Here is a 115,343-nt window from a genome sequence, read left to right on the forward strand (position 1 = left end):
ACCTGATCGGAAAGGTCGATAACTTTGAAGCTGAGGGTACCAACAAGAGCAATCAATGAAACACCGCAAACGGCTGCTGCGATCTGCTTCTTTTTCCCCAAATTAAGATAGGTGGGGGTTCCGTTTTGGCTGATGATAATTTGCCGATCGGAAAAGGCCCGTTCTAAAACAGGTATCTTCTTCATCAACGCTCCCCCAAAACCCTTAAATTGATGGCTCAAAATCAGGGGCTTTATTAAACTGATTTTTAGCCAAAACTCAACGTGGCAAGTGATGAAAATTAAGGATGAATTGACTCTAGTTTTTGGCGCTCAAGGGTAAATAATAGTCAGGTGTGAGGTCGGCTTCAGTTCGCGCTTCTTCGTTAAAGGGTGGTTTTAAAAGGCCTCTGAAGTTTTCACGGACAAGTTTTTGCCAATATTCGCGTGGGCTTTCACCCAGCTTTCCGCAAAGGAAATGGAACCAGCGGTTGCCTGTAGCAACATGTCCAATTTCCTCTGTTAAGATAATTTTAAGGATATCGATGCTCGCAAAATCCTCCATTTTTGCGAATCGCTCGATCATTCCGGGGGTCACATCAAGACCTCTAGCCTCCAGAACCATCGGAACAACAGCAAGTCTGGCGCAGATATCATGGCGGGTATCGTATGCCGCTTCCCAAAGCCCGTTATGGGCGGGGAAGTCGCCATATTTATATCCCAGCTTTTCAACGCGCGCTGACAGAAGGCGAAAATGCTTTCCTTCTTCTGCGCCCACTTTTACCCAATCGTCGAAAAACTCGCGCGGCATTTCACTGTCACTGAAGCGCGCTATGACATCCCAAGCCAGATCAATTGCATTGAGTTCGATATGAAGAACGGCATGAAGAAGGGTTGCGCGTGCCTTTTCAGATTTGCCGCGTCTTTTGGGCATCTCTGTTGGCGGAAGCAGCTCTGGCTTTTCAGGTCTTGCGGGGCGGTCCGGTGGGGTGACTTTACCAACTTCCATACTGCTGTCTGCCCACCAACGCTCCGCATATTGTTCGCTGAGGCGCGCTTTTTCTGCGGCGTCACTGGTGGACAGGATTTCTAGGGCAAAATCACAAAGGGTGGTCATTAAAGTGCTTTTGCAGCCTCCAGAACAGCGTCTGCGTGGCCTTTCACCTTCACTTTGCGCCAGACATTGCGAACAGTGCCTTCTGCGTCAATCAGGAAGGTAGCGCGCTCAATACCCATATATTTGCGGCCATACATGTTTTTCTCGACCCAAACGCCGAAAGCTTCGCAAAACTCAGTGCCTTCATCACTCGCCAGAATGACATCCAGTTCCTGTTTATTCCGGAAATTTTCATGACGCTTTAGGCTGTCTTTGGAAACCCCGATGATTTTAACACCAAGAGCATCAAATTCGGATTTCAGTGCTGTAAAATCCTTTGCTTCATTTGTGCAGCCTGGTGTGCTGTCTTTTGGGTAGAAGTAGATTATGTAGGGACTTCCCATCAGGCTTTCATTGCTAACGTTTCCAACTGTATCCGTTGGCATGTCAAAAGCGACGACTTTTTGTCCTTCTTCCATTCTTGCTCTCCACTGTTTGTCTTTGCTGTTTGGTAGCAGCCGGGATTGATTAAAACAAGTTGTACGTTGCTACGCTTTTACAAGTTTGGAAAAAATTTGAGAAACTTTGTACTGCCTGTCTTGCAAATAGTCGCACAGCATTGGGAAGTCAGGTTGTCCACCTGCGATGGCCAATGCTTCTTTCAAAGCAATCGGGATGTCATCTGTCACCACACGGTCGTTCAAAGACAGTCGAATGAGACCTTGCAGATTGAGATAGAGTTTCATTGCAGAGGTTAAATCCCGTGCATCTTTTGGATCAATTAACCCTGCGTCGCCAAGTTTCTCCAAAGCACTGATTGTGTTTGGTTCCAGTATTTCAGGGTTGGTCGCACCATGACGCAATTTTAAGTACTGGCAGATAAATTCCAAATCCATCAAACCGCCTTCGTGGTGCTTTAACGCCCAATAAGGCTTTCCTTCATGTTCTTTTTGAAGCCGGCGGCGCATGTCCAAAAGATCATCAGTGATTTTTTCGGTATCACGTTTGGTCTGAAGGATGGCAGCCAGTTTATCAGCCGCTTGCTTCATCAAACTCGCGTCACCTGCAATCGGCCTCGCTCTCGTAAGGGCAAGATGTTCCCATGTCCAGGCCTCTTCCATGTAGTATTTTTCAAATCCGTCCAGTGGCAGGGCGATGGGGCCTGAATTTCCATGTGGCCGAAGGCGCATATCGACTTCATAAAGCGACCCTTCACCTGTGAGGGCGCTGATCGCATTGATAAATCGTTGGGAAAGGCGCGTGTAGTAAAGACCCGCTGGAATGGGTTTATCCCCATCGGTCATGATCCCTTCCTCAGGCGTGTCATAAATAAATATAAGATCCGCATCTGAGCGTGGGGTCATTTCTCGGCTACCAAGTTTTCCAGCTGCCAAAACGGCAAATCTTCCATTTGGGATGCTGCCGTGACGAACCCCCAACTCGGCTTCCACCAGAGGGAGGAGGGCTTGCATGACGACCTCAGCCAGGGTGGTAAGGCAAGCACCAGCCGCGACCGTTGCTCCAAGTTCAGTGCCGTGATCAATGTTATCCAGAATTTGAACGCCAACCCGGAATTTCTGGTCTTTCGCCCAACGACGGCTGATATCCAGAACATCCTGAAAATCCCGTCCAGTCGCGAGCATAACAGCAAGGTCATCTGCCAATGTTTGCCGGTCTTCCAGCGGTTCCATGAAGTCGGATGTGAGGACGCCGTCCAACAGTGTTGAGTTGGTGGAGAGGCGATCCGCAAGTTCTGGTGCCATTCCCATAATCTTGGCAACCAGATTCAAGAGGCTGGGATAGGCTGAAAACAAAGAGAATAACTGCACACCGGCGGGGAGTTTTTTCAAGAACGCATCAAATCGTTTGAAGGCCGCATCCGGACTGGCTGTATCAGCAAGCGTTTCAAGAATTTTTGGCATCAACTCCGTGAGCAATTGTTGCGCACGTGTTGTCCGTGTGGCGCGATACCGTCCATGATGCCATTCACGCACCGTCTGAGAGACCATTGCGGGCTCTTCAAAGCCAAGTTCCGCAATGGATTGAAGTGTTTCCGGATCGTCGTCGGACCCGGTGAAAACAAGGCGACCTGCTTTGCGTCCTTCTGTCTCTTCAAATTGGAAGAGGCGATCGTAATGCCCCTGAACGGTTTTTAATGTGCTTTCCAAAGTTTCCCTGAACTCTGCGGGATCATTATACCCCATAAACATACCTAGACGATCCAGGTCATCCGGCCGATCAGGCAACAATTGGGTTTGCTCGTCATTGATCATCTGAAGGCGATGTTCAAGAGTTCTGAGGAAGATGTACGCCTTGTGCAGGTCGTCCCGCACATCTCCTTCGATATTTCCGTTTTCTGTTAGCAGATCCAGCGTTCCAAGGGTTGAGGAACTTCTGAGAGAAGGGTTTCGTCCACCTTCGATAAGTTGCTGGGTCTGGCAGAAAAATTCAATTTCCCGAATGCCGCCACGCCCGATTTTGATGTTATGACCATCAAGGGAGATTTTGGAAAAGCCTTTGTGAGTATGGATTTGCGATTTGATGGCCTGAATATCCGCAATAGCCGCGAAATCAAGAAACTTGCGCCATACAAAGGGGCGTAAGAATTCAGTAAACTCATGGCCGCAATTGATGTCACCGGCAATTGGACGTGCCTTAATCATAGCAGCTCGTTCCCAGTTCTGTCCCTGGCTTTCATAATATGTGTGTGCCGCAGCCAAAGGGAGCGCGAGAGGGGTGGCCCCGGGATCAGGGCGAAGCCTCAGATCGGTCCTGAAAACATATCCATCCTGAGTGCGTTCCTGCATCATCTTGACCAGGTTTCGTGTCAGACGGATAAAAAACTCATCCATGAATTTGCGACCCGTATAGACCACTTTTTCGCTATCATAGAGAACGATCAGGTCGATATCGCTGGAATAGTTGAGCTCAAATGCTCCGAGTTTGCCCATGCCAAGAATGATCACCCCTGAATCGGGTGTTGGATCATCTGGGTTGCTCAGTTCAATGTCACCTTTTTGATGGGCGTGAAATAATAGATGTGCAAGGCAGTGGTCTACAGCTGCGCCGGCAAAATCTGACAGAGTTTTGGTGATCTTTAGTAGTGGCCATGCATTACCAATATCCGCTGTGGCTGTTAGCAGTGCGATACGTTTTTTTGCGACCCGCAGGGCTTTCATAATCTCGGTCATGCCAAGGGCAGGGGCGGCATTGAGTTTCAAATCTTCATAGATTTTCTCTAATGCCTTTTCGCTACCTTTCTGCAGAAGATAGAGGAAGAAGGCCGGATCTGAAAATATGCACTGTGAAAGATAAGGGCTGTTCCCGAATATCGCGTGAAGCAAATCGTTCGCAATCACAGAATTGCCCAATTCTGATCTTATATCTGACCAGTTATTAATTTCCGGCGCTAGAACCTCCCAGTTTTCCTGCCCAATCCGCAAATAGTCGTTGTTGGAGGGAAGAGGAAGGTTCTCAATTTCAGTGAGAAATGAAAATTCTTTGATTTCAGGCATATCTATTGATCCAAAAGTTGGTCATAGCATAATGTATCAATGATCAGTCACCGGGCTTTGATAACGGTCAACCTTGTTCTTTAAATGTGAATAACACGAATTGATAAAAACAACGTCAAAAATACTATTTCGCACGATATTAAGTGTCGTTGTTCTGGCAGTCGTGATCATCGCCGTTGTCATTGGTGCTGTAAGCCGTGGTCCTGTGTCATTGGCTTTTATGACCCCGTACCTTTCTGAAGTGCTGGTGGAACAATATCCCAAACTGGATTTGCAATTTGATGATTTGCAGATGCTTTGGGATGGTCGCGATAAAAATATGGTTTTTGCGGTCACGAACCTGTCCGTTGGCCGGGAAGGTGAGAAGGTTGCATTTGTTCCGCAAGTCACCGTAACGTTTAGTCGTAAAGCACTGATAAACAAGAAAATTGCGCCGTCCGGATTAGAGTTCGAAGGGCTTAACGTACGTCTTCGCCGGGATCATGAAGGGTCGGTAAAACTTGGCTATAGTTATGGTGAAGTTGAACGGACAGAGCAAGTTGACGCGTCACAAAATGAAAAATCCAGTGCGGATACAGAGACCCTGCACCGTTTGCTGGCAGGCCTAGGCCAGCAAAGTGAAAGTGATGATTTAACAGCTTATCTGCAGCGGTTGGAGATATACAGATCTGAAATTCAGATTGACGATGATAAGCTGGGAAAAAGCTGGAAAATATCCTCCGCTGACGTTGTGATTTGGAGTTCGGATGAAGGGGTAAATGGTCATATCAACGGTAAAATTGGACTTGGTGGGGAGCAAATTGAGCTTGTGGCCAACACAGTATATGACCGCAAAGAAAGAACCACAACTCTTGCATCCAATATTCAGGATTTCCCTGTCAGCCTATTAGCGGCCGAAATCCCAGATCTTGAGATACTGTCCGGAGTAAGCCTCGTCACTTCAGGGGATATTCACCTTTCCATTGATGAAAACTTCACCCCCATCCAAGTTGGCTTCAATCTTGGGGTTGGAGAAGGAATAATTGATATTCCTGACCTCTATAAAAAGCCACTCCAAATTCGTAGTGCTACTTTCGAAGGTCACAGTATGTTCCCGTTCAACGGGGTCAATATCAATAAGGCAAATATAGTAACCGTTGGGCCAACAGTCGATTTAGCCGGTAGTTTCTCGCAAAGTGAAGATGGATTGGCACTTTCTTTGGAAGGTGGCATCAAGGGGCTAAAAACAGATGATCTTGGTCTTTATTGGCCCTATTCGGCGGCGGTAGACGGATATAACTGGGTTACGGCGCGTATTCGGGATGGCATTACAAAAGATGTGAAATTCCTGGTGGATTTGCAGCCAGAAATGCTCAAAAGCGGTAAAATTCCAGATGAAGCGATTAAGTTAGAGTTTGCCTTTGATGGCCTTTCCACCAACTATTTCCCACCGCTTCCCAAAGTGACAGACATCTCCGGTGAAGCGGTTCTGACGGCAACAAAAATCCACCTTTACGATTTGACCGGTAAATTGCAGGACATGACTGTCAGCAGTGGTGACGTGCTGATTTACGATTTTGATAAACCCGATCAGATGGCGGATATCACGGTGACGGTTGAAGGTCAGAACAAAAGCATCTTTGGCTTTCTGGACAAAAAGCCTCTGGAACTTGTAAGGGATTTTGGTATCCAGCCCGAACAGATGACAGGTGTTGGGAAGGTTACTGCACAATTTGTCTTTCCGCTTAAAGACGATCTTTTGCTTCAGCAGGTGCAATATGAAGCGAAAGGTCAGTTTGCGGATGCGTTAATTCCGGATGTGTATGACGAGTACGATGTCACCAATGGTAATTTTGCGGCTCTGGTAACACCAGAGAAGCTGACTGTTAAGGGGCAGGGGAAACTTGCGGATATCCCTTCAGATATTTCGTTTCAGGCGTGGTTAAATGGAAAACAAAAAGGTCAGCGCCGTTATGAGGTGCAAGCCAGCCTGAGTGACAAAGACCGTCTGGCCCTAGGACAGCCGAACGCTGATTTCTTGAAGGGGAACGTGGATACCTCATTGGTATTGAATGTTATTGGAGATGGCACTGCCAACGGCCTTGTGACGATGAACCTTTTGGAGGCTTCTATTGAGGTTCCTGATCTCAGAATAAGCAAACCGATCGGTGTTGCCGGGCATATTGGCACTCAGTTTTCAGTGAGCACGGGCGGAAATACAGAGTTCACAAACATCCGAATGGTTTCTGAAACTCTTGAGTTTAATGGGAATGCCACGCTGGACGCGCAGGGACTTGTACAACTTACCGCAAAAAGACTGCAATTTAGTGGAAATGATCTAGGACTTCAGGTCATTCGGAATAATCAGGATAGCTACACGGCCAATTTACGAGGGGAATATTTCGACCTTCGCCCCTATATCGTGGAAAATTATTCACTGAACGAAGGTAAGGCAGAAGCTAGAAAAGAGGACAAAACACCTGATGTACTGCTCAACCTGACAATGAAGAAAGTCCAAATGGATGGGGATGTCTTCATTGAGAATGTGAACGGATATGTTGATTACGCGAATAATGTTATCCGCCAAAGCAATGTAGAAGGCCTTCTGAACGGTAAGAACAAGCTGGTTTTCGATATGACGCAAAGTCTGAAGGGGCGTCATATGGAGTTTAAGACGGATCACGCCGGGCTATTGCTGCAAGGGTTGGATATCTATGATAACGCGCGCGAGGGAGAAGTTGTTATCAAAGCGGATATTGATGACACACAAGAGGAAAGTGTCGCCAAGGGTTGGGTGGACATGAAAGAGATCCGCATCGTTAATGCTCCCGTTTTGAGCCGCATTCTCACTGTTGGATCTTTGGGCGGTATTGTGGAACTTCTGGAAGGTGACGGGATGACTTTTGCCACGGTTGAAGGGCCCTTTACCTATACAAACGGAGTGATTGAGACCAAAAATTTCAGGGCTGTAGGGTCCATTGGAATTACATTCTCTGGCAAAGTGGATCAAAAAAGTGGATCGCTTGATGCCTTCGGTACGGTTATTCCATCTTATACACTTAACTCCATGCTCGGCAATATTCCGCTTTTAGGCCGCTTACTTGTTGGTCGAGAAGGAGAGGGAATTTTCGGTTTCTCTTACCGTGTAGAGGGTACCAGTGAGGATCCGAAAATTTTCGTAAATCCTGTATCCGCGTTGGCACCGGGTATCTTGAGACGCATGTTCTTTGAGCCTTGGACTGGCGCTGGAGATGCTGACCCGAGTATTCCTGACTATCCAGGAAAAGGGGACGAGTCACCTAGACAGTAATCGTCCCCGTTAGTATTAGGATGGCAGGATCAGGTGGTGGCGTTTCTTGCCAGCGGATAACTTGATCCGGCCTGTTTCATTTACATCTGCAGATGTCAGAACCAGTTTTTCATCACTGATTTTCTCATCATTGAGACGTGCTCCGCCTCCTTTGATCAGTTTGCGTGCTTCTGAACTGGATGGGCTAAGACCAACACGATTGAACAGAGCAAAAGCAGGGATGCCTTCATCAAGTTCGGCCTTTGGAATTTCTGTTGTTGGCAAGCTTTCAGCCGTTTCACCCATTTCAAACGTCCGGCGCGCTGTCTCGGCAGCTTCTTCTGCGGCGGCATCGCCATGGGCAAGGCGGGTACATTCGTTGGCGAGCACCTTTTTGGCCTCGTTAAGCTCAGCACCTTGCATTTTTTCAAGCTTGGCGATTTCATCCAAGGGAAGCTCAGTAAACAGACGTAGGAAACGACCCACATCTGCGTCTTCCGTGTTGCGCCAGAATTGCCAGTAGTCATAAGGCGACAACATGTCTTCGTTTAGCCAAATCGCACCAGCCGCAGTTTTACCCATCTTCGCACCGGAAGATGTGGTGAGCAGCGGTGTGGTTAGGCCAAACAGATTGAAGCTGTTTGTACGGCGACCAAGTTCAGTGCCGTTCACAATATTGCCCCACTGATCAGAACCACCGATTTGCAAATCACAATTGAAACGCTTTTTAAGTTCCACAAAATCGTAAGCTTGAAGGATCATGTAGTTGAACTCAAGGAAGGAAAGAGACTGTTCCCTTTCCAGGCGCAATTTCACGCTATCAAAAGTCAACATGCGATTGATGGAGAAATGACGACCATAGTCGCGAAGGAAACGAATATATCCAAGTTCGCTGAGCCAATCGTCATTATTGACCATCACTGCGTCAGTGGGACCGTCACCAAAAGTCAGGAATTTCTCAAACACTTTTTTGATGCCATCCATATTTTCCTGGATGATTTCGTCAGTGATTACAGGACGGCTTTCATCCTTACCGGATGGATCGCCAACTTTTGTGGTGCCACCGCCCATCAGGACAATCGGTTTGTGACCTGCCTGCTGCATACGGCGCAGGATCATGATCTGCATCAGACTACCAACATGAAGACTGCGGGCGGTACAGTCAAAGCCGATATACGCTGTGACTGGCCTGTCAGCAAATGCAGCATCCAGTGCTTCCAGATCTGTACATTGATGCATGTATCCCCGATCGCGGAAGGTTTTCATAAATTCAGAGCGTAGTTCGGTCATTTTAACTGTGTTATCTTTTCTGTTAGTTAGAAAAATAGAGTAGTGCTGTACCACATTCTGATTTGAATTTAAAAGCCTGCTTTGGGGTTTTACGGGGATTTTTGCGAATGAATGATACCAATCGTGCTTATTGGGCCATCGGATTGATGAGCGGAACCTCGATGGATGGCATTGATGCCGCGTTAATTAAAACAGATGGTGAGCGGGTGCTAGAACTAGGGCCGGCTTATTCAAAAAGCTATGCCGACGGCTTTCGAAGGGAATTCCAGAAGTTCTTGGGAAAGAAAGAGGCCCCCTCTGAGATCATCAATGCATTTACTGATTTAAACATTGAAGCTGTCAGGGCAGTTGTTGATAAATCAAACCTGAATATGAGCGACATCAAAGTGATCGGTTTCCACGGCCAGACGTTGTTTCACGATCCGTCAAACGGAATAACAGTTCAGGTCGGGGATGGGCAGCGGATCGCTGATGCGGTGGGAGTGGATGTAGTGGATGATTTCAGATCTGCGGATGTTGAGGCTGGCGGGGAAGGGGCGCCTTTTGCGCCAATTTATCATAAAGCCCTCTCTAATGATTTGGAAAAGCCGTTGGCGGTACTCAACTTGGGTGGTGTTGGTAATGTCACATATCTAAACGGTCGGGACATCCTTGCCTTCGATACAGGGCCTGCAAGCGCCATGATTGATGATTGGGTTTTTCAAAATACAGGGGAGAAGTTCGATCAGGATGGTGAATTGGCGAGATCTGGAAGAGTTGATCAATCCATTTTGAAGGCTTACCTTGCACACCCATATTTTCAGCAAAAACCGCCTAAAAGCCTGGATAGAAATGACTTTGATTTGAGTTTAGTTGAAGGACTGTCTTCAGAGGATGGGGCTGCTACGCTAACAGCTTTTACCGTCGCGTCAGTGGTTATGTCGCTTGATCATATGCCTTCTGTGCCGCGCAAATGGCTGGTGACAGGTGGTGGGCGTCACAACGGATATATTATGGAATGTCTATCAGAGCAACTGAACGTACCTGTTGAGCCTGTTGAAGCTGAAGGGTGGCGTGGTGATGAGTTGGAGGCAGAAGCGTTCGCATTTCTCGCCGTACGATCCCTGCTTGGGATGCCGTTAAGTTTCCCTGGAACCACAGGCGTACCAGCCCCGCAAGTCGGCGGCAAACTAAATCGTGCTGCGTGAGACTACTCAGTGATCAAGCTGGGTGCGAACCTTCTCAGCAAGCTGGCTTAACGTGTAAGGTTTGTTGAGCATTTCAGTCATCAAATCAGCGAGTGCCGTTTCCTGATCTTTGGTGAGAAGTTCTTGTGAGCGGGTATAGCCGCTTGTCAGAAGAATTTTAGCTTGAGGATAGTGGTGCCTGATTTTTTCAGCCAGTTGGAAGCCATTTAACTCGCCAGGCATCACGATATCGGTGAACACCAAATCAATGTCAGGGTTCTCGCTCAAGATCTCCAGGGCCTTAATGGCGTTGGCAGCTGTGAATGTCTGATATCCAAGATTGGACAATTTGTCATTTGCGATATCCAGCAGATGAACTTCATCATCGACAAGCAGAATTTTTTCAGAACCAGAAGGAGATGTTTTCTTGACTGAGGTAGATTCAACCTTCACTTTGCACTCAGTTTCGGCCACGGGAAAATAGAGAATGAATTTTGTGCCGCTACCGGGAGCGGACTCAACTTCCAAATGCCCATCTGAACGTTTCACAAAGCCGAAGACCATACTCAAGCCAAGTCCAGTTCCCTTACCGCTACTTTTAGTCGTGAAAAAGGGCTCGAAAATCCTGTCACGGATATCTTCCTGCATTCCATCTCCGGTATCCTCAACAGTAACCGCGATATAGTCGCCAGGTGTCAAATTTGGATGGAAAGCGCAGTAATCGTCACCTAATATAACATTTTCAGATCTGATGGAGAGGCAGCCTCCGTCTGGCATTGCATCATGGGCGTTAATGCTGAGATTAATCAACGCGTCTTCAAACTCCCCCGGATCCAAGTTGGCTGATTTTAAGTCTTCTGCCAGATCAAGTTTGAGATCAACTGAGGCGGTGATGGATTTTGAAATGAGATCGCTTGTTTCGTTAATAAGAAGGTTCGGGTTGATAACGATATTGCCGCCAGCATGACGGCTGGAGAAGCTTAGCAGTTTTTTGGTAATGTTGACGCCACGTTTGGTTCCATGTAGCGCAGATTGTAAAAGGCGATGTAGGTTTTCATATTTGTTTGGAAGCTGCTCTTCCAGAAGCTCCAGATTCCCTTGAATAATGGCTAGTAGGTTGTTGAAGTCATGAGCAATACCGCCTGTAAGCTGTCCAACGGCTTCCATTTTTTGGGTGCGTTGAAGGTTCTTGTCAATTTTCTTGTTCTCGGTAATGTCCATGCCAGAGAAGAAAAGAAGACGCTGACCATTTATGTGGAGAACTTCTGCATTTAGAATAAAATCACGAACCTCCCCGGATCGCATCACAGATTGCGTTTCGTAGTTGCGCAAACGGCCATGCTTGCTGATGTCGTTGATGAGTTTTTCACGTAGTTCTGGCCCGCCCCAGATATTTAGCTCGTCGGCGGTTCTGCCGATTGCTTCTTCTCTCGTGTAGCCGCGGGTTTTGACCCAAGTCTCATTTACATCTAGGAATCGCCCTGAATCTAACTCTGAAACCGAGGCAAGTTGAGCATTCGAGTAGAAGGCAGCTGTTGCCAATTCCTGAGTGTAAGCAAAGTCTTTATCGAATTGATCCAGCTGCTGTTCAGCGACAGCTAATCTCATCTTGAGGTTCGCAACTTCTGCTTCAAGTTCTTCGGTGCTTTTTTCCTGCAAACGGGGAGTCTGCAGTTCAGCCTGATTTAAGGAGTTCTTTTCGTCCATAGTTGACTATTTAGTTAGAGAAAATAAACATAGGGTTAACTATAGTCATATAGACGAGAAAACTAATATATGTAGTGAACAAAAAAAAAGCCGCTGAAGCTCTGACAGCGGCTTTTGAACTTGGTGCTTTAGACCTTCATTCTTGGTCTTCTTTACCCAATAACCTCATATTCAGGTAGTCATCAACTGAAGACATGAGGTTCTGTAATGTTTCTTGGAAGAAGTGGTCTGCGCCAGTTACTTCACTATGATGGATCGTAATACCCTTTTGCGCCTGCAATTTTTCAACCAGTTTCAAAACATCTTTTTGAGGTACTTGAATATCACGAGTGCCATTAATGATGATGCCGGAAGAGGGGCACGGTGCCAGGAACGAGAAATCATACATGTTGGCCGGTGGTGCAACGGAAATAAATCCTTCGATTTCAGGACGGCGCATCAGAAGCTGCATGGCGATCCAGGCACCAAAGGAGAAACCTGCGACCCAAACAGGGCCGGCATTTGGATTATGTGTCTGCATCCAGTCCAGTGCAGCCGCCGCATCGGACAGCTCACCAATTCCCTGATCATAATCACCTTGGCTTCGGCCAACGCCACGGAAGTTAAAGCGTAATACTGAAAAGCCGCGTTCTTTGAAATTGGTGAACAGGTTGAAAACAACCTTGTTGTTCATTGTGCCCCCATATTGTGGGTGAGGGTGCAGGATCAAAGCAAGTGGCGCGTTCGCCTCTGCGGAATGGTGATAGCGGCCTTCAAGGCGACCTTCAGGTCCATTAAAAATTACGTCTGGCATATAGGTCCAAGTTCCTATTGGTTTAGTTTTTGTCCTTTTGCCACATTCACAGCGCGATTTCATCATCTATCACGCAAATGTGATGCAGGTCATACATAGCCTGTTCAAGTGCTCCGCCACAAGGGCGTTTCCTTGACAGCACTGCCGCAGTCCTTATATCACAAGAATACGGGCGCGTTGTAACCTGTTGTGCATTAGGCTATAAGGGCCGCACAATACAGAAGGAATGGGCATATGTTCAAGCATATAAGCGATGATATCGCCGCGGTTATCGAAAGAGATCCCGCCGCGCGCTCCAGAATTGAAGTTATTCTTCTTTATTCTGGGTTCCACGCGGTCATGTTTCATCGGTTTGCCCATGCCTGTTACAAACGCGGATGGTTCTTTCTTGCAAAATTGATTTCTCAGTTCAGTCGATTTATCACCGGTATTGAAATTCATCCGGGTGCGAAAATCGGCCGCCGTCTTTTCATTGATCATGGTATGGGTGTCGTCATCGGGGAGACCGCAGAAATCGGCGATAATGTAACTCTTTATCATGATGTGACATTAGGTGGTGTGGCACCGTCAATTGACAGTGATAAACAGCGCGATGTGAAGCGTCATCCGACCCTATGCGATAATGTTATTGTTGGATCAGGCGCGCAAGTACTGGGTCCTATTACTGTTGGCCGTTGCGCGCGCGTCGGTGCGAATTCGGTTGTTGTGAAAGATGTTCCTGAACGTGTGACCGTGGTGGGTAGCCCCGCCCGGGCCGCAAAATCAGGTGCGAATAATGGCACCGAAGCAAGATTCGCAGCCTATGGTATTGGTGCTGAAGAATTGCAGGATCCAGTTTTCAAGGTGATGGATGGTCTTCTTGATAAGGTTCAGTCTTTGTCAATGAGGGTTGAAGAGCTCGAAAAAGAACTGGAAAATGAACGTCGTGGTCCGGTTATGTTGACGTCAGAAGATATCGAAATTGATATCAAGCTGAAAAGCGACGACCCCAAAGCCTAAATTTTATCCAATCAGTCGAACGAAATGCCTTGTCGGAACTTCTGGCAAGGCATATTTTTTGCCCATGCAGCAACAGGTATATCTAGATTATAACGCGACCTGCCCAATACGGGATGAGGTGATCACTTTCATGACGGAAATCATGAAGGAAGGGGGTAATCCTTCTTCTGTTCATGCGTCCGGCAGAAAAGCACGAAACCGCGTTGAAAATGCGCGTCGTCAAGTGGCCGCATTGGCAGGTGCCAAACCGCAAGAGGTTATTTTCACTTCTGGCGGAACCGAAGCCAACAACATGGTGCTTAACGGGTTTCCTGATAGGGAGGCGATCATCAGTGCAGGAGAACACGACTCTCTTAGAAGTGTAGAAGGTGCCAAAACGATCCCCTTGGATAAAGCCGGTTTGGTTGACTTAGAAGCCTTAAAACATATTTTGGGGGACTTACAACGTCCCGCACTTGTTAGCGTGATGCTGGCCAATAACGAAACAGGTGTTTTGCAGAATATCTCTGAAATTGCTGAACTTGTTCATGAATATGGTGTTTTGTTGCACACCGACGCAATCCAGGCGCTTGGGAAAATTACATTTAATTTCAAAGATCTAGGTGCTGATCTTATGAGCCTCTCCAGCCACAAAATTGGTGGTCCACAAGGGATGGGCGCGCTTGTGGTGCGCGATGGTGTGGTGATCAAAACCCTCCAAAAAGGCGGTGGACAGGAACAGGGGCGCCGAGGCGGGACTGAAAATGTTGCTGGTATAGCGGGGTTCGGACTTGCTGCAGAGCAGGCAGAGGCAGAACTTTCCGAATATGCCCGGCTTTCGAAGATCCGGGATAAAATGGAAGCAGATATTGAGGCCATTACGGAAACCGAGGTTTTTGGAAAAGGCGCAAGCCGTCTGCCAAATACGAGCTGCATCCGAATGCCAGGCGTGCCTTCAGAACTTCAGGTAATGACATTTGATCTGAACGGTTTTGCCGTGAGTGCAGGATCAGCCTGTTCCAGCGGTAAGGTCAAAGCCAGTCATGTTTTAACCGCTATGGGATACGATGATATCACCGCATCCCAATCGCTGCGGGTAAGCATGGGGCGGCACACAACACAAGAAGATGCAGATAGATTTGTTCTGGCGTGGAAAAATCTATATGAAAGAAAAGGGGCGGGTCGGTAGACTTGTCTAAAGTTGATCTAAAGTAGGGATCCAAAACCAGTGTCAAAAATGACCTTTATCAAACCTGATGGAACTCGGGTCGAAGTAGATGCGCCACTTGGCAAAACCATCCTTGATATCGCGCAGCAAAATGGGCTGGAGCTTGAAGGCGCGTGTGAGGGAAGCCTTGCCTGTTCAACATGTCACATCATTGTGGATGAGGAAGATTTTGAACGGCTTCCGGACGCTTCGGACGATGAAGAAGATATGCTGGACTTGGCCTACGGTTTGACACCGACCTCTCGTCTTGGATGCCAGGTCGTGATGACGGAGGAGCTTGAAGATTTGATTGTCTCCCTCCCATCCGGATTTAACAATCAACTGTTTTAATTGATAAAATGACGTTTTTTGATCGACTGAAAGACCAGAATAAAGATGTCTGGCACGCTTATACGCATCATGAATTTGTGTCGGGGATGCAAAATGGTACTCTTCCCGAAGACGCGTTCAAATATTATCTTAAGCAGGATTATGTATTTCTGATCCACTTTGCGAGGGCCTATGCGCTTGCAGCCTATAAAGCAGATAATCTGGAGGATATGAGGGCTGCAACTCAAACAGTGCTAGGTTTGATTGACACGGAAATGCAACTGCATGTGGAGTATTGCAAAGGCTGGGGGATCAGCGAGGTGGATATGCAAAACATGCCAGAAGCCCCGGAGAATATGGCCTACACGCGCTATGTATTGGAGAAAGGCGTGTCAGGGGATATTTTGGACCTATACGTCGCGCTGGCTCCGTGCGTTATCGGGTATGGTGAGATAGGAGAACGCTTGAAATCCTCCATAGATACTGTTCTTGACAATAATCCATATCTTCCGTGGATAGACATGTATAGCGGTCAGGAATATGGTGAAGTTCTGGAAGGAGCCATAGAGCAACTACAGAAAATAGCAGATAACCGTCTGACAGAGGCGCGCTTTGAAGATCTATCCAAAACCTTCCGTCAGGCAACCCAGTTGGAGATCAATTTCTGGCAGATGGGACTGGATCACATTTCCCAATGAGCCTTTAGAAATCCAAGGGTCCGTCAAGTTCCCATAAAATATCAAAGGGTGCCGTAAAGGCGCTATGTGTTGTGATGCGGCTTTGCCCATCCCAAAGATGCAGCTGGATTTCTGCAGGCTCGTTGGTCGTTGCAAGCCTTGTGTCCTTTTCAAGATGCATGAGAACTTTGTGAGATGTCGAAGGGCATACTGTCGTTATCTTTCCGCCAAATCGGGAAGTAATATTTCTGTGGAGGTGCCCGCAGAAGATCTGAACAATATGGTCGTGTTTCTCGATAATTTCTTCAAAAGGTTCTGGATCTTTTAGGCCCATAATATCCATCGCCTCAATTCCGGTTTTGAAGGGTGGGTGATGCATGAATATCAGAGCAGGCGTAGTTGTGTCTTCGGAAAGAGTTTCATCCAACCACTTGAGACGTTCTTCGCAGAGAGTGCCATTTGGTGATTTTGGAATATAGGTATCCAGCATTATCAGGCGCACACCACCCAGATCCACGGCATATTGAACGAACCCGTCCTCAGGCAGGTAATCTTGATCTTTAAACTCTTCAAGAAACACTTCCCGGTGGTCATGGTTGCCAATGCCCAGATACAAAGGAATCTCGGATTTCGAAACAATGTTTTTGAAAACCTTATATTCGGTAGCGAGTCCATTGTTCACAAGGTCACCTGACATGACGGCGCAAACAGGACGGGGACGTATCGAATTGAGTTTTTCAATGGAAAGAGCGAGCTTTCCAGCGGTGTCGTACAATTCCTGAAACTTATCATCCGATTCTGCAATGTGAGGGTCACTCAATTGGGCAATGATCATTACTGTTTAGTCCTCACTTAGCAGTGTCAGCATATCGCGCTTTCTAACAAATTTCTTTCTCGGGCTTTCATCGCCTGCGCGATCCTGCTCGGCCTGATTGATTTTCTGCCAATCTTCAAAACTCACTGTATGTATCTGGTTCTCTTTACAGTATTTGTCCAGCCCTGCAGAGCCGGGCTTTTCTGGATCAGGCCCGCCACAATGGTCTTCCAAAATCAGATCAACAACATTTTGGCTGTCAATTCGGTTTGTTCCGATGGTGCCAGATGGTCCACGTTTTGCCCAACCCACAACATAAAGGCCATCGCTAACACGGCCATCCGTGTTTTTGACAACCCCATTTTCAACAGGCAGTCCGCCTACATTGGTTAGCTCATAGCCAATACAGGTCACCAGCAAATCGCAAGGTACTTCGATAACCTCCCCGGTGCCGACGGCATTGCCGTTCTCAATCCGGTTTACCTCAAGCTTCAAAGACCTTATTTGCTCATCTCCGACAGCCTCTAGCGGTGTGAGGAGGAAATCCAGATATAAGGATCTTTTATCCTCACTTGGAGCATTCTCTGAATAGGCTTCCAGCAGCGCCAGGTTGTTTTTGACTTTCTTTTCCGTTTTGGCATCTTCATGGGTGAAATTTCTGGGGAGCAATTCGGGATCAGTGATTACCGTTGCGGTTTCAAGATCCTTTAATTCACCAAGTTCCTTGGTGGAAAACTGGGCATGTTCGGGGCCCCGCCTTCCGACAATACGTACAGATTTAAGCGGACTATCGAAAATATGTTGCCCCGCATGGTCCACAAGGTCTGAAGCCTGCATTTCCCCTTCAGTGCTGAGGATCACGCGCGCCACATCCAGTGCGACATTACCATTTCCAATGACAATGGCGTTTTCCACTTCAAGGTGAGGAACAGCATCGCGAAATTCCGGATGTCCGTTGTACCAGTAAACGAAGGTTTGAGCGCCAAAGACGCCGTTTTTATCTTCACCTTCAATTCCAAGGCTTCGATCCTTCGGTGTGCCGATGGCAAAGACAACCACATCATAAAGTGATTGCAGTGTTTCAAGAGAGATGTCGTCACCGAAACTGACATTGCCGACAAAGCGAACATTGCCATTTTCCATGATCTTATCATAGGCGCGAGAGACATTTTTGGTTGTTTGGTGGTCAGGGGCAACCCCGGTTCGAATGAGTCCATATGGCGTTGCCAACTTATCGAGAATATCGATCTCGCAGCCTGCGCATTTGGTGTTTAACGCACCCGCAGTGTACATTCCGGCCGGGCCGGAACCTATGATTGCTACTTTTAGTCCTGCTCCCATAACGCTCTCTTTCGCTCCTTACTTCAGACCCCCAAACCTCGATAAAAACTCTTTACTCGCTTCTGGCAACTGGCCTTCTTCGGTTTCCAGTATTTGTGTGAGATAGCTTTCTGCATCTCGCCAGATCAGCTGATAAATATCGTGAAATAATTGACGTGCATCGGCACCCGCCCATCCTTCGGGCAACAGACGATCCGGCAATCTAGGGTCTTGCAGTAAAGCGCGACGATAATCATGCACCGCAAGTATTCGCAGCAGGAAGGCTGTTTTGCTTGAAATAGTCTGTTCGTTTTTTATTTGATTGAGAACAGGGGCAAAACTTTCAATAAAATCCTTGTAACCGCTTTCGATTTCCTCCAGGTTCCAGCCTTTTTTGACCATAATGTGGGCTGGTGTTTTTTCCGGAGCCGCGATGGAAGCCGCCTGCATAACGGCCACCTGATCCTCCACCCCTAAATCTTCAAGGAGGTGCTGAATACTACTGACATTCCCCCGAGGGTGCGCAAGGATACCTGAGCCCAAATCACCATATCCCAGCCAGTGAAGCTCGGAATAGAGCTTCTTCTTGAGGGAGGATTTCATTTCTCTGCGGCCGGTAAATAACAATGTCCATTTGCCATCCCAGGCTTCGGGAAGGTGACTGTAAATCCTTTTGGTGGCTTCTTCAAAACGCAGCTGACCGGACCCTGTGAGCGTATAGAAACTCTTCCTGCCTTTTTGGGAGCTTACCAGTATCTTCTCGTTTTTAAGGCGAAAGACACTGGTTCGGACCGCGCGTTCATTCAATCCCAGACAAGATACCAATTCAATTAAGCTGCCAAGCCAGACAGTACGGCCATGAGGAGCAATGCAATCCCCCCAGATTGTGACAAGGAGAGACCGGGCTTTAATATCAAGATCGGCAAGAATATCCTCAACCAATGTATCAACTGTTTTTGGAATGGTATTTCCCCCTAAATACGCTTACCCGAACCTGACCGATGACCTCGGCGGATTTAATTTTCCTAGTATCTTAAATGGCTTGAGGCTTTTGGCAACCTACAAATGCATGCTGTTGACGGTATCAGCTATGATACAGTTGATGTGCGAGAGATTTATGTTCCCGCATCAGTTCATTCATGTCTAGTTCCGGAATTTCCCCGTTTTTCACGCGCCACTCACCTTTGATCATGACATGTTCGGCTTTATGGGCACCACATAAAACAAGCGCTGCCATGGGATCTCCGGCACCTGAGAAGCGTGCTTCATCAAGTGCGAACAATGCCAAGTCTGCTTCTGCACCAACTTTAATCTCCCCGATGTCGCCACGCCCTAAACACTGTGCGGATCCCTTAGTGGCAAAGGAGAGGGCTTCAAGATGAGTCATTTCATCGGCTTCATATCTTAGACGCCCAATCATCATGGCCTGCCTCACCTCCTGAATAAGATTGGATCCGTCATTGGAAGCGGATCCATCAACACCAAGTCCAACAGGAGAGCCCGCTTTTTTCAGTTCCAGTGTCCTGCAAATACCGGATGACAGGACCATGTTGGAGGATGGGCAGTGACAGATACCAACTTTCGCGTTTCCAAGTCGGGCGATTTCATTGTCATCAAAATGGATACCATGGGCAAGCCAGGTCTTATCATTCATCCACCCAACATGTTCAAGGTAATCTAGAGGACGCATGCCAAACATTTTGAGACAGAAATCTGTTTCGTCATGGGTTTCCGCCAAATGTGTATGGGTGCGCACATTATGTTCACGAGCAAGCTTGGAGCTTTCTCTCATCAGATTTTCACTTACAGAAAAAGGAGAGCAGGGGGCGAGAGCCAATTGCACCATCGAGCCGTCATCTGGATCATGATAGTCCTTAATTAAACGAAGGCTGTCATCCAGAATGGTTTGTTCTTCCTGAACTGTTGACTGAGGAGGTAGTCCGCCATCATCTTCGCCGAGACTCATGGATCCTCGGGTGAGGACGGTACGGATGGACAACTCTTTCGCTGCTTCAACCTGATGATCAATGGCGTCCTGCAATTGCGCGGGGAACAGATAGTGGTGATCTGCCGCTGTTGTGCAGCCCGACAGCAATAGTTCAGCCAATGCAAGTTTGCTAGAGCTTTTGATCATTTGAGGGGTAAGGCGCGCCCATATCGGGTAAAGAGCCTTCAGCCAAGGGAAAAGTGGCTTGTTGAGTGCTGGCGGGCAGGCGCGTGTCAGTGTTTGATAGAAATGATGATGAGTATTGATAAGGCCGGGGATTAAAACCAGATCACTGGCGTCAAAGGTTTCAAGTTTCTGGTATTGACCCTTGGGCTTGTCTCCGGCTTTTACAAGTTCAGCTATTTTATCGCCTTTAATAACAATGCCGTTGCCGGCGTTTTCTGCCAGAATAGCTAGCGGGTTTTTAATCCAGATGGCCATTTTATTTCCCCAAAGCTGAAGATAGGCGGGATCAACTGCCTATCTTCAAATAATTCTTTTAATAAAGCCTATTTATATGACTTGCCGAAAAGTAATTCAGCCCTTAAATTCCTTGAAATGGGTAAACTGGCGTTCGCCAGTCTTTTGGGGTGGTCTGGGCATTTAAGATGCAAAATCTAGATAACATTGAATTACTATCTGAGCTGACTTCTGAAGAACGCATCATGATTGCGGGTAAGTGCGTATGGCGTACCTACAATGGAGGCGAGCAGATCTTGGAGCGTTCCAGCACAAGCCGGGACGTGTTCTTTGTTGTGGATGGAAGCGTCAATATTGTGAATTTTGGTGTCTCCGGTCGTGAGGTGGCTTATGCGACTGTGGATGCTGGTCAATATTTTGGTGAGCTATCCGCCATTGATGGCCGTCCAAGGTCTGCCAATGTCATCGCCCACAAGAAATGTTTGGTGGCCTCCTTATCACCAGAGAATTTTATGGAGCTGCTGCAAAAGCACCCAATGGTGACCATTCAGGTGATGCAGAGACTGGCGCGCATCATCCGCGTCAATGATGAACGCATTTTGGATCTCTCCACGTTAGGCGCTGTTCAGCGCGTTTGTCAGGAACTTCTGCGTATGGCAAAGCCAGATCCACTTATGGCGGATTCTTGGCTGATCTATCCGATGCCAACACAAAGCACAATTGCCAGTCGGGTATCTACAACGCGTGAGACAGTTGCCCGTGTTTTGGGACAGCTTGCAAATGATGGTTTGGTACTGAAAAAAGGGAAGAACCTTTACCTGAAAGATCGCAAAGGCATTGAAGAGATGATCAATAGTCTCGCTGCTTCTTCAGGCAATATCGCGCGTTAAGCATCCAACCAGCGGAGTATTCCTTTTGCAGCGCTGACACCGGTCGAAAAACAACCTTGAAGCAGATATCCTCCTGTTGGTGCCTGCCAATCCAGCATTTCGCCCGCCGCGAACCATCCTGGATTTTTACGGATCATCAGGTTTTCATCCAGTTCGGATAAATCAAGTCCGCCCATGACGCTGATGGCCCGGTCCATAGGTGCAGTATCCAGAATAGGGATTTGCAGGTTCTTTATTGAGGCTGCGATATAGCTTGGATCCTGAAAGCGATCTCGGTCGGTAAACTCGTTTAAAAGAGAGACTTCCAGTGAAGACAGTTTAAGTCTCTTCCTCAAGTAATTGGAGAGACTGTCTTTTTTGCGCCTTTTGGACAATTTTTCCTGTAATTCTTCGGCAGTTTGATCAGGGCGCAAATCCAGTGACAAGTGAACAGGTTTGCTGATTTGTAGCTGTTTGGTGACTTCAATGCTGATCGCGTAAATAGCCCCACCTTCCAGCCCCGATTTTGAAATAATCAGATCACCACGGCCAACTTTGCCATTTAGAGAGACAGCTACATTCTTCAAAGGTTCGCCTTCAAAGGTTGGAAGTATATGGTTTGACCAGTCTACTCTGTAACCGCAATTAATCGGTGCGAATGGATTGCAAACTAAGTCAAAACCTTTGATTGCATCTACCCATTCTCCCGTAGCCCCTAAATGTTTGTAGCTTGCGCCACCACAAGAAAGGAGAACAGCGTCTGGGTTATCAAAAAATAAGGTGTTATCCTTATCTTTGAACTGAAGGGTACCATCGTCACCAAGGCCAGTGAATGTAGTGCTTAACTTAAATTGGACATTGGCGCCGGATAAGTATTTCGTCCACGCCCGCATCAGGGATGTAGCTTTCATTTTAACAGGGAATACGCGCCCGCTTGACCCGGTAAAAGTTTCAACCCCTAGATCATTTGCCCAGTTTTGAAGATCCTGAGGTGTGAAATTTTGAATATGAGGTGCCATAAAAGGCGTGGCTTTCTCATACCTGTTTAAGAAGAACTCCAAATCTTCCGCATTTGTCAGGTTAAGGCCTCCGCGTCCGGCAATCAGGAATTTTCGCCCAACGGATGGTTTTTGTTCATATACCGTGATGTTCAGGTTTTTGTTCTGACACAGAAAGTAAGCCGCCATCAGTCCCGCAGGACCACCGCCAATGATTGCAACAGATTTCATGTGGGATGTCATTGATAGCAACTTAAATCTAAAAGAGGGCCACAAACGGTTTGTCGCCCTCTTTATAAATAGAAATGAAGAAAAAGGTTACTTTTTCCCGTACATTTCTTCCTTGGACATGATGGGCGCAGATATAATCTCAACACCTGCATCCTTAGGTTCGTAGAAAAAACAGTTGCGCCGGCCTGTATGACAAGCCGCGCCTTCCTGATCGACAAGGACAAGGATGGTATCGCCATCACAGTCTAGCCTGAAACTGATCAGCCTCTGTGAATTGCCCGATGTTTCCCCTTTGCGCCAAAGAGACTGGCGGGAGCGGGACCAATAACAAACGCGACCGGTTTTCAGAGTCTCTTCAATGGCGTCCTTATTCATCCACGCCATCATCAAGACTTCGCCAGTGTCATGCTGTTGGGCAATGGCTGGGATCAAGCCATCCGCATTCAGTTTGAGGAGTTTTTCCAGTTCACTGTTCATTGTGCTGCTTTCAATCGATCAAATCCTGCAGTGAGGTCGGCAATCAGATCATCCGTATCTTCCAGACCAATATGCAGACGAATCAGTGGGTTAGTGTTGTCCCACTTGGTCGCTGTACGATAGTTGCTTGGGTCTGCATATATAATGAGGCTTTCATAACCGCCCCAGGAATACCCCATGCCAAAGAGTTCAAGATCATCCATAAAGGCTGCGAGCGCATCACGAGACAAGGCATTTAGGCGGAAAGAGAAGAGACCGGAAGCACCCAGGAAATCACGTTTCCAAAGATCATGTCCCGGATGATCTTTAAGGGCAGGGTGCAACACAGAGTGTACCTCAGAACGACCCTTGAGCCATTCTGCGACTTTAATGCCGTTTTCCATATGTTGTTTGAGACGAACAGAGAGTGTCCGCATACCCCGCTGCGCCAGATAAACGTCATCTGGACCTGCTGTTTGACCATTGAGATTCGCAGCCGTTTGCAATGTTTCCCAATGTTCCTTGTTCGTGGTGACGGTTCCCATCATCACATCAGAGTGACCTACGATATATTTTGTACCCGCCTGAATGGATACATCCACGCCATGTTCAAACGGCTTATAATAAAGAGGAGAGGCCCAGGTATTATCCATCAAGACAACGGCACCGCGTTTGTGAGCCTGATCTGAGATTGCAGGAATATCCTGCATTTCAAATGTCTGTGAACCTGGTGATTCGACAAAGACAACGCTTGTATTGTCTCTGATAAGCTCGGATATGCCGCCACCAATGAGCGGATCGTAATATGTAGTCTCAACACCAAAACGGCTCAGTACATTGTCGCAGAAGTAACGCGTTGGACCGTAAACACTGTCGGTGACAAGGATGTGGTCTCCTGTTTTCACAAAAGCCTGAATTGCTTGCGCACAGGCAGCTAGACCCGACGGAAACACCTGACAACGGTAACCACCTTCAATTTCAGCTACAGCCTCTTCCAGCGACCAGGTTGTAGGGGTTCCCATACGTCCGTATGTGACAACTTGCTTACCTTCCGCACGTTCTTTATGGCGTTGCTGCAGGTCATCTAGGGAAGAATAAAGGACTGTTGAGGCGTGATACACCGGAACATTGACAATACCGAAGTTGGATTCAGGGTCCCGTCCAGCTACGACAAGCTTTGTTTCATCTTTCATCTTCTCAAATGACTCCTGCAATGGATTGATTTCCCTCCATCAATATAGGATTGCTGAGAGTGATGAAAGAAGGAAATTTTGTTATCAAAATTATGAAAAATTGTCGGCTTTAACCATAAATCCGAAATTTTGCATTGACGGGTAGGTCAAAAATATTATCGTCAAAGATGAAATTCGGAACTGGGAAAGCCGGATTTTGGAAAGTGCGATTTTTTTAATCTGGAACTTAGTTCCGGTTCGTACACAAAGAATTGAAAAACTGACAGGAAGGTTATTTCTATGAAAAAAGCGAGCTTTATGGCGATCGCTACTGCAGCTACGATGATGGTAGGTACTGCCTCTGCAGCGACTCTGGACGACGTTAAAGCAAAAGGCTTTATCCAGTGTGGTGTCACTACTGGTCTGGCTGGCTTCGCGGCTCCAAACGACAAAGGTGTATGGGAAGGCTTTGACGTTGATTTCTGCCGTGCGATGTCCGCAGCGATTTTCGGTGACCCTGACAAAGTAAAATACACACCAACAACTGCTAAAGAACGTTTCACAGCGCTACAGTCTGGTGAAATTGACGTTCTGGCACGTAACACAACATGGACACTGTCTCGTGACGTGAACCTGGGCTTTGAATTCGTAGGTGTGAACTACTACGACGGTCAAGGTTTCATGGTTAAGAAGTCTCTTGGCGTTTCAACTGCTAAAGAATTGGACGGCGCACGTGTTTGTCTGCAGTCCGGTACAACAACTGAACTGAACCTCGCTGACTACTTCGCAGCGCAGGGCATGAAATTTGACTCCGTTCTGTTCGACACAGCGGATGAGGTTCGTGAAGCTTATATCAAAGATACATGTGACGTTTACACAACTGACCAATCCGGTCTGTATGCTCAGCGTTCTGTGATCGCAGATCCAGAAAACCACATCGTTCTTCCAGAAGTTATCTCTAAAGAGCCACTCGGCCCACTTGTACGTCACGGCGACAATGCATGGGGTGATATCGCTCGTTGGACACTGAACGCTCTGGTTATTGCTGAAGAACTTGGTGTAACAACTGCAAATGCTGCTGAAATGAAAGGTAGCAAAAACCCAGAAATCCAACGTTTGATGGGCGTATCTGGTGACCTCGGTCAGCAGCTCGGCCTGGACGCTGCATGGGCTTACAACATCGTTTCTATGGTGGGTAACTATGGTGAAATTTTCGAGAAGCACCTTGGTCAAAGCACACCTCTGAAAATCTCTCGCGGTCTTAACCAGCTGTGGAGCAAAGGCGGTATCCTTTACGCACCACCAGCACGCTAAGGCGCTGAACTGAACTAAAAAAGAGTGTGTGTCTCTTAACAGACATGCACTCTTTTTGTTTATAGAGATCTTCATTCTCCCAAAGGAGCTACCACATGACAGCTGATGTCCCTGGTATGTCAGAGGGAGCCAAGGTAAGTCCGTTCCGCGATCCGAAGATAAGGGCCCTGTTTTTTCAGGTCCTGGTGATCGTGACTTTCCTCGCTTTCGTCTACTACATCGCTGACAATACGATCACTAATCTCGAGAAGCGTGGTATTGCATCTGGTTTTGACTTCTTAAGTCAGAATTCTGGATTTGATATCGGGATTGTTCTACTTGTCGACTATAACGCACAAACCTCCACACATGGTGATGTGCTGCTTATTGGTATAATCAATACCTTGGCTGTATCGCTTTCAGGCATTGTCCTGGCAACGATTATCGGCTTTGTTTTTGGCGTTTTGCGCCTCTCCAATAACTGGATCGTAAACCGTATCGCCTATGTTTACATTGAAGTGGTTCGGAATATTCCATTGCTGGTGCAACTTCTGTTCTGGTATCTGGCCGTTCTTCTGGAACTTCCAAAGGTTCGTGACAGTGTCAAATTAGGTGACAGTGTAGCCATTAACAACCGTGGCTTCTACTTCCCTAGCATTGTTCCAGACAGCGGCTTCTGGCTTATTCCAACAGCTTTTGTGCTGGGTATCATTGCGACAGTTTTTGTGAGCAAATGGGCTCACAAACGTCAGGATGAAACTGGGCAGCAATTCCCTGTTTTCACCACCGGTTTGGCACTAATCATTGGTTTGCCAGTTCTGGCAGCTTTGGTTTCCGGAATTCCGTTCGCGCTTGAATATCCGTCAATGGGCCGCTTTAACATTGCGGGCGGTTGGGTGATTAAACCTGAATTTATGGCGCTCTTCCTTGGGCTTTCCATTTATACAGGTGGATTTATTGCTGAAATTGTCCGCTCAGGTATTAATGCGGTGAGCCATGGTCAAACCGAGGCAGCCAACTCGCTTGGTATTAAACCGAGTGTCACCATGCGTCTTATTATTATTCCGCAGGCGCTTCGTGTGATTATTCCACCGCTTACCAGTCAGTTCCTGAACCTGACGAAAAACTCATCCCTGGCAACAGCGATTGGTTATTCGGAAATTGTTGCGATTTTTGCAGGTACGTCATTAAACCAGACAGGCCAGGCCATTGAGATCATTGCTTTGACAATGTTGTTCTACCTGACGATCAGTTTGATCATCTCGGTCTTTATGAACTGGTACAATAAACGCATTGCATTGGTGGAGAGGTAAGACATGGCTATTGTTAAAACAGAACGCCATCCGGAAATGCCACCTCCGGTAACAACAACAGGCGTTATTGGCTGGTTGAGACAGAATTTGTTCTCAAGTTGGTTCAACACAATTCTGACAGTTGTTGCTGCTTATGTAGCCTATAAAGCACTGTATGCATTCATCGACTTCACGATTATCAGCGCGAATTTTGCGGGAACGACCCGTGATGACTGTACACTTGATGGTGCTTGCTGGGTTTTCATTAAGCAGCGCTTTGGTCAGGTTATGTATGGTTTCTATCCGGAAGCTGAACGCTGGCGCATTAACGTCGGTTATGTGCTTGGTGCAATTGGTCTTTTTCTTGTTCTTTCCAACTATGTTAAGAACAAAAAATGGCCAGCGTTGTACCTGTTCGTCATCTATCCAATTATCTGTTACTTCCTTTTCTTTGGTGGTTTCGGATTGGAAGTTGTCGAAACATCCCAGTGGGGTGGCCTGTTCCTGACATTGGTTCTGGCGTCGGTATCCATCTTTGTGGCGTTGCCGCTTGGTATTATTCTGGCGCTCGGCCGCCGGTCTGAAATGCCGGTGGTTCGTATGGTCTGTGTCGGCTTTATTGAGTTGATCCGTGCCGTTCCACTTATTTCCGTTCTCTTCATGGCATCTGTGATGCTGCCACTGTTCCTGCCGGAAGGTCAGAATTTTGATAAACTGATCCGTGCTCTGGTGGGTATGTCACTCTTCTCCGCGGCTTATATGGCTGAGGTGGTGCGTGGTGGTTTGCAGGCACTTCCAAAAGGACAGACAGAGGCAGCCATGTCACTTGGTCTTGGTTACTGGCAGACCATGTGGCTGATTATTCTGCCGCAGGCGCTGAAGATCTCTATCCCGTCTATCGTGAACACCTTTATCGGTTTGTTCAAAGATACGACATTGGTTTTGATCATCGGTCTGTTTGATCTGTTGAGTGTTGTGAAAGCGGGTACTCAAGATAAAAACTGGCTTGGTCTGGCGACCGAGGGTTACGTGTTCGTAGCCATAGTTTTCTGGGTTTTCTGCTTTGGCATGTCAAGATATAGCATCTGGTTGGAGAACAAACTCCATACCGGTCATAAACGATAGGAGGCAGGCGAAATGAGTGAAGCTGCCATGAATAATTCAGCAAGTGAAGCTGCAATCCAGATCATCGGAATGCACAAATGGTATGGTGATTTCCATGTTCTTCGGGACATTAACCTGACCGTTGAACGTGGTGAGAGAATTGTTGTTTGTGGACCTTCCGGTTCCGGTAAATCAACAATGATCCGTTGTATCAACCGTTTGGAAGAGCACCAGCAAGGCCAGATCATTGTGGATGGTATTGAACTTACAAACGATGTGAAGAAGATTGATGAAATCCGTCGTGAAGTAGGGATGGTGTTCCAGCACTTTAACCTGTTCCCACATTTGACAGTGCTTGAGAACTGTACTTTGGCTCCGATCTGGGTGCGTAAAACACCTAAGGAAGAAGCAGAAGCAACAGCAATGAAGTTTCTGGAGCGGGTAAAAATTCCTGACCAGGCACTTAAGTATCCAGGCCAATTGTCTGGTGGTCAGCAACAACGTGTGGCGATTGCCCGTTCATTGTGCATGAACCCACGTATAATGTTGTTTGATGAGCCGACATCAGCGCTTGACCCTGAAATGATTTCAGAGGTTCTGGACACAATGATCAGCTTGGCCGAAGAAGGAATGACAATGGTTTGCGTGACCCATGAAATGGGTTTTGCGAAAACGGTTGCTGACCGTGTGATCTTTATGGATCAGGGTGAAGTAATTGAACAGGCGCCACCAACCGAGTTCTTCGACAACCCGCAAAGTGAGCGCACGAAATTGTTCCTGTCGCAGATCCTGCACAACGGATAAATTTCTCAATGCAAAAGAAAGCCCCGGTTTTTCCGGGGCTTTTTTATTTGTAGTTTTTGTTAATGTGTTTTACTGTTTTCTCAATTAGGGATTGTGCGGAGAAGGCTGTAGGTAGATGCCTCATGGGCTTATAATCTTTATCATTCAGATGTTGGCACTTGGATTTTGTGCTGCTTTCATTAGCGCGATTTACTACCTGAATACGACTGTTCATTGCGTGGTCGGAGGTGGCCATGGCGTATGCCTGTTTGACGGAGCGTTGTCGCTCTTCCTATTTGCGGCAACGCTGATAACTGCAGCATTTGCTGCTTTGCTGTTTAAAGCCTATTCCTGATTAGTCATGATCCGCAATTGGATCAATAATCACTTCACGTTGCTCATAAGGGACATAACCAAAGCGCTGATACATCGGAAGTGCTTTTGGATGATCCAGCGTACAGGTGTTGACGGTAATGCAGTCAGGGTCTCTATACCATGCTTGCTCAATTGCCCAGTTCAGAAAATAAGGGCCCATTTTCATGCCAATAAATTCCGGCATGATTCCGAAATAAGCAAGATCAACAGCTGCTGGGTAGTTCTTGAAATTTAGTTCTGCGTAACCAGCAGGAGTGCCGCGGACATACAAAACATAAATCTCTGTGTCTTTGTCCTTGATGACCCGATCGAGATCTTCATCGGACAGTTTCTTGCGGTCAGTCCATCCCCAATCTCTTCCAACAGCGTCATATAAATAGCGATAGAAAGATACCGTCGGGTTTTCAGAGCGAATTATTGAATGAGGTATTGCGGGGGGAGTGATGTTCTGGGGGCGAGGGCCCCCAGTCATCTTAAGGTAAGTAATGGTGACCGGCCAGAGGCCATCTTCATTGGGCTCAGGTTTGCGCTTAAGGGGCATTATTTTTTCTTACCTGTAGAAATTGGCAGCTGTTCGTCCAACGCCCATTCTGTCCAGGAGCCGTCATACACAGATACAAAGCGGTGTCCCAGCATATGAAGCCCAAATGCAAGCACACACGCGGTGACACCAGATCCACATGACGTAATCACAGGCTTGTTCATGTCAATGCCTGCTTCAAGGTAGGCTTTCTTAAGGTCATTAGCGGCGAGCAGTGTACCGTCTGTTTTGAACAGTTGATCAAACGGCAGGTTTAAGGAGCCTGGGATACGACCGCCGCGCAATCCTTCACGTGGCTCCGGCGCGGTGCCTTCATAACGGCCTTGAGAGCGCGCATCCAAAACCTGTTCTTTATTGGTTTCCAGGTTGCGGCGAACCTGCGCCTTCTCCCGCAGGATCATATTGTTCATTCGTGCCGTAAAGTGACGTTCCGTTGGCTTGGACGGCATATCGGAAACTGGACGGCCTTCGTCCAACCATTTTTGCATACCGCCATCCAGTATTGCGACATCGTCATGACCAAAAAGTTTGAACAACCACCAGGCACGGGCCGCGCTTCTAACGCCGGATTTATCATAGATAATGATCCGGCTGCCATCGCCAAGGCCCAGCTTGCGGACGCGGCTGGAAAATTTTTCAGGACTTGGCACCATGTGTGGCAAGGGTATATCAGTGTCAGCGATATCATCGATATCAAAAAAGACAGCTCCCTCAATATGGCTTTCTGCAAATTCAGCTTTCGGATCACGGTTTTCCGCTGGCATATACCACGACGCATCGACGATACGAATGTCAGGTGCTGACATATTTTGTTGAAGCCATTCGGTGGATACAAGAGAAGTTGGATTTGCGTAGGCCATTGATATTATAAGTCCTGTTAAACGTCACAATTTATTCGTCAAAGATTAAAGACACGCGTCTGTTTTGACGACCCTTTTTTTCAATTTTCCGCACAAGAACAGGTCCAATTTCGGAGGTGTTTCTGACATGTGTACCACCGCAGGGCTGCAAGTCGGTGTTGGCGATACGGATCAGGCGAACCCGGCCGCTTCCGCGTGGTGGCTGAACGGACATGGTTTTAACAAGCTCGGGCTTCTGGTCCAGTTCTTCATCTGAGATCCAGCTAAAGGAAACATCCAGATTTTGACAGATGAGATCATTCAATTTTTGTGTGATTTCTTCCTTGTCCAGCGTGGCTTCAGGCAAATCGAAGTCAAGTCGGCCCTTACCATCAGAAACTTGCCCACCGGTTACAGGGTAGGGGAGAACAGCAGAAAGAAGGTGTAAGCAGCTGTGCATTCGCATAAGGCGATGACGTGCCTCCCAATCGATAGTAGCCGCGACGGTATCACCTACAGCAGGAAGGTTTTGTCCTTCAGCGGGTACATGAACAATTTCGTCTGGGGAGTTGCCTTTAACAGTGGTCGCAATCGTGACCGACGCGCCATCGGAAAGTATTAAGGTCCCTTTATCGCCAGGTTGACCGCCGCCTGTCGGGTAAAAAACAGTTTGGTCCAAAATAATACCGCCAAGGTCGTTAATTTCCACGACTTTGGCGGTGCATTCTTTAAGGTAAGCATCTTCACGGAAAAGATCTTGTGTCATTCTTGGTAAGGCTCCCGGTTATCAGCCGGTATTATTCAGTCCTCTAGCCAAGGCGCAACCGGCAAGTCGTTTGCCCTCAACATATCAACATCCATGAGTTTGCTAAAGTATTTTTGGGCTGTATCACAGAGTACCGTAACGATTGTGTGCCCAGGTCCCATTTCTTTGGCCATACGAATTGCACCGGCCACATTCACACCGGAAGAAAGTCCCATCTGAAGGCCTTCCTTGATGTTCAAATCATATAGAACTTTCAAGGCCTCTGCGTCACCTATTTGGTACGGCATGTCAACTTCAAGCCCTTCAAGGTTGGCGGTAATACGGCCTTGTCCAATACCTTCACTGATGGAACTTCCCTCAGCTTTAAGTTCTCCATTTTTATAATAGTTGAAGAGGGCAGCGCCCATAGGATCAGCTATGCCGATTTTAATGCCCGGATTGCGTTCACGAAGAGCATCCGCTGTCCCTGCAAGTGTGCCGCCACTGCCAACTGCGCAGATAAAGCCATCTACCTTGCCGTCTGTTTGATCAAAAATTTCTGGGCCAGTTGTTTTATAGTGGCCAAGTTTGTTCGCTACATTGTCAAACTGATTGGCCCAGATGACGCCGTGGTCACTGCTTCCGGCCAGTTCTTCTGCAAGGCGACCTGAATATTTCACATAGTTACCAGGATCTTTATATGGCTTGGCTGGAACAAGGCGAAGGTCAGCGCCGCAGTATTTTAGGATCGCCTTTTTTTCATCGGTTTGGGTTTCAGGCATCACAATAATGGTTTTGTAGCCTTTTGCGTTACCAACCAAGGCCAAACCAATACCTGTATTGCCTGCGGTACCTTCAACGATGGTCCCACCTGGCTCTAGAATGCCTTTCTTCTCAGCATCTTCGATGATGGCAAGAGCTGCACGATCTTTAACTGAGCCGCCCGGGTTAAGAAACTCTGCTTTACCGTAAATATCACACCCAGTTTCTTCGGAAGGGCCCGTAAGGCGGATAAGAGGGGTGTTTCCGATGGTGTCAACAAAGTTGTTGCGGATAGTCATGGCATTCTCTGTGTTAAATTTAAATTACAGCAATAAATGGTTATTTAATTATATAGCACACAAGGTCAATGGAAAATATTTAATTATATGTCAGGGATTAGTGAAAATGTGATGGGGGTATCTAAATTTCTTTGTATTCTCCAATTTGATGCATGTCCTCTTCGTTCATGCATTGAAAGGTTTTTGTCGGTGTAAAGTTACTTGCATCAGGTAAAGGTGGGTCATTTGGGAAGTCAGAATTAGTGATGCACACGAAGATTCGAAGCCTCTTTGACGTATTGGTGTTTTCTATGAAGGCATATTTGGTTGAGTAGGAAAAATTGTGGCTTGTGGGTAAGGTAATGATGTAGCGGTTTGCTTCGGGCCAAAGTGAATACGTACTATTTTTTGAACAGGCCTGACCTGCAACAATGACGGTTTCAATGGTTTTTTTAATATCTAGATTCGCCTCATCCGTTTCTTTGCGGATATGGTGAATAACCTCATCCTGATTGAGTAGTAAAAATTTTGCTAATTTAGAAATTTCGTTGGATTGTATGCGCCTGCGGCCGTTTATGATTTCGCTGACACGAGATGGAGGAAGTGAAAGTGCTTTGCCTAAGTCGCTTTTCCGGCGATTTATTTTTTTCAACCTCTCTTCTATCCAGTCGCGTCTCATGTACAAAATCCTCCCATTTTCGATAATCACATTAAATTACGAATATCGTAAAAAAAATTGACCGGTAACTGCTTTATTTTATCCTAAAGATCGAAAAATTTTAGTTACGCAAATTTAGCGAGAATTTTTCGAATTGTAAAAAATATGTGCAATATCAATCAATAAGAGTGATTTATTTTTTTCATCTCTCTCTTTTTGATGGTGTCATTGCCTGGATTGAAAGAGAGGCCCGTTTAGTTCGAGGCAGTACTTTCAGAATGTTTTTTCAGCAATATCAGGAGTAAACGCGCCAATGAATAGTAAAAATACCGCAGAAAAATCGAGAAGTATAAAGGCGATAATTAAGACCGCTCCGGCGGGGAATGATAATTTCCCTTATGAGATGCTCCAGAAAAGGTTAAGGGAGCAGGAGGAAAATTCCAGAACAACTAGGAAAAAGCCTAGAAACAATTCGCAAATTTGGACGAACTTGAGCGAAGCGCAAGTAAAGGCAGCGCATCGAATATATTTTGGATTTGTCGCCAAGTTCAGAGGGTTGGAAGCACGTACCCAGAATTTTATTTGGATGCCGAAAGGGAATAGCAATCCCAGTGACTTTACAGAGCATCTTATAGATAAATTCACTTTTTGGGCCAGCTATAATCATGGTACCTATTTCAGCGTAGTCGCAGCATTGGATATACTGATTTTTGGGAAAAGTTGCCGTGAAATTGATCAGGCCTTTAGCCGCAGAAAAGGGTTTGCCAAGGGCAATCTTATTACGGCTTTGGATGAATATAATAAAATTAAAATGCACCATAATGTAGAAAAAACTTGACGCCACGGGGTCAATTTGATAATCTGTTTTCCATAGTCGAGAAAAAGGGCCTGAAATTCTGAAGGAGTTTCAGGCTTTTTTTATTCTCTTTATTTGAATATAAAACAAAGACTTATTACGTGATTCTGTGGGTAGAAGTTTTGTATTCTCAGTGTTTTGAGTAATTTCTAACAATAACAGACTTTAGATAATTCCATAAAATACAACTAAGGGTAGGATATGGCGTTTGGATTTCCAAAATACAGGCGCGGTGTGGCAGCAGTGCGCCAACTGCTTTTCGACAAGATTGAGACAAATAACGAAACCGCTACCTTTTTTGAAGAGCTATCAAGTTCGAACATATTGCAAAAAGCAATGACTTTTCGAAGTACGGCATTTTCAAAACAGGAAGATCGAAAAATCCGCCACTTGTTGGCGGATTTTTTTTCGCGTGAAATCTTGTTAATCGCAGATGCCAAAGAACAGGAGGAGGGTGTTGAAAATAAAGAGGCTGCAGCGCGATCAAAATTGAGGATCGATGTCAGGCGATGGTTAATGGAGCAATTTGCGCCTGAGATTTATGGAAATGCCAAAGGTAATAACAGCACTGGCGGTGTGAAATCTATCAAACCAAAAATCTATATTCCTGACAATGGACGATCTTAAACCACAACCAGGTCCGCAAGAGACCTTTTTGGCAAGTTCCGCTGATATCGGGATTTATGGCGGCGCAGCAGGAGGCGGGAAAAGCTACGCGTTACTGCTGGAGCCATTGCGCCATATTGATAACCCACTGTTTCGGGCGGTCATTTTCAGGCGTACATCAAAGCAGATCAGAAACGAAGGGGGGCTTTGGGATGCAGCCCGAAAACTATATTCACATCTGGGAGCAACAGCCAAAGAGACAGATCTGGTCTGGAGATTTCCATCCGGGGCAACAATAAGTTTCGGATCTATGGAGCATGAGAAGAACTGTTATGACTGGCAGGGAACTGAGATTGCTTTTCTGGGATTTGATGAACTTACTCATTTTACGGAAAAACAGTTTTATTATCTGTTGAGTCGCAACCGTTCAGTTTGCGGTATCAGGCCATACGTAAGGGCCACTTGTAATCCAGATGCTGACAGCTGGGTTGCGCGTCTGATTGATTGGTGGATTGATGACGCAACCGGCCAAATCCCGGCGTGCAACAGTGGAGCTGTCAGATGGTTTGTGAAAGAGGGAGATGACCTGCATTGGTCCGGTAATGAACACGAACTAAAGCAGCGGTTTGAGGACCAATCTCCAAAATCCATGACATTCGTGTCCGCCTCGGTGGAAGACAATCAGATCCTTCTTAAAAGTGATCCAGCCTATCGTGCAAATTTGGCGGCCCTAGATCGGGTGGAGCGTGAACGACTTTTGAACGGAAACTGGAGGATAAGGCCCGAAGGGGGGGAGTTTTTCAGAAGAGAATGGTTTTCCAGAGCTCCAGCACTCACGGCAGATCTTCGAGAAGTGCGAGGTTGGGATCTGGCGGCCACATCGGAAAATGAAAGCGGTGGAGGCCGGGCTGACTGGACGGCCGGGGTCAAAATCGGCAAAGACTCCAGTGGTAGGTACTACATCCTTGATGTGAAGCGCATGCGAGGAAGTCCCGGTCAAATTGAAGACCTTATCAAAAGGACGGCAAAAGAGGATGGCAAAGCGGTTGCCATTGTCCTGCCTCAAGATCCGGGGCAGGCGGGGAAATCACAATCTCAAAGCCTGATCAGGATGTTAGCGGGATACAGAGTAAAAGCACTGCCGGTATCGGGAAGCAAGATGGCACGGGCGCGGGCTTTTTCTGCTCAAGTTGAAGCAGGGAATGTTGGGCTTGTATCGGATGACTGGAATGAGCTTTTCCTCCGGGAATTGGAAGCCTTTCCAGGAGGGCGTCACGATGATCAGGTGGATGCTGCCGTGGACGCGTTTAACTTTTTCCTTCGCCAAAGAGCGACAAGCAGAAAGGAAATGTATTGATGATCGATCCATCAATAAAATCGCCCGAGTATATGGAAATGGCGGAAAAATGGATCCTGCCCAAAGCGTTGATGGGAGGGACGCAAGCGATGCTTTCCCATGGCAGTCGGTTTCTGCCCAAACACCCGGCTGAGAATGAGCGGGTTTATGCAGAACGGTCCCGCCGGACAGTGCTCAGAAACTATTTTAGGAAAAGTGTTGATCGTATTACCGGGCATGTCTTCGCTGGGGCCGTCTCTCCAGATACGGCATTTAATATCAAGTTTCTGGAGTTTCTGACGGATATTAATTTGATGGGACAAGGGGTGACGAGCTTTGCCAGAGATTGGTTCGTGGATGCACTGGTTTGCGGTATTTCCTATGCCTATGTGGATTTCGCAGCGGGGCGTCCATATGCGGTTCATTTGAAAGCTGACCAACTGCTATCTATCGAATGGTCAGATGCTCAGGGGGCTCCTGATATTCAGGAAATAAGAATATTGGAAGCGACAAGAAATAGCTCCCAGGTCCACGGGCGATCAAGAGAGCGGATCAGACGCGTTGCTAAAGATGTGTGGGAGCTTTATGAGCAAGATGACAAGGGGAAATGGCAAATTATTGAAAGCGCTGAGAACCAGTTGGGTGCCGTTCCCATAGTCCCGCTTTATGCCAAGAGAACAGGCTTTATGCAGGCGGAGCCCCCGCTGGAGGATCTGGCATATCTCAATCTGGAGCATTTCCAAATCAGGTCTGATCAACGAAACGCACTGAACGTGGCTTCTTTTCCCATTCTCGCTGCCTCCGGGTATGATCCGGAACTGGATGGCCCCATAGAAGTGGGTCCAAACAAGGTACTGACCACGTCCGATACAGACGGCAGATATTATTATGTGGAAAGTACAGGCTCTGCTCTGGAAGCAGGAGCAAGAGAGCTTAAAGAGCTTGAGCAGGTGATCCAGCAATTCGGAATGCAACTGGAAAAAGGTAGTGCGCTTGAGACTGCAACAGGGCGTTTATTAGAAGCTGGTGACAGTTATTCGCCGATACGAATGTTTAATTTCGAAGTGGAAGAAAGTTTGAATAACCTGATGCGATGGTTCGGAAAGTGGATAGGTCATGATCCAGAAGGTCGATTAAAGCTCCCTTTCGAGATAGCAACCAACTCCTCTGAAAACTGATTTTTATTCAATATGTAAGCCCTCTTTTGAAGGGCTTTTTTTATGGAGAGATGACATGGAATTTGAACAGGAAGTTCAAAATATCCTGGAGGAAGCCTCTGGTGAGTTTCAGGAAGACAAAATGCCAAGCGGTGACCCTGTTCCAGATTTAAGGAAAGCACTGGATGAAAAAAACGAAGAAGCCAATGCACTGCGCGAAGAGAGAGATCAACTGAAGAGAATGTCAGAAATCAAGATGGGTCTTTTTGAAGCTGGCGGAAATTATTCCCTCCTTAGTCCTCATCTTGAAAAGGTGACCTCTGTTCGAAACATCGATGGGGAGGCTGTGGTTTGTGTGGTCGGCCCTGATCAAGAGCCACTACGCAATAGAGAAGGGGGGCTTCTTACCGTTGCTGATAAAATTCAGGAAATGAGGCAAACACCGGAGATGGCAGCTGCCTTTATGAGCGCTCCCTCCAGAGGAGCCGGGGTTAAGACGACTTCATTTCGCTCGCCTCTCAAGCCGCTTAGTGCATTTGATCAAGCGGCACTTAATTCAAACATCGAAGATATCGCCCGCGGGAAAATTGAGGTGTCCCGCTAGTCCTTATTAACACGTACCTTACCTTCAACTTTCGGAGAACAATATGACAAACGAAATTTCGGCGGTGATGCCGAAGATTCTTGCGCGTGGCCTGCTTTCATTGCGTGAACAGGCGATCATGCCGCGACTGGTAAACGGTAGTTACAGTTCTGTCGCTGCCGAGGTCGGGGATACAATTGATGTGCCTGTCCCAGTGGATATGCAGGCAGAAAATGTAACACCTTCTGAAGTCTCACCAGCATCAGCAAGCGTAACGACGGAAAAAGTTCAAATTGAACTTAACAACTGGAAGAAGGCGAGCTTCCATCTGACCGACAAGGAAATGATGGAGATATCCTCCCAAGAAAACTTCCTGCCAATGCAAGTAAGTTCTGCGGTTCGTGCCCTTGCCAACGCTGTGAATAAGAGTATCCATGCAGAATATCGCGGGGTTTATGGGATGGTCGGCGCCCCTGGCACGACACCTTTTGCTGCAAGTTCCGCGGATGCAACAGCGGCGCGGAAACTTCTGTTGAAACAAAGAGCCCCTAAAGAAAATCGCTTTGGAGTTCTGAACTTTGATGCGGAAGCCAATGCCCTTGATCTGTCAGCATTTGCAGATGCGGACAAAGCTGGGCAAAGCGACGTCAAGATCGAAGGGGAAATCGGCCGTAAATACGGTATCAACTGGTTCAGTGACGATCATGTGATGGAACATGTCACGGGTGCTGCGGGAACGCCGATTATTGATGCTATCGATGGCGCGACAAATAGCCTCGAAGTCTCTGGTCTGACGTCAGATCCAAATGTGGGCGATGTCTTCACTATTGAAGGTGGGGAGCAGCAATATACAGTCCTTTCCGTTGCTTCTGTGGGGGCAAACAGGTCGCTTACGGTGGCACCCAAATTGCCAACACTGACAACTGGTTTGGAACTTACTTTCGCAGGATCCCACGTGGTCAACCTTGTGTTTAACCGCGATGCGTTCGCCTTTGCAAACCGTCCGCTGTCGCAAAGTGGTATAGGGGCAGGCCTTGGTAATCAGATTATGACGATGACGGATCCTCAAACCGGGATTTCGCTCAGGTTGGAGGTAAGCCGTCAATATAAACAGGTCGTCTGGGAATTTGATCTGCTTTGGGGCGTGAAACTGGTGCGGCCAGAATTGGCAATCCGCTTAGCCGGCTAAAAAGAAACACAGAGGGGGCTTTTGTCCCCTCTTTTTTTGTCAAAAACAGGAAAAACAATATGAGTTTGATTGTTGAAGACGGAACTGGTGTCCCCAATGCCGAGAGTTATGTTTCGATCAGTGATGCTGACGAACATTTTGCCGCGTTGGAAAACAGCAGCTGGACGCGTGCCTCTTCAGGTTTGAAAGAGAACGCCCTCAAAAATGCCAGCGCCTATGCCGATCTCTATAGCTATCCGGGATATCTGTTGAATGCGCAGCAAGGCCTAAAATGGCCAAGGGCGAAAGCCTATGATCAAGATGGGCGTCGTCTTTTTGGTCTGCCGACAGCCCTTCGCGCAGCTGTTCTGGAACTTGCCGTCGAGATGATAAACAAGTCAGCAGCGGAAACTTTCAGGCGACCCATAAGAGAAAAGGTGGGCCCCCTTGAACTTGTTTATTCAAACACTCAAAAGCAGCCGAGCTTTGTGTTCCGACTGTTGATGAAAATTGGCGCGCGGCCTTATTCAATCACAATGCAGCGGGGATAGAATGTATCGATTTGATATCAAGAAAATCGTTCGTCGATCTTTCGAATTGGCAGTGGGTCTGACAGAAGATGTAAATGTTGTTCAGCATTCTGATGACAGTTATGTCCCGGGTGAGGAGAGTTTAACGAACCCCTCCAAAGTTCACGCCAAATATATGAAAGTAAAAGAGTTTGGTGGGTTCTCTAAAATCGAAGAGGGGCCGGTATTTCAAAATTCTCCTATAATTGGCTGGCTTTGGTGTGAAGAGGCTGCCCCGTTATCCGGAGACGAGCTTGAATTTGAAAACAGTCTTCAGAGAATTGTGCAAGTGCGCAGTTTGGACCATGGGGCTGGCAGCTTTTATGAGGTGTGGACAGAATGAGTTACGCCAACGTCAAGCTCGCCTTTGAGAAACATATAGATGGCTTGCAGCTTGGGCTAACTGTTTATGATAGCAGTAGGCACAGGCGCACCCATAAAACATCCTTTATCCTCACTGAGTTTTATCCTGGAAATACAAAGCAGATTTTTGTGGGGGCAGCAGAGCCGCAAGAGCGCACTGGCACTTTTGAGTTTCAAGTACGGGAAGCGAGCCGGGAGATAGAACTACAAAAGCTGGATGAAATTCGGGAGGGGTTTCCAGTAGGGGCAATCCTGACTGAACCGGATTTAAGGGTCACGATTGGTATTGCTGAACTAGTCCGTCAGAAATCGCCCCCGTCAAATTTTCACTATCGCCTCAAAATTAACTGGCGCACTTATTTCTAAGGAGAGTTAAATGACGTTTGCCATGCAGTCTCTTCACAAGATGTCTTTTGTTGAAGAACAGGAGTTTGGTGTGCAGCCCGATCCTGCCAATCACACCAGTTTACGACATAGTGGATGCGAACTTAGTCTGTCTCGCCAAACCATCGAAAGTGATGAAATCAATGAGAGTCGGCAATTGTCGGGATTGATCTCTGGTGTCGGTAAAGTGGAAGGGGATGTGGATTTTGAGCTGTCTTTTGGGGCCTATGATACCTTGTTTGAAGGATTGCTGGGAGGCACATGGATAGCAGATACTTTAAAGACGGGTGCAGCATTCAAAAGCTATACATTGGAACGTGTCTTCACAGATATTGGCGAGTATCAGCAATATTCAGGATGCGTATTCAACGAAATGACCCTCAATATCCGGCCGGATAGTATTATAAGTGGGCGCTTTTCTGTATTGGGTAAGACAATGAGCCGCTCTGAGAGTTCTGCGGCTACGACTTTGACACCTGCGACCTTTGCTGCGCCGATGGATAGTTTTCAGGCGGAGATTAAGGAAGGTGGCAGCGTACTAGGTTACATTGTTGGGGTGGAACTGAAGCTAAACAATAACGCCGAAGAGCATTATGTGATCGGTGCCGATAGTGCCGAGGATATTTCCCTTGGCAAAAACAGAATTACAGGGGAACTCAGTGCATATTTTCAAAATAGCGCTTTACTTCAAAAATTCTTAGATAAGCAAAAAAGCAGTCTTTCCATCAATTTAAAAGGTGAGGGGGGAGAGTATGAATTACACCTTCCCCATATTCAGTTTACCGGCCAAGAGATGCCCGTAAAAGGGGACAGCGCCGTTATTCAAACCCTCCCTTTCACAGCGCTTTATGATGAAACGGAAGCAACCAGCTTAAAAATAACTAGAGCAGCAGAAGGGGCAAGCGCATGAGTGATCTTGATTTGTGGGATCTGGACATTAGCCAAAGTGCTGAGCTGGGGGCCAAGATGGTTCTTTGTCATCCTGTTCGTAAAGAACCCTTGCCGATTGGTATTTATCTGAAAGGAAAAGATGCGCCAAGTTTCCGCAGGGTTATTCGACGCCAGATAGACTGGCAGATTTCTGAAGGCAAAGCAGATCTGTCAGCTGCAGAAATGGAACGCCATTTGGTTGAGAGGTTGGCCGCTGCAACTGTTGGCTGGGAGGGGGTTAAGTACCATGGTGAGCCTTTCCCGTTTACTGAGAGAAATGCAGAGAAACTTTATTCTGAGCAAATCTGGATACGGGAACAAGTTCAGCAATTTATCGATGAACGCGCAAATTTTCTGAAAGACTGATCCAAAGATTTTTGGTCTGGGCGAAGAATGAACTTCGTCAACTGATTACATCTTCGGGTCAGTCAATTTCAATAGATGCCGCAACCAGACAGTTGCGCCGTCAGGGCATTAAAATTGAACCACACGGCTTTCAGGTGGGGACTTGCCCCGATGCACTTCTTCATGTGTGGGAAATGTTTGGAAGTTTGCTGAATGTATGCCGTCCGGGGGAAATGCTTTCGCCAATTATCATTGCTGAGAATTTGCGCTGCCTTGCAGAGGTATCTCCCCAAAGGTGGGAGGTTAGGCTGGTGTTCAAGCTGTTCCTGATGTTGCGAGACTTACAGGATCAAACGAAATTTTAGAAGCGGCCAAAAGCCGCTTTTCTTATGAGGTGACAATGGCTGATTATCTTGCTTCTGATTTAAAAAGCGTGTCGAGTGATCTGGATGTACTGTTTAAGAAAACTCAACAATTGAACAGGGAGTTTTCTAAGAACAGCGCTGCAGCATATGTGTCTGGATTATCCAGTGAATTCAACAAGTTGAGTTCTGTTGTTCGCTCTGGCTTTGAAAAGTCATTGGGAAGTATCTTCGATGTGTTTCTGACCAAGGGGGGGGATGCCAAGGATCTTGTGAAAGCCCTTGAAAATGACCTTCTGAAACTTGGTAATCAGTATTTTGGTGGAGAGACTTCGAAGAGGTCGTTGGGTCGCGGTATCGCCGCTGTTGGTGGTGATTTACTAAGTAATCTGCTGCCGGGTTTTGCAACTGGCGGATCATTTACTGTTGGTGGTGTGGCTGGGCATGATCGAAATCTGGTGGGACTTAGACTAAGCCGAGGGGAGCGAGTGGATATCTCAACCCCCGCTCAGCAGAGACAAGAAAAGCAAGCCTCCTCACAATCTCAGGTGATTAATCTGAATTACAACATTCAAGCTTCGGACGCAGCGAGCTTTAGGCGATCTCAATCTCAAATCCAAACCGAAGCCCTTCGAAATGCGCAGCGACTTTTAAAACGAAACGGGTAAAAGAATGACTTTTCACAATGTCCGATTTCCAACCAAAATCTCTTATGGAGCGACGGGAGGTCCGCGATTTTCCACTACAGTACAATTGATGAATTCCGGTCACGAACAGCGGAACATCAATTGGGTGGATGCCAGACGGGAATATGAATTTGATGTGACACCAGCACGCGAAGAAAGCTGGCGCGCATTACTGGCATTTTTCCATGCAAGACGTGGGCGCGCTTACGGATTTCGTCTCAAAGATTTTGCAGATTTTAAATTGGCGGAAGAGCCTATTGGTACAGGCGATGGTGTAGCAACAAGTTTTCAGATCACCAAAACCTACGCCGAAAGTGGGGCACCTGCCTATGGGTATGTTCGAAAACTGACCCGCATAGTGACAGGAACAGCTGCCTTTTTCTTTAGTGGGGCTCAGCAGATTGGCAATTGGGCTTTGGATGACAATACGGGTGTTGTCACCTTTACGGATCCGCCTGCAGATGGTGTGCAGATTGAGGTTAGCTGCGAATTTGATGTGCCTGTCAGGTTTGATACTGACCTTATGGCGGCTGCCTTTGCTGGACCTGACAGCCATGAATGGCATCAAGTGAAATTGTTGGAGATCCGCGAATGAAAGCAATTTCAAATGAACTGAAATCCCATATAGAGCAAGAAGTTACATGCCTTTGTTCCTGCTGGAGGATTGACAGGAAAGATGGGGTTTCACTCTATTTGACGGACCTTGATCGCGATTTGGAAATCGAAGGAAACCTGTATCGTTCAAGCGAAGGATATAACCGGGATGTTCTTAAAGGAAATAACGGGACTTCTACTGATGAGATGGAGATAAGCGGGGTTCTGTCTTCAGAATGGATATCAGAAAAGGACCTCCAGTCTGGAAAATATGACCACGCGGAAGTCTATTTTTTCCTGGTCAACTGGTCTGCCCCCTCTATGGGTATCCTTCCTTTGAGGCGGGGATGGATCGGCGAGGTGAGCTGGCGAGACAATCAGTTTATGGCGGAACTTAGAGGGCTTACTCATGTGCTGAAGCGTGAGCAATCCAGATTTTACATGGCTGAATGTGATGCTGATTTTTGTGATGTCAAATGTGGCCTCGAGAAAGCGGAATTTCAGTGGCTGGATGAGGTTGTGGAGGTCTCCGGTCAGGGCGATCTTATATTGAAGGATTTCGCTGAAACAGATGTCAATCTGTTGGGGGGGCTTATCACTTTTACCAGCGGGGCAAATGTTTCACGGTCTATGGAAATTTCTAACTGGGATCAGATGACCAAAACAGCAAAGATGTTCTTGGCATTTCCCGAACCTATTGAAGTGGGTGATCAAGTCAAGCTAACGGCTGGATGTGACAAGAGTTTCGCAACATGCCGAGATACTTACAACAACCAAATAAATTTTCGTGGTTTTCCAGATATTCCGGGGACCGACAGATTACTGGGAGGGCGATAAGGTGAGTGATTTTGGCATTCAGTTTGTTGAATCCGCCCGTTCTTTGAAGGGTATCCCCTGGCGGCATCAAGGGAGAGATGTTCTGGGGCTGGATTGCATCGGGCTTTGTATAAGAGCGGCGTTCCTTGTTGGTGTTACTCTTCCCGACATTAAAGGATATCCGCGCCGTCAGGCAACAAACCTGTTGCAACAAAAACTCAGCCAGCATTTGAGTGTGGTTCCGATTGCCGAGTGGAAAAGCGGCGATATTGGTCTGTTTCGTGAAACCGGACACCCTGTTCATGTGGGAGTTTTAGTGCGTAGTGAAGATGGTGCAAATACCGTTATCCATGCTCATGCACGGCGCCGCAAGGTTGTTGAGGAGGATTTAGACTCCTACGGGTGGCCGCAAACAGTTTACCGAATTGAAGGGACGATTTAATGGCAACATTGGCGTTTAGTACGGTGGGTGCTGGCATCGGCTCTTATACAGGAATTGGCAGCGGTACAGGCTGGCAAATCGGATCCATGTTGGGACATGCGCTGGTGGGTGGGGAGAAGGTATCTACCGCAGGTCTTTTAGATTTAAAAATCTCCGGCTCTCGCTATGGGCAGGTTGTCCCAACAGTTTTTGGCACAATGCGCCTGGGCGGGAATGTAATCTGGGCTGGTCCATTGAACCGTCAGGCTGCGGAAGTTCAGGGCGGTAAGGGCAGTGTATGTGGGGGATCTTCCCAATATCTTTACAGTGCAAGTTTTGCCTTGGCGATTTGCAAGGGAGAGATGGGAGAGCTTTTAAAAATCTGGGCGGATGGAAATCTGATTTTTGACGCACAATCGTCTGCCGCGAAAAAAATGAAAGGCTTGAATTTTCGATTTTACCCGGGCAGTGAGGATCAATCTCCTGATAGCATCATTCAGGCGGAGATTGGAGCCGATAACACGCCCGCATATAAGGGTATTTGTTATCTTGTTTTTGATGAACTTCCCTTATCGGAGTTTGGCAACCGGCTTCCCAACATTGAGGTCATGGTGACCGAAGCAGGGCGAGAAGAATTTCCTGTTCAGACAGGTGCAACTTCAGATTTTCATCCAGATCAAATCTGTCTGCAGGAAGATGGTGCATTTCTCTACTCATACGAAGTTGATGGTGGCACGAACATACTACGCAAAATCGATACGGATAATTTGAGTATTGCCTCTGAATTTGCAATAGGCAGTGATTTTCCAGAGCTACCGAGTTCGCTTCCCGGATTGAGCGTTGATCGGAGCGGGGATCTATGGGGCGGAACGGGATATGCAAAGCTCGCTGGCCGTAGCATTTTTAAATTCAATACCAAACTGATGGCCGTTGAACACCAGATGGCATTGCCCGCCGAGATTGGGGCCGTGACATTTTCTGTTGATATCCACCCCTTTGAAGTGGGGCCTTCGTTTCAGGTAGCAGGATCCCAACAATCGGGACAGGTTACCGTGTTTGACGAGGGGCTAAGTGTTCTTGGGTCTATAGAAACAGATGCATTAACCTGTGAAGGGGCTTTTCGAGATGAGAATGAAAATGCCTGGCTAATCATGACTGGCAATATGGCGCTCAGCCCGCTGAGCCTTGTCAATATCGTGCGGGTGTCTATGGATCAATTTGTGGGAAGTGAAGGGTCCATTTATCAGCCAACCATCGAGAAATACGAAATCCCGCAGAGGGAGCTTACTTACGCTATGGGTATTTCAACTAATATCACCCGGTTCGTGACTTATCTTCCGCGAACAAGAGAAATAGTTCTTCTCAACAATCATCGGATTTTGAAATGGTCTTTGGTTCGTAACGTTATTTCAGGGTTTCGAGATGGGGACTTCTCAAACTATCAGAACCTCAATCAGAAAGTGACAACAGATAAGCTAGTGTTCAAACGGTCGAGTTCAGAATTGATCTACCTTGATCCGGAAAGTCTCGAGGAAGAGAAAGTCATTGATCTCAACGATTTTGTTACGGGTATTCCGGTTCATGCTGCCGCGTATGAGGAAGAGACAGATAGTCTTATAACACTCGCGTCTGATGCGCCTCTTCGCCGACTTCTTTTGCGGCGTATTAAGGGGGAAGGGGCAACTTATCAGGATATTTTCCGGAAGATGTTATTGTCTGCGGAACTGTCGGTGGATGATTTCGATGTCTCAAAGGTAACGGGAGATGTGGATGGGTATTTGATTTCCCGGCAGGGAAGTCTTCAGGCAGTGATGGAACCTTTGTTGAACTTGGGTGATGTTGATCTAGTCGAAAGTAATTTCAAACTGATCCTTCAAACAAGAGGCAATGAGCCCCCGACCGTTATTCCTAATGATGAGATGATGACGCCTTTGCAGACCACAAGGCTGCAGGAGGCCGAACTCGCAAGGACAGTGTCTTTAAGCTATTTTGATACAGAGACTGGGTATTTGCCTGGGCTCCAACAAGCCAAGCGAGTTGAGGCGCCTTCCGCCGTGGGTTTCGGTAAAAACGATGTAACCTATAATGTTCCTGTCGCTTTGACGGCGGAAAAGGCAAAACGATCTGTTCTTCAAAACTTGAAAGCGGTTTGGGCGGAAAGGGATGTAGGGCAGTTTCAATTACCGTCTAAATACCTGCATTTGGATCCTGCAGATCCTTTGGAGATAAACGGTACCCAACACTACATTACCCAAAATCACAATCTGCAGGACTTCACACAGGAAATAGAAACCGTTGGAAGTCATGGGATCATAAATGATCTTGGAGAAATCACGGCCGATAGCGGCAAGGGATATGTAGAACTTCCTATCGCCACTCCGAAGAAAACGGATTTGTTCCTACTCGATTTGCCATTACTTGATGATCGTCATGCAAATGGGGGAATAGCTGCGCAGCATTACTATGGCATCTCCAACACGGCTGAAAGTTGGCAAAGCAGTGCTGTTTATGCGTCCGATAACAATACGCGCTTTGATCTTGTAGAGATCATGTCTTCTGATGTTACTTGGGGGTATGCTGTCAACGCGCTTCCACCGGTGGAAACGATGTGGCGGACGGACAGAGACAACTATCTGGATGTGGAGTTGTTACATGGTCAGGATAGAATTGAAGCCATACCTTCAGCAGAATTATTAAGCGGAGGAAACCTTGTCCTTGTCGGAGGGGAGCTTCTTCAATTTTCAGAAGTAGAGTGGCTTTCTCCAACGCGTGCACGACTTTCAAATCTGATCCGGGGTCGCCGTGGCACTGAAGATGCCATTAGCAATCACAAGGTTGCTGAAAAGGTTATTCTTCTATCGGGAGGGGCGATTTCAAAAAGATCTATCCCATTGGCTGCTTTGAATATCACCAAGTATTTCAGGGCGGTATCCAATGGTGAACTCCTGGAAGATGCGTCAACAGTGACGCAGAAATTTACAGGGCGCGATTTGAAACCATATGCGCCCATAATTTCAAGTGTTTCGCGTTCGACTGATACCGTCTCACTCTCCTGGCATCGACGGTCACGAATTGGAGGGCAGGGACTTTCAAATTCCCCGCCACTTGCAGAGCGCGATGAAAGATATGAACTGGAATTTATTTATGGAGGCCAAAGTGCCTCCATTTTTGTGTCGAATGCTAGCAGTTTCGATTACTCGCTGGATCAGTTTAACGCGCATTTTTCGGAAACGCAGGATCACCTCCCATCCCTCGGCCTTAGGCTCTATCAGTTGTCCGAGGCCGTGGGGCGAGGAATTGCCGCAATTAAGGAGACGATATGACCTTACTTAACCTTCCTCAAATAGCCGAAAATCAGGCGCTGGCGTATGTGACGTCCAACGATGCAGATGGTGCGCTGGAGGCAGCCTTATGTGACTGTAAACTGGATCATGATGCTACAGCAGGTGATTTTTTAATTTCCGAAACTGTATTTCATAAAAACTGGTTTCATAAGATTGGGGGGACACCTGCAGCGGCGCTCACCGTCACTCTTCCATCCATCAAGCGGCCCTTTATGATGGAAAACAGCTCTGGTCAGGACATCACCTTGAAAATCGGAGATGGCATCGGCACAGCGCTACCCGATGGAAAAACCCATTTCATGTATTCAGATGGAGTGCTTATCAAGCGTCTGTCAGATGCCACAGAAGCGGCGACTTCTGGCACTTTTTCAGGGGCGTTGACGGCTTTGAGTGCCACAGTAACACCATCCGCAGGAAGCCTCGTTACCCTGAGTTGGGGAACAGCTTCATATGACACCGACGACTATTTTGATGCGGCGGTTCACCCAACACGCCTAACAGTGCCAGCGGGGGTGAGTAAAGTGGTTATTCGCGCGCAAGTGAGGTGGAGCAGTGGCGGCAGCGATCTTCGTCAGATATCGCTTCAGAAAAATGGCAGTACAGCCTTTGCGGGACGGCCTTACGATATTCGCGTAACGGACAATGAAGATGTCAATCTAATCAGTTCCGCCCCTTTGACAGTTACCGCAGGAGACTATTTCGAATTGATAGCGATTGCACCGGCATCAGGCGGGGCAGATATCTTACAAAACGACTCCACCTGGTTTTCAATCGAAGCCGTGGGATAGGGAAACTTCATGACACATTTAGCAAATGAAATCGGGGCCTTGCGTGCCCGAATTGAGAACCTGCATCTGGATATGATCGAACTCAGAGAAGATGTGAAAACGCTCAACAGCCAAGTGAGCATGGGTAAAGGTGCGGTCCGCTTTGTCGGTATTGCAGGGTCGGTCATTTTGGCGCTGACAACTGCCATTGCCTGGTTTGGTCAGAATTTCAAAAGCATATCACAATAGGAGACCTACATGCCCATTGATCAAGTATTTTTGCATCTAACGGATGCCACATTTTTTGCAGGTGAGGCCCTTGCCTTTCTGGTGCTGATAGCAACGATTGTTTCAAGTTTTACACCAAATCACTCGGCCGATCGAACCATCAATAAACTCCTGTCTTTGCTGAACCTGCTTGCGGGGAATGTGGGCAGAAACAGAAATGCGGACGATGCCTAAATCAAGCTAATCAATCATTCATAAGAGGGGAAATATGATGAATACAAAACAGAACGAAATGATAGAATTCGATGAAGAGTTTAAATCTACTTTCAATTGCGATCCGGATTTGGTGGCAAATGACAATGAAGAAGGTTTTATTGAGCCGAGAGAAGCATCTTTTATGACGTCAGGTATTCACAAAAGCTATCTGCAAGATGAAGAGGATGATGTCGCCTTTGAGAGCAATAGCCCCCGGGAGCTCAGCTTTCATGAGCAGCCATACTCCCGCCGTGGGTTTTTATCTGAATAGTGAATATTCCTAAAGGGGGAGCAGCGAGAATTTACCGCGCATTTGCATGTCTGGAACTTCTTCTGCGACCCCATCCAGGGTGATGACGTCGCCGTCAATGACACCTTCAATGATCACATTGATATCTTCCATTCCAAAAACGGATGCTGTTTGCAGATCTTGGGTATGGCGTCTCGTTTTAATATGGGCATGAAAGCTATTACCGGTTACATCATACCGCCCAACATAGTAGAGGGCCGTATTCCCACCATGTATAGAACCATCCTTCAGCAGGACAACTCCAGACCCTTTGCCAAATGGGGTTTCGAATTCTGCTTTATAAAGCCCTTCGTGCATATTCCGGCTCCTGCCTTACCTTATACTTGGTATGTGATTTAACGGTGCGTTTTTCACAATCTCCTTATTTTAGCAGATTCAATTTTAACAAATTGTTATTACAGTCAACACGGAATAACAGGCTGTAGAGAACCGGCACAAACCCTAGCGTTATGACGGTTGAGCAGATCAACCCAATCGCGATCACAGACGCCATGCCATAAAACAATGCCCCACCAAACAGAATAAGCGGAACCAAGCCCAACACGGTGGTGAGCATGGTCATGAGAATTGGACGCAGCCGCGCCTGACATGCCGTCAAAATGGCATCCAGCATTTCTTTGCCGTCTTCCCGTTCCGTTTCAATCCTGTCGATCAGAACAATACCATTGTTAATCAGGATGCCCGCCAAACTGAAGAAGCCAAGCAGAACCATAAACCCATAAGGCGCGTTCATAATCACAAGACCCAGCACACCGCCGATCATCATCAGTGGAATGGTTGCCATAATAATGGCACCGCGGCGGAAGGAATTAAACTGTCCCACCAGTAGAACCACAACAGCCGCAAGCGCCAGTGGTAGTAGCTCAAACAGCTTTTCATTAGCCTTCGCCTGATCTGCAAGCTCACCTCCGATTTCCAGCTGATATCCAGCAGGTAAGTTCAACGCATCCAAAGAAGGCTGGATCGCTGCCAGCAAGGCACTGGCCGAAAGTTCAGCGTTGAGGCCTTGAACGATTAGCGTTCGCTGCTGATCTTCCCGCTTCAACTTGGCAAATTCCCACGTTGCATCGAGAGAGGCGACCTGATTGAGGGAGATCGGCTCCCCTTCGTTAGGGGCATAAATCCGCACTTTATCAAGGCCGGAGAAATTGCTTCGCACACCTTTCTCAGCGCGCAGAACAATTGGAATGCTTTCATCCCTTTCAAGATAATTCCCAAGCTTATATCCATCGAATGACGTCACCAGCACATCCGCGATGTCAGAGGATGTGATACCAGCGCGGCGGGCACGTGCCTGATCCACATTGACGTAAATCTTGAGGACCTTGTTTTCCCAATCCTGCTGAATGCCACTGGTTCCTTTTACCTGATGCAAGGCGTTGGTCACTTCCTTGGAAAGCTCCAGCAATTTATCACTATCAGGACCAATGAGTTTTACTTCCAATAAGCCGGTTTCAGACCCGCCAAACCACATCTGCTTCGCCGTGCCGTTTGCTTCAGGCAAGGTGTTCAGCAAATGATCATTGATACGTTTCACCAGTGGCCTCACATCATCTGGGCTTTTTGTATTCACAACCAGAAATGCCCTATGTGGGTCCGCATCAATTGGGGAAAGCGCCAGGAAGAAGCGGGGGCCACCACCGCCAAGATAGGCGATATGGCTTTCAATTTCAGGATTGACCTCCTCATCGCGTAACCAGCGGAATAGGGGTTGAAGTTTTTCCTCTACTTCCGTGATCTCAGTACCGGATTCAAAATCTATATAAACAAGGAACTGGTTGCGTTCCCCCAGCGGAAAGAATTCCGTCTTTACGGTGCCGAGCAGCTGGATGGATCCGACAAATAACAGAATAAGGATTGCCAAAAAAGCGAGGCGGAAGCGCATAATCCAATAGAGAACTTTCCGATAGAGCATATACATAATGCCATCATAGGAGTTCCCATCAATTTCAGCCTGTGTGGGTGGCTGCATAAACCACACGCTCATGGCCGGGGTCACCGTCATGGATAAGAGCCACGAGACCAAGAGAAGAACGGCAACCACCTGACTTAATGATTTTACATATTCCCCCGCAGATCCTTCCAGAAGCATCATGGGCAAGAAGGCACAAATGGTGGTAAGAGATGAAATCAGCAAAGGAACGGCAAGGCTGTTCCCGGCCTTAATCGCCGCGCCTGCCTTGTCCATTCCCGCGCCCATACGAACCCGGATATCTTCGGCAACCACGATACCGTTATCCACCAAAAGACCGAGGGCAATGATCATGGCCGCAATGGACATGCGTTGTAGTTCGATTTCCAACATGCTCATGATCAAGATGCCAAGGGTCATGGTCAGCGGGACAAAGGATCCAACGATAAGACCTGTACGCACCCCAAGGAACATAAGCACAACCAGCAGCACAATGATGAGTGTCTGATAAACGTTGGAGGCTGCATCATTCACAGATGCATCGATAATCTCAGGTTGGAAAGTCGCATATTCAAGGGCGTAGCCGATGGGCAGCTCATTTTGAAAATCTGTTATGAACTGGGTAAGACGATCACCGAATTCAACATTGTTGGTGCCTTCTACAGTCGAGACGGAAATAATGATCGCTTGCCTGCCGTTAAAAAAGACGGGCCTAATTGGAGGGTCCACAAATTCACGGGTAACCTCAACCACATCTCCAAGTCTGGCGATCCGGTCGGTATCCGGGATTTTATAAACCACGTCTTTTACTTGTTGAAGGTTCTCAAATGCACCGGAGGGTTCAATGATGATCCGTTTGCCTTCAACACGAAGGGCACCACCCGGCTTAATGATGTTCTGCTGGATCAGCTCTCTAAACACAATCTCAGGAGAGAGGCCCAGATTGGCGATTTCCGCCGTATCCATATCCAGATAGATACGCTCTTCCTGTACACCATAAAGCTCAACCCGGCGAAGCCCATCCAGCGTATAAAGACGCCGCTGCATATCCTTGGAAACTTCATGCATTTCCTGAAGACTGAAACCGTCGGCCCATAGGGCAATTGTGGAAATGGCGGTCAGGCCAAATTCATCATTTACAAACGGCCCTTGAGTGTTGTCCGGCAATTCCGTCTTCACGTCATTCATCTTGTTCCGGATATCCTGAAACACCGGGTCGAGTTCTGTGACCCAGTCATGAATGGTAACCTCCACATAGGCGTTACCTGTGCGGGACGTGGAATTGATATCGTCGATTTCCGCAATGCTGCGAAGTTTGTCTTCAAGCGGTATGGTGATCAGGTTTTCCACCCGTTCGGCTGACATACCGGGGTAATTGGCCGTGATTATCACATTCCGGATCACAATGGTTGGATCTTCGGCGCTGGGATAGGAAAGATAGGTGGTTATCCCCATGATCAGGGAGATCAAAACACCCATCACAGTAATGCGTGAGTTTTTGATAGCTGCAGAAGTTATATTCATGTTCTGCGCCCCTTATTGATCAAGCGACATCAATTTAACTTCCTGGCCGTCTCTTAGGAAACTGACCCCGGCAGCGGCGAGGATATCTCCTGCGCCCACACCTGAGGTGATGGAGACCATATTCCCTTCACCAGCCCGTCCTTCAACTTTCGTTTTTCGAACCTGCTTGCTGCTCTCATCAAACTTGAAAACATAACCGGCACCGGAATTATCCCCCGGCACAATTGCGTTCAAGGGGACAAGATATCCATCCACACCATCATCATTTCTGAACAGGATGCTCACATCAACGGCTGTGCCCGGGATAACTCTTTCCGGTTTGCCATCCAATGCAGCCGTCACCACAACAGAATTGGCGGCATCTGCAACAGCGCCAATTTCCGTAATTCTGCCGGTACATCCGCAGTCTGCATTCCCTGCTGCATCCACATTGACCGGTTGGCCCAATTGCAGGCTCGGCGCCGCCCGATCGGGCACAAGGATTTCTACCTCCAGAACATCGGTGGAGTTAATGACCACAACGGAAGATCCTGCAGTGACTTCTGTAAATTCATCAGCCTTCTTTTCGGCAATCACCCCATCATACGGGGCTTTAAGCTCTGTCTTTGCCAGATTGCGTTCTGCGGTCTGCAAATGAGAGTTCGCGTATCTTAAATCGCTTTTGGCGGAATCAATGGAAAGGACCGCCTGATCAAAGGCCGCCTTGGCGACCCAGCCTTTTTCATAGAGGCTTTTCTGCCGATCCAGATCCGCACTTGCTTTTTTAAGCGCCGCATCGGCGGCTTGCTGCCGTGCTCTGGCCGCGTTGACCTCATATTCAAAAGGGGTGGCATCCAGTTTGGCGATGGTCTGGTTTTTCTTTACCTTATCGCCTTGTTTGACAAGGATTTCCTTAATGGTACCACTGACAGAAAAGCTTAGGTTGGATACACCCGAAGCCTTAATCGCCCCTGAAAAAGTCCTGTCTATCCCACCGGATAGCTCACTTACATAAAAAGGTTTGATGGATCTGATGACTTCTGTTGTCTCCACCTTTTCCTCACCACACGCGGCAAGAGCCAAAGGAAGACAAGCAGCTAACACGTACCGGACACAAACTTTCAACATAAGCGGGCCCTCATGATTTTTATGGGGATGGTTGTATTAGAATAGAGAGTAATTCACGAAAGGGAAGGGACGCAATGATTAAGCACAAATAACCCTCGAAGCATAGCTTCAAGGGTTTTTTGAATTGGGTCCTAAAGAGGAAATTAAAGGTGGGATTCGTTTGGGTAGGCTCTTAGGGTTCCTCGGTTGATGCTAATCCCCACTCTTTTGCAAAGTCTTTTTTGTTGGGAGAATTGGGTTTGCGGTTTATGGGGCGCTGCTCCAACTTGGCACGTTTTGGAGCCTCTTCCTTAGAGCAATACATTGGGTTTGTGCCACACCTTCCTTTAAATATTGGATCTGATAGATAATCTAATTTGGGTGCCAATCTGGGACCATCATTTATGGTAACCAGCAATTGTTGCTCGGTGTTATGGAATCTATGTGGAGCGGGAAGAGTTTCTGCCGCAAATTCCAGTAGTTGGCGTCTCGCACGTGAATTTGTAAGGCCGAAGGCCTGAAAAACATGTGCATTATTCACAACCGCTTGCCATTCATAGGGGTACAGGTTCTGAATTTGAGATAGGTCTTGCCAAAATGACCAGGTGATCACCCCATATCCTCGCATGAGAGTAATTGCCTGAACTAGTTGGTCTAGTTTTCCTAGTTGCGCAGCTTCATCCAAAAGAAACAGGGTAGGCAATTCAGGTTTGAATGTTCTTCGATATAACAGAGATAGCAACATTCCGACCCAAACCCTGAGCATTTTTCCATGGGAATGCAATTTATCTGGGGGAATGATCAAGTAAATTGTAATTGGCTCACCTGACTGAAATTTATCCAGATCCAAATCACAGAGAGAGTAACTTGATGATAGGCAGCTGCTAGACAAGAAAGCAATTTGAGACTGCAGGGTTGAGATAATCGAAGCCCTGACCCGAGGTTCCGCCTGCGCTATAAAGTTGTTCGCTCTTTTCGCAGTGGGATCCATGTTTTTAGAGCGAGAGATTTCTTTGCAGGTTATTTCAAGATCTTTTGAGTTTTGGCTGGCGATATAGGATATTTCACCTAGATTTCTAAGAACTGTAGGTACCTCATTTACAACGTAACATAATAGGGTTTCCAGAAAAGCACGTGCCATATTATCCCAAAAAGGATCTTTCGTGTGGGTTTCTGGCGCTATGAGATGCGCTAACGTTCGGGCGTCATCCAGCTCAAACTTTGTCCGCGCTCGTATCAGATTTAATGGATTTAGGCCATGCCCCTCTTCGTCAATGACGTCAAATGGGTCAATCCTGATGACTTGGTGACCAATTTTTCGCCTGTAGTCGGCTGTGACGTGATAGTTCTCTCCCTTTGGGTCAATCACAATCGCAGGGCCTTCGTAATTCAATAGATTGGGTATAATGCAGCTTCGGCCTTTGCCGGCTCCAGTAGGTGCGATCGTTAGAAGTGATCCTTCGACTTCTTCGAAAATGTAGTTTGCTGTATTGGAGAAGTTGATTTGGGTTGAGTTGAAAATATTTGAAGTTTTGGAAGTGGTTTTACCAAGAAGAATTTCTGTGGAAGTGCTTTTGGGCACTTCCGAACTCACAATTTCCATTCCTTGTCCTCCGATCATTGGAATAGCAAATTATGATTGAATGAGGGTTATGTCTGTCAAAAAAAGGGTGCGCCTTTTGATACAGACTGCTGGCACTTCAAGTTTTGACAAGTACAAGATTTAGCTTTTCGGGTCAGTAGCCCTCAGACTGTGTTTCTGTATCTTGCTGTACTACAACCTCAGGGTCGTCCGTTTTATTCATATGATATGTCAACTTGTAATAGGAAATACCTAAGAAAGCGAAAGCAAAACTTGCAATGCCGAGCCAGTCATTCGGTTGATGTTTGAAAATTAGGAAATAAACCAGTTCTAGACTGAAAGCGGTCATATAAATCACAAGGAATGCGGTTCCAAAAATCGTTAGTTGAAATTTCAGTTTATTAGATAATGATGATGTTCTAATGGATGCTAGCTTTTCTTGTGACCAAATTGTGTTTTCAAATCTAACTACGACGAAAAACTCAGCGACTAAGAAGATCGTAAGGGCAATAATTTCTATAAGAGAACCCTGATCCAAATTTAAGAATAAGGGCGTGGAAACTCGCACGTAATCTGCACCTTGAGTTAAGAGATTATCAAGCGCCATCGCATGTAATTGAATGCCTTGAGTAGTCCCGTGGACTGGAGAATAAGTTGTGTCGTTTAATCCAGTAAGGTCCAAGCCAATTAGGACGACTTTGTTGCAGAGTCTTTCTTCAAGAGAATGATCGCCGAAAGCGTCATCTATTCTTTGGCAATACCGCTCAGTAGAAAAACCAAAATGCGTAGTGTGGTGAATGTGCCGTTGTATAAGGTTCTTTGCGCCCAGCTTATCATGATATGGGCACAGTTCGCTTTTCTTACGCTCTTTGAATATATCGCTACCTGAAACAAGGGAGTTGGACAGATATTTGATCATTCGGCCACTTTGGAAAAACCAATGGTCTTCATATTGTTGGCAAACAAATTTATCGTTATTGACAAATTCTTTGTTGTAATCGGTTGTGGTGTCGCCCCATCTCAAAAGTATCGGTGTTTTAAAATTCTCTGGCGCAATATCAGTTCTAACTGTAGGGGTGACATCAGTTTGGCAAAACTCGGGGTCTTTGTCACAGATAGTCTTATAGAGAGCAAACGCGGGAGACAGCAAATCATGGTCTGCTTCCTTTCCATCCAAGCATGCACTTTTGGAGACAAGATTATAAGATCTAGCATCTCCTATACCAATAACTGAAGGTCGTGGTTGCGAGGAGTGTTTCTCAAAAAAACCGGATTCATTGACGAGTTTCTTGGAGCACTCATTGTCATCGTTGCTATGTTTGATAATTGCATTGGGGTGCGGGAAAAATATGGGTACATAGTTTCCTGTTCTATCAAACTTACTTTTTGTATTTTCCAGAAGTGTGTCTTCTAGAAAAAAGCCGTCTTGAGCAAATCTGTTTTTGTCTTCACTGATAATGATATCTACGAATATTGCTTTGGGTTTATAGGCAAGGATTGCATCAATAAGTTGACTATAGCTTTCCAAAGATGGTGGATAACTAAATCCACTAAATCCACCGTCTACATCGGAGACTTGATGACTATTTGATAGTGATGATTCATCGATTAGAACTGTTGCTATCTTGTTTTGAGAATCGGACGGATAGAATGGTGATGTAATTTTTAATAAAAAATCGATACTTCTTGAATTGAATGCGTCCGCAATTCCTAGTGGATTAAGAAGAGAAATAACAATGGCTAAAATTAAAGGAGCAATAATTCTTCTTGTTATTTCAGTTGTATAGGTGCCTGTGAATTTAGATGCAGAGTTTATCATCTGATAAGATACGGCGCCTTTGTTTAGAATTTTAAGTTGTTTTGAATCTCTTATAATGTTTTAAAAATATGCATGCGTGGATTGCGTTCAGTCAATAGTTTTATGGACAAAGTGGCAGGGTGAGCGAGGGGGGAACATGAACAATAAAGTTTTATTAGTGTTGTTAGCTTTGGTATTTGCCCCAACTTTTGCAAGTTCAAAAAGCTCAGCATCAGAAGCAACAATGATATTGGAGTTTCGTTCCAAAATCTATGTGTTTCAAAACCCTCAGCAAGGTAGCAAAGGCCAAAGAGTTGACGGATCAAAGCTGAAAGTTCCTGCAAAAATCCAAAAAATATCTGCAGGTGGAACTATGTACCTGGTTGATGGTGTTGGCTGGGTCAAAGACAATCATGTGAGAACTGACAAAAAGAACAAGCCTATTCTAAACGATCCGTGCCCGAATGGCGTCCCAGTGGAGTCGAAGGGTATCCGTGGGCTTAAGAACTGTACGAAATGAGGGGTTGGGAATGTCTACTGCAACTAAACTTATGCTGTCACTCACCCTCCTGTTTGGTGTTGTGGGATGTAAAACAGCAGATGTCGTGTTTGGCGACAAAAAAGTGTACAATCATGTCTATCAGGCTGCTGAAGAAAAACCAATTATAGAAACTGTAGAGAAGTTTCGGGTGGAGCCATTAGAGCCTACTTTCTTCACGAAACTAGTTGACTCTTTTCACGACCAAAAAAACCCTGAAAGTGCCTTAAACGTGCGAGTTGGGGAGTATGTCGAAAAGAAAAAACAACAAAGAGAGGCGATGACACGGGGATTAACATCGCCTGTGGAAATGCATGAAAAAGTTAACAATATTCTCCCAGCTAAAATGCAAGGAGAGGGTGTTGAAGAACTTAAAGAAATGGCTAGAGGAATTATCTTTCGTTTGCTTGAAAATTGGCAAGGCACCATGCCGTCACCAGAAATTGAGCCCGTCATTATAAATAGCATTCACTATGACGCCAAAATGACAGATACAAATGCGCTCATGCTTAACGCAGCATTATTGGTTGCGGTTGAGAGTGAAGATGAATTGGCTGGTATCATTGCACATGAGATTGCTCATACATTGCTCAATCATTTTGATTCAGATACACGGCAAGAATATGAAAGTAAAAAATACGCTTTGCTTTCGGTCGTTGGATCCGGGGTGATGGCAAAAGAGGGAAAACAAGGAGGGGCTAAAACGTTAAATATAGTTGCCTCTGTCAGCCATGAAATGTCGACTACTCTTGGATTGCAAGAGTGGAAAAGAGATCAAGAAGTTCATGCAGATTTACTTGCAACAGACCTGTTGTATTTGGCTGGTTACAAATGGGGGGAAATTAGTACAGTTCTCCGAAAACTTGGGGAGAGTGAGAAGAATAGTGATAGCCAGAAAGATAAGCTGGTTGCAGAAACAAACAATTACGCTTGGGATAGTGAAAAAATACAAAAAGAGTTTAAAGCGGCAGCAGCAAAAGCTGCATTTGAAGTAGATAATTCACTCGCCACTATGTTGTCAGGTAATAGTGTTATGTCGGAAGAAGAGCGGCAAGCTCTATATGTAAAGAAAGCGGGGATGGAAACGCACCCTGACTTCACTGAAAGGCAATTCAACCTTGAAGGGTATGAGCTTATTCACTACGGCAACAAGGTTTATAAAGCTATCGAACGTCAAGATTTACTGCAGAAATATGCTAGATCAGGGAGCGGAAAAACGGCCCTCTATCGGTTCACAGAATTTCAAAGAGGTTACGAGGCTTATTTAGATGGAAAATATGATCTAACAGTGAAGATCATAAGTAGTCTATTGAGTGGTCGGAATGATCCAAATCCTGCGCTAAGAGAGATGATGTATAATGCTAGGATAAAGCAAGGACAGCCAAAGCGAGCAATGCAGAACTTACAAATTGCCATTAGTGGAGGAAAGGCGCCTGCGAAATTGTACAGAAAGCTTTGGAGTGACTACCGTGCTCAAGGAAACTGGCAAGCTGCGTTGAAGTTGATGGACCAAAACCCAGACAAGATTTCTGGTACTGCGATAGACCATTATCAACTGCGTACTGAATTGCTTTTGGATGAAAACCAGATAAATGAAGCGCAAAACACTGTTGCATCATGCCAGCGTCATTTTGGAAGAAAAGAGTATGCCTGTGGTAATGCTGTTCGGGCATGGGCTGAAAAAAGGCAACTTAAGAAAGCAAGTTTGACACAGTAGTTGATTTTTGGGTGTCGACGTAAAGTAAGGTAGTAGGAAAAAAATGGCAGATCTAGAGCGGGGCAAGGATTTCGCAGAGTTTGTGCATCAGATTGTCTCTCATAGGGATCATCAAGTTTCGCGCAAAGAACTCGCGGAGCATCTAGGCATTAAATACGCCACCCTTCATAGTAGGCTTGTGGGTAGATCATGCTTCAGTGCTGATGAAATCCGGAAGATGATTGAATTCCGGCCGGATTTACGTTTGGCAGACTATTTCTTGGAAAACACGAATTATTTTCTCTCAAAGCGTGCTCCGCAATCATCCTCCACAGCGCGAACTATTCAATCAGGTGCCATAGAGGTCGATATTGAAGCAGGACAGCTTCTAGAACAAGTCCACAAGGGCTTAGAAGACTTCAAGATCTGCCACAATGATAAATTTCATATTGCTAGAGAGCTTGCTGATGTTGAACGCGCGCTTGCGTCCTTAAAAGCAGCGCTAGAGGAGCCTCGCCCTGGATTGGATCCAGAGTTGCAAGAGTAAGCTACACCAAAGTACTCAATCAGATTTAAAGGGTTGATTTTTTGTTCTCATAAAAAACTGGGAACCTTCACTACTGATAGCGGAAAAGAAAAAACCCTTGAAGCATGGCTTCAAGGGTTTTTTGAATTGGCTCCCCGAGCAGGACTCGAACCTGCGACAGGCTGATTAACAGTCAGCTGCTCTACCAACTGAGCTATCGGGGATCAGTGGTCCGCATCAAGCGGTGACGCGGCTTATAGCAAGAGACTAAACGTCTGCCAAGCCCTGATTTTCATTTTTTTGAAAAAAAATTCAAAAACGGCTAAAAGCCTAAAGAAACAGAGCCTTAGAAAAATAAGCCCGCGCCCCTGAAATGCGGATTATCCACTCAAATGTTCGAGTTTTTTGTCTGTATTATACTGGCTAAGTGCGTAAACGGCCCAAATCGCAGCCGGGATCCAACCGATCAGGGTAATTTGCAGGATCAGGCACAGAATTCCCTGAAATGGTTTGCCGATTGTGAAAAACAGCAAAAATGGTAATAGAATTGCGATAATCAGACGCATTCACTCTCTCCTTTGACGTAATTGACAAAGACATTATCCGAGGTTCAGAATGTCTTCAATGGTATGTTGAGTATCCGCCTACAAAAAAATAAGAAGAATTACATGACTGCCCCGTCTGATGATCTGCAAAAACTGCAGGAAACAATCGAAAAAGAACTGCATTACTTAAACCAACCTGCCAAAAACTGGGTGAAGCCGGCTTTTGATAAGGCGGGGAACAAGATGTTGGATGTGGCCATTATTGGCGGCGGTGCGACAGGTATAGCGCTTGCCCATGCGCTAAAGCGTGAGGGGGTTCGGAACTTCAAGGTTTATGATAAATCGCCTGAGGGGCGGGAAGGGCCGTGGATCACAACCGCCCGTATGGAGACATTACGATCGCCCAAACATTTAACGGGCCCCAATCTTGGGATGCCCAACCTGACCTTTAGGGCGTGGCATGACGCAAAATATGGCAGTGACGCGTGGGAGCCTCTCGGCAAGATCCCTAAAGAGATCTGGATGGCGTATCTTGTCTGGTACCGTATGGTGCTGGGTATCAGAGTTCAAAATGATCACAGCTTGAACAGCATCACCCCAAAAGACGGGGCTTATCACTTACAATTTCAGAACGGAGTGGAAGCCATCGCCCGTCATGTGGTTCTCGCGACTGGTAGAGCTGCATCCGGCGGGGTGTCGCTGCCGCAGGAGGCGGAAGCTATCTCAGAGCCTTACCGCGCTCATACGGAGGATCTGATTGATTACCCGTCATTAGAAGGCAAAGATATCTTGGTTATTGGCGGCGCTGCATCTGCGGTGGATGCTGCGGCAACAGCCCTTGAGGCCGGAGCGGCAAAGGTAACCATGTTGATCCGTGCGCCCGAAATGCCCACCATTAACAAGTTCAAAAACATTGTGTATCCGGGATTCCTGTCCGGATTTTATAAGCTCCCCGATGCGGAAAAATGGGCCTTTATGAAAGCGGGGTTCGATGCCCGTATTGCACCGCCTCGTGATTCCATGCTGCGGCTGAAGGTGTTTGATAATTTCAACCTAAAACTCGGCACGTCTGTTCAGGAGTTTGTTCAAAAAGAACAGAAGGTTATCGCAAAGACTTCAAAGGGAGAATTTACCGCTGATTTCGTTATTTTCGGTACCGGATACGCCATGAATATGGCCGCGCAAGACGAACTGAAACCCTTTGCGGATGATATATGTCTCTGGCGTGATATCTATACCCCGCCAGAAGATCTGACCGATGCGACACTGGCCTCTTATCCTTATCTAGGGGACGCGTTTCAGTTCCTTGCAAAACCGGGCAGAAAGGCGGATTATCTCTCTCGCCTCTATATGTTTAATGCGGCGGCAACCCTCACCCATGCTCCGATCAGCAGCGACATTCCCGGAACGAACACAGGGGTTCAGCGATTGTCCCAGCATTTGATAGAGCAGCTGTTTGTCGAAGGCTCCGGCGGTCACTTGCAAGACTTGAAAGACTATGACGAGCCTGAATTGCTGGGCGATGAATGGGACGAGTGATCAGCGATCATCCGTCGGGGCATTGGCCTCTGCGTTTTGTTCCTCCTGAAGGGCGGCTGCGGCGGCCATTTCACCAATTTTCTGTTTGTCTTCCTCGGTCATGTTTTCCGTATCAACCCCTGGGGCGACCCGCACGGTGACTTCCCGGTGGGCGAACTTGATCCCATGCTCTTCAAACAGCTCACGGATTTTCGCAAAGACCAGTTTACGGACCACAAACTGCTCCCCCGGAGGGGTCATGAACTTCACCCGCAGGATCATGGCGGAATCTTCCATGGCCAGCACCCCTTGTGATTTGAGCGGTTGAATAAATTTATCCCCAACCTCAGGGTGAGAGAGCAATTCCTGTCCAAGTTTTTTGATCAATTTCCGGACCTGTTCCACATCCGTGTCATAGGTAACGCGCAGTTGCAGCTTCATCATCGCCCAATCGCGGGAATAGTTGGTCAGCTGCGCAATTTGACCAAAAGGAATGGTGTGAAGCGCCCCCAGATGATGACGTAACTGGAAAGAGCGGATGGATATTTTCTCCACTGTGCCACGGGTGCCATCAATTTCCACATATTCCCCTTTTCGAAAAGCATCGTCGAACAGGAAGAATGCACCGGAGAAGATATCTTGAATAAGCGTCTGGGCACCGAAACCGATGGCCACACCTACAACACCCGCACCGGCAAATAACGGTCCGATATCCACACCCATCTGGGTGAGGGCGAGCATGATACCGATGGAGACGATGGTGATCAGCAGGAAGTTCCTGAAAAGCGGGAGCAAGGTCGCAAGGCGGGTTGCAGATCCGGCGCTGCCGCCTTCATCCCCGGGTTCCGCTTCCTGTTCGTCTACCGTTTCTTCCTTGATACGGCGATCCAGGGTCAGTTTGACCGCCCGATAGATCACGTAGCTCACAAAACAAACGATGAAGATATCCCCAAGGCGCACCACAAGGCTGTCGGATGAGGAAACATCAATCCCCCATGTCTCCAGCAAGGCACCAATGGCCAGAATGGCAACAAGGAAGGCAACCGCTTTTTCAGCCAGCTTCACAAGGTCGGACTGCCACGCCTTTTCATAAAGTTGAATATCTTCTGTACCGCCAAAATCTTCGTCGCTATTAGCAAGGACTTTCTGTCGGTAATTTCCAAAATTGATGGCCACCTTATCGATCACCAGCAGGGCAATGCCATATCCCCCGATGGAGAATAATAGGATCATCATCGGCGCAACAAGCAAGTGATAGGCAGATGGTAAATCAAGCAGCAGGCGGGCCACCGTCACCGCCCAGGCAAGGATAATGTAGAAAGCAAAAAGAATATGCCAGCTTGCCGCCAACACCTGACGGAAACCATGCTTGTTTTCGGTCTTTGCATGAGGGCCTAAAATCATCTGGGCGATAATTTGACGGTGGAAAATGGCAAACAAAGTCCAGACGACCGCTCCAATGGTCACGGCGGCGATCAGGAAAAGAAGGTGGATATCTTTGCTAAGGCCCACATGATCCATCATCAGGCAGACCGAGATGGCAAATGATGTGGGTGCGTGGGCGTAGATTACATTGTTTCTGAACTTGAGGGCTTGCTGATCGCTTAAGTGGATCAGGCGATGCGCAGGGGCATCAGGGGCAATCAGGGCATCCAGAATAATAAAGGGCACCCGCAAAACCGCGACAAATAAGACCAGTACGGATTGTACCGGCGCATCTGGTTTCGCATGGCCGGTGAACAAAGCAATCAAGGTGATGGAGATAACCACAAAAACAACCAGATTGACGGTCATCATGACGAAGCGGAACAACAGGTAAGAGATCTTGTCCGCACGTGTCTCCGGCGCCGGGTTGTACCAACCTTCGAAATGTTTCCGGCCCCAGGCGCTTAAACGGCCAGACAGGAACCATGCGACCAGCATAAAAATAAGAACGGGCCAAAGGGTGGAAATCCACCATCCGAAGGATAACTGCTCCTGCATTCCCGGTAAATGAACGGCGTTTTCAGCTCCGGAAATAACCTCGATCAATCTTTCCCGTATTTTGGGGGCGATTTTCTCCTGCAGGTCGGAAATTTCAGACGCCAATCCAATGGACGGGAACAGAAGACAAATGAGAAACGAGACGAGAGACTGAGGCCGCATACGAATTCCCCCAATTAGCCAGTATGCTGTTTTGTTTATTAGACAAACTGTCACATGGACGCATAGGCGAGTCAATCACTGGAATGTTGGGAGATGTCGTCGGAGAAGAAGTGGAGGCCTGGACCGGAATCGAACCGGTGTTCACGGATTTGCAATCCGCTGCGTAGCCACTCCGCCACCAGGCCTCATTTCCGGGAGGCTATCCCCGAAAAGCTCTGGCGTTTTAAGTCTTTCCCCGTGTCCTGTCAATATGTTCCGGCCATCGCCGTAAAAAAATCCCCCGGGGTGAGCCGGGGGATCTGGATTTCCTAGAAAATCAGTTTTTCACAATCAACAATATCCAATACATCGGAAAGACGGTTTTCGTAATTAGCTCCCAGATGTTTTATGCGCATCGCTTCTTGGTTTTTGAATTTTTCACGCATGTCGTTATAACTACAGGCGTAAAGGTGAATGCATCCCAACGGATAGGTGAGAGCCGCACGTGCCGTTAGTAGCTTGTCGTCTGACAAATCAGATTTCGCCGCATACTTTTTGAGTGGATTAGCTGCTTTAATAAAAGCCTTCTCTTTTTTGATGTTCCATGGTTGTCTTTGGAATTCATTACCAAACATTGGTAAAGCTGGACGTCCGTCAACTGCAATGCCATCGATAGAAGCATCATCTGCATTGCTGAAAGACAGGAGACTTTCTTCAGTCAAGTCAAGACCAGTTTTGAGGCCATCATCTCCGATAAGGACCGTGTCATTAGGAAAGGCACTATGGTAGATGGTTGTGATCAGGAACATATCGATCAAATCCATGCTCTTAATGAAACCTTCAAACTCTTCGTACTTTGATGGATCCTTTAGATTGATATTGGCAAGTCGAGCGACCTGTTCGCATTCTTTGTTTGCCTCCTCGCCCTGGCAGAACATGCTATAAGTTTCAACGCACAGCGCGGGGGTGCTGCTTAGTTCTTTGCTAGGATTTTTCTCCCAACGATATCGGCCTGCCTCATGATCAGGAACAAACAGATATACGTTGCCGCCAGAATAGGAATGTTGCGCTTCTATAGCTAAATCCGCACCGCGCATTACTGAAGCCGGGGCTTTGTCGCCTGCTCGATTTTGGCCTGTTTTCCTGTATGAAAGGCGCTTGACATCCAAAACAATCGGAATATTCCGAAGGAAAAGGTACATGTACATCAGGCGCTTGTTCTCATAATAACTGAGAACAGGGCCGCGTGAACGGGTGATTTTATAGAACGGTGTCCGGAGTTTGTTGATCATACTCACAAGATCGGCTGCCATGGATCCGCCTTTGCCATGCAATTTTGGCAGTTCCAGCATCGCCGTAAACGCCCCTTTTAAATAGCGTGTGGAGTATATGGCCAAGCTTGCCTGATAATCTTCAAAATCCAAACCTGAGAAATACGGAAGAGTGAGCGGTATAGAATGGCTGGAGAGGCCAAATTTATCCATGTATCGGATTTGACGAACGGTAAGCGCCTTACACATGGCCAGATATTCGGATGTGGAAAGATTGCTCTGGGTTATTTGTTTAGGTCGATCCTCACAAGGCCCAGTTGCAACTTGCTGATAAATACATGCTGGCGATGAGGGAAGAATAACACCTTGATCTTTTACATCGTCTTCTTCAGCTAATGCTGCTTCATGGAGCTCAGGAGCTTCCTTAATGTCAACAGTCTGCCATAAGGACATTAACGGCAGGTCATCGTCTGAAAGAGTAAAAGGTTTACCCTTAGAGTGAAACTTCCAAATATTGCTTATGTTAAGGGTGTTCAGTTCCACACAGAAATCGTCATAGAGTTTTTTAAAGCCATCCGGAACAAACTCGATGGCTTTATGGTAGGGAAAATGTTCAATTTTTGTATAAAGGTTGTCAGGCAGTTTCACGATGATCTTGCTTCGAAGATGTAGAAAACCAGCTTCTGGACGTTTATTGCAACTGAAACCAACGTCATCGATTTCACCGTCATCAGAAACAAGGTTTCCCATAAATTCCATAGTTGAAGGGATGTTGTTGCTCTTCATTGCTTCTTCATAACTGGCAATATGACTTTCCGGCTTCTCCAGTTTGAAGTCTTTGGAGGCGTATTTCAGGTCGATAATAAACGGGATGCGCCACTGACAGCCCGCATCACGAATAACCGGATCCAACCGATGTAATTTACCTGTCCATAAATCAATCATGGATTCATAGGCACAGAATTTTAAAAAAGCGCCTTTTGGGGAAAGATGATTGAGCTTTGAGATTTCCTCCTTCAGACCTTCGCCAAAGCCCCTCAGATCATCGCTCTTAAGAAAAGAGAACCAATGCCTTATACCGTTTAATCGATGATGCTTTAGATAAGAACTTAGATGGTGCAGCTGAAAAGCAAGCAGATCATCAAGCTCACTGATTTCACCTATAATTTCCTCAATATTTGGACGCTGAAGAATATTGTCGAGGCAGTCTAAGTGCTTGACCAGATTATTTATTTGAGAATTTATGCCATCTATTTCGTCGGCGTCGTCTTGAAATTTGCTTTTTTCGATGAGGGTTTGAGCGAGCTTTTCAAGGTTATCTATTGGAAAGTCTAGCGTTTGAATACCGACTGGAATATCTGAGTTATATGTATCATCCAAATTGCGTTTGAAGGTGTCTTGTAGTTTGTTTTTCAGAATATGCTCGTATGCCTTTTTGATCTCAGTTGTCTCAGGTGCGGTCAGAAAAACAGCGTGATCGAATACAGCTTTAGCGGCTTTATAAATTTCTGAGCACTGGCTCAACGCAATTTCATTGTCTTTTGCCCAACCTTTAACTTCAGCCCCTCTGGGTTTGGGGGGTATTGAAAGCAAATGATGAAGTATCTTTTCTGAACCACTTAATAGAGCTTTATCGATTTTCTTCGATTTTATTTTTTTAATATCAAATACATCTACAAAAACAGATTTGATAACTTTAATATTTTCTTTTGCTTGTTCTCGACCGCGATCAACCGCAGGGAAATCCTGACTAGCAGATGGAAGTACATCGTTTAAATTTGGCATCTTTTCAGATCCTTAAAGTTAGAATTCAAGTGATCTGAAAACGTTGCTGGAGGCGGTGTGTGAAAAATTGAAATACGATGGTGGGGAGGAAAACAGCGCCCGTAACTTGGCGCTGTTCTTGTGATTATTCTGGATCCAGATGAGATCCTACATCTCTGAAAAAATCATCCCAATTTGCACATCCGTAATAAATGGCAAGGTTTGTTAGATGGTGGATGGCCTCTGCCTCAGTTAATGAGGCTCCTACTAATTCCAACCAGAAAGGAGCTTCCGCATGAATATGAGCAAAAGCTCCGGGGATGTCGACTGAGCCTGCAAAAACCGGTGGGGTTGGTAATTGAGAAGCCATGTCCTCCAACAATTGGAAAAAGGTGAGCAGATCTGCATGTAAGATCGCTTCCGGTAATACAATAGCTTGTGCCGCATCACCTGCGCTTGATGCAGGTTGGCTCTCACTGTCACTAAATTCGCCGCTCATAAGGGGCTCCTATATTGTGGATATGATGAAAAAAGGGTTTGAATGAACCTCAAGAAGATTCCGCTATATATTGTTCAGAATTCCCGCAGCCTGATCGTAGAAATCGGCAACTGTTGTCCTGTGCGTTCGAGAAAACAGATACTCAAAATCGGTAATTAATTCAGCAAACTCTGTTGCTTGTTTGGGAAAGGAAAGTTTGTCTGCAAGGTAAGAAAGCAGAACAAAGATATCCTGCGTGTCGTGAATTTCGGCAGCGCTGAAGTTGAGTTTTTCATCAGATTCAGCAGGAGTGTCAGTCTCATTGATTGTGATTTGCTTACGAAATTCGTCAAAAAAAATATTCATCAATAAAGGATCTGTAATGGGAAATTGTTCTGAAGGCATACGATTACCTCTTGTTGCTGCGTCGGGCATAATCGATGCAATGATAAAGAAATGACCCGTGGGAAGTTGGGTGCGGGCAACTTTGATAAAAACTGGCAAAATCATGACGTAGGTTTTTGTATTTCTCACTGTTTCGTTTAATGCCCACAATGCGCGCGAGAGCTCTTACCAGAGTAACTATGTCGTAGTAATTTCGTATTTCACTTTCGAAAATTGTTCTCTTAACAAACACTTGCAGAGCATTGTCGAAAGTATCCGGCACGATGGTGGCTTGATAAAGTAATAGGGCCTTAGACAAGTCTGAGGTGTGAGATTCCAACTGAAATGACACTAGTTTTCTCCTGTATAACTAATTGCTTGAGGAGAAGACGCTGGTGTTTCTATTTCATGAACAAGATGAGCACCGATGTAGGTGAAAGCTGCAATTTCTCCGGAAAATAAATCACATAAAAAGTGCCTTGGGATGATGCCCTTTGACTTCGTAAGGGCTGATACGTATTTCATGAAAATGTCACGAAAGACACACTTCGAATTCTGAAATGGGACTCCATGGGGGTGGGGTCTGGTAAATCTCTCAACAGAAATAACTCAATTAGAATTGAGTAATGGAATTGGGAAGAGCATAATTCGACCAGAAGAGGGAGTGACATCATGTCATTTTATCGAAAATACCTGAAAAACGGTTTGAAAGTGGGGCTTTCTGTCGTTGCCGTTGGGGGGAGTGTTCTTGTGTGGAATGCAGGCAAAAGTGCCGCATTCGAAAGAGTAGACGGAGAGAAGATCCTTGTTGTGGCCGGGCGTCAATCCGTTGAAACTCTTGACCCGAGTATCAAATACAATGCCTCAATTCGCACGATGCAGCAGGCTTTGTATGATGGCCTCGTCAAGTATGAGGGAAGTCCAGCCAATGTTGTGCCATGGCTGGCGCAGAGTTGGGAGAGTAATGCTGATGGTACCCGGTGGACTTTTACTCTCAACAGTAAAGCCAAGTTTCACAATGGTGATCCAGTGACAGCAGAGGCGGTCAATTACTCTTTTGCCAGAACGCTGGAATTAGGGAAAGGCCCCTCATGGATGCTGGCTGATTTTCTGAAACCGGAAGGCATTCGGGTGGTCGACGAGAAGACAATCGAATTTAACCTTGAAAAGCCATATGCCGCCTTTCTCTCATTCCTGCCGTGGTGGTACGTGATGAACCCTGCGCAAGTAGAGGCGAACGCAGTTGAAGGGGATAGAGGGCAAAAATGGCTTACATCTAACGCCGCGGGCAGTGGCCCATATATGTTGAAGAGGTTTGAACAAGGGCGGCTGTACGAACTGACACGTGTGAAAGATTATTGGCATCAGGATGCATCAAAATCCAATATCGGTGGTGTTATCTATAAGCTAGTCCGTGAAACGTCTGCGCAACGGGCGGCCCTGATGAAGGGGGAGGCGGACATTGTCCTCAATCTCTCTCCGGATGAGTTTAAGCAAGTTCAAAAAGCAAAAGGTATCGTTACTTCAACGGAGCCCGCTCTCACGTCTTTCGGGTTGAAATTCAATACACAAGGCAAGCATATGGCAGATCGTAATTTGCGAAAAGCTGTGGCTCATGCCTTTGATTACAATGCACTTGTGACGTTGTTTAATGGGAATGCTGTACTGCAAACCAGTCCATTTACCGATGACATTAAAGGTAAGATCTCAGTACCTGCCATCCCACGTCAGGATTTTGCAAAAGCCAAGGATTATTTGTCAAAATCGGCTTTCCCTGACGGAGGTATTGAGCTGGAGTATGTCTATGTTCAAGGCTTTGAAGTCACGCGTCAAATGGGTCTTGTGTTGCTGGACAATTTGAAAAAGCTGAACATCAATTTGAAACTTGTTCCTTTGACCTGGCCAAATATTGTGGCGCGTGGATCCAAGCCGGAAACAGCTGCTGATATCACTGCCATTTTTACAACACCAGTGTCTACGGATCCTGACGCGGTTGCCTATCAGTACCATCCTAAATCATGGGGACGTTACTATGGCGTGCATTTCTATGACAATGCCAAAGTCAAGGGGCTGATCGAGCAGGCGCGCTTTACGACAAAATGGGAAGATCGTGCACCTCTGTATGAGGAAATCCAGAAAATCATCGTGGACGATCAACCAGAGATTTTCGGCATGATGCGTAATCGTCAGGTGGCCTATCGGGATTATGTGAAGGGCTTTTCATACAGCCCGGTACGTATGACAACCGAGATTGACCTTTATGGTCTGCGTATTGAGTAAAATTTGAGGGTAAAGCCGGGCGCATTTCGATGCGCCCGGATCTTCTGAGAAAGCTGAATTAATGTTCAATATGTTTGCCAAGCGTTGTGTCCTGATGCTGGGGATGTTGCTTGGGTTGATGGTCATAACTTTCCTGATTTCGCATGTAACTCCAGGCGATCCGGCGGCATTGGCCGCAGGTCCGGACGCGACCGAAGAAATGATCGAACGGATTAGGGTAGAGCGCGGGTTTGATAAACCCATGATCCAGCAATTTGCGATTTATGTTGGGGGGGTAGTAACGGGAGATCTGGGGACATCCATCCATACTACACGGGATGTTTTGGATGATATTCTCACCTTCTTTCCTGCAACTTTTGAGTTGGTCGTGTTTTCCATTTTTGTGGCTATTCTTTTGGGGATACCGCTCGGGGTTATTGCCGCTGTAAAACAGAATAGCTGGCTGGATAACCTTATCAGAATAATAAGCTCTTCCGGAGTTGGCTTGCCGATGTTTTGGCTCGGGTTGATGTTGCAGCTTTACTTTGGGTTGCAACTTGGGTGGTTCCCTTTGGGGGGGCGTCTCGAGCTCATGACTGACCCACCAACAACAATCACGGGTCTATACACAATCGATGCGCTGCTCACGTTGAATTTCCCGGTTTTCTTTGAAGCCTTGCAACATATTCTGTTGCCCGCAGTAACCCTTTGTTTTCCTGCGTTGGCGTCCATTATCCGCGTCAACCGGGCGGAAATGCTGGAAACATTAGCGCTCGACTATATTACTAACGCGCGCGCTCAAGGCATTGGAGTTTTCAGGATCGTGGCTTTGTATGCGTTGAAGAATTCCATCCTGCCAACTCTCGCGCTCATCGGGCTGCGCTTTGGCTGGATGTTGGGGGGGACGGTTCTGGTTGAATCCGTTTTCGATTGGCCGGGGATCGGGCTTTACACCGTTCAAGCCGCCACAGCTTCGGACTTCGAACCTGTTATGGCGTCTACCCTTGTTCTGGGGGCATGGTTCATGTTGGCCAATTTCATTATCGATATTCTATATGGCTGGATGGACCCGAGGGTCCTGAAAAAAGCGTGAGGGGATTACTATGGTTGATTTGACTGACGATCTCACTCAGGTTGGCTGGCGTGTTCGACATGCCAGCAAAATTCGAACCGCACGCCTTTATGCGCGGACATTTGCCAATAACGGTTCTGCGATGTTGGGTCTTGGCATTATCAGTATTTTCATGCTGACGGTAATTTTTGGTCCGTCTTTTGTCCCGTATCCAGAAGATGCAGAAGGGGCGGTGAACCTTTCTAAAAAACTATTACCACCAAACGCGGATCACTGGTTTGGAACGGATGAAGTGGGGAATGATGTTTTCACCCGGGTTATCATTGGTGCCCGCGTGTCGCTACAGATTGGTGTGATTGTGACGGGTATCGCCATGCTCATAGGTGTGCCTCTTGGGATCATTGCCGGATATATGGGAGGCTGGGTTGATGAGGCGATTATGCGTGTCACGGATGTGTTCCTCTCTATTCCAGGCCTTATCCTTGCCATTGCCATTGCCGGGGTGTTAGGACCCGGGATTTTTAATGCGATGCTTGCCCTTTCTCTTGTCTGGTGGCCGGGATACGTGCGGCTTATTCAAGCAAAAACCCTATCGCTAAAAAGTTCGATTTATGTGGATGCCGCGAGAAGTCTAGGGGCCAGTAAACTCCGGATTGTCTTTATACATATTCTGCCTAATTGCCTGTCTCCCATTATCGTTAAATCCAGTATGGATATGGGAATGGCAATCCTGGGTGCTGCAAGTCTGGGGTTCCTCGGGTTGGGTGCGCAACCTCCTTATCCTGAATGGGGTGCCATGATCAGTATTGGTCGAAATTATCTTCCTGATTGGTGGTGGTATTCCATGTTTCCCGGACTTGCCATTTACTTCACAGTTTTGGGCTTCAATCTTTTAGGGGACGGCCTTCGGGATATCCTTGATCCACAGGGGCGTGAATAATGACTGATGATATTTTGAGAATTCAAAATTACCGTTTGAATTTCAACACATTCGATGGGGTTTACCATGCGCTTGACGGTGTGAACTTAAACGTCAAACGTGGGGAGTCTCTGGGGATTGTCGGGGAGACAGGTTGCGGGAAGTCCGTGACAGTTCGAAATATATTGAGGTTGCTGCCTACTCCCCCTGCTGAGGTGATTTCGGGTGAAATCCTGTATGAGGGTCAGGACCTTCTGAAAGTGACAACGGAAGAGATGCAAAGAATACGTGGCTCTGAGATCGCCATGATCTTTCAGGACCCCATGACCTATCTAAATCCAGTTTTTACAATTGGGACGCAGATGGTCGATGTCATTTTGGCGCACCAGCGACATCTTCCCAAAGAGAGAAGAAAGTCTCGAAAACAGGCACTGCAACATGCAATCAACATGCTGGAGAAAGTGCATCTGCCCAATCCAGACCAACAGGTGAAGCGTTATCCTCATGAACTATCAGGAGGAATGCGTCAAAGGGTGTTGATTGCGATGGCATTATCCGGGCAACCGAAGTTGTTGATCGCTGATGAGCCGACGACTGCGTTGGACGTGACAATTCAGGCTCAGATATTGGATCTCATCGCTGAGTTGGTGGATGAACTGGGTCTGTCGGTCATTCTCATTACCCATGATTTGGGTGTCGTTGCCAAGATATGCGATACGGTGGCTGTTATGTATGCGGGACAGGTTGTGGAATACGGGACTGTTGACGACATTTTTTGTAAACCAAAACACCCCTATACAAAAGGGCTTCTTCATTCCATTCCGCATCCCGGCAAACTTCCTGAAGCCTTGGAAGGTATTCCAGGTTTTTTACCCAATCTACTAACGCCACCCATCGGATGCCGATTTATGGATCGTTGTTCGGAGGCGATGGGGATTTGTAATACTGCACCAAAACTTATTACGACCCGTGACGATGGACGCCAAATACTTTGTCATAAATATCAGGAGGTTATGGAACATGCTTGATATTAAAAATTTAAAAGTTGGTTTTCCCGTCGGGAGTGGTCGCAATAAAGCAACTCTGATGGCTGTGAACGGTGTTACCCTTTCTGTTGGGCGTGGTGAGGCAATGGGTATAGTCGGCGAGAGCGGGTCCGGAAAATCCACGGTGGGAAGAACGCTTTTACATCTCAATCATTCAAGTGGCGGAAATTTTTATCTGGATGGTGAAGATATCACCACCATCAACTCAAAGCAGGAAAAGCAGCTTCGCAAAAAAGCACAGATGATCTTTCAAGATCCTCACTCAGCACTTAATCCACGAATGACGATTATGCGATCTGTTGCGGAGCCACTCATTCTGCATACGAAGGTGAGGGGAGCTGAACTGAGAGAAAAGGTGGGTGAACTTTTGGAGATTGTGGGCCTCCAGAAGCAGTTCCTGTATCGTTATCCTCATGAATTGTCAGGGGGGCAGAAACAACGCGTTTGCATCGCACGCGCTATTGCTCTCAATCCAGAACTTCTTGTATTGGATGAGCCAACGTCCGCATTGGATGTATCGGTTCAGGCGCAGATACTGGAATTTTTGAAGAAGCTGCAAAAAGATCGACAACTTACCTATCTTTTCATTTCTCATAACTTGGCGGTCGTTCGATATATGTGTAGCCAGGTCGCCGTCATGTATTTGGGACAAATTGTAGAGCAAGGATCTACAGAAGAGATCTTCAACAATCCACGTCACCCATATACTCAGGCGCTATTGGAGGCTGTTCCGCTTCCTGAGGCGGGACAGCCAAGGAGAAGTCATCCTCTGGTGGGGGATATTCCAAGTCCCTTGTCACCACCACCCGGATGTGCGTTCAACTCGCGTTGTCAGCAGGCGATTGATGGGGTATGTGGCAAAATCCTACCGGAAAACCAAGATATAGCAGACGGACATGTAGTGAAGTGTCATCTATACGAAGGGGGCGCGATACCCAAAATGCCTGTTGCTATGTCCGGCGCGGATTAGCTTCTATTTGTGTGAGAGGCGTTATGTAGTATCATACGCATAAGGTCGCTACTTGAACTGACCCCCATTTTTCCAAGCATTCGAGAGCGGTGGATTTCAACGGTTCTATGGCTGATGCCCAGATGGCGCGCTATTTCTTTGTTTGCAAGCCCATCAACAACCAGATCGAAGACTTCCCGCTCACGGTCTGTTAAATCCATTAGCCTTTTCTTGAGCGCACTTCCCTCCAGCAATCGTTCTGCGGGGGATGTCGCTTGCGATTGTGCATATTTTCGCTCTAAACCTCCGGCGACAATTCTTCTGGCATGAATGACCGGACAAGCGCATATGGATCTTGCATGTTCCAGATCTTGCGCCGTATATCCAAGGGATGTCAGGATGACAATATCCCTATCTTTGAGATGACGGCAGGCTTTTTCAATGAGTTCTTTGCTGCCAGATGGGGCAAAGGCTCCTTCGACTTTCAGGTTTTGACTTTTTCGTACTTCAATCTGCCCCATCAAAGGGTAGATTTTACCTATTCTTAGGCCCGCCTGAATCATCGCGTCCATAAATTGATCTAAGACATTTTGGGCATGAAGAACATATTCCCCGGTTGTTCCCAGATCAAAGACACCAGTTGAAGCGATCACTGTGATATCATCTGCCGACTTTCCCTTGTTGTGGCAAAGTTCCAGAATCCTGTGGCGAAGCCAACTTTCAGAAATAACAATATTTCTTCTGTTTTCTAAGATGGTTGCAATGCCAACCTCACTGCTTCCCGGTTCCAACTCCATGATTTCCAGATCGGTTAAACCGTCTAGAGCTCCAATTTCCTGAATATGCACTGTCTCTGGTAAGAGAGAGGCGATTTCCCTGCTCATGGAGGTGCGGGGGCTTTGCCCAGCAGTAATAATTGTTACCTGACGCGTCATTCTTAACCGAAGCTCATTAATCTTTTTGTCAAGTATAGGTTGAATTTTATCACAAGAGAAGCGTTCATTAAGATTAAGTGGGTATACGTATTCTGTCACGGGCCGGCATTTCATAATCTCAATTTCAGCAACAAATTTCAGTCGATTGAGGAATTGAAATGCAAAGTCATGTTGGCAATGTTCGAGAGTTATCCATCGAGGATGTAGAGGCGCTTTCTTTGGGTGCCTGGATCCTGGGGACCGGGGGTGGGGGGTCTCCCTACATCAATCTTTTGAATATGAAGGAATTGTATCGACAGGGATATCAGGCAACATTGATGGATCCGTTGACGCTGGATGACGACGCTTTGGTTGCTGTTGTCTCCACGCAAGGCGCACCGATTGTTGGTCAAGAACGACTTGCCAATCCATGGATGTCGTTACGTCCCTTGGAAATTCAGGAAGAATATCTCGGTCGCAAGTTTGACGCGGTTATGCCAATAGAAATTGGAGGCGGAAATGGAGTTCTGCCTTTGATGATCGCTGCGATTAAAGGAATTCCGGCACTGGATGCTGATGCAATGGGGCGTGCTTATCCAGAAGCCCAAATGACCAGTTTCTCTGTTCATAATTTGAGCTGCGCACCACTTGCGATGGCCGATATCAGGGAAAACAAAATCGTTGTACAACAGGCAGAAGACTGGAAATGGATGGAGCGTATAAGTCGCAAAATAGTGACTGAACTAGGATCCACAGCACCAACATGCAAGGCACCGCGTACTGGAAATGAGATAAAGAACTGCGCGGTATTGCACACGGCGACAAAGGCAATGGATCTGGGACGTGCGATTTTACGGGCGCGGTCTGCCCACGAGGATCCCGTTCAAGCTGTTATCGACCAGTGCGATGGCCTGAGAATTTTTACCGGAAAAATAGTTGATATTGAAAGACGTACCACAGAAGGGTTCTTAAGGGGAAAGGCCGTTATTTCTGGGTTGGATGAAGATCAGGGGGATGAGTTTACTCTGGATTTTCAAAATGAGTTTTCTGTTGGATCAAGAGGGGGGCAGCCCATCGTCATGACACCAGATTTAATTTGTGTGGTGGATAGCCAGACGGGGGACGGTATAGCAACCGAAAACCTTCGCTACGGGCAGCGCGTTACAGTGGTGGCATTGCCTGCACCCGATGTGTTCACAACTGAGCGAGGACTTGAACTTGTGGGGCCTCGGGCATTTGGTTTTGACTTTGAATTTCATTCAGTATTTGAGGGGTGATACATGCGACGAATTGGTATTGATGTTGGTGGAACCAATACGGATGCGGTCCTGATTGAAGGCTCCGATGTTGTGGCAGGTGTAAAAACACCGACAACTGCGGATGTCATTTCAGGCGTGCTTGACGCCTTGGCGAAATTGAAAGTCAGTTTGGGGGGGGCGCTGGAACAAATTTCTTCCGTCACCATTGGAACAACTCACTTTCTGAACGCAGTTGTTGAACGGCGCAGGTTGAATAAAGTGGCTGCAATACGGGTATGTCTACCTGCATCGGCCAGTCTTCCACCATTTGTAGATTGGCCAAAGGACATCGCCAATGAGGTGAATGGAGGACGATACCTTGTTCATGGAGGTCATGAATATGACGGCCGTCCAATTGCACCCATGCAAGACAAGGAAATTCAGGAAGTTGTTCATAAGATAAATGATCAAGGTATCAGATCGGTTGCGGTATCTGCTGCATTTTCACCATTGAGCGGAGAGTGTGAGGAGAGGGTACGCTCCATCATTCATGACATAAATCCAGAAATTAAGGTGACATGCTCCCATACGTTGGGACGCATTGGGCTATTGGAAAGAGAAAACGCGACAATTTTGAATGCGGCGCTCTTGGACCTTGCTCTTGACGCAACTCAAGCGTTTGAAAATGCGCTTCTTGCGTCAGGGGTGAGCGCGCCGCTTTACATCAGCTTAAATGACGGATCTGTTGCAGACGCAAAGCTGGCCAGGCAGTTCCCCGTATATTGTTTCGCATCTGGGGCAACCAACAGTATGCGTGGCGCGGCATTTCTTTCGAAAATCAGTGACACGATTATTTGTGATGTCGGGGGAACAACAACGGATGTCGGATGTTTGATTAATGGTTTCCCGCGTGAAGCAAATAACGTTGTCACGATCGGTGGGGTGCGAACCTTGTTCCGAATGCCAGATATCCTGTCAATCGGCTTAGGGGGAGGGACACGGGTTCGCACCGCTCCTTTAACTGTTGGACCTGACAGTGTTGGATATCGCATAACGGAAGATGCCCTCGTCTTTGGTGGAGATGTTCTCACATTGACTGACATTGCGGTAAAGGCGAGATTGATGGAGGTGGGGGATACCCGAAAACTCACTCAAATAGACAATGAACTTGTACAACAGGCCCTTCAGTACATTGAAAAGAAAATCGCATTAACTGTTGACCGGATGAAAACCGAAGCAAAAGATGTCTCACTCATTGCTGTCGGGGGCGGTGCCCCTCTAATTCCTAAAAAACTGAGTGGCGTAAGGGAAGTGTTGCAAGTCCCTCATGCGGAAGTTGCAAATGCAGTGGGGGCGGCGCTCGCTCAAATCAGTGGTGAAACCGATCAGGTCTATCAAGGATTGTCACGATCTGACGTATTAAACAGGGCAGAAGAGCAGGCACGTGAGCGGGCTGTCGCGGCGGGAGCTGACGAAAACTCCCTAAAGGTGGTGGAAATGGAAGATATTCCAATTGCCTATCTGCCTGGGCACGCCATCCGGGCCAGAGTGCGAGTAGTAGGTGATGTGAGAGCACATCTCTGATTTCGCAGTCGTTGACGAAAATACAACGATTTTCAGATAGCGTATAAAAGCCTTTGGTTTTTATGCGCTTCTTTCTTGCGCATTCGCTGCTTTTTTAAGTATAAACGCGGCAAACCACAGTGCGTGGAATGAATTATTTATATTAGGCTTTTCAGGCAGAAATACGGGAACCCTATAAATGACTGAAAATTTTGAAGCAGCACGACGTAACATGGTGCTCACTCAACTTCGTCCAAACAATGTCACAAGCGACAGTGTCGCCGATGCGATGGATACGGTTCCCCGGGAAATATTTGTTCCAGAAAATCTTCAGGGCGTTGCCTATATGGATGAGGATCTGGAAGTTGCCGCAGGTCGTTACTTGATTGAGCCGCGCGTGTTTGCCCGTGTACTTCAAGCCGCTGCGGTCAAAGATACAGATGTTGTTCTGGATGTGGCCTGTGGCACGGGTTACACTTCCGCTGTTCTTGGCAGGCTTGCGCAAGCCGTTGTCGCTGTTGAAAGTGATGAAGCGCTTGTTGAAAAAGCATCAGAAATACTAACTTCCATCGAAGCTGATAATGTTGCCGTTATTCAGGCAGACCTTACCGCCGGAAATGAAAAGCAGGGACCTTATAATGTGATCCACATTAACGGTGCTGTTGATGAAGTTCCTGAGGCTCTTTTTGCACAGCTTCAAGAGGGGGGCCGTCTTGTGTGTGTCATGGGGCACAATCCTGGTGTTGCGACACTTTACGTGAAAGAAAACGGTACTGTCTTTAAGAAGGCGTTGTTCGACGCGATTGTACCTGAACTGAACGAAATGAAGAAAGCGGCGGGTTTCAGTTTCTAATCGGAAACTATGACCACCGTCACAGTTGCGTCAGATAATTGTGCCAGGGTGCTTTCACACCCGTCTATTACAGAGTAGGTGTTTGTCATCTTGGTTTGCTTGTTCAGGCTAGGTGAAGAAATTGGGGGTCAGCTCTCGCTGGCTGGAATTTAAGGGCGTCAAAATGAAGAAACAAATCTTAAGCGTAACTTCTATCCTGGCGGTGCTTCTGCCTGTTACTGCGGCTCACGCGGAGACTTTGAAAGAAGCCTTGGCGCTTACCTACAATTCCAATCCAACCCTTTCAGCACAGCGCGCCAATGTCAGAAGCGTTGACGAAGGCGTGGCACAGGCACTCTCTGGATGGCGTCCAACTGTAACAGTCGTTGGTGAGGCTGGGACCGAGTATAACAAAAACGCATCTACAGCGGGCTCCAACAGCGCACGAACCTACAATCCATCATCTCTGGCCCTTTCTGTTACACAGCCGCTTTACACGGGTGGGCAGACGGAAGCAGGAACAAAAGCTGCCGAAGCAAATGTGAAAGCAGCGCGCGCCTCGTTGGATTCAACGGAACAGAGTATTCTGCAATCAGCAGTATCTGCCTACATGAATGTAGTGCGGGACAAAGCGGTTGTGGAACTCAATCAAAATAACGTTGTTGTTCTGGAACGTCAGCTTGAGGCGGCAAAGGATCGTTTTGATGTGGGGGAGATTACCAGAACTGACGTTGCACAGGCCGAAGCTCGCCTTGCCGGTGCCAAATCTGAATTGGTTCAGGCCATTGGTAACTTGAAGGTCAGCGAAGCCAATTACGAACGTATTGTGGGTCAGAAGCCGGGTAATGTTAAGTATCCGCCTTTGCCCGCTGAGTTTCCAGAGTCAGTAGATGCAGCTTTTGAACTGGGTAAGGGTAATCACCCGGACATTAAAGCCGCGCAGTTCCAGGAAGAAAGCTCAAAACACACAATTCGTCAGACATCTGGTCGTCTATTGCCTACCTTGACATTAAATGGCAGTGTTTCCCATTCTGATGATCAATCCAGCGAAAACCAGTGGGGTGAGGCTGGATCCATTTCTGCAACACTGACAGTGCCGCTTTATCAGTCAGGTTCTGTCTATAGTAGCGTTCGTCAGGCACGCCAGATTAACAGCCAGCGTAAAATTGAAATTGAAGCTGCTATCCGGCAGGTTCGTGAAGCAGTTGCTCGCTCATGGGAGCAACTGGAAGCCGCGCGTGCGCAGATCACTTCAACCGAAGAACAGGTGCGTGCAAACCGTATCGCGCTGGAAGGTGTGACACAGGAAGCACAGGTTGGATCTCGTACAACATTGGATGTATTGGATGCCGAACAAGAGCTTCTTAACAGTCAGGTGAACCTTGTGACCGCTCGTCGTAACCTTATGGTTGCCATGTATGATGTACTTGCAGCGATAGGTTCCTTGAGTGCCGAAGCTCAGCAACTGGAAGTCGAGTACTATGATCCACAAGTGAACTACAATCGGGTTCGCAATAAATGGGTCGGGACTGACGGTGGCTTGAATTAACTTATTGTTTCTTCGTTAGTCTTTATTTTGTGTTCCGGACTGGCATTTTGTGTCATTCTTCGGTAAGTTTTACCGATTGTACTTCCATTTCCGGTGGTGATTTAGACAATGAGTGATACAAAAACCGAGCAAGAACCGACCATGGAGGAAATTCTGGCGTCTATTCGCCGGATTATTTCCGAAGATGGAGAGGAAGAAGAAACTCCAGCAGAAGAAGCTGTAGAGGATGCTCCTGAACCGGAAGCCGAGCCCGAACCGATGGCTGAAGCAGAACCGGATCCCGAACCAGAGCCAGAAGAGGACGTACTGGAGCTTACCGAAGAAGCGCTAGAAGAAGACGTTCTTGAACTGGAAGAAGATGAAATCGTTCTGGAAGAGGAAATGGAGCTGTCTCCAGAGCCAGAGCCAGAGCCAGAGCCAGAGCCAGAACCCGAACCAGAGCCAGAGCCAGAGATCGAAGAGTTTGAACCGGTTCCATTGCCTGAACCCGAACCAGAGCCAGTTTTCGAGCCAGAACCGATGGAAGCGGAAGAGCCTTCTTTGGATAGTTTGCTGGAACAACAAACTGTTGCCGCCGCTACAAGCTCTTTTGCAAATCTTGCTGGAGCAGTGTCAGCTTCTCGAGGAATGCCGATGGGGAACTCCCATGCAACATTGGAAGAGTTGGTAAAAGAGCTTTTGAGGCCGATGCTTAAAGACTGGTTGGATGAGCATCTTGCCAGTATTGTTCAGCGCATAGTGGAGCGCGAGGTGAGCAAGCTCGCGGACCGGGCGGACGATAAAGAAGTTTAAGTCCTACCCACCGTGAGCCGAAAACAATTTTACTGGACCGCTTAGGCGGTCCATCTCTTTTTCTATATTGATTTGAAGTGAAGAAGGATTCAGCCAATGCTGGATAAATCTTATCGACCACAGGATGTCGAAGGAAAACTGTACGCCCGCTGGATGGAGCAGGGCGCTTTTGCCGCTGGACGTAATGACAGCGAAGATGCTTTTACAATAGTCATCCCGCCGCCCAATGTGACAGGCAACCTACATATGGGCCATGCGCTCAATAACACTTTGCAGGATATTCTGGTCCGTTTTGAACGTATGCGTGGCAAGGATGTGCTTTGGCAGCCAGGCACTGACCACGCGGGTATCGCAACTCAGATGGTGGTGGAGCGCCAATTGGCGGAGCAGGGCATTACACGTCATGACCTTGGCCGTGAAAAATTCATTGAAAAGATCTGGGAATGGAAAGAAAAATCCGGTGGATCTATCATCGGTCAGCTACACCGCCTCGGTGCATCATGTGACTGGGATCGTGAACGCTTTACCATGGATGAAGGCCTGTCTAAGGCTGTTCGGAAAGTTTTTGTTCAGCTTTACAAAGATGGTCTGATTTATCGTGATAAACGCTTGGTCAACTGGGATCCGAAATTCCACACCGCGATCTCTGATCTGGAAGTAGAGCAAAAAGAAGTTAACAGCCACATGTGGCACTTCAACTACCCGATTGAGGGTGAAGAAGGTCGTTACATCACAGTTGCAACAACCCGCCCTGAAACAATGCTGGGTGATACCGGTGTGGCGGTTCATCCCGATGATGAACGCTATAAGGATCTTATCGGCAAGAACGTTGTTCTGCCCATTGTTGGCCGTTTGATCCCGATCGTGGCCGATGAATATGCTGATCCCGAGCAAGGCTCTGGTGCCGTTAAAATCACGCCGGCTCATGATTTTAATGACTTTGAGGTTGGTAAGCGTGCTGGCCTTGAAGTGATCAATATCATGGATGTTAACGCCTGCCTCAACGATGACGTTCCCGAAAAATACCGCGGGATGGAACGTTTTGAAGCGCGTAAAGCCATTGTTGCGGAAATTGAAAGCCTCGGCCTTCTGGAGAAGATCGAAGATCACACCCATATGGTGCCCTATGGTGACCGTTCCGGTGTTGTCATCGAACCGTTTCTGACGGATCAGTGGTTTGCAGATGCGGCCACTTTGGCGCAACCTGCTATCCGCGCCGTTGAGAGCGGACGTACAAAATTTGTTCCAGCCAAATGGACAAACACCTATTACGACTGGATGCGCAATATTCAGCCATGGTGTATTTCCCGTCAACTTTGGTGGGGGCATCGTATTCCTGCCTGGTTTGCGGAAGATGGCACAATCTTTGTTGAAGAAACAGAAGAAGAAGCGCTGGCTGCGGCCAAAGCCCATTTTGGTAAAGATGTAGACCTGACACGTGACGAAGATGTTCTGGATACATGGTTCTCCTCCGCGCTTTGGCCGTTTTCTACACTCGGTTGGCCAGATAAAACACCGGAGCTTGAAAAATATTATCAGACCGATGTGTTGATCACTGGTTTTGACATCATTTTCTTCTGGGTCGCCCGAATGATGATGATGGGCCTCCATTTCATGGATGATGAGCCCCCATTCCATACGGTTTATATCCACGCGCTTGTTCGTGACGAACATGGTGCGAAGATGTCCAAATCCAAAGGCAATGTGGTTGATCCGCTTGATCTGGTTGACAAATATGGTGCAGATGCGCTGCGTTTCTTCCTAAGTGCCAGTGCGGCGCAAGGCCGTGACGTTCGTCTGTCTGAACAACGTGTTGAGGGCTACCGCAACTTTACGACCAAGCTTTGGAATGCAGCCCGTTTCTGCGAAATGAACGAATGTGCGGTTGCTGAGGGGTTTGATCCATTTGCAACCAAGGATCCGATAAACCGTTGGATCGTTGGTGAGGTGGCCAAATGTGAAGCGGCAGTTCGTGAAGCTTTGGAAGGCGCGCGTGATGGCTATCGTTTCAACGATGCTTCCAACGCCATTTATTCCTTCACATGGAATGTGTTCTGTGACTGGTATCTGGAATTTGCGAAAATTCCGTTCCAGGGTGAAGACGAAGCCGTAAAGGCGGAGACACGTTCTACGGCCGCTTGGGTTCTGGACCAGATCCTGAAAATCCTGCACCCGTTTATGCCATTTGTCACCGAAGAGCTTTGGGGCAATGTTGGTGCCTCGCGGGCGGCTGATCTTGTTGTTTCTGATTGGCCTGTATACCCGGAAAATGCTGTTGATGCGGCCGCAGATGCGGAAATGATCTGGGTGCAGGAATTGATTTCTGGTATCCGCGGTGTGCGTAGTGAAATGAACGTTCCTGCGGGCGCTAAAATTCCAATGATCTTCAACGAAGGATCAGATGAGCATAAAGCGCGCCTTGATCGCCATTGGGATGTGATCTCACGCCTTGCGCGCCTTGAAAGCCGTGATGTGGATGCAGACCTTCCAAAAGGATCTTTGCAGTTTGTTCATGACGGCGCGTCAGTTGCGCTTGCGCTTGCAGGTGCCATGGATCTGGATGCTGAAAAAGCCCGCCTTCAAAAAGAAATCAGCAAACTGACCGGCTACATGACGGGTCTTAACAAGAAACTTTCAAACGAGAAGTTCGTCTCTAGCGCCCCGGAACATGTCGTCGCTGGTGAGCGCGAAAAGTTGGCAGAGGCAGAGGTTAAACTTGCCAAACTCAACGAAGCAGCGGATCGCTTGAGCGAGCTTTAATTGAATATTCGCTGAGGCTTTTGCCTCAGCGAAACCGCCCCACGCGGGTATGTAAGAATTACATAAACCTTGAAGAAAACAATATATTTCGCTACATTAAGAAGTGTAAGTGTGCTGTAAAGTATCAACTAAGGAAAGCTGGGTTAAAAAAACGATGGCAACACTTGTTAGACAATTTGAATTGCCTGATAAGGATAAGCGCTATAAATCTGTGCGAATTGTAGGGCGAGGTACAGTGCGTGTTGACCCTAAAGAAGTTCTAAGTAGTCCAAAGTCCAAGGAAGCAAGGCAACTCGCCAAGGCGATTGTCCAGCAACATAAAACCCGCGCTCAATAGATTGTGGTGGCATGTATCTGCTTCTGATCTTGCCGACATTGGTTGCTGGTTTCATAGCCTGCCATATTCATCCGGAAAATAAAGACAAGCTACATCGATATCAGGGGCAATATCTTTACCTGAAAAGTGCAGAAATGGGTCTAAAGTGCTTTGCGCTTGCCCTCTTGGTCGGTTTGTTGGCGCACGTGCTCATTCCGGATGATTTTAAGCTTTATGATATTGAATTCAGCCTTAAATTCGCAGCGTTTCTTGGGGGGCAACTTACCGAAATGGGTGTGCAGGAAGGGGCCTTACTCCTTGCATGGGTGATCATCCTTTCCGTCTTGACCTGTTTTGCACCTTTCCTTCTTAAGTTTTTCGCCTGGGCGCGTTTGATACAAAAACATGGGGCTGACAATTTGAAGCTCCAGATGATGGGAGAGGCGCTTGAAGATAGTCCTTTGGACTCCCTGTTGTATTCTCTTCTGCTAAAAGAAGGTTCCGCCGTGATGCTCTCACTAAGTGACCGCAAGGTATATGTCGGGGAAGTGATCAGTATGGGAGAGCCATCAGAGACGGGGGGAATGGATCAGGATATTTCCATCACTCCTATCATGAGTGGGTATCGAGATGATAAAACACTCGAAGTGAATTTTGTGACGGACTATGACGATGCAGATGGCGAGTTTTACCTCACAATCCGTCAGGAGATGATTGTCTCTGCAACTGAGTTCGATTTTATAGCCTATAGCGAGTGGAATAAGCCTGAAGCAGTTCCGGCTGATACAACTGAAACCGTAGAAGGTAAGTAAATTTATCTTCGGTTCTATTTCTAAAACCTACATCTTTGTGACGGTGGTCCTAATATGAATGTTTGATATCCACCTTCATTTTGGATAAGTTCACGTTCCAATCACCCTCGAAGGTATCGAATGTCAAACGAAGCAACACAGCGCTTGTCGCGTGTATTCCTGGTTATTCTTGTTTTTATCAGTATGAACGGTCCAATGGGTATGAACATTGTTCTGCCTTCATTGTCCGCCTATCAGGTCGAGTTTAATACGGAATATGCCACTTCACAGCTGGCGCTGACTTTCTATTTGCTGGCGGTTGCTGTTGGGCAGTTGGTTTGGGGGCCTCTTTCGGATCAGCTTGGGCGTCGTCGTATCGTCATGACGGGCCTTCTTATCATGATTATCGGATGCCTTATTTGTCTTTACGCGCCGACGATAAATATTCTGATTGCAGGGCGTATGGTGATGGCGTTTGGGGCCTGTGCCGGTATGGTAATGGGCCGCTCCATGGTACGAGATAGGTATGAAGCCGAAGCCGCCGCACAAGTGATTGCCTACCTCACGATGGCCATTGTTCTGGCGCCCACGGTTGCGCCATTACTTGGGGGTGTCCTCCAAGATGTATTTGGCTGGAAATCCCATTTTCTGTTTATGATCATTTTCGGCGGCATTGCCTTTATTGTTGTGTACTCACAGCTTGAAGAAACATTGCCGCAGGAAAAAAGAAGAACCGCGGAATTTAAAGACCTATTCTTGTCGTTCGGTGCGCTGCTTCGAAATCCTGAGTTTTGTGCCTATGCCTTCCAGGTGAGCTTTGCCACCGCGGCGTATTTTGCCTTCCTCGGCGGGTCCTCCTTCGTTGTGATCGATCTGATGGGGGGAAGTGCGACCATTTTGGGCACCTATTTTGTGGTTGTTTCCGTCTTTTATATTCTTGGCAACTTTGGAACCGCGAAATTAGCCGGCAAATTTGGCATCAACCGCCTGATCGTTTTTGGCTGTATGGTGGCGATCACAGGCCCGATCGCGATGATCGTATGGGAGCTTAACTGGGGGCTTACTATTGAGAGTTTCGCAGGACTGATGGGCCTTGTTGCGCTCGGCAACGGCTTTTGTATTTCCTCAGGCATTGCCGCGGCGGTAGGTGCAGACCCTGAGCGGGTAGGGGCCGCGTCCGGTCTTGCAGGTGCCATGCAGATCGGGATGGGCGCGCTCAGCACGTTTGCTGGTGGCTATTTCCTAACTCTATACGGAGATAGCGTAACACCTTTGCTTGTTGTTATGTTGGCCTGTGTTGTTGCAGCACCGATTGCATTTCTCTTTGGCCTTGGAATCAAGCATAGAAGTCAGAGAATCTAGAGGCTGTCGATTCCCTCTTAAGGTGCGTTTTTTTAGGCGATTCCTCATTACAATACGCTCGCAGGTTTAGATGTTTGTGCGCTTACGTAAAGTTTTACGGGAAAATTAACTATGCTCCTCCCTGTTTTTTGGGAAAAATATGGTTAATTTAGTGTTAACAAGTGCGCGCGGTGTCTATCTCGTGTACAAATACTTTAGTTGTAGATGTTCTGTATGAGGGTGAGTAGCACCCCGATAAAAATTAGGGAACCCTGATTAGAAACTGACATCAGATATTCTTGCAGGGTCGGGCAGGGTGCAAACGCACCCGGTAAAAGAATATACGAGGCAACTATGCTTAAAAAACTTATGATCTCAGCAGTGGTGGGTGCCCTCTCACTTGGCGCTGCAACAATAGCAAGTGCTGCGACATTGTCCGTGAGCGGCGGGTCAAACGCGACACTTGGAAGTAACTTTGATTTGAATGCCACAACAGGCCTCTCCAATGGAGATAGCGTAAAGCTGTTTGATGGAACTTGGTTCAATGGTGTTCCAAACACAGACCCAGGCGGTTTAGTCTTGGATGGTGCGCCAGCTCAGTTGAAGTTTGAATATCTCGGTTCCGAAGCGGGTGATGAAAATCGCACTATCTTTACTCAAGGAACAGATGAGATTTTGTTCAACAATAAAACGAGCTCAGTTGGCGACAGTGTAATCAAAACAGTAAATGCAAATGGATTGGTTCCATTTGCATTTGAAAACGACAATGGCCGTTTGTGCTTCATTTTCTGTATTGATCTTGGTGAAGACCAAGCTCCAAACACAGGTGATATTGATTGGGGTCTAAGTCTTGCATTCTACCAAGTAAACCCTGGTGAAGTAATTGCATTGTTCGGCGATGGTTCAGGTGATGCAGATTTTGATGATATGGCGATCCGTATCTCTGTTGTGCCTCTGCCACCAGCTGTTGCTCTGTTCGCAGGTGCGCTGTTTGGTCTTGGCTGGCTCAGCCGTCGTCGCAAAGCTGCTGCCACAGCTTAATTTACACGACATAGACGTATTGAAGGGAAGGCTTATGCCTTCCCTTTTTATTTGAGGTTACAACTGCGGATCTCAACACGGCGTTCGGGGTAATCACTTGTCTGGTTTTCCCCCATACCGATCTGAACCAGTCTCGATGTATTAATTCCGAACTGTTCCAGTTTTTCTGCAATTCGTTGTGCCCTGAGGCGAGAGAGGCGGTTGTTGAAGGAAGAGGTTCCGCTTTTATCGGCATATCCCGCCAGAATGATCTTCTCGCTTGGTTTTTCCTGTAAATGTTGGGAGAGCAATTCCAGCCGGTCCAGCAGATATGGGTCCTCCACCGATGCACTTCCCAAATCGAAGGCGACGATCTGGATCGGAGGCTGTTGCAGGCAGGACTGGCTGACCACAATGCCATTATCAGAAATCGTTGAGGACTGGGTTGCAATTTCTGACAGGCGAGAGGATTGAATTTCGTTCTGTTTTAAAGTTGCTGCAATGAGCTGGCGGATTTCCAGAATGGATTTCATGGATTGATCCAGACGTCCGTTCAAATGGGTCACTTGTTTTTCAATTCGGCTAAGCCCCTTATCAATATTCTTGCCGGTGGCTGTCGCTTGAGGACCGAGCGCCCCTTTCGGTATCAAAAGGCTTTTTCCGTTTCGCCCGTCGTAAAAGATATGAAAACGTGCAGTAGAGCCAAGATGCAGAAGTTGAACAGGAGCATCACTTAACTTCACTAGAACCGAGCGCATTTCTGCCAAATGGGAAAAAAGAAATGTACTGTTTTCATCTGCGCAATAGCTTTCGGGGATAAGAGTGCCGTCAGGCTCTGTTGTGAAGCCACCCGAAACTGTATCGCTCATTGTTGTGGGAGAGTCATAGCAGGTCTTAAGTTGACGGGCCTGATCAACGCTTATGCCAAGGAGTGTTGCAGAAAGAATAAGGGTCGAAATAGCGGAGATAAAAAAGCGATGTTGTCCAAAACTTCTAAGGTAGAGGTAATCTGTAAAAACCTCTCTGGCGGAGAAAACAGGTTTGCCAATTCTCGGCTCGCCTTGTGAGTTTCTGAGTTTGAAAATGGCGACTTTTAAGTTATCCCGGCGGGAGCTGATCCGATCACCATGCCGGGATTGCAGGGCAGGGATAAGGTTGATCAAGCGAAGGGCGAAATTGAACCAGTATACGAGAAGGGCTAGTCCAACAATTTTACTTCTCTCTGCAAGACTGAGATTGTCTTTTTCTGTCGCCTTTAAGATGCGAACTATCAAAATGCCAGCGAAGACGAGCGCAAGCGCTAACGCATAAACCAGCCATAAAGCAAGAAAGGTCACCAATAAGATAAGACCAAGTCGAAGGGCTTGAATAATAATATCTTCGATCCCGGCATATTCTATGTAGCTGACACCAAACACCGCAAAAGTTGATGATTTAAAGATTAAACCAAAGACCAAAAGAAAGCCGATCCCCACAACGGTTAGTGCCGGTAAGAGATAAAGCAGGTTTTCGTTATGTCTGACACGCATGTGAACATCACAAAATAGTTCACCTTCAAGTGACCTGTTCCTGCATTGGCGACCTAGGCGCGTTCGACCCTGACACTGCATATCAACCTCATAAATCATATTTAATTGCTGGTGTTTTCAGAAACGAATAGCAACCAAAGGTTGTGAATAGGCGTGTGGATGTTGGTGGAAAATTGGGCCTTTTTTTCGGTATTTCTTGCCCAGAGCAACGGAACAGTTTAGGAAAGAAACGAACAAATTGCTGACGTTAGGGATAATAAAAATGCCGCAATACAGATCAAAAACATCTACGCATGGACGTAACATGGCTGGAGCTAGAGCCTTGTGGCGCGCAACTGGTATGCAGGATGGGGATTTTGATAAACCGATTATTGCCATCGCCAATTCTTTTACACAGTTTGTGCCGGGGCATGTGCACCTGAAAGACCTTGGTCAGATGGTGGCCCGTGAAATCGAAAAATGTGGCGCAGTGGCAAAAGAATTTAACACGATTGCCGTGGATGACGGTATTGCCATGGGGCATGACGGCATGCTCTACAGTCTGCCATCCCGCGAAGTCATTGCCGATGCGGTTGAATATATGGTGAATGCCCATTGCGCCGATGCACTCGTTTGTATTTCAAACTGCGATAAGATCACGCCCGGCATGTTGATGGCGGCGATGCGCCTTAACATCCCGACAGTGTTTGTCTCAGGCGGTCCAATGGAAGCCGGTAAAGGCATGGCCGACGGTAAGGAAATTGGTCTTGATCTCGTGGATGCGATGGTGCAAGCGGGAGATCCAAATATCTCAGATGAGCAGGTAGCAGAAGTAGAGCGCTCTGCTTGTCCGACATGTGGTTCATGCTCTGGTATGTTTACCGCGAATTCAATGAACTGTCTGACAGAAGCGCTGGGTCTTGCTCTGCCAGGTAATGGCAGCATGCTGGCAACACATTCAGATCGTAAGCAAATCTTCCTGGATGCCGCGCGTACTATCGTCGATATTACGCGCCGTCACTACGAAAAAGAAGAGGCGCTTTGCCCACGCGATATCGCGTCATTCAAGGCCTTTGAAAATGCCATGACACTGGATATCGCCATGGGCGGATCTACGAACACCGTACTTCATCTTTTGGCTGCGGCAGAAGAAGGTGAAATTGGATTTACAATGCAGGACATCGATCGCTTAAGCCGAGGTGTACCTCATTTGTGTAAAGTCGCGCCAAGCACTCAGGATTATCACATGGAAAATGTTCACCGTGCCGGTGGCATCATGGGTATTCTGGGTGAGCTGGACCGTGCAGAACTTCTTCACACCGATCTTCCAATGGTTCACAGTGACACCGTTGAAGATGCGCTTAATATGTGGGATATCAAACGCTCCAACAGTGAAACTGTGCAAGAATTTTACCGTGCGGGGCCGGGTGGGGTTCGCACGACAGAAGCCTTTAGCCAATCAAAGCGTTATCCTGATCTGGATGCAGATCGTGAAAATGGGTGTATCCGTACAAAGGAAAATGCCTATAGCCAAGATGGTGGCCTTGCGGTTCTTTACGGCAATATCGCCGAAGAAGGCTGCATTGTGAAAACAGCTGGGGTGGATGAAAGTATCCTCAAATTTACGGGTCGTACCCGTATCTTCGAAAGTCAGGATAGTGCGGTAAAAGCAATCCTGGGTGATGAAGTGGTTGCTGGCGACGTGGTGTTGATCCGTTACGAAGGTCCAAAGGGTGGGCCGGGTATGCAGGAAATGCTGTATCCGACTTCATACCTTAAATCCAAAGGTTTGGGTAAAGAATGCGCGTTGTTCACTGATGGACGCTTCTCCGGCGGAACTTCAGGTCTTTCAATTGGTCACGCGTCACCAGAAGCCGCAGAAGGCGGAAATATTGGCTTGGCAGAAGAGGGGGATACCATCGAGATTGATATCCCGAACCGGACTATTAATCTGGCAATCTCTGATGAAGAAATGGCGAAACGCCGTGCGGCGATGGAAGCCAAAGGCAGCGATGCCTGGAAACCTTCAGAGAAACGCGAACGTTATGTATCTCAAGCATTGAAGGCCTATGCGGCCCTCACCACAAGCGCGGCACGCGGCGCGGTGAGAGATGTCTCTCAGGTAGAGAAATAAACACAAAAAAAGGGAGGCAATTGCCTCCCTTTTTTAATGAGTCATTTCAAGCGTTAAGACGCTTTTGTTCCGATGTGAACATCACCACGTTTCTTGGCAAGCTCGATCTGTTTCTGGCGTTCCATAAAGCGAACGCGTTGTGAATTGCTCATCTCATCGTAACAGTGCGGACAGGAGACGCCTTTTTCGTATTTTGGAGATTGCTTGTCTTCTTCCGTAATTGGGAAGCGGCACGCATAACACTGATCATATGATCCTTTTTCAAGGTTGTGGTTCACTGTGACGCGTTGGTCAAAAACGAAACACTCACCTTCCCATGTGCTTTCTTCCTCAGGGACATCTTCGAAATACTGCAAGATGCCGCCTTCAAGGTGATACACTTCTTCAAAGCCCTCACGCAGAAGGTAAGACGTGGATTTTTCACAGCGGATACCACCCGTGCAGAACATGGCAACTTTCTTGTGCTTGTCCTTATCCAGGTTTTCTTCCACATATTGTTTAAATTCGCGGAATGTGTTTGTTTTCGGATTGATCGCGCCCTTGAAAGTACCAACTTCAACTTCGTAATCATTCCGCGTGTCTACGAGAATAACGTCAGGATCACTGATCAGATCGTTCCAGTCTTTTGGCTTGATGTAGGCACCAACCATTTTGTTTGGATCCGTTCCCGGCGCACCCAGTGTCACAATCTCTTTCTTGAGACGCACTTTCATTCGGTAGAAAGGCTGTTCTTCATTGATCGCTTCTTTATGGGAAAGATCTGCAAGGCGCGGGTCACTTTTTAGATAAGCGAGCAGGTTATCAATCCCTTCGCGCGGACCAGAAACAGTGCCGTTGATACCTTCTTCTGCCAGAAGCAATGTCCCCATGATCTTGTTGTCATGACAGACTTTGAGGATCTTCGGTTGCAGTTCCTTATAGTCGGGAAGGGCAACGAATTTATAAAGGGCAGCAATTGTGAACATTTTAGTGCTCGTCTCGTCTAGGTGGCGACTTTATCGGACGCCACAGAAATCTTCAGAATTTAATCGGCTACTTATATAAATAGTGCAGCACAAACGCAAGTTTTCTGGGTTTTGAGAGTTGCGGCATATTGTCCAGCCTCCTTAAAAATTGCGAGGCTTCTTTGAAAATGATAGAAGCCATCCATCAGCTTATAGATTACGTTTCGGAACCAAGATGGCAGCACCCGTTTTAGCATTGCAGGACGCACGAATTACCTTTGGCGGAGGGGATCTGTTTCGCGATATCTCTCTTGGTATCGAACTGGGAATGCGGATCGCCCTTGTCGGGCGCAACGGATCCGGAAAATCGACCCTCTTAAAGGCGATTGCCGGGGATATTGAATTGGACGGTGGGGAGCGGTTCCTGCAGGCCGGAACCCGTGTGGGATACCTGCGTCAGCAGCCGGAAATTGTACCGGGCCGAACCGTTCACGAACAGGTCTCAACAGGTCTGCCACCTGAATTAAAACAGGACGGGATGGATAGCGGATATCTTGTAGATCGGGTTCTGGAAGGCGTTGGGATTGAAGGGGATCGTCTTCTTGAAACGCTTTCAGGCGGGGAGGCGCGCCGTGTTTCCTTGGCAGAAGCACTGGTTTCTGACCCGGATGTTCTGCTTCTAGACGAGCCTACCAACCATCTTGATATAAAAACCATCCTTTGGCTGGAGCAGGAACTGAAATCTTTCAAAGGAGCATTGCTGATCATCAGCCACGATCGCCAATTCCTGAAAAACCTGACCAATAGCCTGTTCTGGTTGGATCGCGGTAAACTCAGAACCCACGGTAAAGGTTTCGCAGCGTTTGAAGAATGGTCAGAAGAGATTTTGCGCGCTGAAGAAGTCGAACTTAAAAAAATGGACAAGCGCATTGCGGATGAAACTGACTGGTCACGTAAAGGTATTACGGCCCGCCGCGCCCGTAATGAAGGCCGCCTTCGAGCCCTAAATAAATTGCGAGCTGAACGCAAAGAACGGACATCCCGCGTTGGCAACGCCAAACTCGAGGTAAAAAGTGGTGATAAAAGTGGTCGGGTTGTCGTTGAAGCGACTGAGATCACTAAATCCTTTGAAACGGCTTCAGGTGAACAACTTCAAATCATCAAGAAGTTTTCAACCCGTATCATGCGCGGCGACCGGGTCGGCATTATTGGGCCCAATGGTGCCGGTAAATCCACTTTATTGAAAATGCTGATCGGGGAATTGGCACCTGATAGCGGTACCATCAAACTTGGTACCAATCTGACACCAGCAGTGTTCGATCAGAAACGTGAAAGCCTAAACCCGGAAGAGAGCTTATGGGACACGCTGGCTGACCCCGGAAGTGGGCAATTGCTGGTCAAGGGGGAGGTTCGCCATGTGGTGGCGTATCTTCGCGATTTCCTGTTTGAAGACAAGCAGGCGAAAAGTCCTGTGAAATCCCTGTCAGGCGGGGAAAAGAACCGACTGCTATTGGCAAAGTTACTCGCGCGTGAAAGCAATCTTTTGGTGCTTGACGAGCCGACCAACGATCTGGATATGGAAACGTTGGATCTTCTGGAAGATATGCTTAGCGGTTATGATGGTACCCTTATTCTGATCAGTCACGATCGTGATTTTCTGGATCAACTGGTGACCTCCGTCATCGCCATCGAAGAGGGCGGGGAGGTGAATGAGTATGTCGGCGGCTACACGGATTACCTGCGCCAGCGGAAAGAGGCTGAAAAACCTGCCCCGAAAAAACAGTCTTCCGCCCCTAAAGCAACTCCTGAGAAACCGAAGTCACAGCGTAATAAACTGACCTATAAGGATCAACGTGATCTGGATCGTTTGCCGGAAGTGATGGAAAAACTGGAAGCCAAAATACAGGAGCTGGAAATCGCATTGGCGGATCCGGATCTGTTTACAAAAAGCCCGGACAAATTTCAGACGCTAAGCACTGATCACGCTGCAGCTCAGCAAGAATTGTCTGACGCGGAAGAGCGTTGGCTTGAACTTGAAATTATGCAGGAAGAGTTAAACTCTTAAATCAGATGTTTCACTTAAACTGTTAATTTCATTTCAGTTTCTGTCTTACGGGGTGGGATCGGAAGAAGGCCGCAGTTTCGTAATACCATGGAGATGATGGCATTACTGGCTTCTTCAAATTGTGCAGGCGACAGCGTATCTCCTTCGCCTAGGATAGCAGACCACTGTACTTCAAAGTCTGCCCAGGTTTGTGTCATTGCCCAGATATGGAAGATGAGCTTTTTTGTATCTACCGGGGCCATTTTGCCTTCATCAATCCACTGATCCATAATGGCCGCTTTACTTTCAACCCAGTCTTTCAGCTCACCAGATAAGTAGTCCTTAATGCGTGGGGCACCACGAATGAGTTCATTGGCAAAAACGCGCGACGCATGGGGGCGTTTCTGCGACAGTTCCATCTTCGCCCGAATGTAATCTGCCAAAGTGGAGGCAGGATCATCTTCTGCCGTAATTTCCCGGAATGAATTGACCCAAAGATCAATGATTTCGTCCAGCACAGCACGGTAGAGTTCTTCTTTGGTGCCAAAGTAATAATGGACGTTTGCTTTGGGCAGGCCTGCTTCTTCTGCGATATTGGCTGTGGTTGATCCCCTGAAACCATTTTTCGCAAAAACCCTTTCCGCAGCTTCGATGATGCGTTCTTTGTTTTCCTGTCGAATGCGGCCCTGATTTTCCATTTGATACTCTGCCCCATTTGCTGACACCCAATAACTTGGTCAGTCAAAGTTGAACCCTTGGTCAAGTTTACGAAGATAGCAGTTATGGTGCAAACGAAAATCCTGACGCAGATTGACGCAGTTTTGGGTTTCAGAACTGACTTCCAAAAGTATAAGATGAAAATCCGCACTGCCCCAAAACTAATTACAAATCGGGAAGCCTCATGAAAAAGAACATGCATGTTACTGGAGATCGCCTTTGGGAAAGCCTGATGGAGATGGCGAAAATCGGCGCCACCGCCAAAGGGGGATCCTGCCGTCTTGCGCTTACTGATGAAGATAAGGAAGGTCGTGACCTTTTTGTATCCTGGTGCCGTGATGCTGGATGTGACATCAAAATCGACAAAATGGGGAATATTTTCGCTGTGCGTGCAGGTGAAGATAACAGCCTACCCTCTGTAATGACGGGATCTCATCTGGATACGCAACCAACCGGCGGCAAGTATGATGGTGTCTTTGGTGTGCTTGCGGGTCTTGAGGTTCTACGTACCCTGAAAGACTATGATGTGAAGACAAAACACCCTGTTGAAGTGGCGGTCTGGACCAATGAAGAAGGATCCCGTTTTGCCCCGGCGATGGTGTCATCGGGTGTCTTTGCTGGCGTTTTTGATTTGGAGTATGGCCATTCCCGTGCGGACCTGAACGGTGTCACCATGGGACAAGAGCTAAAGCGTATTGGTTATGATGGCAATGAAGAAGTTGGCGGACGTGACCTGAAAGCTTTCTTCGAAGCGCATATCGAACAGGGACCTATCCTTGAATTTGAGGAAAAAACCATTGGTGTGGTGACAGATGCCAATGGCCAGCGCTGGTATGAAATTACCCTGACAGGGCAAGAGGCTCATGCGGGCCCAACCCCGATGGCGCGCCGCAAAGATGCCCTTGTCGGGGCTTCCCGTATCGTGCAGGAGGTAAACCGCATCGGTTTTGATAATGAGCCAAATGCTTGCGCCACTGTAGGACTTCTTGAATGCCGTCCAAATTCCCGTAATACAATTCCCGGCGAAGTGTTCCTGACTGTTGATTTCAGGCACCCAAGTGATGAAAGTCTAAGCCGTATGGATGGGCAACTTCGGGAGTTTGCTGAGAAAGTCGCAAAAGAACAAGGGCTGGAGATGAAGTTTGAGCAGATCTGGTATTCGCATCCTGTCAAATTTAATGATAACTGTGTCGCCGCTGTGCGCAAAGGTGCGGAAGTGGCAGGTTATCCGCATATGGATATCGTATCAGGTGCCGGACATGACGCCTGTTATATCAACCGCGTGGCCCCAACAGGTATGATCTTTGTCCCGTGCGAAAACGGGATCAGTCACAACGAAGAAGAAGCCGCCACCCCAGAGGATCTGGCCGCGGGTTGCAATGTTCTTCTTCATGCTATTCTGGATCAGGCCGGAGTGGTTGAAGAGAGCTAATAAAGCGTGTCCTTCTGGCGCTGTGGCAACGCAGCGTCATATTCAGCTGCATCAAAATCCTCTTTTGCCGATTTGGTCATGGCACCCGCGGTTGGAACTTCGTCCTTTGACTTGATGTTTTCAGGCTTCCAGAGGCCGGATCTGATAATGGCGCGGGCGCATTGGAAATAGACCGCTTCGATTTTTAGGATAATCACCACACGGGGTATTTTTCCGTCTACATCAAACTGCCCTGTAAGTTCTGGATCCGTTGACAGGGTCGCAGTGCCATTAATGCGCAGGCATTCGCTGATACCCGGGATCAGAAACATGGTGGCAATACGCGGGTCTCTTAACATATTGCGGAGGCTATCAATGCGGTTGTTGCCTCGGCGATCCGGGATCAGCAGGGTTCGGTTATCCACGATTTTAAACAGCGTGCCTTCCTGATCCCCACGGGGGGAGCAGTCCAAGCCTTCTGGTCCAGATGTTGCCAGCGCAAAGAAAGCGGACTTTTCCAGCCAGCTCTGATAGGCCGGGGTCAGGTAATCTGTTTCTTTGGCAAGTGAGATCGGATTGACCTCATCATAAACTGCTTCCAATTGTTCAATGGATGAAATGATGTGATTACTCATCAGACTGCCTGCTCTTTTGCACGAACGCGTTCACGATAGAGAATATAGAGGCCACTGCATACAATTATGACAGCACCCAGAATTGTGAATTCATCTGGTAGATCCCCAAATGCGAAATAGCCGAATATAGCCGTCCAGATAAGCTGGGTGTAGGCGAAGGGTGCTGCATTAGACGCGGTAGTGTAGGAGAAGGCCAGAATGATAATAAAGTGGCTGACACCGCCAATAAGACCAATGGTAGCAAGCAAAACCCATCCCATCATATCCGGGGCAGTCCATTTAAAAGGCGCAACAAAGCTCATGACAACCGCGCCTACAAGGGCTGTATAGAAAATTGTCGTATAGGCGCTATCCACACCCGCAAGTTTGCGCGTTGCGATTTGGTAGGAGGCGTAGAATATGGCTGTTCCGACAACAAGGAACATGGCCGGGTGCATGACACCAAGGCCGGGCCGTAAGATAATCAGCGCCCCTATGAAGCCCGCGAATACGGCGGCCCACCGGCGGAAACTGACTTTCTCGCCCAAAAGAAAAACTGACAGGACAGTGACAAAGATCGGGGACGTGCTGCCCATCGCTCCGGCATCGGCAAGGGGAATATATTTCAGCGCCGTGAAGAAACAAACCGTTGCCCCTAGCAACAGCATGGATCTGAAAATCTGCAGCTTTGGGTTGGCTGTTTTAATAAGGGATGCCCCAAGCCGTGGTGCCAGAAGCACTGTCATCAATACGAAATGAAAAAAGTATCGCGCCCAAACTACCTGCTGTGGGTCATAAGTTTGATTGGCGTATTTGACGAAGCTGTCCATGACGACAAATAGGAAAAGTGCCGTACAGTAGAGAAAAATCCCTTTATAGGACTGTGACGGTATCGCCGCAGATTGAGACATATGGTTTCCAGTTTTTATTATTCGGCATCAGGTGGGTGTGCGCCGTTATTACTTAGAAACGATCTAGGGAATAATCGCTCATGTCAAGTTCAGTTGGTGATCCGGCGATCATTTCTGCAAGAAGCTGTGCTGAACCACAGGACAGGGTCCATCCCAATTGGCAATGCCCTGTATTGAGAAACAGGTTGGTATATTTGCTCTTTCCTATGATGGGGGTGCTGTCCGTTGTCATGGGGCGAAGGCCACACCACCTTTCGGCTTTTGTACGGTCTCCCACATTGGGAAAGAGGCCGAGGACACTATCCAGAACCATATCTTCCCGCTTCTTATTCGGCTCCAGTTGATAACCATTCATCTCTGCGGTTCCAGCGGCACGCAAACGATCCCCAAAGCGGCTGATCACCACATGCTGGGACTCGTCCGTCAGGCTCATAAGCGGGGCGTCATTAGCGCCCTCAATCGGTATCGTCACCGAATACCCTTTAACAGGATAAATAGGTAAATGGAGGCCGATTTTTTTGGCGAGGAAATAACTGTAACTTCCTAAAGACATTACATATTTATCAAAAATATGTGTTTGGCCGTTTACACTTATCGAAGTGATAAGATCTTCATCTGTATTCAGCTTTTCAATGTCGCAGCCTAGTTTGAATTGAACCCCCATCTTCTCAGCAGCTTCTTTAAGGCCCAGTGTGAAGAGACGGGCGTCACCGCTTTCATCAATCTCAGATTTTGCCCCGCCAATGAAGGAGGACGTGGCTGAGCCAAGCGCGGGTTCCGCTTCCAGACATTCCGCACGGCTCAGCATGGTTTGATCAACACCTTGATCATTGAGCCATTTAGTTCGGCTTTGCATATGCCGATAGCCTTCCTCGCTATCGAATAATTTCAGGATACCGCGCTGTTGTCGGTCAAATTTTATGCCCTCATCTTCGATTACTTTATGCAAGGCGTCGCGACTGTGAAGGGCGAGACGAAGAACGCGGCCAGCGCTTTCATAGAAGGTTTTCTCGCGTGTCGACCACAGGAATTTAAGCCCCCACATCCACATATGCGGATCATTTCGAAGTTTGAAGACAAGCGGGGCATCGTCGCGACCCAGCCATTTCACCAGTTTTGACGGAAGGTCCGGGCTTGCCCATGGGAAGGTTTGGGTAAAGGATAGTTGTCCGCCATTCGCAAAACTGGTTTCTTCTGCTGCATAGGGCTGGCGGTCAAATACTGTGACCTCATATCCCTTCTTCGCCAGAAAATAGGCAGAAGTTACGCCGGTAACGCCGGCCCCCAAAACAGCAATCTTCACGTGACTAACCTTGCAATCGGACAATGCCTGAATGACAGACCGTTGTATCATTCAGTGTAGTTTGATATCCATCTAGCAGTTTTCAATCCACAAAAAAACCATTAGAGTTGGCGATTATGACTGAACCTTTACTATACGAACAGAATGAGGGGGTTGTAACCCTCACAATCAATCGGCCTGAGGAGCGCAATGCCCTTTCCGATGATCTCATCTTTAACGCATTCATGGATGCAGCCAACCGCATTAATACAGATCACTCTGTACGCTGTGTGATCCTGACCGGGGCGGGACGCGCGTTCTCAGCCGGCGGAAATGTAAAACATATGCGGGACCGCGAAGGCATGTTTGGCGGTAGCCCATACAATATCCGTGACAGCTATCGCCACGGTATTCAGAAAATCCCGCTGACTTTCTACAATCTGGAAGTTCCTACCATCGCAGCTGTAAACGGTCCTGCAGTTGGTGCGGGCTGTGATTTGGCTTGTATGTGCGATATCCGTATTGCAGGTGCCTCAGCCAAATTCGCAGAGAGCTTTGTGAAACTGGGTATTATCCCGGGTGACGGTGGTGCGTGGTTCCTGCCACGGACAATCGGTAAAAGCCGGGCGGCTGAAATGACCTTCACAGGTGATATGGTTGACGCGGAAACTGCGCTTGAGTGGGGGCTTGTCTCCAAGCTGGTTGCGGATGAAGATCTGATGACCGCAGCCAATGATTTGGCATCTCGCATTGCGAAGAACCCGCCTCATGCCCTTCGTCTTGCCAAGAAGCTGATGCGTGAAGGCGAGCATATGCGTCTCGATAGCCTGCTTGAAATGTCTGCAGGTTTTCAGGCGCTTAGCCATCATACTGAAGACCATATGGAAGCTATCAATGCGTTCTTTGAAAAACGCGATGGTGACTATAAAGGCAAATAATCTGATATCTGGGATGAGCTGGCCGCTCATCCCTTTTCTTGAAATAATTGTAATATTCGGCTATAATTGACCTCATACCTTGGGGCAAATTTTCTCGTATTTCTAGTCTGTAAACCCGTAGTCACGCCCTAAATCCATATAACTGAGGGGGAAAGACGTGTCAGAAGATACGGGCCGCAATATTATCCTGCTTTCAGACGGAACCTGCAACAGCTCCATTGCACGTGACAAAAGCAATGTCTGGCGACTTTATCAGGCGTTGGATCAAAGCCCTGATGAAGAGGGCAGACAAACTCAACTTGTGTTTTATGACGATGGTGTCGGGACATCGGGATTTCGTCCTTTGATGTTACTTGGTGCTGTGTTCGGTTGGGGATTGTCACGGAACGTCAGGGACTTGTATGCGGATCTGTGCCGCCATTATCAACCCGGTGACAGGATTTATATTCTGGGGTTCAGCCGCGGGGCCTATACCGCCAGAGTTCTCGCGGATTTTATTGCCACATGCGGCGTGGTGGATGTTCATAACTCTGTGACCACATGGCCAAAAGACCCTGACAATGTGGGGGAGCATGCGATACCAGCGGGGAGTGAGAGCGGGTTTCGAAGGCTCGTTCGACACGCCTATAAAAGTTATAGGCAACTATACTGGAAAAAGGCGAACGCAAAACTGCCAAATGTGGTGTCAGCTGTTGGCAGGTGGGTGCGAGACAACGTCTTCCGCGCCAAGGTTTTGCCGCACACAGAATTTAGGAAACGCTTTTCACACCAATGGAAAGAAGATGAGCAACCTATTGAATTTATAGGGGTTTGGGATACGGTTGATGCGCTTGGCCTGCCTGTGGATGAGCTGTCAGACATGCTAGACAAGTATATTTATCCTTATAAATTTTCCAATCATCGCCTGGGATCAAAAGTAAAATTTGCGGCACAGGCGATGGCAATTGACGATTGCCGGCATACGTTTCATCCCCTTCTTTGGGACCAACGCCGCCCCAGAGATAAAGAACGCATTCAGCAGGTCTGGTTCACCGGAATGCACAGCGATGTAGGTGGTGGATACCCTGTTAACAGTCTCGCCTATATTCCACTTTGCTGGATGATGGATCACATGATGGGGGCGAGGTTTAACCTCAGTCCCGTCAGATTTAATAAAGGGGTTGTAGATCAATACAGGTCCTTAGCCGATCCGTTGGGGCGCATACATAATTCAAGGCGCGGTGGGGCTGTTCTTTACCGGTATTTGCCGAGGAACATTCATACCTTGTCGCATGAGGAAGACTGGGCGAGATCTGTCAGGGTGGAGCCAATGGTTCTGCATCACAGTGTTCTGCAGCGAATTGCAGAGCAGGAAAGCGGATATGCTCCTGTGAACATTCCTGATGACTTCAGTATTTGTGATGATAAATGTCAGGTGGTCGCAAGTAGCGCATACCCCAGATATAAGGAAACCGCGAAGCAGAAAAAAACACGGGCTGAGAATTTAAGTGCCGCAGAGGATGTGATTGCCCTCGGTCGCCGGGCCTACTTTATGATGCTGCTCATTTTTCTTTTCGTACTCATTTTCCCCTTTGTGTTTCCAGGAATACCGGGATGGATTGCCCCGGCAAAAGAAGGGGGTATTTTTGCGCTGCTTATGAAAGCAGGGCGTTTCGGTTTGAGTTTTGCCGAAGGAATTTTGCCGCAATTCTGGCTCAGTTCATACTATCAACATATCTGCCAACTCGTTGCCAGCGCAGGTATTTTTCTAATTTTTTATGTGGTTGGCATAAGATTGCAAAGGATTATCGCCCGTTTTGGATATGAAGGTTGGGTGCATATCAAAGATGCAGGTGCAAACACAAATTCCCGACCTAAAAATCCCCTTTTGAAAGCCACGAACTATTTGCGTACCGAAGGCTGGTCGCGGCGTGCGAAGTTTGTTGCATGGTATAAAGTTGCACCATTTGTTGCTGCGGTTTTGTTGGTTTTTACCTTTGTTGTTGTGGCATTTCAGACAAGCTTGGTTCCGGGAGGGGAAAAGGCTGATTTATGTCTGAATGTCCATAAGGACGACATGAAGGAACTGTCGATTTTTGAAGACATAACGGTGGAAGTTGACCTTAAAGATCCGTGCACCCCAAGTCTGGTTCATATCGAGGAGGGAAAACGCTATCAAATAAGCCTGTCAGAGTTCACCACAGGCAAAAAAGGTGATGTCCATGAAGGATGCCAGACAGATGAGATCTTTCCGTTTTGCGATGCATCCTATCCTGCAAATCATAAAGGTTTGAAAGATAAACTGGCAGGATTGCACCCTGCCTATCTGGCAGGACTCACACTTAAGAGGGATGTGTTTAGGCCCTGGTTTTCTTTAATGGCGCAGGTTGGGCGGCGCAAATTCTCCCGCTTTGTTTTAAACGAAGAAGAATTTGTTTTTGAGGCGATCGCGTCCGGCCCCATGTATTTCTATGTTAATGACGCAGTTGCTTACTTTTCAGATCAGCCAGATCATTTTTACAAGCAAAACAATCTTGGTAGCCTGAAAGTGACGGTAAAACGGATGGAATAGGGGTTATCTTACCCATTTCTTGAAGATTTTAAAAATCTCCAGTCCGGATCCCTCTGTCCGCTCGTAGCTGAACTTGATCAGGATTTTACCGCTTTCGGGATCGATCGCCATCATCTGCCCCGCATAACCTAGTGCCCAGAAGCCGGGCGCAATCTTGTTATCTGTCCACCACTGATACCCATATCCTTTATAGGACGAGCGGTATTTTATTGGGATCTGGGTCGTAGTGGCCTCAGTGAGATATTTGCCAAAGCAGTCATCCTTTGAGCGCTGCTCATATGTCCAGTTGGCGATCCGCCCCCAATCTCTAAGTGTTGCCTGAAAGCCCGAACTAGCAATTGTAGTTCCGTCTTTATCCGTCTCCCAATGGGCGATTGCCTCTGCTCCAATTTCTGACCATATCTGTTCTTCGAAATAGGCAGCAAGTGGTTTGCCTGTAGAGCGCTCGACGATTTTGGAGAGAGAAAGGCTATCACCTGATTTGTAAGAGAATTTTTCACCGGGGGCTGAGACATTCTTATCCAGAACCGCCTCCCACATATCCCCCCACAATATACTGGAAATCGTCTCCTGACCTAACCGGAGAGGCCAGCTGGCACCCGTAAAGGGCCTCGCATACCAAGGGCTCCAACCGATGCCATGTTTAAAACCGGGCTGTCCGGCTTTGTGGGGTTTGTATGCGCCTGAACTCATCATGAGAAGTTGGCGAACGGAGGACCTGCCGTAGTTGCTTTGTCCAAATTCCGGGACAATCTGCGCGGCTTTCATATCAAGGGATTTGATGGCCCCGTTACAATAAGCCTTGCCAACAGTCATGCTGTTAAGGCTTTTCCCCATACTCATACTGAAAAATTCTGCTTTTTCGTTACCGGCGGATTGATATTTCTCAAGGAGGATTTTACCGTCTTGCATAAGAAGAAATCCGGTTGTAGCAGGATGATCATCCATGTATTTCTCAACCGCTTCTTTGATGGAGGAAGGCAAAATGTCAGGCGCTTTTTCCAGCACTTGTTTGGATGTAGCAGCTTTCAATTCATGAGGCGTGGTCTTGCCCACCTCAATATAACCACCCGTGTTATATCCGGGATCTATCTTGTTGGCGAAAGCATCGGTGCTCATGGTGAGGGGAAACACAAACCCGGCAAGCACTGCTGAGACAGCAATTTTGTTATATTCAAGCTTTTTCATTTCCGCTTCGCCTTCATAATCTGATAACTGGTATTATATTAACATCTAATCACGTTAATTTAACGGATATAATCGGCAATACATGCGCGCATATTTAAGATTTCTTGTTGTTTTCTCTTTGTTGTTTGTCGTCGGCTGTACTCCGATGGTTCAAAAAGCTGGGACCAACCCTGGTGATCCGGTGCTTGAGAACGGGCATTTCCTCGCTGAAGATGGCTACAAACTACCTGTCAAAAGCTGGCAGGCACATGATCAGGAAAAAGCCGTTATCATTGCGCTTCATGGCCTTAACGATTACAGCAACGCCTTTGCCTTTCCGGGAAGCTGGTGGATGCAACAGGGCATAACCACCTATGCCTATGATCAGCGTGGCTTTGGCGATACCGAACAATTTGGTGTTTGGCCGGGGGAAGATCGGATGATCGACGATCTGATCATCTTTATCAGACTGGTAAAACGGGCGCACCCAAATCGTCCTCTGTATTTGGTAGGCGAAAGCCTTGGTGGGGCTGTGGTAATGTCCGCCGCCATCGAAGAAGATTTTCCAGATGTGGATGGCATTATTTTATCTGCACCCGGTGTTTGGGGGTGGCAGTCCCTGAATTTCTTCTATCGCGGGGTCCTTTGGTTTGGGGCGCGTCTTTTCCCGGAGCAGCAACTATCGGGCAGAGGACTTGGCCGGCAGGCGTCGGACAATATTTCCATGCTTCGAAATCTGGGGCGTGACCCCTTATTCATTAAGGAAACCCGCGTGAGTGTTGTATATGGGGCCGTGAACCTGATGGACAGGGCATACGAAAGTGCAGGTAAACAGACACCGCCGTTGCTTCTGCTGTATGGCGCAAAAGATGAAATTATTCCAAAGCATCCTGTCGAAGATGTCGCACGGCATTTGCCATCTAAAACAGACAAGGTTTTGTATCCAGACGGTTGGCACCTCCTGATGAGGGATCTTCAGGCACCTGTCGTCTGGCGGGATATTCATGACTGGATGATGAAACGGGAAATCCCTTCCGGCCATAAAGTAGAACAATTACCACTGTTTAAAGACGCGGGATAAGGCCTTCAATCGCTTCGATCAACTCATCAAAGTGATCAATGGTGACATGTGCCCCTAGTTCACTGGCAGGCTTATCCGAATATCCAAAGGAAACAGCGATGCTTCCAACACCTGCCGCGTTAGCAGCGTCAATGTCATTATGGGTATCCCCGACCATAATTGCCCCTTCATAGCCTTTTGACATCATGGCAATGGTTTCAGAAATATGGCGTGGGTCCGGTTTTCTGAAATCAAAGCTGTCGCCCCCTGTGATTACAGGGAAGTATTTGGCAAGCCCATAATCTTCAATGATCGTTTTGGCAAAGCCATAAGGTTTGTTGGTGCAGACCGCCATCAAATAGCCGGAATTATGCAGTTTATCCAAAACTTCCATCATAGAAGGATAGGGGTAGCTATGATCTGACAAATGATCGGCATAAAAGTCAAAAAACAAGGTTACCAGATTTTCAAACGTCTCGTCATCGGGCATACCACCGGTTGCCTTCATGCCGCGCTCTAACAGAACCCGTGCGCCCTGGCCCACCATATGCTGCACACTCTCCAAAGACACGGTGTCCCTTTTCGCATGTTTTAGGCAGTGGTTTAACGTTTTGTGCAGGTCTGGTGCGGTATCAAGAAGCGTTCCGTCCAGATCGAACAGAAGGGCGGGTAGCTTGGGCGTATCTGACATAATGTAAAATCTCGTAACACTGTTTGAATTGGCTGACAGTAGTCTTTATGACATTGTCCCATCAACAAATTTATCTGACTTGAGAAGAAGTTAAGTCAACGGACAGAAATATGGCAACGATAGCAACCGTTATTCTTGGCGCGGGAATGGGAACGCGCATGAAATCTTCCAAGCCGAAGGTGATGCATGAAATCGCCGGACGCCCCATGGTATCCCATCTTCTGGGAACCGTGCGGGACATGCAGGCAGAGAAAAATATCGTTGTGGTTGCGCCTGGGATGCAGGATGTGCGCGATGAAGTTGCTCCCGCTGAAATCGCCATTCAGGAAGAAGCGCGGGGAACCGGTCACGCCGTTGCCGCCGCTCTCCCAAATCTTGAAGGTTTCGAAGGGGATGTGTTGGTCCTTTACGGTGACACCCCGCTGATCACCCGCGAGACACTGGATAAAATGATCGCCAAACGGCGCGAGAATGGTAAAAACGCAGTTGTTGTCCTCGGGTTCGAACCAGATGATCCCGCTGAATATGGTCGTCTTGTTACCGCGGCAGACGGGTCGCTGGACGCGATCGTAGAATTTGCTGAGGCCTCAGACGACATCAAGGCAATTGGTTTATGTAATTCCGGTGTGATGGCGATCGATGGTGAACATATTGCCGATCTTATTAATGCCGTGGATAACAAAAATGCCAAGGGTGAATATTACCTGACCGACATCGTTGAAATTGCCCGAACTAAAGGCCTGCTGGCTCAGGTGGTGACCGGATCAGAAGAAGAACTTCTGGGTATCAACAACCGGATGCAGCTTGCGGATGCGGAGAAAATCGCTCAAACGCGCTGGCGCGAAGATGCCATGCGGGAAGGGGCGACGCTCATTGATCCGGACAGTGTCTTTTTCAGCCATGATACGAAACTCGGCCGGGATGTGGTGGTTGAACCCAATGTATTCTTTGGTCTCGGTGTAACGGTTGGGGACAATGTGCGTATCAAGGCAAATTCCCATTTGGAAGGCACCACCATCGGTGAGAATACACAAGTCGGACCGTTCGCAAGGCTTCGCCCGGGCGCGGATCTTGGGGCTGACGTGAAGGTTGGCAACTTTGTCGAAGTGAAAAAAGCGTCATTGGAAGACGGCGCAAAAGTGAGTCACCTTTCCTATATCGGTGATGCACGCGTTGGCAAAAATGCCAATATCGGTGCAGGCACCATTACCTGTAACTATGACGGTTACGATAAATTCAAAACGGACATTGGCGAAGGGGCGTTCGTTGGCTCCAACACTTCATTGGTGGCACCTGTAACCATCGGGGACGGCGCGATTGTTGGTGCAGGTAGCACGGTAACTCGCAATGTGGACAGTGACGCCCTGATGGTGGAGCGTGCCGATGAAGTACAGAAACAGGGATGGGCGGCACGGTTTAGAAAACTGAAAGCCCGGATCAAGAAATAAATTTAAGTTATAAATATAACGCATTGATATAAGGCAAGAAATCTATGTGCGGAATTGTTGGCGTTCTTGGAAAAAATGATGTTGTTCCGTCTTTGGTGGACGGGTTGCAGCGGCTTGAATATCGCGGATATGATAGTGCAGGCATTGCAACCCTCACCGATAAGGGGCTCGATCGTCGCCGTGCGGAAGGTAAGCTCAAGAACCTGAAAAGCGTTCTGGAGCAAACACCGCTTTCCGGTCTTGCCGGTATCGGCCACACCCGCTGGGCAACCCATGGTGTGCCTAACGAAACAAACGCCCACCCGCACAAAACACCGCGTCTTGCATTGGTGCATAACGGCATTATCGAAAACTATCAGGAAATCAGTGAAGAACTGGCGGATCGTGGTTATGTGTTTGAATCTGAAACTGACACGGAAATTGCCGCGTGGCTGATCACCAGTCATCTGGAAGATGGTAAAACACCCGAAGAAGCCATGGCGGCATCCTTGGGCCGTTTTCAGGGGGCGTTTTCATTGGCGGTTATTTTCGAAGGGTTTGACGATCTGATGATCGGTGCCCGCCGCGGCGCGCCGCTTGCCGTTGGTTGGGGCGACGGGGAAATGTTCTTAGGATCTGACGCCTTGGCGCTTGCGCCGCTCACCAACAGAATTTCCTATTTGGAAGAAGATGATTGGGTTGTCCTCACTCGTGAAGGGGCAACTTTTTATGACAAATCCGGCGCAGAAGTCGCGCGTGAAGTTAAGCAGACACAGCTTACAGGCGCTTTGATCGGTAAGGGCAACCACCGTCACTTCATGATGAAAGAGATTATGGAGCAGCCAGCGGTAATCGGGGAGACGCTCAATAGCTTCTTTAACCCCAAGACACGAACCATTACATTGCCGGACCTGCCATTTGATTGGAATACGCTGCCCAAGGTGACCATTGTGGCCTGCGGGACGTCCTATTACGCCGGGATGGTGGCAAAATACTGGTTTGAAAAACTGGCGGCCCTACCTGTTGAAATTGATATCGCGTCAGAATTCCGTTATCGCTCCATGCCATTGCCAAAAGGCGGCTTGGCGCTCTTTATCTCTCAATCGGGGGAGACGGCGGATACCTTGGCCGCGCTTCGCTATGCACGGGAAGAGGGGCAGCATATCGCTTCCATCGTGAATGTGGAGGAAAGCTCCATGGGGCGCGAGTCTGATTTCGTCTTCCATACCCAAGCGGGACCTGAAATTGGGGTGGCCTCCACAAAGGCCTTTACCTGTCAGTTGGTGACACTGGCCTGCCTTGCCATTGATGCCGGTAAAAAACGCGGTGTGTTGTCAGAAGACGAAGAAGCTGCGCTTAGCCGTGCGCTTAGTGAAGTGCCAGCACGTGCCGCTGAAATCCTCGCCCATGATGAAGCCATTCAGGAGCTTGCCAAGAAAATCTTTGAAGCCCGCGATATCCTCTATATCGGTCGTGGTCCCGGATACCCAATTGCACTGGAAGGCGCGCTGAAACTGAAAGAACTTTCCTACATCCACGCGGAAGGTTACGCGGCAGGGGAGCTGAAACACGGCCCCATCGCCCTGATTGACGAGCAAGTACCCGTCATCGTCGTGGCCCCTACGGACCATTTCTTCGAAAAAACGGCCTCCAACATGCAGGAGGTTATGGCTCGTAATGCGCAAGTGATCTTTATGTCTGACGCGGAAGGGATGAAGAAACTCGGTGATAAAGCCATTGGCTCCATCGAAATCCCAACCGTGGATCCGTTCGTTTCTCCTATTCTCTACACCATCCCGGTACAAATCCTCGCCTACCACGTCGCCGTCCTAAAAGGCACAGACGTGGATCAGCCAAGGAACTTGGCGAAGTCTGTGACGGTGGAATGAATTGTACGATTTTAAAAAAAGTTCTTAGGTAATAATGTCGAGATCATCATCTCTGGATGTCGACACCTTTATTTTCGCGGAAATTTCATGTTCCATGTATGTCGATAGATATTAAGCATTTATGCGGCCAACGATCCGTGAAAGCCGATGTTTTTGTTTCCGTTTATTGAGGGTGCTTAAATACTCAATACCAATCGTTAAATCTTGCACCTTCAACAACCATCCCTCTTTGTTGTTCGGGTGGTTAAACGTATTGAATCTTGATCCAAGCTGCTCAAAAGAGTTTCATGGTCGAGCGTTAGGTCTTCCGCTTACACTGTCGCAAATGCGTTTTTCATCCAGTTGACGAAAGCATGGGCTTTATCATTGGAAGCAGGATTTTTTAGGGACAAGGCGACATAACTTACTGGTGTCTCTTTGAAGCCAAAGGGTGCTATCAATAGATTGTTTCTCAAATCATCTTCAACAAGCACCTTTGGACCAATCGCTACCCCCATCCCTGCAACAGCTGCTTGTAAACTGAAATAAAAATGATCGAAAAATTTTTCAGTTTTGCATTGAATATCTTGATCAGATAACTGCTTCCAGTCATACCATGCTTCGTTGCGTGACCTCGTATGCAAAAGGGTCCAGTTCAAATCTGAGTGTTTTCTCAGATATGCGGGGCTACATACTGGACCAATCGCTTCTTTACCTAAGTCAGTTACCCAATAGTCCGCTGCCCATTTAAAGTCGGATCGACGGACAGCAATGTCAATACTGCTCTCAGCGAGGTCAATAGGCCCGCCTGCGGTTGAGAGATGAATATCTAATCCTGTATGCATTGACCGAAATTCCTCAAGGCGCGGCATTAACCAACGCATGGCAAGTGAAGGCTCGCAGGAAATAGCCAATTTGTGATCCGAGGGAGAAGATGTCAGTTCTACACAAGCATCTTCGATCTGTTGCAGAAGTATAGTGATCTGTTCAGCAAACTTTGTGCCTTTGCTTGTAATATACAAGCGGCGATTACGACGCTCGAAAAGCATAATGCCAAAATAGTCTTCAAGTTGTTTTACTGCGCGGCTAACGGCTCCGTGTGTTTGATTCAGTTCATTTGCTGCTTTTGTAAAACTTTGATGTTTTGCTGCAATGCAAAAACTTTGAAGTGAAGACAGTGAAGGTAATGGTTTCATTTCTGTGAATAATGCTCACAATAAATCGTACAAATAATAAATTTTATCTCCTAAATATAGGTGTTTTAATAGAGATAGTGAAGGTAAATTATGAGTAATAGGAACATAAGAGATGGATGCTCAAGTCATATCCATTCTATTAATCACATGTCTTGCAGTCATTAGCCCAGGCCCCGACTTCGCAATGACGCTGAGAAATAGTGTTCGTTATGGGCGAACATCCGGTTTGCTGACAGCACTTGGTATCGCGTGCGGTATTTCAGTTCATGTCACGTACATAGTATTCGGACTTGCGTACATTCTCTTTGAAAATACATGGCTTTTGGAAATCATGAAAGTGATAGGGGCATGTTACCTTGCGTGGATCGGTATTTTATCGTTTTTCCCAAATAGACGAGACGGAACGGATGTTGCCAAAGGTGATCACAGTAGGTTTTTCAGCAAAATAGCAGCAATTAGAAATGGCTTCCTGAGTAATGCTTTAAATCCAAAAACGGCATTGTTTTTTATAGCGCTTTTCACACAGATAGTCTCACCAACGACATCATTGTCTGCTCAACTTTCTTTAGGACTCTTTATCGCATTGGCGCATTTATTATGGTTTGCTTTCGTAGCAATACTATTAACACAGAACCGTCTCGAAACAATTATTCGTAAAAGCAAACGGACAATTGAGAAAGTCACAGGAGCCTGCCTTTTAGGCCTTGGTTTAAAACTTCTTTTTCTATCGAATTAATAAGCAGGAGTAAGCACTATGGACAGCAATGTTATCAACCTGAAAGACAAACTGACCAAATTTTCAGAACACTGGTCGCCACGTGTAATTGCTGAAATGAATAATTACCAATTCAAGTTGGCAAAGTTCAAAGATGAGTTTGTATGGCATGATCATAAAGATACGGATGAAGTATTTTTGGTTATTCACGGCTCTATGTTTATTGAATTTACAGACAAAACCGTCGAACTGAACGAAGGTGAAATGTTCGTCGTTCCTAAAGGGGTTAAGCACAAACCGTTTGCAAAAGAGGAATGCCATGTCCTTCTTGTTGAGCCACGGGGTGTAGTAAATACAGGAGAGAATACAGGCGGTTTGACCGCACTAAATGATGTGTGGGTATAATTCGATACTCAATAAGTACTTCTATGGAATATGTTAAAAGTCCGGTATTCTTTGCGGGCTCAGTCAGTGTGATAATGTGTTACAATCAGAAAGAAGTCAGATTAAAAAAAACTAAGAAGATTCAATCATGGCTGCATTAGAGCCGTGTCTATCGGTGGACCAGTTTTATAGGTAGTCAGCCAACGCACCCTTTGTCATCTCTACATACATCTCTTTCTGCCCAACGGGGGCAACATAGTGGATGATGTCGGCGGCGGTTTGCCAGTTGGTGGCTTTGGTGATCATCCAAGCGGCGAGGTAGTAGGAGGAGAGGCAGCCACCAGTAGACGCGATGTTACCTTCGGCATAGAGAGGTTGATCCGCTACCTCCATGCCGACCTCCAGTAATTTGGGGGCTGTGAGGGTGTCGGTGGAGATTGTGTTTTCAAGCAATCCAAGCCGCTGCAGAAAAAGGGCACCCGAGCATTGAGAGCCGATGAGTTGTTTAGTTGGGTCCAGCGATAGACGTTTTAGGAAAGAAGCGTCATTGGCGTATTCCAACGTTTTCATGCCGCTTCCGAACAACACAATGTCTGCCGTGTTGGCATATTCGATGGGTTGTTGCGCCTCTATGCGAACCCCGTTCATGGATGTGACCTGATCTGTGGGGCAGCAGATCTGCACTTCCCAATCGGGCAGATTTACCCGGTTCAAAATCGCAGAGGCAATGAAGCTGTCCAGTTCATTAAAAGCGTCAAGCGTTATGATTGCGATTTTCATAGGGTTAATCCATTTTCTTTTAATTAATTATCATGGGGATCATGCTGAACACCAAGAGGATTGCCATAGAAATATTGAAAACTGCAATACGGTTTCCCTTTTCGAGGATCCTTCGGAGTGCCGCGCCGGAGATTGCCCAAGTGCTGATTGACGGGATATTTATAATTGCGAATATCCCGATAAGTAGCAACAGATTTAGTAAATAATTTTCCTGGGTGGTATAGGTGACAGTAACAATCAATGCGACTGTCCAAGCTTTTGGGTTAAGGAGTTGAAATAACGCCGCTTGAATAAAGGAGATAGGTTTTGAAATATTTTCACTGTCATTGCTGCCCAAGGAGCGGCTTTTGGCAATCTTAAAAGCAAGCCAAAATACGTATATCCCACACAATAGACGCAAAAAAATATAGACCGCTGGAAATTGTTCTAGAATTCCGCCCAATCCCAGGCCGACACCCAGTACCATTGATAGAAAACCCACCGATATACCCAAAATAAGAGGTAGGGATCTCAATAATCCAAAATTAGCTCCAGAGGCTAGTAAGAGGAAATTGCCTGGCCCTGGAGAAATGGACATAACAAATGCAAACCCCGCAAGGGCGATAATGGTTTCAGTGCTCATCGTGTTTCTCAACTTTGCTTCATGATTTCCCCTTAGCTTGCAAAAAATGAGGTAACCAGATAATTTTCAATCCGCCATATTTTTTATTCAATCGTCTAAGAATTTAGTGTCATGGATACAAATGATCTTCTGTCGGAAGTGTTTTCGATGCTTCGTATCTCCAGTGAGGTTTATTTTCGAACCAGTATGGCAGGTGAATATGCGGTAGAGGTGCCTCAGGAAAATCGACGTGTAAGATTTCACATCGTCCTTAGGGGGTCATGCTGGCTATGTATCCCGGGAGAAGAGCCTATTCAGTTAAGTGAGGGGGATGTTGCGCTGGTTCCGAACGGAGCAAGTCAATCCATTAAAGCAACTCCCGAGTTGCAGCCGTCTAATTTGTCCGACCTGATTAATAAAGGGGCCATTCAGAATAATATTCTAACTGTCGGGGAAGGGGTCGAAACAGTTTCGCTTTTATGTGGGTTTTGTCAATTTGATGAAGCAATTGAGCATCCCGCTATCTATCTTCTCCCCGCATATATACATCTTCGGCAAAAAGACCTCGGAGATTCCCCTTGGCTAAGCACGGCGATGAAACTGTTGTCTCTGGAAGCAAATTTACGCAATCAAGGATCTACAGCTATCATAAGCCGTCTTGTAGAAGTGATTTTTATCCAGACAATTCGGCAGGCTACGCAAAATAACGACCTGCTAAGTAATGGTTTTGCGAGGGCTCTTTCTGACAAATATTTATCAAAAGCATTATCTGTAATCCATACGGAGCCCCAAAATAAATGGCGCGTAGAAGACCTTGCGAAAATTGCAGGGATGTCGAGAGCCAGTTTTGCTAAAAAATTCTCTGACGAGGTCGGTCGAACGCCGATCGAGTATTTAAGAGACTGGCGTCTTCTAAAAGCGAGGAGGCTTCTCCACTCATCAAGTTTATCAATTGATGAAATCGCTGAACAATGCGGATACGAGTCTCTTCCCTCATTTTCGAAATTGTTCAAAAATAGATTTGAAATGGGCCCGAGCACTTACCGTAAAATGACCAGGTGATTTATTATTGTGTGAAAGAGAGAGGAAAGTTCACCGCTTGATCTCGTCCAGGACACCCAGGAAATGGGTAATGTTTCCGTCTTCGTCCATAAGAGGGACATCGAGAGATTCAAAGAGCGAGAAGTCCCTGTCGAAGAATTTGAGGCTGCCGCGGCAGGTGCAGGGACCTTTCAGATCCATAAGCATGATGAGGTAGTCCGCCAGCAGGCGATCTTCCATCACGTCGCTTGTTGGGCTCATTTCCACCATACGATAGGCACGCCCAACAAGACGCCCCACTTCTTCGCCGCATAGACGATAAAGGAAGCGGGTCGGAGAGATAACCTCAATCAAATAGATATTTGGCGCAAGATGAGGGAATTTGATGATGTCAAAATCAGAGCGTGTTGGTGGCGTCGCCCCAAAGGATTTCCACCAAGAGAGCAATTCACTGGTTTTTTCCAGATGAAGTTCATCTACAGAATTAAGAGGCTTTCTCTCTATTGAGTGAAAGTTATCTTCCCTGTCCGATACTAGCTTACTCGACAAATCCACAACACATCCAAATCAAACTACTAGATCTATATGGTCCCGTTTCAGGCATTGCCAACTGTTGCGGCTAAATGATCTGAAACGCTTTGTACTTCGATAAAAATACGCTTCACTTTTGGATGGGCTTCTTTGATGGTTTTTTCAAGATCCGTAATGGACTGCTCTACCATCTCAGCACTGATCCCATCTTTGAAATCCACGCTTACGGTAAGAAGTATATCCTCAGGTCCTAAATGCATCGTTAAGAGTTCATTTAAATTCAGAATATCCGGGTGAGCATTGATAATATTTTCAATGCCTTCGATTGTTTCCGGAATTGCGGTCTCCCCAATTAACAACGCTTTACACTCAATTGAAAGAATAACTGCCACGAGAGCGAGCACGCATCCAATTGCAATGGAGGCAACTCCATCCAGTATTGGCATGTTCAGTTGTTGGGACAGAAAAATACCAACCATAGCGATAACCAGGCCCAGCATTGCAGCGGTGTCCTCAAGCAGAACTGTAAAGATCGTAGGGTCTTTGCTTCGCTTGATGGCCGTCCAAATCGGCGTATCGCCAATGGTTTTTTTGAATTCTTTATAGGCCACCGTCCACGCCCAGCCTTCGAAAACAATTCCAAGACTAAGGATGGAGTAGTTCCATATTGGATCTTTGACCGCTTCTGGGGCGCTGATGGCGTGAAGGCCTTCATAAATGGAAATACCAGCCCCAAGTGCGAAAATGAGAACCGCAACCATAAAGGACCAGAAATAAACCTCCATGCCATATCCAAAAGGGTGTTTCTTATCGGCGGCGCGGCTCGCGCGTTTCAAGCCCAATAGCATCAGCCCTTGATTGCCTGTATCCACCAAAGAGTGAACACCTTCGCTCACCATTGCGCTGGAGCCGGTGACGCTGGCGCCAACAAATTTGGAAACCGCTATCAGGGTATTTCCGATCAGAGCTGCATAGATAACTTTCTTCGACCCGCTTGCCATTTTCTGCCCCTCAAAGTTGCAAAACGTTCGGTAGGATGCACACCCTATATGACAGGAATTTTAAATGCAATTGAGTTCATAAAACCGTTACGGATTAGGCATTGCAGGGGGATTTCTTTTTTCCTACACTCCACGCCAATTAACAAACCAGAATAAGAGGTTCTCTCCCATGAGTAATGCAGCAGATCTATTGGCGCTGAAAGATATGTCCCTGTTTCGCGAACAGGCCCTGATCAATGGTGAATGGGTAGATGCCGATAGCGGTAAGTCTTTTGAAGTCACTAACCCGGCAACAGGTGATGTGATCGGTACCGTTCCTGAAATGGGCGCAGCGGAGACAAAGCGTGCCATTGATGGCGCCAAGGCAGCAATGCCTGAATGGGCGGGTAAGACAGCCAAGGAGCGCGCAAACATCCTTCGTAAGTGGTACGAGCTTATTCTGGAAAATACAGACGACCTGGCACGCCTGATGACCATTGAAATGGGGAAACCATTGGCGGAAGCCAAAGGGGAGGTGGCTTATGCGGCCTCTTTCATCGAATGGTTCGCCGAAGAAGGTAAGCGTATCTATGGCGATACAATTCCGGAGCATCAAAGCGATAAACGTATTATCGTATTGAAACAGCCCATCGGTGTAACCGTTGCCATCACGCCATGGAACTTCCCGCTTGCCATGATCACCCGTAAAGCCGGCCCTG

106 protein-coding genes and 2 tRNA genes (2 of these 108 only partly in view) are annotated in these 115,343 nt (G+C 47.3%); 63 read left to right on the forward strand and 45 right to left on the reverse strand.

The window, feature by feature from the left end; translation table 11 throughout:
• The 4 genes from GUA87_RS09220 to GUA87_RS09235 all read right to left on the reverse strand — a co-directional run.
• Positions 1-185: the beginning of a M23 family metallopeptidase gene (locus GUA87_RS09220; protein WP_193716264.1), read on the reverse strand. The gene continues 1,270 nt to the left of window position 1, outside the view; only the first 185 of its 1,455 coding nucleotides appear in the window; the start codon lies at positions 183-185; its stop codon lies beyond the left edge, outside the window.
• A gap of 112 nt (positions 186-297) precedes the next feature.
• Positions 298-1,095 carry a ferritin-like domain-containing protein gene (locus tag GUA87_RS09225; RefSeq protein ID WP_193716265.1) on the reverse strand — a complete coding sequence of 266 codons (798 nt, stop codon included), beginning with the start codon at positions 1,093-1,095 and terminating at the stop codon, positions 298-300.
• Positions 1,095-1,553 carry a peroxiredoxin gene (locus GUA87_RS09230; protein ID WP_193716266.1) on the reverse strand — a complete coding sequence of 153 codons (459 nt, stop codon included), beginning with the start codon at positions 1,551-1,553 and terminating at the stop codon, positions 1,095-1,097. Before GUA87_RS09230 ends, GUA87_RS09225 begins: the two co-directional genes overlap by 1 nt.
• Before the next feature lie 69 nt (positions 1,554-1,622).
• Positions 1,623-4,589 (reverse strand): bifunctional [glutamine synthetase] adenylyltransferase/[glutamine synthetase]-adenylyl-L-tyrosine phosphorylase, encoded by a 2,967-nt coding sequence (locus tag GUA87_RS09235; protein WP_193716267.1) that lies wholly within the window; start codon positions 4,587-4,589, stop codon positions 1,623-1,625.
• A 100-nt stretch (positions 4,590-4,689) separates the two neighbouring features.
• Here GUA87_RS09235 and GUA87_RS09240 point away from each other — a divergent pair, with 100 nt between their 5' ends.
• The gene (locus GUA87_RS09240; RefSeq protein WP_193716268.1) at positions 4,690-7,878 is read left to right on the forward strand and encodes an AsmA-like C-terminal region-containing protein; all 3,189 of its coding nucleotides are present in this window, start codon (positions 4,690-4,692) and stop codon (positions 7,876-7,878) included.
• Positions 7,879-7,893: 15 nt separating this feature from the next.
• Here GUA87_RS09240 and tyrS read toward each other — a convergent pair whose 3' ends face one another.
• A complete protein-coding gene (gene tyrS, locus GUA87_RS09245; RefSeq protein WP_193716269.1) occupies positions 7,894-9,147 on the reverse strand; it encodes a tyrosine--tRNA ligase in 1,254 nt (417 codons plus the stop codon).
• 101 nt (positions 9,148-9,248) lie between these two features.
• On the opposite strand from tyrS, the gene GUA87_RS09250 reads away from it, so the two are divergent.
• Positions 9,249-10,334 carry an anhydro-N-acetylmuramic acid kinase gene (locus GUA87_RS09250; protein ID WP_193716270.1) on the forward strand — a complete coding sequence of 362 codons (1,086 nt, stop codon included), beginning with the start codon at positions 9,249-9,251 and terminating at the stop codon, positions 10,332-10,334.
• A 6-nt stretch (positions 10,335-10,340) separates the two neighbouring features.
• On the opposite strand, the gene GUA87_RS09255 is transcribed toward GUA87_RS09250, so the two are convergent.
• Both GUA87_RS09255 and GUA87_RS09260 read right to left on the reverse strand, forming a co-directional pair.
• Positions 10,341-12,020 carry an ATP-binding protein gene (locus tag GUA87_RS09255; RefSeq protein WP_193716271.1) on the reverse strand — a complete coding sequence of 560 codons (1,680 nt, stop codon included), beginning with the start codon at positions 12,018-12,020 and terminating at the stop codon, positions 10,341-10,343.
• 136 nt (positions 12,021-12,156) lie between these two features.
• On the reverse strand, positions 12,157-12,813 hold the full coding sequence (locus GUA87_RS09260) for an alpha/beta hydrolase (RefSeq protein WP_193716272.1): 657 nt from the start codon (positions 12,811-12,813) through the stop codon (positions 12,157-12,159).
• A gap of 201 nt (positions 12,814-13,014) precedes the next feature.
• Between GUA87_RS09260 and cysE the strand changes: the two genes are divergently transcribed.
• The 4 genes from cysE (at position 13,015) to tenA (ending at position 16,026) form a co-directional block, all read left to right on the forward strand.
• The gene (cysE, locus tag GUA87_RS09265; protein WP_321575915.1) at positions 13,015-13,812 is read left to right on the forward strand and encodes a serine O-acetyltransferase; all 798 of its coding nucleotides are present in this window, start codon (positions 13,015-13,017) and stop codon (positions 13,810-13,812) included.
• A gap of 64 nt (positions 13,813-13,876) precedes the next feature.
• Entirely contained in the window at positions 13,877-14,980 is a 1,104-nt protein-coding gene (locus GUA87_RS09270; RefSeq protein ID WP_193716274.1) for a cysteine desulfurase family protein, read from the forward strand.
• A gap of 39 nt (positions 14,981-15,019) precedes the next feature.
• A complete protein-coding gene (locus GUA87_RS09275; protein WP_193716275.1) occupies positions 15,020-15,349 on the forward strand; it encodes a ferredoxin family 2Fe-2S iron-sulfur cluster binding protein in 330 nt (109 codons plus the stop codon).
• Positions 15,350-15,357: 8 nt separating this feature from the next.
• Positions 15,358-16,026 carry a thiaminase II gene (tenA, locus tag GUA87_RS09280; RefSeq protein ID WP_193716276.1) on the forward strand — a complete coding sequence of 223 codons (669 nt, stop codon included), beginning with the start codon at positions 15,358-15,360 and terminating at the stop codon, positions 16,024-16,026.
• Positions 16,027-16,030: 4 nt separating this feature from the next.
• Here the strand turns inward: tenA and GUA87_RS09285 are convergent, their stop codons facing one another.
• The 4 genes from GUA87_RS09285 to GUA87_RS09300 form a co-directional block, all read right to left on the reverse strand.
• Entirely contained in the window at positions 16,031-16,840 is an 810-nt protein-coding gene (locus GUA87_RS09285; RefSeq protein ID WP_193716277.1) for a phosphodiesterase, read from the reverse strand.
• Positions 16,841-16,846: 6 nt separating this feature from the next.
• Positions 16,847-18,160, reverse strand: coding sequence for an FAD-dependent oxidoreductase (locus tag GUA87_RS09290; protein ID WP_193716278.1), 1,314 nt, complete (start codon positions 18,158-18,160; stop codon positions 16,847-16,849).
• 18 nt (positions 18,161-18,178) lie between these two features.
• Positions 18,179-19,081: a phenylacetic acid degradation operon negative regulatory protein PaaX gene (gene paaX, locus GUA87_RS09295; RefSeq protein ID WP_193716279.1), complete on the reverse strand. Its 903-nt coding sequence runs from the start codon at positions 19,079-19,081 to the stop codon at positions 18,179-18,181.
• 142 nt (positions 19,082-19,223) lie between these two features.
• Positions 19,224-20,567, reverse strand: coding sequence for an 8-oxoguanine deaminase (locus tag GUA87_RS09300; RefSeq protein WP_193716280.1), 1,344 nt, complete (start codon positions 20,565-20,567; stop codon positions 19,224-19,226).
• 167 nt (positions 20,568-20,734) lie between these two features.
• Between GUA87_RS09300 and GUA87_RS09305 the strand changes: the two genes are divergently transcribed.
• Positions 20,735-21,436 carry a Crp/Fnr family transcriptional regulator gene (locus tag GUA87_RS09305; protein ID WP_193716281.1) on the forward strand — a complete coding sequence of 234 codons (702 nt, stop codon included), beginning with the start codon at positions 20,735-20,737 and terminating at the stop codon, positions 21,434-21,436.
• Here the strand turns inward: GUA87_RS09305 and GUA87_RS09310 are convergent.
• The 3 genes from GUA87_RS09310 to metC form a co-directional block, all read right to left on the reverse strand.
• Positions 21,433-22,644, reverse strand: coding sequence for a TIGR03862 family flavoprotein (locus tag GUA87_RS09310; RefSeq protein ID WP_193716282.1), 1,212 nt, complete (start codon positions 22,642-22,644; stop codon positions 21,433-21,435). The two genes, GUA87_RS09305 and GUA87_RS09310, sit on opposite strands and share 4 nt — an antisense overlap.
• Positions 22,645-22,731: 87 nt before the next feature.
• Complete coding sequence (gene hisI, locus GUA87_RS09315; protein WP_227711820.1) at positions 22,732-23,121, reverse strand: phosphoribosyl-AMP cyclohydrolase; 390 nt, start codon at positions 23,119-23,121, stop codon at positions 22,732-22,734.
• Complete coding sequence (metC, locus tag GUA87_RS09320; RefSeq protein WP_193716283.1) at positions 23,118-24,293, reverse strand: cystathionine beta-lyase; 1,176 nt, start codon at positions 24,291-24,293, stop codon at positions 23,118-23,120. The genes hisI and metC overlap by 4 nt, the downstream gene beginning before the upstream one ends.
• Before the next feature lie 279 nt (positions 24,294-24,572).
• On the opposite strand from metC, the gene GUA87_RS09325 reads away from it, so the two are divergent.
• From GUA87_RS09325 to GUA87_RS09345, 5 genes are all read left to right on the forward strand, one after another.
• Positions 24,573-25,586, forward strand: coding sequence for an amino acid ABC transporter substrate-binding protein (locus GUA87_RS09325; protein WP_193716284.1), 1,014 nt, complete (start codon positions 24,573-24,575; stop codon positions 25,584-25,586).
• Between the two features lie 95 nt (positions 25,587-25,681).
• Positions 25,682-26,878: an amino acid ABC transporter permease gene (locus GUA87_RS09330; RefSeq protein WP_193716285.1), complete on the forward strand. Its 1,197-nt coding sequence runs from the start codon at positions 25,682-25,684 to the stop codon at positions 26,876-26,878.
• 3 nt (positions 26,879-26,881) lie between these two features.
• Positions 26,882-27,982 (forward strand): amino acid ABC transporter permease, encoded by a 1,101-nt coding sequence (locus GUA87_RS09335; RefSeq protein WP_193716286.1) that lies wholly within the window; start codon positions 26,882-26,884, stop codon positions 27,980-27,982.
• A gap of 12 nt (positions 27,983-27,994) precedes the next feature.
• A complete protein-coding gene (locus GUA87_RS09340; RefSeq protein WP_193716287.1) occupies positions 27,995-28,765 on the forward strand; it encodes an amino acid ABC transporter ATP-binding protein in 771 nt (256 codons plus the stop codon).
• A 115-nt stretch (positions 28,766-28,880) separates the two neighbouring features.
• Positions 28,881-29,099 (forward strand): hypothetical protein, encoded by a 219-nt coding sequence (locus tag GUA87_RS09345; protein WP_193716288.1) that lies wholly within the window; start codon positions 28,881-28,883, stop codon positions 29,097-29,099.
• Here GUA87_RS09345 and GUA87_RS09350 read toward each other — a convergent pair whose 3' ends face one another.
• From GUA87_RS09350 to GUA87_RS09370, 5 genes are all read right to left on the reverse strand, one after another.
• Positions 29,100-29,660: a GNAT family N-acetyltransferase gene (locus tag GUA87_RS09350; protein WP_193716289.1), complete on the reverse strand. Its 561-nt coding sequence runs from the start codon at positions 29,658-29,660 to the stop codon at positions 29,100-29,102.
• On the reverse strand, positions 29,660-30,520 hold the full coding sequence (gene sseA, locus GUA87_RS09355; RefSeq protein WP_193716290.1) for a 3-mercaptopyruvate sulfurtransferase: 861 nt from the start codon (positions 30,518-30,520) through the stop codon (positions 29,660-29,662). Before sseA ends, GUA87_RS09350 begins: the two co-directional genes overlap by 1 nt.
• 31 nt (positions 30,521-30,551) lie before the next feature.
• Positions 30,552-31,265 (reverse strand): alanyl-tRNA editing protein, encoded by a 714-nt coding sequence (locus tag GUA87_RS09360; RefSeq protein ID WP_193716291.1) that lies wholly within the window; start codon positions 31,263-31,265, stop codon positions 30,552-30,554.
• A gap of 35 nt (positions 31,266-31,300) precedes the next feature.
• Positions 31,301-32,305 (reverse strand): cysteine synthase A, encoded by a 1,005-nt coding sequence (locus GUA87_RS09365; protein WP_193716292.1) that lies wholly within the window; start codon positions 32,303-32,305, stop codon positions 31,301-31,303.
• Between the two features lie 121 nt (positions 32,306-32,426).
• The gene (locus GUA87_RS09370) at positions 32,427-32,963 is read right to left on the reverse strand and encodes a helix-turn-helix transcriptional regulator (protein WP_193716293.1); all 537 of its coding nucleotides are present in this window, start codon (positions 32,961-32,963) and stop codon (positions 32,427-32,429) included.
• A 292-nt stretch (positions 32,964-33,255) separates the two neighbouring features.
• Between GUA87_RS09370 and GUA87_RS09375 the strand changes: the two genes are divergently transcribed.
• The 20 genes from GUA87_RS09375 to GUA87_RS09470 all read left to right on the forward strand — a co-directional run bounded on the left by GUA87_RS09375 (position 33,256) and on the right by GUA87_RS09470 (position 48,983).
• The gene (locus GUA87_RS09375) at positions 33,256-33,780 is read left to right on the forward strand and encodes a hypothetical protein (RefSeq protein WP_193716294.1); all 525 of its coding nucleotides are present in this window, start codon (positions 33,256-33,258) and stop codon (positions 33,778-33,780) included.
• Between the two features lie 219 nt (positions 33,781-33,999).
• Positions 34,000-34,425: a hypothetical protein gene (locus tag GUA87_RS09380; RefSeq protein WP_193716295.1), complete on the forward strand. Its 426-nt coding sequence runs from the start codon at positions 34,000-34,002 to the stop codon at positions 34,423-34,425.
• Positions 34,426-34,453: 28 nt separating this feature from the next.
• The gene (gene terL, locus GUA87_RS09385) at positions 34,454-35,761 is read left to right on the forward strand and encodes a phage terminase large subunit (protein ID WP_227711821.1); all 1,308 of its coding nucleotides are present in this window, start codon (positions 34,454-34,456) and stop codon (positions 35,759-35,761) included.
• On the forward strand, positions 35,761-36,918 hold the full coding sequence (locus GUA87_RS09390) for a DUF4055 domain-containing protein (RefSeq protein WP_193716297.1): 1,158 nt from the start codon (positions 35,761-35,763) through the stop codon (positions 36,916-36,918). The genes terL and GUA87_RS09390 overlap by 1 nt, the downstream gene beginning before the upstream one ends.
• 55 nt (positions 36,919-36,973) lie before the next feature.
• Positions 36,974-37,501: a hypothetical protein gene (locus GUA87_RS09395; RefSeq protein ID WP_193716298.1), complete on the forward strand. Its 528-nt coding sequence runs from the start codon at positions 36,974-36,976 to the stop codon at positions 37,499-37,501.
• A gap of 43 nt (positions 37,502-37,544) precedes the next feature.
• Entirely contained in the window at positions 37,545-38,669 is a 1,125-nt protein-coding gene (locus tag GUA87_RS09400) for a P22 phage major capsid protein family protein (RefSeq protein WP_193716299.1), read from the forward strand.
• Between the two features lie 59 nt (positions 38,670-38,728).
• Positions 38,729-39,199: a DnaT-like ssDNA-binding protein gene (locus GUA87_RS09405; protein ID WP_193716300.1), complete on the forward strand. Its 471-nt coding sequence runs from the start codon at positions 38,729-38,731 to the stop codon at positions 39,197-39,199.
• Between the two features lies 1 nt (position 39,200).
• Complete coding sequence (locus GUA87_RS09410; RefSeq protein ID WP_193716301.1) at positions 39,201-39,560, forward strand: hypothetical protein; 360 nt, start codon at positions 39,201-39,203, stop codon at positions 39,558-39,560.
• Positions 39,557-39,946 (forward strand): hypothetical protein, encoded by a 390-nt coding sequence (locus GUA87_RS09415; protein WP_193716302.1) that lies wholly within the window; start codon positions 39,557-39,559, stop codon positions 39,944-39,946. Before GUA87_RS09410 ends, GUA87_RS09415 begins: the two co-directional genes overlap by 4 nt.
• A 10-nt stretch (positions 39,947-39,956) precedes the next feature.
• Positions 39,957-40,874: a phage tail tube protein gene (locus GUA87_RS09420; RefSeq protein ID WP_193716303.1), complete on the forward strand. Its 918-nt coding sequence runs from the start codon at positions 39,957-39,959 to the stop codon at positions 40,872-40,874.
• Positions 40,871-41,260, forward strand: coding sequence for a hypothetical protein (locus GUA87_RS09425; protein ID WP_193716304.1), 390 nt, complete (start codon positions 40,871-40,873; stop codon positions 41,258-41,260). Before GUA87_RS09420 ends, GUA87_RS09425 begins: the two co-directional genes overlap by 4 nt.
• 379 nt (positions 41,261-41,639) lie before the next feature.
• On the forward strand, positions 41,640-42,269 hold the full coding sequence (locus GUA87_RS09430; protein WP_193716305.1) for a hypothetical protein: 630 nt from the start codon (positions 41,640-41,642) through the stop codon (positions 42,267-42,269).
• A gap of 4 nt (positions 42,270-42,273) precedes the next feature.
• Positions 42,274-42,882: a DUF2460 domain-containing protein gene (locus GUA87_RS09435; RefSeq protein ID WP_193716306.1), complete on the forward strand. Its 609-nt coding sequence runs from the start codon at positions 42,274-42,276 to the stop codon at positions 42,880-42,882.
• A complete protein-coding gene (locus GUA87_RS09440; protein ID WP_193716307.1) occupies positions 42,879-43,718 on the forward strand; it encodes a DUF2163 domain-containing protein in 840 nt (279 codons plus the stop codon). Before GUA87_RS09435 ends, GUA87_RS09440 begins: the two co-directional genes overlap by 4 nt.
• Before the next feature lies 1 nt (position 43,719).
• Positions 43,720-44,139, forward strand: coding sequence for a C40 family peptidase (locus GUA87_RS09445; RefSeq protein WP_193716308.1), 420 nt, complete (start codon positions 43,720-43,722; stop codon positions 44,137-44,139).
• A complete protein-coding gene (locus GUA87_RS09450; protein WP_193716309.1) occupies positions 44,139-47,441 on the forward strand; it encodes a phage tail protein in 3,303 nt (1,100 codons plus the stop codon). The genes GUA87_RS09445 and GUA87_RS09450 overlap by 1 nt, the downstream gene beginning before the upstream one ends.
• Complete coding sequence (locus tag GUA87_RS09455; RefSeq protein ID WP_193716310.1) at positions 47,438-48,250, forward strand: hypothetical protein; 813 nt, start codon at positions 47,438-47,440, stop codon at positions 48,248-48,250. Before GUA87_RS09450 ends, GUA87_RS09455 begins: the two co-directional genes overlap by 4 nt.
• A 9-nt stretch (positions 48,251-48,259) precedes the next feature.
• Positions 48,260-48,478: a hypothetical protein gene (locus tag GUA87_RS09460; protein WP_193716311.1), complete on the forward strand. Its 219-nt coding sequence runs from the start codon at positions 48,260-48,262 to the stop codon at positions 48,476-48,478.
• 9 nt (positions 48,479-48,487) lie between these two features.
• Positions 48,488-48,691 carry a hypothetical protein gene (locus GUA87_RS09465; protein ID WP_193716312.1) on the forward strand — a complete coding sequence of 68 codons (204 nt, stop codon included), beginning with the start codon at positions 48,488-48,490 and terminating at the stop codon, positions 48,689-48,691.
• A gap of 34 nt (positions 48,692-48,725) precedes the next feature.
• The gene (locus GUA87_RS09470; RefSeq protein WP_193716313.1) at positions 48,726-48,983 is read left to right on the forward strand and encodes a hypothetical protein; all 258 of its coding nucleotides are present in this window, start codon (positions 48,726-48,728) and stop codon (positions 48,981-48,983) included.
• A gap of 9 nt (positions 48,984-48,992) precedes the next feature.
• On the opposite strand, the gene GUA87_RS09475 is transcribed toward GUA87_RS09470, so the two are convergent.
• From GUA87_RS09475 to GUA87_RS09495, 5 genes are all read right to left on the reverse strand, one after another.
• Positions 48,993-49,319 carry a GrlR family regulatory protein gene (locus GUA87_RS09475; RefSeq protein ID WP_193716314.1) on the reverse strand — a complete coding sequence of 109 codons (327 nt, stop codon included), beginning with the start codon at positions 49,317-49,319 and terminating at the stop codon, positions 48,993-48,995.
• 64 nt (positions 49,320-49,383) lie between these two features.
• Complete coding sequence (locus GUA87_RS09480; protein ID WP_193716315.1) at positions 49,384-52,458, reverse strand: efflux RND transporter permease subunit; 3,075 nt, start codon at positions 52,456-52,458, stop codon at positions 49,384-49,386.
• A gap of 12 nt (positions 52,459-52,470) precedes the next feature.
• On the reverse strand, positions 52,471-53,565 hold the full coding sequence (locus GUA87_RS09485) for an efflux RND transporter periplasmic adaptor subunit (RefSeq protein ID WP_193716316.1): 1,095 nt from the start codon (positions 53,563-53,565) through the stop codon (positions 52,471-52,473).
• Between the two features lie 172 nt (positions 53,566-53,737).
• Positions 53,738-55,147, reverse strand: coding sequence for a type IV secretory system conjugative DNA transfer family protein (locus GUA87_RS09490; protein ID WP_193716317.1), 1,410 nt, complete (start codon positions 55,145-55,147; stop codon positions 53,738-53,740).
• Positions 55,148-55,280: 133 nt separating this feature from the next.
• Positions 55,281-56,945 (reverse strand): CHASE2 domain-containing protein, encoded by a 1,665-nt coding sequence (locus tag GUA87_RS09495; protein ID WP_193716318.1) that lies wholly within the window; start codon positions 56,943-56,945, stop codon positions 55,281-55,283.
• Positions 56,946-57,081: 136 nt separating this feature from the next.
• Between GUA87_RS09495 and GUA87_RS09500 the strand changes: the two genes are divergently transcribed.
• Genes GUA87_RS09500 through GUA87_RS09510 form a run of 3 tightly spaced genes read left to right on the forward strand, consistent with a single transcriptional unit; the run spans position 57,082 to position 59,705 of the window.
• On the forward strand, positions 57,082-57,444 hold the full coding sequence (locus tag GUA87_RS09500) for a hypothetical protein (RefSeq protein WP_193716319.1): 363 nt from the start codon (positions 57,082-57,084) through the stop codon (positions 57,442-57,444).
• A gap of 10 nt (positions 57,445-57,454) precedes the next feature.
• Positions 57,455-59,179, forward strand: coding sequence for a M48 family metalloprotease (locus GUA87_RS09505; RefSeq protein ID WP_193716320.1), 1,725 nt, complete (start codon positions 57,455-57,457; stop codon positions 59,177-59,179).
• A gap of 43 nt (positions 59,180-59,222) precedes the next feature.
• Positions 59,223-59,705: a phage regulatory CII family protein gene (locus GUA87_RS09510; protein WP_193716321.1), complete on the forward strand. Its 483-nt coding sequence runs from the start codon at positions 59,223-59,225 to the stop codon at positions 59,703-59,705.
• A 127-nt stretch (positions 59,706-59,832) separates the two neighbouring features.
• On the opposite strand, the gene GUA87_RS09515 is transcribed toward GUA87_RS09510, so the two are convergent.
• Positions 59,833-59,908, reverse strand: a tRNA-Asn gene (locus GUA87_RS09515).
• Between the two features lie 156 nt (positions 59,909-60,064).
• The gene (locus tag GUA87_RS09520) at positions 60,065-60,250 is read right to left on the reverse strand and encodes a YqaE/Pmp3 family membrane protein (RefSeq protein ID WP_193716322.1); all 186 of its coding nucleotides are present in this window, start codon (positions 60,248-60,250) and stop codon (positions 60,065-60,067) included.
• A 102-nt stretch (positions 60,251-60,352) separates the two neighbouring features.
• Between GUA87_RS09520 and GUA87_RS09525 the strand changes: the two genes are divergently transcribed.
• Entirely contained in the window at positions 60,353-61,768 is a 1,416-nt protein-coding gene (locus tag GUA87_RS09525; RefSeq protein ID WP_193716323.1) for a flavin-containing monooxygenase, read from the forward strand.
• On the opposite strand, the gene GUA87_RS09530 is transcribed toward GUA87_RS09525, so the two are convergent.
• The 5 genes from GUA87_RS09530 to GUA87_RS09550 all read right to left on the reverse strand — a co-directional run bounded on the left by GUA87_RS09530 (position 61,769) and on the right by GUA87_RS09550 (position 67,894).
• The gene (locus GUA87_RS09530) at positions 61,769-63,892 is read right to left on the reverse strand and encodes a mechanosensitive ion channel family protein (RefSeq protein ID WP_193716324.1); all 2,124 of its coding nucleotides are present in this window, start codon (positions 63,890-63,892) and stop codon (positions 61,769-61,771) included.
• Positions 63,893-64,003: 111 nt separating this feature from the next.
• Positions 64,004-64,077: transfer RNA gene (locus GUA87_RS09535), tRNA-Cys, on the reverse strand.
• 123 nt (positions 64,078-64,200) lie between these two features.
• The gene (locus tag GUA87_RS09540; protein WP_193716325.1) at positions 64,201-66,927 is read right to left on the reverse strand and encodes a hypothetical protein; all 2,727 of its coding nucleotides are present in this window, start codon (positions 66,925-66,927) and stop codon (positions 64,201-64,203) included.
• 124 nt (positions 66,928-67,051) lie between these two features.
• Positions 67,052-67,405, reverse strand: coding sequence for a hypothetical protein (locus tag GUA87_RS09545; RefSeq protein ID WP_193716326.1), 354 nt, complete (start codon positions 67,403-67,405; stop codon positions 67,052-67,054).
• Between the two features lie 63 nt (positions 67,406-67,468).
• Positions 67,469-67,894, reverse strand: coding sequence for a hypothetical protein (locus GUA87_RS09550; RefSeq protein WP_193716327.1), 426 nt, complete (start codon positions 67,892-67,894; stop codon positions 67,469-67,471).
• A gap of 546 nt (positions 67,895-68,440) precedes the next feature.
• On the opposite strand from GUA87_RS09550, the gene GUA87_RS09555 reads away from it, so the two are divergent.
• The 5 genes from GUA87_RS09555 (at position 68,441) to GUA87_RS09575 (ending at position 74,034) form a co-directional block, all read left to right on the forward strand.
• A complete protein-coding gene (locus GUA87_RS09555) occupies positions 68,441-70,048 on the forward strand; it encodes an ABC transporter substrate-binding protein (RefSeq protein WP_193716328.1) in 1,608 nt (535 codons plus the stop codon).
• A gap of 61 nt (positions 70,049-70,109) precedes the next feature.
• A complete protein-coding gene (locus tag GUA87_RS09560) occupies positions 70,110-71,120 on the forward strand; it encodes an ABC transporter permease (protein WP_193716329.1) in 1,011 nt (336 codons plus the stop codon).
• 10 nt (positions 71,121-71,130) lie between these two features.
• On the forward strand, positions 71,131-72,039 hold the full coding sequence (gene nikC, locus GUA87_RS09565; protein WP_193716330.1) for a nickel transporter permease: 909 nt from the start codon (positions 71,131-71,133) through the stop codon (positions 72,037-72,039).
• Positions 72,039-73,046, forward strand: coding sequence for an ABC transporter ATP-binding protein (locus tag GUA87_RS09570; RefSeq protein WP_193716331.1), 1,008 nt, complete (start codon positions 72,039-72,041; stop codon positions 73,044-73,046). The genes nikC and GUA87_RS09570 overlap by 1 nt, the downstream gene beginning before the upstream one ends.
• Complete coding sequence (locus tag GUA87_RS09575; RefSeq protein WP_193716332.1) at positions 73,039-74,034, forward strand: ABC transporter ATP-binding protein; 996 nt, start codon at positions 73,039-73,041, stop codon at positions 74,032-74,034. The genes GUA87_RS09570 and GUA87_RS09575 overlap by 8 nt, the downstream gene beginning before the upstream one ends.
• Here the strand turns inward: GUA87_RS09575 and GUA87_RS17955 are convergent.
• Complete coding sequence (locus tag GUA87_RS17955) at positions 74,031-74,948, reverse strand: AroM family protein (RefSeq protein ID WP_227711822.1); 918 nt, start codon at positions 74,946-74,948, stop codon at positions 74,031-74,033. The genes GUA87_RS09575 and GUA87_RS17955 overlap by 4 nt on opposite strands.
• 158 nt (positions 74,949-75,106) lie before the next feature.
• Between GUA87_RS17955 and GUA87_RS09585 the strand changes: the two genes are divergently transcribed.
• The 10 genes from GUA87_RS09585 to GUA87_RS09630 all read left to right on the forward strand — a co-directional run bounded on the left by GUA87_RS09585 (position 75,107) and on the right by GUA87_RS09630 (position 87,150).
• A complete protein-coding gene (locus GUA87_RS09585; protein WP_193716333.1) occupies positions 75,107-76,204 on the forward strand; it encodes a DUF917 domain-containing protein in 1,098 nt (365 codons plus the stop codon).
• A gap of 3 nt (positions 76,205-76,207) precedes the next feature.
• Positions 76,208-77,749, forward strand: a complete 1,542-nt coding sequence (locus tag GUA87_RS09590; RefSeq protein WP_193716334.1) for a hydantoinase/oxoprolinase N-terminal domain-containing protein — start codon at positions 76,208-76,210, stop codon at positions 77,747-77,749.
• Positions 77,750-77,927: 178 nt separating this feature from the next.
• Positions 77,928-78,581 carry a protein-L-isoaspartate O-methyltransferase family protein gene (locus GUA87_RS09595; RefSeq protein ID WP_193716335.1) on the forward strand — a complete coding sequence of 218 codons (654 nt, stop codon included), beginning with the start codon at positions 77,928-77,930 and terminating at the stop codon, positions 78,579-78,581.
• A gap of 163 nt (positions 78,582-78,744) precedes the next feature.
• Complete coding sequence (locus tag GUA87_RS09600; RefSeq protein WP_193716336.1) at positions 78,745-80,109, forward strand: TolC family outer membrane protein; 1,365 nt, start codon at positions 78,745-78,747, stop codon at positions 80,107-80,109.
• 108 nt (positions 80,110-80,217) lie between these two features.
• On the forward strand, positions 80,218-80,901 hold the full coding sequence (locus GUA87_RS09605; RefSeq protein ID WP_193716337.1) for a DUF2497 domain-containing protein: 684 nt from the start codon (positions 80,218-80,220) through the stop codon (positions 80,899-80,901).
• 96 nt (positions 80,902-80,997) lie between these two features.
• Positions 80,998-83,661, forward strand: a complete 2,664-nt coding sequence (locus GUA87_RS09610) for a valine--tRNA ligase (RefSeq protein WP_193716338.1) — start codon at positions 80,998-81,000, stop codon at positions 83,659-83,661.
• Positions 83,662-83,815: 154 nt separating this feature from the next.
• Complete coding sequence (locus GUA87_RS09615; RefSeq protein ID WP_193716339.1) at positions 83,816-83,998, forward strand: hypothetical protein; 183 nt, start codon at positions 83,816-83,818, stop codon at positions 83,996-83,998.
• 11 nt (positions 83,999-84,009) lie between these two features.
• Positions 84,010-84,789: a hypothetical protein gene (locus GUA87_RS09620; RefSeq protein ID WP_193716340.1), complete on the forward strand. Its 780-nt coding sequence runs from the start codon at positions 84,010-84,012 to the stop codon at positions 84,787-84,789.
• A 120-nt stretch (positions 84,790-84,909) separates the two neighbouring features.
• The gene (locus tag GUA87_RS09625; protein WP_193716341.1) at positions 84,910-86,130 is read left to right on the forward strand and encodes a multidrug effflux MFS transporter; all 1,221 of its coding nucleotides are present in this window, start codon (positions 84,910-84,912) and stop codon (positions 86,128-86,130) included.
• Between the two features lie 333 nt (positions 86,131-86,463).
• Positions 86,464-87,150: a hypothetical protein gene (locus tag GUA87_RS09630; protein WP_193716342.1), complete on the forward strand. Its 687-nt coding sequence runs from the start codon at positions 86,464-86,466 to the stop codon at positions 87,148-87,150.
• Between the two features lie 47 nt (positions 87,151-87,197).
• On the opposite strand, the gene GUA87_RS09635 is transcribed toward GUA87_RS09630, so the two are convergent.
• The gene (locus GUA87_RS09635) at positions 87,198-88,658 is read right to left on the reverse strand and encodes an OmpA family protein (protein ID WP_193716343.1); all 1,461 of its coding nucleotides are present in this window, start codon (positions 88,656-88,658) and stop codon (positions 87,198-87,200) included.
• A gap of 262 nt (positions 88,659-88,920) precedes the next feature.
• Here GUA87_RS09635 and ilvD point away from each other — a divergent pair, with 262 nt between their 5' ends.
• Entirely contained in the window at positions 88,921-90,771 is a 1,851-nt protein-coding gene (ilvD, locus tag GUA87_RS09640) for a dihydroxy-acid dehydratase (protein ID WP_193716344.1), read from the forward strand.
• A gap of 53 nt (positions 90,772-90,824) precedes the next feature.
• Here ilvD and GUA87_RS09645 read toward each other — a convergent pair whose 3' ends face one another.
• Positions 90,825-91,736, reverse strand: coding sequence for a rhodanese-related sulfurtransferase (locus GUA87_RS09645; RefSeq protein ID WP_193716345.1), 912 nt, complete (start codon positions 91,734-91,736; stop codon positions 90,825-90,827).
• A 214-nt stretch (positions 91,737-91,950) separates the two neighbouring features.
• Between GUA87_RS09645 and GUA87_RS09650 the strand changes: the two genes are divergently transcribed.
• Positions 91,951-93,780 carry an ATP-binding cassette domain-containing protein gene (locus GUA87_RS09650; protein ID WP_193716346.1) on the forward strand — a complete coding sequence of 610 codons (1,830 nt, stop codon included), beginning with the start codon at positions 91,951-91,953 and terminating at the stop codon, positions 93,778-93,780.
• 14 nt (positions 93,781-93,794) lie between these two features.
• Here GUA87_RS09650 and GUA87_RS09655 read toward each other — a convergent pair whose 3' ends face one another.
• Positions 93,795-94,457 carry a TetR/AcrR family transcriptional regulator gene (locus GUA87_RS09655; RefSeq protein ID WP_193716347.1) on the reverse strand — a complete coding sequence of 221 codons (663 nt, stop codon included), beginning with the start codon at positions 94,455-94,457 and terminating at the stop codon, positions 93,795-93,797.
• A 203-nt stretch (positions 94,458-94,660) separates the two neighbouring features.
• Here GUA87_RS09655 and GUA87_RS09660 point away from each other — a divergent pair, with 203 nt between their 5' ends.
• Positions 94,661-95,908, forward strand: a complete 1,248-nt coding sequence (locus GUA87_RS09660) for a Zn-dependent hydrolase (RefSeq protein ID WP_193716348.1) — start codon at positions 94,661-94,663, stop codon at positions 95,906-95,908.
• Here GUA87_RS09660 and GUA87_RS09665 read toward each other — a convergent pair.
• Genes GUA87_RS09665 through GUA87_RS09675 form a run of 3 tightly spaced genes read right to left on the reverse strand, consistent with a single transcriptional unit; the run spans position 95,905 to position 98,766 of the window.
• Positions 95,905-96,522 carry a pyridoxamine 5'-phosphate oxidase family protein gene (locus GUA87_RS09665; RefSeq protein WP_193716349.1) on the reverse strand — a complete coding sequence of 206 codons (618 nt, stop codon included), beginning with the start codon at positions 96,520-96,522 and terminating at the stop codon, positions 95,905-95,907. The genes GUA87_RS09660 and GUA87_RS09665 overlap by 4 nt on opposite strands.
• Positions 96,522-97,412 carry a DMT family transporter gene (locus tag GUA87_RS09670; RefSeq protein ID WP_193716350.1) on the reverse strand — a complete coding sequence of 297 codons (891 nt, stop codon included), beginning with the start codon at positions 97,410-97,412 and terminating at the stop codon, positions 96,522-96,524. Before GUA87_RS09670 ends, GUA87_RS09665 begins: the two co-directional genes overlap by 1 nt.
• A gap of 52 nt (positions 97,413-97,464) precedes the next feature.
• Positions 97,465-98,766 carry a D-amino acid dehydrogenase gene (locus GUA87_RS09675; protein ID WP_193716351.1) on the reverse strand — a complete coding sequence of 434 codons (1,302 nt, stop codon included), beginning with the start codon at positions 98,764-98,766 and terminating at the stop codon, positions 97,465-97,467.
• A 65-nt stretch (positions 98,767-98,831) separates the two neighbouring features.
• Between GUA87_RS09675 and GUA87_RS09680 the strand changes: the two genes are divergently transcribed.
• Positions 98,832-99,632: a crotonase/enoyl-CoA hydratase family protein gene (locus GUA87_RS09680; RefSeq protein ID WP_193716352.1), complete on the forward strand. Its 801-nt coding sequence runs from the start codon at positions 98,832-98,834 to the stop codon at positions 99,630-99,632.
• A 157-nt stretch (positions 99,633-99,789) separates the two neighbouring features.
• Positions 99,790-102,183, forward strand: coding sequence for a DUF2235 domain-containing protein (locus GUA87_RS09685; RefSeq protein WP_193716353.1), 2,394 nt, complete (start codon positions 99,790-99,792; stop codon positions 102,181-102,183).
• A 3-nt stretch (positions 102,184-102,186) separates the two neighbouring features.
• Here the strand turns inward: GUA87_RS09685 and GUA87_RS09690 are convergent, their stop codons facing one another.
• The gene (locus GUA87_RS09690) at positions 102,187-103,371 is read right to left on the reverse strand and encodes a serine hydrolase domain-containing protein (protein WP_193716354.1); all 1,185 of its coding nucleotides are present in this window, start codon (positions 103,369-103,371) and stop codon (positions 102,187-102,189) included.
• Between the two features lie 82 nt (positions 103,372-103,453).
• On the opposite strand from GUA87_RS09690, the gene GUA87_RS09695 reads away from it, so the two are divergent.
• Entirely contained in the window at positions 103,454-104,431 is a 978-nt protein-coding gene (locus tag GUA87_RS09695; RefSeq protein WP_193716355.1) for an alpha/beta hydrolase, read from the forward strand.
• On the opposite strand, the gene GUA87_RS09700 is transcribed toward GUA87_RS09695, so the two are convergent.
• Positions 104,415-105,101, reverse strand: a complete 687-nt coding sequence (locus GUA87_RS09700) for an HAD family hydrolase (RefSeq protein ID WP_193716356.1) — start codon at positions 105,099-105,101, stop codon at positions 104,415-104,417. The genes GUA87_RS09695 and GUA87_RS09700 overlap by 17 nt on opposite strands.
• Before the next feature lie 110 nt (positions 105,102-105,211).
• On the opposite strand from GUA87_RS09700, the gene glmU reads away from it, so the two are divergent.
• Both glmU and glmS read left to right on the forward strand, forming a co-directional pair.
• A complete protein-coding gene (glmU, locus tag GUA87_RS09705) occupies positions 105,212-106,549 on the forward strand; it encodes a bifunctional UDP-N-acetylglucosamine diphosphorylase/glucosamine-1-phosphate N-acetyltransferase GlmU (protein WP_193716357.1) in 1,338 nt (445 codons plus the stop codon).
• Between the two features lie 44 nt (positions 106,550-106,593).
• Positions 106,594-108,417: a glutamine--fructose-6-phosphate transaminase (isomerizing) gene (gene glmS, locus GUA87_RS09710; protein ID WP_193716358.1), complete on the forward strand. Its 1,824-nt coding sequence runs from the start codon at positions 106,594-106,596 to the stop codon at positions 108,415-108,417.
• 311 nt (positions 108,418-108,728) lie between these two features.
• Here glmS and GUA87_RS09715 read toward each other — a convergent pair whose 3' ends face one another.
• Entirely contained in the window at positions 108,729-109,592 is an 864-nt protein-coding gene (locus GUA87_RS09715) for a LysR substrate-binding domain-containing protein (protein WP_193716359.1), read from the reverse strand.
• A 112-nt stretch (positions 109,593-109,704) separates the two neighbouring features.
• Here GUA87_RS09715 and GUA87_RS09720 point away from each other — a divergent pair, with 112 nt between their 5' ends.
• Together GUA87_RS09720 and GUA87_RS09725 are read left to right on the forward strand one after the other, a co-directional pair.
• Complete coding sequence (locus tag GUA87_RS09720; RefSeq protein WP_193716360.1) at positions 109,705-110,328, forward strand: LysE family translocator; 624 nt, start codon at positions 109,705-109,707, stop codon at positions 110,326-110,328.
• 18 nt (positions 110,329-110,346) lie between these two features.
• Positions 110,347-110,712 (forward strand): cupin domain-containing protein, encoded by a 366-nt coding sequence (locus GUA87_RS09725; RefSeq protein WP_193716361.1) that lies wholly within the window; start codon positions 110,347-110,349, stop codon positions 110,710-110,712.
• Positions 110,713-110,877: 165 nt separating this feature from the next.
• On the opposite strand, the gene GUA87_RS09730 is transcribed toward GUA87_RS09725, so the two are convergent.
• A complete protein-coding gene (locus tag GUA87_RS09730) occupies positions 110,878-111,471 on the reverse strand; it encodes a DJ-1/PfpI family protein (RefSeq protein ID WP_193716362.1) in 594 nt (197 codons plus the stop codon).
• Positions 111,472-111,490: 19 nt separating this feature from the next.
• Positions 111,491-112,093, reverse strand: a complete 603-nt coding sequence (locus GUA87_RS09735) for a LysE family translocator (protein WP_193716363.1) — start codon at positions 112,091-112,093, stop codon at positions 111,491-111,493.
• A 111-nt stretch (positions 112,094-112,204) separates the two neighbouring features.
• On the opposite strand from GUA87_RS09735, the gene GUA87_RS09740 reads away from it, so the two are divergent.
• The gene (locus GUA87_RS09740) at positions 112,205-113,134 is read left to right on the forward strand and encodes an AraC family transcriptional regulator (protein ID WP_193716364.1); all 930 of its coding nucleotides are present in this window, start codon (positions 112,205-112,207) and stop codon (positions 113,132-113,134) included.
• A 30-nt stretch (positions 113,135-113,164) separates the two neighbouring features.
• Here GUA87_RS09740 and GUA87_RS09745 read toward each other — a convergent pair whose 3' ends face one another.
• Both GUA87_RS09745 and GUA87_RS09750 read right to left on the reverse strand, forming a co-directional pair.
• Positions 113,165-113,662 carry a PAS domain-containing protein gene (locus GUA87_RS09745; RefSeq protein ID WP_227711823.1) on the reverse strand — a complete coding sequence of 166 codons (498 nt, stop codon included), beginning with the start codon at positions 113,660-113,662 and terminating at the stop codon, positions 113,165-113,167.
• A gap of 47 nt (positions 113,663-113,709) precedes the next feature.
• Positions 113,710-114,645 (reverse strand): cation diffusion facilitator family transporter, encoded by a 936-nt coding sequence (locus tag GUA87_RS09750; protein ID WP_193716366.1) that lies wholly within the window; start codon positions 114,643-114,645, stop codon positions 113,710-113,712.
• A 169-nt stretch (positions 114,646-114,814) separates the two neighbouring features.
• On the opposite strand from GUA87_RS09750, the gene gabD reads away from it, so the two are divergent.
• Positions 114,815-115,343, forward strand: the beginning of a protein-coding gene (gabD, locus tag GUA87_RS09755) for an NADP-dependent succinate-semialdehyde dehydrogenase (RefSeq protein ID WP_193716367.1). Its footprint extends 950 nt past the window's final position; the window shows 529 of its 1,479 coding nt (coding positions 1-529); it begins with the start codon at positions 114,815-114,817; the stop codon falls past the right edge of the window.

Source organism: Sneathiella sp. P13V-1, from assembly GCF_015143595.1.
Classification (GTDB): Bacteria; Pseudomonadota; Alphaproteobacteria; order Sneathiellales; family Sneathiellaceae; genus Sneathiella.

Excerpts from the sequence above, each read along its gene's own strand:
- GUA87_RS09225 (WP_193716265.1), bottom strand. The coding sequence starts at position 1,095 with ATGACCACCCTTTGTGATTTTGCCCTAGAAATCCTGTCCACCAGTGAC.
- GUA87_RS09230 (WP_193716266.1), bottom strand. The coding sequence starts at position 1,553 with ATGGAAGAAGGACAAAAAGTCGTCGCTTTTGACATGCCAACGGATACA.
- GUA87_RS09235 (WP_193716267.1), bottom strand. The coding sequence starts at position 4,589 with ATGCCTGAAATCAAAGAATTTTCATTTCTCACTGAAATTGAGAACCTT.
- tyrS (WP_193716269.1), bottom strand. The coding sequence starts at position 9,147 with ATGACCGAACTACGCTCTGAATTTATGAAAACCTTCCGCGATCGGGGA.
- GUA87_RS09255 (WP_193716271.1), bottom strand. The coding sequence starts at position 12,020 with ATGGACGAAAAGAACTCCTTAAATCAGGCTGAACTGCAGACTCCCCGT.
- GUA87_RS09260 (WP_193716272.1), bottom strand. The coding sequence starts at position 12,813 with ATGCCAGACGTAATTTTTAATGGACCTGAAGGTCGCCTTGAAGGCCGC.
- GUA87_RS09270 (WP_193716274.1), top strand. The coding sequence starts at position 13,877 with ATGCAGCAACAGGTATATCTAGATTATAACGCGACCTGCCCAATACGG.
- tenA (WP_193716276.1), top strand. The coding sequence starts at position 15,358 with ATGACGTTTTTTGATCGACTGAAAGACCAGAATAAAGATGTCTGGCAC.
- GUA87_RS09285 (WP_193716277.1), bottom strand. The coding sequence starts at position 16,840 with ATGATCATTGCCCAATTGAGTGACCCTCACATTGCAGAATCGGATGAT.
- GUA87_RS09290 (WP_193716278.1), bottom strand. The coding sequence starts at position 18,160 with ATGGGAGCAGGACTAAAAGTAGCAATCATAGGTTCCGGCCCGGCCGGA.
- GUA87_RS09300 (WP_193716280.1), bottom strand. The coding sequence starts at position 20,567 with ATGGCCATCTGGATTAAAAACCCGCTAGCTATTCTGGCAGAAAACGCC.
- GUA87_RS09305 (WP_193716281.1), top strand. The coding sequence starts at position 20,735 with ATGCAAAATCTAGATAACATTGAATTACTATCTGAGCTGACTTCTGAA.
- GUA87_RS09310 (WP_193716282.1), bottom strand. The coding sequence starts at position 22,644 with ATGAAATCTGTTGCAATCATTGGCGGTGGTCCTGCGGGACTGATGGCG.
- hisI (WP_227711820.1), bottom strand. The coding sequence starts at position 23,121 with ATGAACAGTGAACTGGAAAAACTCCTCAAACTGAATGCGGATGGCTTG.
- metC (WP_193716283.1), bottom strand. The coding sequence starts at position 24,293 with ATGAAAGATGAAACAAAGCTTGTCGTAGCTGGACGGGACCCTGAATCC.
- GUA87_RS09325 (WP_193716284.1), top strand. The coding sequence starts at position 24,573 with ATGAAAAAAGCGAGCTTTATGGCGATCGCTACTGCAGCTACGATGATG.
- GUA87_RS09330 (WP_193716285.1), top strand. The coding sequence starts at position 25,682 with ATGACAGCTGATGTCCCTGGTATGTCAGAGGGAGCCAAGGTAAGTCCG.
- GUA87_RS09335 (WP_193716286.1), top strand. The coding sequence starts at position 26,882 with ATGGCTATTGTTAAAACAGAACGCCATCCGGAAATGCCACCTCCGGTA.
- GUA87_RS09340 (WP_193716287.1), top strand. The coding sequence starts at position 27,995 with ATGAGTGAAGCTGCCATGAATAATTCAGCAAGTGAAGCTGCAATCCAG.
- GUA87_RS09345 (WP_193716288.1), top strand. The coding sequence starts at position 28,881 with ATGCCTCATGGGCTTATAATCTTTATCATTCAGATGTTGGCACTTGGA.
- GUA87_RS09350 (WP_193716289.1), bottom strand. The coding sequence starts at position 29,660 with ATGCCCCTTAAGCGCAAACCTGAGCCCAATGAAGATGGCCTCTGGCCG.
- sseA (WP_193716290.1), bottom strand. The coding sequence starts at position 30,520 with ATGGCCTACGCAAATCCAACTTCTCTTGTATCCACCGAATGGCTTCAA.
- GUA87_RS09360 (WP_193716291.1), bottom strand. The coding sequence starts at position 31,265 with ATGACACAAGATCTTTTCCGTGAAGATGCTTACCTTAAAGAATGCACC.
- GUA87_RS09365 (WP_193716292.1), bottom strand. The coding sequence starts at position 32,305 with ATGACTATCCGCAACAACTTTGTTGACACCATCGGAAACACCCCTCTT.
- GUA87_RS09370 (WP_193716293.1), bottom strand. The coding sequence starts at position 32,963 with ATGAGACGCGACTGGATAGAAGAGAGGTTGAAAAAAATAAATCGCCGG.
- GUA87_RS09375 (WP_193716294.1), top strand. The coding sequence starts at position 33,256 with ATGAATAGTAAAAATACCGCAGAAAAATCGAGAAGTATAAAGGCGATA.
- GUA87_RS09380 (WP_193716295.1), top strand. The coding sequence starts at position 34,000 with ATGGCGTTTGGATTTCCAAAATACAGGCGCGGTGTGGCAGCAGTGCGC.
- GUA87_RS09390 (WP_193716297.1), top strand. The coding sequence starts at position 35,761 with ATGATCGATCCATCAATAAAATCGCCCGAGTATATGGAAATGGCGGAA.
- GUA87_RS09395 (WP_193716298.1), top strand. The coding sequence starts at position 36,974 with ATGGAATTTGAACAGGAAGTTCAAAATATCCTGGAGGAAGCCTCTGGT.
- GUA87_RS09400 (WP_193716299.1), top strand. The coding sequence starts at position 37,545 with ATGACAAACGAAATTTCGGCGGTGATGCCGAAGATTCTTGCGCGTGGC.
- GUA87_RS09405 (WP_193716300.1), top strand. The coding sequence starts at position 38,729 with ATGAGTTTGATTGTTGAAGACGGAACTGGTGTCCCCAATGCCGAGAGT.
- GUA87_RS09410 (WP_193716301.1), top strand. The coding sequence starts at position 39,201 with ATGTATCGATTTGATATCAAGAAAATCGTTCGTCGATCTTTCGAATTG.
- GUA87_RS09415 (WP_193716302.1), top strand. The coding sequence starts at position 39,557 with ATGAGTTACGCCAACGTCAAGCTCGCCTTTGAGAAACATATAGATGGC.
- GUA87_RS09420 (WP_193716303.1), top strand. The coding sequence starts at position 39,957 with ATGACGTTTGCCATGCAGTCTCTTCACAAGATGTCTTTTGTTGAAGAA.
- GUA87_RS09425 (WP_193716304.1), top strand. The coding sequence starts at position 40,871 with ATGAGTGATCTTGATTTGTGGGATCTGGACATTAGCCAAAGTGCTGAG.
- GUA87_RS09430 (WP_193716305.1), top strand. The coding sequence starts at position 41,640 with ATGGCTGATTATCTTGCTTCTGATTTAAAAAGCGTGTCGAGTGATCTG.
- GUA87_RS09435 (WP_193716306.1), top strand. The coding sequence starts at position 42,274 with ATGACTTTTCACAATGTCCGATTTCCAACCAAAATCTCTTATGGAGCG.
- GUA87_RS09440 (WP_193716307.1), top strand. The coding sequence starts at position 42,879 with ATGAAAGCAATTTCAAATGAACTGAAATCCCATATAGAGCAAGAAGTT.
- GUA87_RS09450 (WP_193716309.1), top strand. The coding sequence starts at position 44,139 with ATGGCAACATTGGCGTTTAGTACGGTGGGTGCTGGCATCGGCTCTTAT.
- GUA87_RS09455 (WP_193716310.1), top strand. The coding sequence starts at position 47,438 with ATGACCTTACTTAACCTTCCTCAAATAGCCGAAAATCAGGCGCTGGCG.
- GUA87_RS09460 (WP_193716311.1), top strand. The coding sequence starts at position 48,260 with ATGACACATTTAGCAAATGAAATCGGGGCCTTGCGTGCCCGAATTGAG.
- GUA87_RS09465 (WP_193716312.1), top strand. The coding sequence starts at position 48,488 with ATGCCCATTGATCAAGTATTTTTGCATCTAACGGATGCCACATTTTTT.
- GUA87_RS09470 (WP_193716313.1), top strand. The coding sequence starts at position 48,726 with ATGATGAATACAAAACAGAACGAAATGATAGAATTCGATGAAGAGTTT.
- GUA87_RS09475 (WP_193716314.1), bottom strand. The coding sequence starts at position 49,319 with ATGCACGAAGGGCTTTATAAAGCAGAATTCGAAACCCCATTTGGCAAA.
- GUA87_RS09480 (WP_193716315.1), bottom strand. The coding sequence starts at position 52,458 with ATGAATATAACTTCTGCAGCTATCAAAAACTCACGCATTACTGTGATG.
- GUA87_RS09485 (WP_193716316.1), bottom strand. The coding sequence starts at position 53,565 with ATGTTGAAAGTTTGTGTCCGGTACGTGTTAGCTGCTTGTCTTCCTTTG.
- GUA87_RS09490 (WP_193716317.1), bottom strand. The coding sequence starts at position 55,147 with ATGGAAATTGTGAGTTCGGAAGTGCCCAAAAGCACTTCCACAGAAATT.
- GUA87_RS09495 (WP_193716318.1), bottom strand. The coding sequence starts at position 56,945 with ATGATAAACTCTGCATCTAAATTCACAGGCACCTATACAACTGAAATA.
- GUA87_RS09500 (WP_193716319.1), top strand. The coding sequence starts at position 57,082 with ATGAACAATAAAGTTTTATTAGTGTTGTTAGCTTTGGTATTTGCCCCA.
- GUA87_RS09505 (WP_193716320.1), top strand. The coding sequence starts at position 57,455 with ATGTCTACTGCAACTAAACTTATGCTGTCACTCACCCTCCTGTTTGGT.
- GUA87_RS09510 (WP_193716321.1), top strand. The coding sequence starts at position 59,223 with ATGGCAGATCTAGAGCGGGGCAAGGATTTCGCAGAGTTTGTGCATCAG.
- GUA87_RS09520 (WP_193716322.1), bottom strand. The coding sequence starts at position 60,250 with ATGCGTCTGATTATCGCAATTCTATTACCATTTTTGCTGTTTTTCACA.
- GUA87_RS09525 (WP_193716323.1), top strand. The coding sequence starts at position 60,353 with ATGACTGCCCCGTCTGATGATCTGCAAAAACTGCAGGAAACAATCGAA.
- GUA87_RS09530 (WP_193716324.1), bottom strand. The coding sequence starts at position 63,892 with ATGCGGCCTCAGTCTCTCGTCTCGTTTCTCATTTGTCTTCTGTTCCCG.
- GUA87_RS09540 (WP_193716325.1), bottom strand. The coding sequence starts at position 66,927 with ATGCCAAATTTAAACGATGTACTTCCATCTGCTAGTCAGGATTTCCCT.
- GUA87_RS09545 (WP_193716326.1), bottom strand. The coding sequence starts at position 67,405 with ATGAGCGGCGAATTTAGTGACAGTGAGAGCCAACCTGCATCAAGCGCA.
- GUA87_RS09550 (WP_193716327.1), bottom strand. The coding sequence starts at position 67,894 with ATGATTTTGCCAGTTTTTATCAAAGTTGCCCGCACCCAACTTCCCACG.
- GUA87_RS09555 (WP_193716328.1), top strand. The coding sequence starts at position 68,441 with ATGTCATTTTATCGAAAATACCTGAAAAACGGTTTGAAAGTGGGGCTT.
- GUA87_RS09560 (WP_193716329.1), top strand. The coding sequence starts at position 70,110 with ATGTTCAATATGTTTGCCAAGCGTTGTGTCCTGATGCTGGGGATGTTG.
- nikC (WP_193716330.1), top strand. The coding sequence starts at position 71,131 with ATGGTTGATTTGACTGACGATCTCACTCAGGTTGGCTGGCGTGTTCGA.
- GUA87_RS09570 (WP_193716331.1), top strand. The coding sequence starts at position 72,039 with ATGACTGATGATATTTTGAGAATTCAAAATTACCGTTTGAATTTCAAC.
- GUA87_RS09575 (WP_193716332.1), top strand. The coding sequence starts at position 73,039 with ATGCTTGATATTAAAAATTTAAAAGTTGGTTTTCCCGTCGGGAGTGGT.
- GUA87_RS17955 (WP_227711822.1), bottom strand. The coding sequence starts at position 74,948 with ATGACGCGTCAGGTAACAATTATTACTGCTGGGCAAAGCCCCCGCACC.
- GUA87_RS09585 (WP_193716333.1), top strand. The coding sequence starts at position 75,107 with ATGCAAAGTCATGTTGGCAATGTTCGAGAGTTATCCATCGAGGATGTA.
- GUA87_RS09590 (WP_193716334.1), top strand. The coding sequence starts at position 76,208 with ATGCGACGAATTGGTATTGATGTTGGTGGAACCAATACGGATGCGGTC.
- GUA87_RS09595 (WP_193716335.1), top strand. The coding sequence starts at position 77,928 with ATGACTGAAAATTTTGAAGCAGCACGACGTAACATGGTGCTCACTCAA.
- GUA87_RS09600 (WP_193716336.1), top strand. The coding sequence starts at position 78,745 with ATGAAGAAACAAATCTTAAGCGTAACTTCTATCCTGGCGGTGCTTCTG.
- GUA87_RS09605 (WP_193716337.1), top strand. The coding sequence starts at position 80,218 with ATGAGTGATACAAAAACCGAGCAAGAACCGACCATGGAGGAAATTCTG.
- GUA87_RS09610 (WP_193716338.1), top strand. The coding sequence starts at position 80,998 with ATGCTGGATAAATCTTATCGACCACAGGATGTCGAAGGAAAACTGTAC.
- GUA87_RS09615 (WP_193716339.1), top strand. The coding sequence starts at position 83,816 with ATGGCAACACTTGTTAGACAATTTGAATTGCCTGATAAGGATAAGCGC.
- GUA87_RS09620 (WP_193716340.1), top strand. The coding sequence starts at position 84,010 with ATGTATCTGCTTCTGATCTTGCCGACATTGGTTGCTGGTTTCATAGCC.
- GUA87_RS09625 (WP_193716341.1), top strand. The coding sequence starts at position 84,910 with ATGTCAAACGAAGCAACACAGCGCTTGTCGCGTGTATTCCTGGTTATT.
- GUA87_RS09630 (WP_193716342.1), top strand. The coding sequence starts at position 86,464 with ATGCTTAAAAAACTTATGATCTCAGCAGTGGTGGGTGCCCTCTCACTT.
- GUA87_RS09635 (WP_193716343.1), bottom strand. The coding sequence starts at position 88,658 with ATGCGTGTCAGACATAACGAAAACCTGCTTTATCTCTTACCGGCACTA.
- ilvD (WP_193716344.1), top strand. The coding sequence starts at position 88,921 with ATGCCGCAATACAGATCAAAAACATCTACGCATGGACGTAACATGGCT.
- GUA87_RS09645 (WP_193716345.1), bottom strand. The coding sequence starts at position 91,736 with ATGTTCACAATTGCTGCCCTTTATAAATTCGTTGCCCTTCCCGACTAT.
- GUA87_RS09650 (WP_193716346.1), top strand. The coding sequence starts at position 91,951 with ATGGCAGCACCCGTTTTAGCATTGCAGGACGCACGAATTACCTTTGGC.
- GUA87_RS09655 (WP_193716347.1), bottom strand. The coding sequence starts at position 94,457 with ATGGAAAATCAGGGCCGCATTCGACAGGAAAACAAAGAACGCATCATC.
- GUA87_RS09660 (WP_193716348.1), top strand. The coding sequence starts at position 94,661 with ATGAAAAAGAACATGCATGTTACTGGAGATCGCCTTTGGGAAAGCCTG.
- GUA87_RS09665 (WP_193716349.1), bottom strand. The coding sequence starts at position 96,522 with ATGAGTAATCACATCATTTCATCCATTGAACAATTGGAAGCAGTTTAT.
- GUA87_RS09670 (WP_193716350.1), bottom strand. The coding sequence starts at position 97,412 with ATGTCTCAATCTGCGGCGATACCGTCACAGTCCTATAAAGGGATTTTT.
- GUA87_RS09675 (WP_193716351.1), bottom strand. The coding sequence starts at position 98,766 with ATGATACAACGGTCTGTCATTCAGGCATTGTCCGATTGCAAGGTTAGT.
- GUA87_RS09680 (WP_193716352.1), top strand. The coding sequence starts at position 98,832 with ATGACTGAACCTTTACTATACGAACAGAATGAGGGGGTTGTAACCCTC.
- GUA87_RS09690 (WP_193716354.1), bottom strand. The coding sequence starts at position 103,371 with ATGAAAAAGCTTGAATATAACAAAATTGCTGTCTCAGCAGTGCTTGCC.
- GUA87_RS09695 (WP_193716355.1), top strand. The coding sequence starts at position 103,454 with ATGCGCGCATATTTAAGATTTCTTGTTGTTTTCTCTTTGTTGTTTGTC.
- GUA87_RS09700 (WP_193716356.1), bottom strand. The coding sequence starts at position 105,101 with ATGTCAGATACGCCCAAGCTACCCGCCCTTCTGTTCGATCTGGACGGA.
- glmU (WP_193716357.1), top strand. The coding sequence starts at position 105,212 with ATGGCAACGATAGCAACCGTTATTCTTGGCGCGGGAATGGGAACGCGC.
- glmS (WP_193716358.1), top strand. The coding sequence starts at position 106,594 with ATGTGCGGAATTGTTGGCGTTCTTGGAAAAAATGATGTTGTTCCGTCT.
- GUA87_RS09715 (WP_193716359.1), bottom strand. The coding sequence starts at position 109,592 with ATGAAACCATTACCTTCACTGTCTTCACTTCAAAGTTTTTGCATTGCA.
- GUA87_RS09720 (WP_193716360.1), top strand. The coding sequence starts at position 109,705 with ATGGATGCTCAAGTCATATCCATTCTATTAATCACATGTCTTGCAGTC.
- GUA87_RS09725 (WP_193716361.1), top strand. The coding sequence starts at position 110,347 with ATGGACAGCAATGTTATCAACCTGAAAGACAAACTGACCAAATTTTCA.
- GUA87_RS09730 (WP_193716362.1), bottom strand. The coding sequence starts at position 111,471 with ATGAAAATCGCAATCATAACGCTTGACGCTTTTAATGAACTGGACAGC.
- GUA87_RS09735 (WP_193716363.1), bottom strand. The coding sequence starts at position 112,093 with ATGAGCACTGAAACCATTATCGCCCTTGCGGGGTTTGCATTTGTTATG.
- GUA87_RS09740 (WP_193716364.1), top strand. The coding sequence starts at position 112,205 with ATGGATACAAATGATCTTCTGTCGGAAGTGTTTTCGATGCTTCGTATC.
- GUA87_RS09750 (WP_193716366.1), bottom strand. The coding sequence starts at position 114,645 with ATGGCAAGCGGGTCGAAGAAAGTTATCTATGCAGCTCTGATCGGAAAT.